General features: G+C 61.2%; 77 protein-coding genes and 1 pseudogene. 33 read left to right on the forward strand and 45 right to left on the reverse strand.

The window, feature by feature from the left end; translation table 11 throughout:
- Positions 1-385 precede the first annotated feature (385 nt).
- From C8264_RS02720 to C8264_RS02730, 3 genes are read left to right on the forward strand one after another with little or no spacing between them, the layout of a single operon-like run.
- On the forward strand, positions 386-1,798 hold the full coding sequence (locus C8264_RS02720; RefSeq protein ID WP_245892906.1) for a cytochrome ubiquinol oxidase subunit I: 1,413 nt from the start codon (positions 386-388) through the stop codon (positions 1,796-1,798).
- Positions 1,788-2,792, forward strand: coding sequence for a cytochrome d ubiquinol oxidase subunit II (gene cydB / locus C8264_RS02725; RefSeq protein WP_108459386.1), 1,005 nt, complete (start codon positions 1,788-1,790; stop codon positions 2,790-2,792). Before C8264_RS02720 ends, cydB begins: the two co-directional genes overlap by 11 nt.
- Positions 2,789-2,905 (forward strand): DUF2474 domain-containing protein, encoded by a 117-nt coding sequence (locus tag C8264_RS02730; RefSeq protein WP_108459387.1) that lies wholly within the window; start codon positions 2,789-2,791, stop codon positions 2,903-2,905. Before cydB ends, C8264_RS02730 begins: the two co-directional genes overlap by 4 nt.
- A 15-nt stretch (positions 2,906-2,920) precedes the next feature.
- Here C8264_RS02730 and C8264_RS02735 read toward each other — a convergent pair whose 3' ends face one another.
- Positions 2,921-4,366 (reverse strand): xylulokinase, encoded by a 1,446-nt coding sequence (locus C8264_RS02735; RefSeq protein ID WP_108459388.1) that lies wholly within the window; start codon positions 4,364-4,366, stop codon positions 2,921-2,923.
- A 115-nt stretch (positions 4,367-4,481) separates the two neighbouring features.
- On the opposite strand from C8264_RS02735, the gene C8264_RS02740 reads away from it, so the two are divergent.
- The 3 genes from C8264_RS02740 to C8264_RS02750 are packed head-to-tail and all read left to right on the forward strand — an operon-like array spanning position 4,482 to position 7,942.
- Positions 4,482-5,423, forward strand: a complete 942-nt coding sequence (locus tag C8264_RS02740; protein ID WP_205245598.1) for a substrate-binding domain-containing protein — start codon at positions 4,482-4,484, stop codon at positions 5,421-5,423.
- Positions 5,424-5,461: 38 nt separating this feature from the next.
- Positions 5,462-6,973 (forward strand): sugar ABC transporter ATP-binding protein, encoded by a 1,512-nt coding sequence (locus C8264_RS02745; RefSeq protein WP_108459389.1) that lies wholly within the window; start codon positions 5,462-5,464, stop codon positions 6,971-6,973.
- Positions 6,974-7,942 (forward strand): ABC transporter permease, encoded by a 969-nt coding sequence (locus C8264_RS02750; RefSeq protein ID WP_108459390.1) that lies wholly within the window; start codon positions 6,974-6,976, stop codon positions 7,940-7,942.
- Here the strand turns inward: C8264_RS02750 and C8264_RS02755 are convergent.
- Positions 7,934-8,620 carry a phosphoribosyltransferase gene (locus tag C8264_RS02755; protein WP_108459391.1) on the reverse strand — a complete coding sequence of 229 codons (687 nt, stop codon included), beginning with the start codon at positions 8,618-8,620 and terminating at the stop codon, positions 7,934-7,936. The genes C8264_RS02750 and C8264_RS02755 overlap by 9 nt on opposite strands.
- A gap of 76 nt (positions 8,621-8,696) precedes the next feature.
- On the opposite strand from C8264_RS02755, the gene C8264_RS02760 reads away from it, so the two are divergent.
- Positions 8,697-9,863 (forward strand): M20 aminoacylase family protein, encoded by a 1,167-nt coding sequence (locus tag C8264_RS02760; protein ID WP_108459392.1) that lies wholly within the window; start codon positions 8,697-8,699, stop codon positions 9,861-9,863.
- A gap of 35 nt (positions 9,864-9,898) precedes the next feature.
- On the opposite strand, the gene C8264_RS02765 is transcribed toward C8264_RS02760, so the two are convergent.
- From C8264_RS02765 to C8264_RS02795, 7 genes are all read right to left on the reverse strand, one after another.
- On the reverse strand, positions 9,899-10,795 hold the full coding sequence (locus C8264_RS02765; RefSeq protein WP_108459393.1) for a nucleoside hydrolase: 897 nt from the start codon (positions 10,793-10,795) through the stop codon (positions 9,899-9,901).
- A gap of 8 nt (positions 10,796-10,803) precedes the next feature.
- Positions 10,804-12,126 (reverse strand): amidohydrolase family protein, encoded by a 1,323-nt coding sequence (locus C8264_RS02770; protein ID WP_245892907.1) that lies wholly within the window; start codon positions 12,124-12,126, stop codon positions 10,804-10,806.
- Positions 12,123-13,193, reverse strand: coding sequence for an ABC transporter ATP-binding protein (locus tag C8264_RS02775; protein WP_108459395.1), 1,071 nt, complete (start codon positions 13,191-13,193; stop codon positions 12,123-12,125). The genes C8264_RS02770 and C8264_RS02775 overlap by 4 nt, the downstream gene beginning before the upstream one ends.
- Before the next feature lie 7 nt (positions 13,194-13,200).
- On the reverse strand, positions 13,201-13,989 hold the full coding sequence (locus C8264_RS02780) for an ABC transporter permease (protein WP_205245599.1): 789 nt from the start codon (positions 13,987-13,989) through the stop codon (positions 13,201-13,203).
- Positions 13,989-14,813 (reverse strand): ABC transporter permease, encoded by an 825-nt coding sequence (locus tag C8264_RS02785; protein WP_108459397.1) that lies wholly within the window; start codon positions 14,811-14,813, stop codon positions 13,989-13,991. Before C8264_RS02785 ends, C8264_RS02780 begins: the two co-directional genes overlap by 1 nt.
- A gap of 184 nt (positions 14,814-14,997) precedes the next feature.
- Positions 14,998-16,032 carry an ABC transporter substrate-binding protein gene (locus C8264_RS02790; RefSeq protein ID WP_108459398.1) on the reverse strand — a complete coding sequence of 345 codons (1,035 nt, stop codon included), beginning with the start codon at positions 16,030-16,032 and terminating at the stop codon, positions 14,998-15,000.
- 127 nt (positions 16,033-16,159) lie between these two features.
- On the reverse strand, positions 16,160-17,116 hold the full coding sequence (locus C8264_RS02795) for a nucleoside hydrolase (RefSeq protein WP_205245600.1): 957 nt from the start codon (positions 17,114-17,116) through the stop codon (positions 16,160-16,162).
- 141 nt (positions 17,117-17,257) lie between these two features.
- On the opposite strand from C8264_RS02795, the gene C8264_RS02800 reads away from it, so the two are divergent.
- The 7 genes from C8264_RS02800 (at position 17,258) to C8264_RS02830 (ending at position 24,878) form a co-directional block, all read left to right on the forward strand.
- Positions 17,258-19,126 carry an adenine deaminase gene (locus C8264_RS02800; protein WP_108459400.1) on the forward strand — a complete coding sequence of 623 codons (1,869 nt, stop codon included), beginning with the start codon at positions 17,258-17,260 and terminating at the stop codon, positions 19,124-19,126.
- 75 nt (positions 19,127-19,201) lie between these two features.
- Positions 19,202-20,215 (forward strand): glucose-6-phosphate dehydrogenase (coenzyme-F420), encoded by a 1,014-nt coding sequence (gene fgd, locus C8264_RS02805; RefSeq protein WP_108459401.1) that lies wholly within the window; start codon positions 19,202-19,204, stop codon positions 20,213-20,215.
- 10 nt (positions 20,216-20,225) lie between these two features.
- Positions 20,226-21,062, forward strand: coding sequence for a coenzyme F420-0:L-glutamate ligase (cofE, locus tag C8264_RS02810; protein ID WP_108459402.1), 837 nt, complete (start codon positions 20,226-20,228; stop codon positions 21,060-21,062).
- A gap of 3 nt (positions 21,063-21,065) precedes the next feature.
- Entirely contained in the window at positions 21,066-22,007 is a 942-nt protein-coding gene (locus tag C8264_RS02815) for a putative F420-0 ABC transporter substrate-binding protein (RefSeq protein ID WP_108459403.1), read from the forward strand.
- Positions 22,004-23,026: a putative F420-0 ABC transporter permease subunit gene (locus C8264_RS02820; RefSeq protein WP_108459404.1), complete on the forward strand. Its 1,023-nt coding sequence runs from the start codon at positions 22,004-22,006 to the stop codon at positions 23,024-23,026. The genes C8264_RS02815 and C8264_RS02820 overlap by 4 nt, the downstream gene beginning before the upstream one ends.
- A complete protein-coding gene (locus C8264_RS02825) occupies positions 23,023-23,814 on the forward strand; it encodes an ABC transporter ATP-binding protein (RefSeq protein WP_108459405.1) in 792 nt (263 codons plus the stop codon). The genes C8264_RS02820 and C8264_RS02825 overlap by 4 nt, the downstream gene beginning before the upstream one ends.
- A gap of 62 nt (positions 23,815-23,876) precedes the next feature.
- Complete coding sequence (locus C8264_RS02830; RefSeq protein ID WP_108459406.1) at positions 23,877-24,878, forward strand: TIGR03842 family LLM class F420-dependent oxidoreductase; 1,002 nt, start codon at positions 23,877-23,879, stop codon at positions 24,876-24,878.
- A 106-nt stretch (positions 24,879-24,984) separates the two neighbouring features.
- On the opposite strand, the gene C8264_RS02835 is transcribed toward C8264_RS02830, so the two are convergent.
- From C8264_RS02835 to C8264_RS02865, 7 genes are all read right to left on the reverse strand, one after another.
- Entirely contained in the window at positions 24,985-25,821 is an 837-nt protein-coding gene (locus C8264_RS02835; RefSeq protein WP_108459407.1) for an MBL fold metallo-hydrolase, read from the reverse strand.
- A 3-nt stretch (positions 25,822-25,824) separates the two neighbouring features.
- Positions 25,825-26,604 (reverse strand): TatD family hydrolase, encoded by a 780-nt coding sequence (locus C8264_RS02840; protein ID WP_108459408.1) that lies wholly within the window; start codon positions 26,602-26,604, stop codon positions 25,825-25,827.
- 1 nt (position 26,605) lies between these two features.
- Positions 26,606-28,156 (reverse strand): methionine--tRNA ligase, encoded by a 1,551-nt coding sequence (metG, locus tag C8264_RS02845; RefSeq protein ID WP_108459409.1) that lies wholly within the window; start codon positions 28,154-28,156, stop codon positions 26,606-26,608.
- Positions 28,153-29,181 carry an AAA family ATPase gene (locus C8264_RS02850; RefSeq protein WP_108459410.1) on the reverse strand — a complete coding sequence of 343 codons (1,029 nt, stop codon included), beginning with the start codon at positions 29,179-29,181 and terminating at the stop codon, positions 28,153-28,155. The genes metG and C8264_RS02850 overlap by 4 nt, the downstream gene beginning before the upstream one ends.
- Positions 29,178-29,861, reverse strand: a complete 684-nt coding sequence (gene tmk / locus C8264_RS02855) for a dTMP kinase (protein WP_245892908.1) — start codon at positions 29,859-29,861, stop codon at positions 29,178-29,180. Before tmk ends, C8264_RS02850 begins: the two co-directional genes overlap by 4 nt.
- A 112-nt stretch (positions 29,862-29,973) precedes the next feature.
- Positions 29,974-31,119 carry a D-alanyl-D-alanine carboxypeptidase family protein gene (locus C8264_RS02860; protein WP_108459412.1) on the reverse strand — a complete coding sequence of 382 codons (1,146 nt, stop codon included), beginning with the start codon at positions 31,117-31,119 and terminating at the stop codon, positions 29,974-29,976.
- A gap of 46 nt (positions 31,120-31,165) precedes the next feature.
- Positions 31,166-32,212 carry a septal ring lytic transglycosylase RlpA family protein gene (locus C8264_RS02865; RefSeq protein ID WP_108459413.1) on the reverse strand — a complete coding sequence of 349 codons (1,047 nt, stop codon included), beginning with the start codon at positions 32,210-32,212 and terminating at the stop codon, positions 31,166-31,168.
- A 243-nt stretch (positions 32,213-32,455) separates the two neighbouring features.
- Here C8264_RS02865 and metH point away from each other — a divergent pair, with 243 nt between their 5' ends.
- Both metH and C8264_RS02875 read left to right on the forward strand, forming a co-directional pair.
- Positions 32,456-36,220 carry a methionine synthase gene (gene metH, locus C8264_RS02870; RefSeq protein ID WP_425430656.1) on the forward strand — a complete coding sequence of 1,255 codons (3,765 nt, stop codon included), beginning with the start codon at positions 32,456-32,458 and terminating at the stop codon, positions 36,218-36,220.
- A 4-nt stretch (positions 36,221-36,224) separates the two neighbouring features.
- On the forward strand, positions 36,225-36,566 hold the full coding sequence (locus tag C8264_RS02875) for a hypothetical protein (protein ID WP_108459415.1): 342 nt from the start codon (positions 36,225-36,227) through the stop codon (positions 36,564-36,566).
- Position 36,567: 1 nt separating this feature from the next.
- Here the strand turns inward: C8264_RS02875 and C8264_RS02880 are convergent, their stop codons facing one another.
- The 3 genes from C8264_RS02880 to folD all read right to left on the reverse strand — a co-directional run bounded on the left by C8264_RS02880 (position 36,568) and on the right by folD (position 38,700).
- Entirely contained in the window at positions 36,568-37,185 is a 618-nt protein-coding gene (locus C8264_RS02880; protein ID WP_162783425.1) for a hypothetical protein, read from the reverse strand.
- A 61-nt stretch (positions 37,186-37,246) separates the two neighbouring features.
- Positions 37,247-37,801 carry a DUF1643 domain-containing protein gene (locus C8264_RS02885; RefSeq protein WP_108459417.1) on the reverse strand — a complete coding sequence of 185 codons (555 nt, stop codon included), beginning with the start codon at positions 37,799-37,801 and terminating at the stop codon, positions 37,247-37,249.
- Positions 37,798-38,700, reverse strand: coding sequence for a bifunctional methylenetetrahydrofolate dehydrogenase/methenyltetrahydrofolate cyclohydrolase FolD (gene folD, locus C8264_RS02890; RefSeq protein WP_108459418.1), 903 nt, complete (start codon positions 38,698-38,700; stop codon positions 37,798-37,800). Before folD ends, C8264_RS02885 begins: the two co-directional genes overlap by 4 nt.
- Before the next feature lie 521 nt (positions 38,701-39,221).
- On the opposite strand from folD, the gene C8264_RS02895 reads away from it, so the two are divergent.
- A complete protein-coding gene (locus C8264_RS02895) occupies positions 39,222-40,697 on the forward strand; it encodes an AMP nucleosidase (protein WP_108459419.1) in 1,476 nt (491 codons plus the stop codon).
- A 67-nt stretch (positions 40,698-40,764) separates the two neighbouring features.
- Here C8264_RS02895 and eno read toward each other — a convergent pair whose 3' ends face one another.
- The 5 genes from eno to tpiA form a co-directional block, all read right to left on the reverse strand.
- A complete protein-coding gene (eno, locus tag C8264_RS02900) occupies positions 40,765-42,042 on the reverse strand; it encodes a phosphopyruvate hydratase (protein ID WP_108459420.1) in 1,278 nt (425 codons plus the stop codon).
- Between the two features lie 137 nt (positions 42,043-42,179).
- Positions 42,180-42,356 (reverse strand): DUF4169 family protein, encoded by a 177-nt coding sequence (locus C8264_RS02905; RefSeq protein ID WP_108459421.1) that lies wholly within the window; start codon positions 42,354-42,356, stop codon positions 42,180-42,182.
- Between the two features lie 14 nt (positions 42,357-42,370).
- Positions 42,371-43,999 (reverse strand): CTP synthase, encoded by a 1,629-nt coding sequence (locus C8264_RS02910; protein ID WP_108459422.1) that lies wholly within the window; start codon positions 43,997-43,999, stop codon positions 42,371-42,373.
- Between the two features lie 110 nt (positions 44,000-44,109).
- Complete coding sequence (secG, locus tag C8264_RS02915; RefSeq protein ID WP_108459423.1) at positions 44,110-44,604, reverse strand: preprotein translocase subunit SecG; 495 nt, start codon at positions 44,602-44,604, stop codon at positions 44,110-44,112.
- Between the two features lie 110 nt (positions 44,605-44,714).
- A complete protein-coding gene (tpiA, locus tag C8264_RS02920; RefSeq protein ID WP_108459424.1) occupies positions 44,715-45,470 on the reverse strand; it encodes a triose-phosphate isomerase in 756 nt (251 codons plus the stop codon).
- A gap of 119 nt (positions 45,471-45,589) precedes the next feature.
- Between tpiA and C8264_RS02925 the strand changes: the two genes are divergently transcribed.
- The 8 genes from C8264_RS02925 to lexA all read left to right on the forward strand — a co-directional run bounded on the left by C8264_RS02925 (position 45,590) and on the right by lexA (position 54,071).
- Positions 45,590-47,461, forward strand: coding sequence for a peptidylprolyl isomerase (locus tag C8264_RS02925; RefSeq protein WP_108459425.1), 1,872 nt, complete (start codon positions 45,590-45,592; stop codon positions 47,459-47,461).
- 26 nt (positions 47,462-47,487) lie between these two features.
- Positions 47,488-48,993, forward strand: coding sequence for an anthranilate synthase component I (gene trpE, locus C8264_RS02930; RefSeq protein ID WP_108459426.1), 1,506 nt, complete (start codon positions 47,488-47,490; stop codon positions 48,991-48,993).
- A gap of 178 nt (positions 48,994-49,171) precedes the next feature.
- Complete coding sequence (locus C8264_RS02935) at positions 49,172-49,771, forward strand: anthranilate synthase component II (protein ID WP_108459427.1); 600 nt, start codon at positions 49,172-49,174, stop codon at positions 49,769-49,771.
- On the forward strand, positions 49,768-50,790 hold the full coding sequence (gene trpD, locus C8264_RS02940; protein ID WP_205245605.1) for an anthranilate phosphoribosyltransferase: 1,023 nt from the start codon (positions 49,768-49,770) through the stop codon (positions 50,788-50,790). The genes C8264_RS02935 and trpD overlap by 4 nt, the downstream gene beginning before the upstream one ends.
- Positions 50,787-51,587, forward strand: coding sequence for an indole-3-glycerol phosphate synthase TrpC (gene trpC / locus C8264_RS02945; RefSeq protein ID WP_108459429.1), 801 nt, complete (start codon positions 50,787-50,789; stop codon positions 51,585-51,587). Before trpD ends, trpC begins: the two co-directional genes overlap by 4 nt.
- Positions 51,587-52,054 carry a cyclic pyranopterin monophosphate synthase MoaC gene (moaC, locus tag C8264_RS02950; RefSeq protein WP_108459430.1) on the forward strand — a complete coding sequence of 156 codons (468 nt, stop codon included), beginning with the start codon at positions 51,587-51,589 and terminating at the stop codon, positions 52,052-52,054. The genes trpC and moaC overlap by 1 nt, the downstream gene beginning before the upstream one ends.
- Positions 52,051-53,253, forward strand: a complete 1,203-nt coding sequence (locus C8264_RS02955) for a molybdopterin molybdotransferase MoeA (RefSeq protein WP_108459431.1) — start codon at positions 52,051-52,053, stop codon at positions 53,251-53,253. The genes moaC and C8264_RS02955 overlap by 4 nt, the downstream gene beginning before the upstream one ends.
- 104 nt (positions 53,254-53,357) lie before the next feature.
- A complete protein-coding gene (gene lexA, locus C8264_RS02960) occupies positions 53,358-54,071 on the forward strand; it encodes a transcriptional repressor LexA (RefSeq protein WP_108459509.1) in 714 nt (237 codons plus the stop codon).
- Positions 54,072-54,337: 266 nt separating this feature from the next.
- Here the strand turns inward: lexA and C8264_RS02965 are convergent, their stop codons facing one another.
- The gene (locus C8264_RS02965; RefSeq protein ID WP_108459432.1) at positions 54,338-56,149 is read right to left on the reverse strand and encodes an IlvD/Edd family dehydratase; all 1,812 of its coding nucleotides are present in this window, start codon (positions 56,147-56,149) and stop codon (positions 54,338-54,340) included.
- Positions 56,150-56,343: 194 nt separating this feature from the next.
- On the opposite strand from C8264_RS02965, the gene C8264_RS02970 reads away from it, so the two are divergent.
- The 4 genes from C8264_RS02970 to C8264_RS02985 are packed head-to-tail and all read left to right on the forward strand — an operon-like array spanning position 56,344 to position 60,829.
- Entirely contained in the window at positions 56,344-57,363 is a 1,020-nt protein-coding gene (locus tag C8264_RS02970) for a 2-dehydro-3-deoxygalactonokinase (RefSeq protein WP_108459433.1), read from the forward strand.
- An 11-nt stretch (positions 57,364-57,374) separates the two neighbouring features.
- Positions 57,375-57,986, forward strand: a complete 612-nt coding sequence (locus tag C8264_RS02975; protein ID WP_108459434.1) for a 2-dehydro-3-deoxy-6-phosphogalactonate aldolase — start codon at positions 57,375-57,377, stop codon at positions 57,984-57,986.
- Positions 57,983-58,861 carry an SMP-30/gluconolactonase/LRE family protein gene (locus C8264_RS02980; protein WP_108459435.1) on the forward strand — a complete coding sequence of 293 codons (879 nt, stop codon included), beginning with the start codon at positions 57,983-57,985 and terminating at the stop codon, positions 58,859-58,861. The genes C8264_RS02975 and C8264_RS02980 overlap by 4 nt, the downstream gene beginning before the upstream one ends.
- Positions 58,862-58,870: 9 nt before the next feature.
- Positions 58,871-60,829, forward strand: a complete 1,959-nt coding sequence (locus C8264_RS02985) for a beta-galactosidase (RefSeq protein WP_108459436.1) — start codon at positions 58,871-58,873, stop codon at positions 60,827-60,829.
- Here C8264_RS02985 and C8264_RS02990 read toward each other — a convergent pair.
- A complete protein-coding gene (locus tag C8264_RS02990) occupies positions 60,798-62,774 on the reverse strand; it encodes a ComEC/Rec2 family competence protein (protein WP_108459437.1) in 1,977 nt (658 codons plus the stop codon). The genes C8264_RS02985 and C8264_RS02990 overlap by 32 nt on opposite strands.
- Positions 62,775-63,022: 248 nt before the next feature.
- On the opposite strand from C8264_RS02990, the gene gltX reads away from it, so the two are divergent.
- Together gltX and gltA are read left to right on the forward strand one after the other, a co-directional pair.
- Positions 63,023-64,441 carry a glutamate--tRNA ligase gene (gltX, locus tag C8264_RS02995; RefSeq protein WP_425430657.1) on the forward strand — a complete coding sequence of 473 codons (1,419 nt, stop codon included), beginning with the start codon at positions 63,023-63,025 and terminating at the stop codon, positions 64,439-64,441.
- A gap of 151 nt (positions 64,442-64,592) precedes the next feature.
- Complete coding sequence (gene gltA, locus C8264_RS03000; protein WP_108459439.1) at positions 64,593-65,882, forward strand: citrate synthase; 1,290 nt, start codon at positions 64,593-64,595, stop codon at positions 65,880-65,882.
- Here the strand turns inward: gltA and C8264_RS03005 are convergent.
- The 16 genes from C8264_RS03005 to tgt all read right to left on the reverse strand — a co-directional run bounded on the left by C8264_RS03005 (position 65,869) and on the right by tgt (position 85,879).
- Complete coding sequence (locus tag C8264_RS03005; protein ID WP_108459440.1) at positions 65,869-67,002, reverse strand: lipid-A-disaccharide synthase; 1,134 nt, start codon at positions 67,000-67,002, stop codon at positions 65,869-65,871. The two genes, gltA and C8264_RS03005, sit on opposite strands and share 14 nt — an antisense overlap.
- 51 nt (positions 67,003-67,053) lie before the next feature.
- Entirely contained in the window at positions 67,054-67,863 is an 810-nt protein-coding gene (gene lpxA / locus C8264_RS03010; RefSeq protein WP_108459441.1) for an acyl-ACP--UDP-N-acetylglucosamine O-acyltransferase, read from the reverse strand.
- Positions 67,860-68,336 carry a 3-hydroxyacyl-ACP dehydratase FabZ gene (gene fabZ, locus C8264_RS03015; protein ID WP_245892909.1) on the reverse strand — a complete coding sequence of 159 codons (477 nt, stop codon included), beginning with the start codon at positions 68,334-68,336 and terminating at the stop codon, positions 67,860-67,862. The genes lpxA and fabZ overlap by 4 nt, the downstream gene beginning before the upstream one ends.
- Positions 68,333-69,361 (reverse strand): UDP-3-O-(3-hydroxymyristoyl)glucosamine N-acyltransferase, encoded by a 1,029-nt coding sequence (lpxD, locus tag C8264_RS03020; protein ID WP_162783426.1) that lies wholly within the window; start codon positions 69,359-69,361, stop codon positions 68,333-68,335. Before lpxD ends, fabZ begins: the two co-directional genes overlap by 4 nt.
- Positions 69,362-69,433: 72 nt before the next feature.
- On the reverse strand, positions 69,434-71,557 hold the full coding sequence (gene bamA / locus C8264_RS03025; RefSeq protein WP_108459443.1) for an outer membrane protein assembly factor BamA: 2,124 nt from the start codon (positions 71,555-71,557) through the stop codon (positions 69,434-69,436).
- Positions 71,558-71,740: 183 nt separating this feature from the next.
- Complete coding sequence (gene rseP, locus C8264_RS03030) at positions 71,741-72,877, reverse strand: RIP metalloprotease RseP (RefSeq protein WP_108459444.1); 1,137 nt, start codon at positions 72,875-72,877, stop codon at positions 71,741-71,743.
- 33 nt (positions 72,878-72,910) lie between these two features.
- Positions 72,911-73,771, reverse strand: a complete 861-nt coding sequence (locus C8264_RS03035) for a phosphatidate cytidylyltransferase (RefSeq protein WP_108459445.1) — start codon at positions 73,769-73,771, stop codon at positions 72,911-72,913.
- On the reverse strand, positions 73,768-74,529 hold the full coding sequence (locus C8264_RS03040) for an undecaprenyl pyrophosphate synthase (RefSeq protein WP_108459446.1): 762 nt from the start codon (positions 74,527-74,529) through the stop codon (positions 73,768-73,770). The genes C8264_RS03035 and C8264_RS03040 overlap by 4 nt, the downstream gene beginning before the upstream one ends.
- Before the next feature lie 29 nt (positions 74,530-74,558).
- Positions 74,559-75,116, reverse strand: a complete 558-nt coding sequence (frr, locus tag C8264_RS03045) for a ribosome recycling factor (RefSeq protein WP_108459447.1) — start codon at positions 75,114-75,116, stop codon at positions 74,559-74,561.
- Positions 75,117-75,134: 18 nt separating this feature from the next.
- Complete coding sequence (pyrH, locus tag C8264_RS03050) at positions 75,135-75,854, reverse strand: UMP kinase (protein WP_108459448.1); 720 nt, start codon at positions 75,852-75,854, stop codon at positions 75,135-75,137.
- Between the two features lie 183 nt (positions 75,855-76,037).
- Positions 76,038-76,967 (reverse strand): translation elongation factor Ts, encoded by a 930-nt coding sequence (tsf, locus tag C8264_RS03055; RefSeq protein WP_108459449.1) that lies wholly within the window; start codon positions 76,965-76,967, stop codon positions 76,038-76,040.
- 63 nt (positions 76,968-77,030) lie between these two features.
- Entirely contained in the window at positions 77,031-77,810 is a 780-nt protein-coding gene (gene rpsB, locus C8264_RS03060) for a 30S ribosomal protein S2 (RefSeq protein ID WP_108459450.1), read from the reverse strand.
- A 190-nt stretch (positions 77,811-78,000) separates the two neighbouring features.
- Positions 78,001-81,456 (reverse strand): DNA polymerase III subunit alpha, encoded by a 3,456-nt coding sequence (gene dnaE / locus C8264_RS03065; protein ID WP_108459451.1) that lies wholly within the window; start codon positions 81,454-81,456, stop codon positions 78,001-78,003.
- An 859-nt stretch (positions 81,457-82,315) separates the two neighbouring features.
- Entirely contained in the window at positions 82,316-83,071 is a 756-nt protein-coding gene (map, locus tag C8264_RS03070) for a type I methionyl aminopeptidase (RefSeq protein ID WP_108459452.1), read from the reverse strand.
- A complete protein-coding gene (pgi, locus tag C8264_RS03075; protein WP_108459453.1) occupies positions 83,068-84,705 on the reverse strand; it encodes a glucose-6-phosphate isomerase in 1,638 nt (545 codons plus the stop codon). The genes map and pgi overlap by 4 nt, the downstream gene beginning before the upstream one ends.
- Positions 84,706-84,727: 22 nt before the next feature.
- Positions 84,728-85,879: a tRNA guanosine(34) transglycosylase Tgt gene (gene tgt / locus C8264_RS03080; protein ID WP_108459454.1), complete on the reverse strand. Its 1,152-nt coding sequence runs from the start codon at positions 85,877-85,879 to the stop codon at positions 84,728-84,730.
- A gap of 111 nt (positions 85,880-85,990) precedes the next feature.
- Here tgt and C8264_RS03085 point away from each other — a divergent pair, with 111 nt between their 5' ends.
- Positions 85,991-86,425 (forward strand): CBS domain-containing protein, encoded by a 435-nt coding sequence (locus C8264_RS03085; RefSeq protein WP_245892910.1) that lies wholly within the window; start codon positions 85,991-85,993, stop codon positions 86,423-86,425.
- Between the two features lie 133 nt (positions 86,426-86,558).
- Here the strand turns inward: C8264_RS03085 and C8264_RS03090 are convergent, their stop codons facing one another.
- Both C8264_RS03090 and queA read right to left on the reverse strand, forming a co-directional pair.
- The gene (locus C8264_RS03090) at positions 86,559-86,846 is read right to left on the reverse strand and encodes a GIY-YIG nuclease family protein (protein WP_108459455.1); all 288 of its coding nucleotides are present in this window, start codon (positions 86,844-86,846) and stop codon (positions 86,559-86,561) included.
- Positions 86,847-86,902: 56 nt separating this feature from the next.
- Entirely contained in the window at positions 86,903-87,973 is a 1,071-nt protein-coding gene (queA, locus tag C8264_RS03095; protein ID WP_108459456.1) for a tRNA preQ1(34) S-adenosylmethionine ribosyltransferase-isomerase QueA, read from the reverse strand.
- A 106-nt stretch (positions 87,974-88,079) separates the two neighbouring features.
- Between queA and uvsE the strand changes: the two genes are divergently transcribed.
- Positions 88,080-89,114 carry a UV DNA damage repair endonuclease UvsE gene (gene uvsE, locus C8264_RS03100; RefSeq protein ID WP_108459457.1) on the forward strand — a complete coding sequence of 345 codons (1,035 nt, stop codon included), beginning with the start codon at positions 88,080-88,082 and terminating at the stop codon, positions 89,112-89,114.
- A 311-nt stretch (positions 89,115-89,425) separates the two neighbouring features.
- On the opposite strand, the pseudogene C8264_RS22875 reads toward uvsE, so the two are convergent.
- Positions 89,426-89,524, reverse strand: a pseudogene (locus C8264_RS22875) (IS110 family transposase); the annotation flags it as partial.

Below are 89,524 nucleotides of genomic sequence, written 5' to 3' on the forward strand. Positions count from 1 at the left end.
GCGTGGAGGGCAAGCGATAGCAGTTCAACACGTTGAGCTTCATGTTCGCTCATCAGACCAATGCCATCCGTAAGCGCCATCCGTGGCTCGACGAAGGAGAGGAGGCGACATCCTTGCTATGTGACAGCACCACCTTCTGCGGGTATATCATTCATTCGCATAATATATATTATGGAACTCGAATGTTTACCAGCAGGACCAAACCCTTGATCGATGATGCTGATGCTATGATGACGAAACCGACCCCCTGATCCACATACTCGCCGTTCACTCTACCGTACCTCACTCATCCGCAGCCCGGTGAATGTGCCGCATTGAACCCTGCCTGGCCGTGCGATAATTTGCGTCAGGCTCACTTGCGCAGAGGCTCTCAATGACCTTCGGGATGACTGCTGAGATTCTGGCGCGTATCCAGTTTGCTTTTACGATCTCGTTCCACTTCATCTTCCCTGCGTTCTCCATCGGCACGGCGAGTTATCTGGCGGTGCTGAATGCGCTTTGGTTGTGGAAGCGCGATGTCGCCTATCTCAAGCTCTTCGAATACTGGAAGACCATTTTTGCCATTACCTTTGGCATGGGTGTCGTCTCCGGCATCGTCATGAGCTACCAGTTCGGCACCAACTGGTCGGTTTTTTCGGACCGGGCTGGTGCGGTGATCGGGCCGCTAATGGGCTATGAGGTGCTCACCGCGTTCTTTCTTGAGGCCGGGTTCCTGGGCATTGCGCTTTTCGGACGCAAGCGGGTCGGCGACGGGCTTCACATGTTCGCGGTGGCTGCCGTGGCTGTGGGTACGCTGATTTCGGCCACCTGGATCACCTCCGCCAATTCCTGGATGCACACGCCGGCCGGCTACGGGATTGATGCCAATGGAAATTTTTTCCCTGAGGACTGGTGGGCCATCATCTTCAATCCGTCGTTTCCGTATCGGATGACCCACACCATATTGGCAGCGTTTCTCACCACTGCCTTTGCGGTGGGCGCGGTCGGCGCCTGGCATCTCCTGCGTGACCGTAGCAACCGGCAGGCGCAGATCATGTTTTCGATGGCCATGTGGATGGCTGCAATCGTCACGCCGATGCAGATTCTCGTCGGCGACATGCATGGCATAAATACGCTGGAACACCAGCCCGCCAAGATCGCCGCCATGGAGGGCCACTACGAGACTCATACGGACGGCGCACCCCTGATCATCTTCGGTATTCCGGACGACGAGGCGGAGAAGACCCACTTCGCCATTGAGATACCCAAGCTGGGTTCGCTGATCCTCACTCACGAGCTTGATGGGACGGTCCGGGGCCTAAAGGAATGGGCGCGTGAGGATAGGCCTCCTGCCCTCATTCCGTTCTTCACGTTCCGCATTATGGTGGGGCTGGGCCTATTGATGTTCGCCACCGGATTGTGGTCGCTCTGGGCCCGCTGGAGGCGGAACCTGTTCACCAACACCTGGCTCCATCGAGCTGCGCTGGTAATGGGACCTTCGGGCTTTGTGGCGGTCCTGGCGGGTTGGTACACGACCGAAGTCGGGCGGCAACCCTATACCGTCTACGGATTGATGCGCACGGCGGACAGTCTTTCGCCGGTCGATGCGCCGGCAGTGGGAGCGTCACTCGTCGCCTTCATCATTGTCTACTTCCTGGTTTTCGGTGCCGGAGTGTTTTACCTCCTCCGCCTGATGCGCCGCGTGCCGGTGATGGAAGAGGATCACGAACTCGACAAGGGCCCGCATCGCGCCGCCGGCATCACGCCCGGCCCCGCGCAGGAAGAGCCAATCCGGGAGGGACACAGCAGTGGCAATTGACCTTCCAACCATCTGGGCCGCCATCATTGCCTTCGCCGTCCTCGCCTATGTGGTGCTGGATGGGTTCGATCTGGGCGTCGGCATTCTCTTCCCGTTCTTCCCGCAACGGCATGAGCGGGACCTGATGACCAACTCCATTGCGCCGGTATGGGACGGCAACGAAACCTGGCTGGTGCTGGGTGGCGGCGGACTTATGGCAGTGTTTCCAGTGGTTTATGCTACCGTCCTGCCAGCGCTCTACATGCCCATAATCGTCATGCTCCTGGCGCTGATCTTCCGCGGGGTGGCCTTCGAGTTCCGTTGGCGCACGCAGCGCGCCTCCCACTACTGGGACTATGGCTTCTGGATCGGCTCCACTCTTGCCGGCTTCATGCAGGGTATCGCCCTCGGCGCGCTTGTCGAAGGCATCGAAATTGCCGATCGGCAATATGTCGGTGGCTGGTGGGACTGGCTCTCTCCCTTCTCGATCCTGACCGGCGTGGCCGTCGTTATCGGCTACGCTCTGCTGGGCGCCTGCTGGCTCAACCTCAAGACATTGGGTGACATTCAGCAGCGGGCACGTCGGATTGCCATGATCACGGGCGTGTTGATGCTGGGCCTGATCGGGGCGGTTTCGCTCTGGAGTCCCTTTATCAACCAGGTCTATTTCGAGCGCTGGTTCAGCTGGCCCACGGCCTTCTTCTCCGCCTTCGTGCCGCTGCTCCTGGCGGTCTGCGCCGTTGCGCTCTGGCATGGCCTGACCACCGACAAGCACCTCCAGCCGTTCCTTGCAGCATTGGGACTGTTCGTCCTGAGCTTTGTGGGACTGGGCATCAGCTTTTATCCCTATATTGTGCCGGGCAGCCTCACCATCGAGGAAGCGGCGGCGCCGGATTCTTCGCTGATGTTCCTCCTGGTCGGCGCGGCGGTGATGATCCCGACCATCCTTGCCTATACCGCCTACGCCTATTGGGTTTTCCGGGGCAAGATGGATCCCGAGGAAGGCTACCATTGAAGCCGAAGCCCGCGCTTCAGCGTTGGCTTTGGTTCATCGCCCTGTGGGTCGGCGGCGTAGCTGCCGTCACCGCTTTGGGGCTGGTTATCCGGCTGTTCCTGGCGCCCTATTGAGTTTCTGCTGCGGACTTAGAACCCGGCGTTGAAGCGAAGCATGCTTCGGTAAAGCTCGAGATATTGGCCAAGCCGCTCGGCATGATATCCCGCTTTGCTGGGATTTGGCTCGAAGCTGCGGTCGAACTTCACCAGTTGCTGCACGCTGGCGGACAAGGACGAGCCGATATTTTGCGAACGGCCGGCCAGGATCGCCGCGCCTAGCGCCGCCGATTCCGGTGCCGCGCAACGGCGCAGCGTTTTGCCAAGAACATCGGCGCGGATCTGGCACCACAGATCCGATGCGGCGCCGCCTCCGCCGATATGGATGACCTCCGGATCGCACGCGGCGGAGACCTTGAGTGCGTCGAATGCCAGCCGCACCGAATAGGACACGCCTTCGAGAACGGCCAAGGCCATTTCTGGGGCACCAGCACTGGTATCGAGCCGGGCGAATACGCCGCGCGAGGCGCTGTCCCAGAATGGCGCCCGCTCACCCTGCAGGTGCGGCAGAAAGAATGGCACTGTACCCGTGGCCGCTGCGGCAAGCGCTGCGGTGTCGCCGGGCGATTTTCCGAGCACTCCGGCGAACCAGCTCAAGGACGCGCCGCCCGCTTGCGTAGGCGCAGCGTGCATCGAAATGCCTTCATATGGCGGGAAGACGATGACGCCGGGCGCCGGCACGATCGTGGACGAAACAATGCCGGCAACCTCGCTCGTGCCGCTGAGATACATGGCATCGCCATTTTCGACCACGCCAACGCCGAACATGCCGCTCCACGCGTCCATGGCGCCCACGATCACGGGCGTTCCGGCGCATGGAAGCCCTGACCGCACTCGCCCGGCGACTGCCGTGAAGCCGTCCAGCGGCGGCAGTCTTTGCGCCGCGCCCGGCACCAGGTCGAGCAATTCGGTGACATAACCATGGGCATTGACGAGGCCGACGGCCGCAACGGGATCGCTGAGCACCGCGCCGGTCAGCTGCAACACGCAATAATCCTTGGGCAGCAGCACATGGGCTGTCTGGCTGTAGAGTTCGGGATGAACACGCCGGACATGGGCCATGCGGGACAAGGCATGGCTGGCGTCGATCGGAATCGGCGCGCCGAACCAGGCGGTTTTCTGTTCGGCACTGGTCAGCGCTTCAAGCGCCGCCGCATCTGATGCAGACCGTCCGTCCTGCCAGGTGATTGCCGGAAGCAGCGGCTTGCCCGCCGCATCGACAAACACGTGCGTATTCACCTGGCTGCATATGCCGATGGCAGCAAGGCCCGACAGATCGTGCGCATCGGAAAAGCGCCTCAGCGCACCCAATACGCCATCCATCCAGTCCTGCGGGTTCTGCTCCGCATGGCCGGGCTTGGGCCGGCTGGTCGGGTGTGAATGGGAGAAGCTGTCCAGCCGTGCGCCATTCTCGTCGATCAGCACGGCCTTGGTCGCCGTGGTTCCCACATCGATGCCGATAAGGGTGATCTTTGCCACGCCCCTGCCCCCAAAATCTCTAGCCGATCCTCACCCTCTCCCATATGGTGCCGTGGGGAAAAAAGAAACTATTGGCAGGCTTTGCACCCGGCCTGTCGCGTGAGGGATGACTTACATGATGCAGCACAACCGGGCCCTGCGGGCCCTTCTTTCCGGCACCGCGCTTGTTGCCGCCAGCTTTACCGCGCAAGCTGCCTTGGCGCAGTCCAAGATTGCCGTGATCACGCCCTATCTCGCGCAGCCCGGCACGCAGTTCTATGTGGAAGCCTTCGAGGCCGCGGCGGAGGGCAAGGACTGGGAGGTGAATGTCATCGACACAGCCGGTGACGTTGCCGCCGTCATCAGCCGCATCGAAGACATGGTCATCCAGAACGTCGATGCGATTGTCCTCAATGTCGATCCGACCCAGGTGACCGCTGGCTTGCAGGTGGCGGCAGACGCAGGCATTCCAGTTGTCGGCATGGATGCCGGCAGCGATCCTCTGCTGGTCACCAACGTGACCTCGAATGGCTATGCCATGGCTGCGGAAACAGCGACCTATGTTGCCGACCGCATCGACGGCGAAGGTAATGTGGTGATGTTCTTGTTTGAGGCGTTTCCGCCCGTGCAAGTCCGCGGCGTGGTGGCTGAGGCCGTTTTCGGCAATTTCCCCGACATCAATATTCTCGACCGCGTGACGCCCGACGTATCGGACGGCGGTATCGCTGACTCGCGCGCCAAGATGGAAGCGATTCTTGCGGCCAATCCGGAGCCCGGCAGCATCAAGGCCGTTTGGGCTGCATGGGATCAGCCGGCACTCGGCGCACTGCAGGCCATCGAAGCCGCCGGTCGCGAGAGTGAAGGCATTGTCATCACCGGCATCGACGCCAACCCACAGGCCCGCGAAGCCATCGCTGCCGGCGGCAATTTCGAGGCTACAGTGGCGCAGGATTTCAAGGGCATCGGCACCACTGCCGCCGATGTTGTCACGCGCATCCTGGCCGGAGAAGAAATCAAGCAAGGCGTGGTCTATGTGCCCACCCAGCTGATCACCGCCGCCAACGCGGACGAGGAATAAATCTTTCGCCGGCGGGTTTGCCCGCCGGCAGGACTATCATGACCTTTCTTTCCCTTAAAAACGTGACCAAGGCCTATGGCAGCGTTCCTGCGCTCCGGGGCGTGGACCTTTCCGTCGCCGCTGGAGAGATCCACGCGCTCATGGGTGAGAATGGTGCGGGCAAATCCACCCTCATCAAGATACTGGCTGGTGTCGTTGCGCCAGATACGGCGGAAATCAGCACCGAAGGCAGGCGCGTCGAGATCGGCAGCCCGCGCCGGGCACACCGGTTGGGCTTCCGCTTCATCCATCAGGAATTCAATGTGGTTCCGGCGCTTTCCGTCGCCGAGAATATCTTCATGGGCCGCCGCTACCCTATGCGCGGCGGCATGTTTGTGGATTGGCGGAAGCTGAACGAAGCCGCTCGCGAAACCCTTGAAAAGCTCGGCATTTCCCACATCAACCCGGCCCAGGCTCTTGGCAGCCTGAGCTTGGGTGACCAGATGCTGGTGCGTATTTCGAGCGCCTTCATCGGCGAGGAAGGGGGCCCTGCCCGCCTCTATGTTCTCGATGAACCGACCGCAGCGCTTACCCGCTCGGAGTCCGAGCGCCTGTTCACCGTATTGCGGGAGCTTCGGGCCAACGGGGCTTCGGTGCTTTATGTGTCGCATCGGCTCGACGAGGTCATGGACATCTGTGACATGGCAACGGTGATGCGCGACGGCCGCAGCGTCGATACGGGCCGCATAGCTGATATCACCCACGACGATCTGGTGGCGCTGATGATCGGCCGCCGGGTGGAAGAAGCCTACCCACCGGCGCAGGCGGTTCCGCGCGATGAAACTGTTCTGTCCGCCAGGGACATTCCCATCCGGGATGGCCAGCCTATTTCCCTGGACGTGCACGCTGGTGAGGTGCTTGGGATCGCCGGCATTGCCAATGCCGGACAACGCAATCTCCTGCGTACGATCTTCGGTGATTTGCCGAGCGCCAAGCCGATGATGCTGGGCGGCAAGTCTTACCGCCCACGCAGTCCGGCGGACGCCTGGCGTGCCGGCATCGGCTACATCCCGCGCGAACGGCGCTCCGAGGGGCTCATCGTCTCGCGGCCGATTTTCGAGAACACCACCCTGCCCCATCTGGCGAGCCAAAGCCGCTGGAGAACCATGCTCCGGCCGCGCCGTGAGAAGCAATTGGCGGAAGCGCAAGGCAGACTGGTGCGGCTCAAGGCCTCAAGCGCCAATCAGCGCGTTCGCGAACTCAGCGGCGGCAATCAGCAAAAGGTGGTCTTTGCCAAGGCGCTCGCCGGCAAGCCGCGCCTCCTGCTGCTCGATGAGCCGACGCGCGGCGTCGATGTCGGCGCCAAGTTCGACATTTATTCGATCATCCGCGATATGACCGCCCAGGGCATGGCGGTGATCCTGGTCTCTTCCGATCTGCCCGAACTGCTCGGCATGGCTGACCGCATTGCGGTAATGCGCGATGGCGCCATCGCCGATATCGTTCCCGCCGCCGGTCTCACCGAAGATCGCCTTCTCAATCTAACTTATGGCCGCGTCGCGGGTAACTGAATGCTAACACTTCTGCGACGCTACGGCACCCTGATCGGCTTTGCTGCGATCCTGCTTTTCTTCTGGATCAGCCTGCCTGAAACCTTCATGACAGCCCGTAACTGGCTCAACATTTCCCAGCAGATGTCCATGCTGATCGTCGTCGCCGCCGGCATGACCATCGTCATGGTGATGGGCGATTTCGATTTGTCGGTGGGCTCGATGGCGAGCCTGGCGGGCATTGTGGCCGCCGTGCTGCTCACGCTGGATTACCCCATATGGGTGGCCATTTCGCTGGCTCTCCTGCTGGGGCTGGCTGGCGGCGCGATCAATGGTGCGCTGATCGCCTATGTGGGCATCCTGCCATTTGTGGCAACGCTCGCCACCCTCACCATGCTCTCGGGCGCAGCCTTCGTCGTCAGCGGCGGCAAGACGATTTCAGGCCGAGCCATTCCTGAAGAATTCGGCAATTTCGCGCGCGGCGGCATTCCGTTGGGCGAATGGGGCGGTGTCGCAGTGAGCCTGCCAAACCTGACCGTGGTGGCTCTCGTTGTGGTCGTGCTGGTTTGGGTGCTGTTGGAACAAACCACGTTCGGGCGGCGCCTCTACGCCATTGGCGGCAATATCGAGGCGGCGCACCTCAGCGGCGTTGCGGTGCGCAAGCTCAAGCTGATCGCCTTCGCGCTCACCGGCGGCACAGCCGCATTGGCCGGGATCATGTATGCCAGCCGCGTGGCATCCGCGAACCCTACGCAAGGCAGCGGGCTCATGCTGAACGCCATTGCGGCGGTGTTCCTGGGCTCGACACTCAGCGAACACGGCGAACCGCGCCTGCTCTATACAATCCTGGGCGTGCTGGTGCTCGGTGTGCTCGACAATGGCCTGACCCAGCTGAGCGTCGATAGCTATATCCGGCAGATCCTGGTCGGTGGCATCATCATTCTCGCCGTATCGACCAGTTCGCTGACCAAGGGCCTGCGCTCACGCTAGCGGGCGCCAGCCGCCCTCAGCCGTTCGTTCCAACATTGGCGATCGGATTGCCGCCACGATACGCTCCCGCCAAGGGGAAAGCGGCTCGTGCCAGCGTGTGCTTTGCAGCATTGCGGCGCCGATGACCACGGGCTCGACGCCGGCTTTGTCCAGCAGCCGCAGCACGGCAGCCAGCGACGAACCCGAGCTGATAACATCGTCGATCAAGGCGACACGCTTGCCTTCCAGCAGCGGCAGCATGCGGGGATCGATGAAGATCGATTTGGCGTGAGCCGGGCTGGTGATGGAACTCATGGGCTCGGACAGCTCGTCCTGATACCAGAATTTGCGCGAGGTTCCCAAGGCGACCATCCGGCCATGGCCGAGGCGCCGGGCGACATTGGCGGCCAGCGGCAGGCCCAGGGTCGGCACGCCGATCACCACGTCCGCTGCAAAGGGCAGAATCTCATGCGTCAGCGCCTCGGCTAGTGCGTCCTCCACGGCGAAGCTGGCCTGGTTGATGATCAACGACGCAACCGCTTTCGTGCCATCACCCGGCAGCACGCGAATCGGCAGAAGCAGTTGGCGCCCGTCACGAAATTGCGCGGGGTAGCTATCGGTGAACACTGTCTCGATGGACGTGCCAGATGTGCCGGCGGGCACGATTTCCTGCCAGAAATGGTGTGGTTGAAGGATCAAGAGGCAGAACTTTCGCTTGCTGCGCGGGGGCCATTGGCCGATGTTGGCGCCATTGTTTTCAAGAACTTGGCACGTGATGCAATCGCTCAGCAACGATCCTTTTGAACTCGATGCAATGATCGCGTTGCGCCGCGACCTGCACGCCCACCCGGAGCTTGGCTTTGAGGAAGTGCGCACCAGCGGGCTTGTTGCGCAATGGCTCAGCGAAGCAGGCATCGAAATTCATCGTGGGCTCGGCAAGACCGGCGTCGTCGGCACGCTGAGGGTCGGCGACGGAACGCGCTCCATTGGCCTGCGTGCCGACATGGATGCTCTGGCCATGCCGGAACTCGCGGAGCGACCGTACAAATCCCAGGCCTCCAACACCATGCATGCCTGCGGCCATGACGGTCATACGGTTATGCTCCTCGCGGCTGCGCGCCACCTGGCACGCACGCGCGATTTCTCGGGCACTGTGCACTTCATTTTTCAACCGGCCGAAGAAGGTCGAGGCGGTGCCAAAGCCATGGTGGATGATGGCTTGTTCACGCTGTTTCCGATGGATGCTGTCTATGGCCTGCACAACATGCCCGGGCTTGCGCCCGACGAGATGGCTGTCGTGGCCGGACCGCAGCTGGCTTCCTCCGATAGCTGGGAGGTGATCTTTCGTGGTGTCGGCACGCATGGCGCCAAGCCGCATCTGGGCCGCGATGCGGTCACTGCGGCCGGGCACTTTCTTGCGGCGATCCACACCATCGTGGCCCGGCGCGTCGATCCGCTGCAGCCAGCCGTCGTGAGCGCTTGTGCGCTGAGTGCGGGAGATTTCAACGCGCTGAACGTGATCCCGGATGAGGTGCGGATTGGGGGCACTGCTCGCGCCTATACGCCCGCTGTGCGGGATCAGTTGGAGGATGAGATCGGTGTGGTCGCGCGGGGCATAGCTGCAACGTTCGGAATCGAAGCCGACTATCGCTTCAAGCGGCGCATTCCGCCGGTGGTCAACGATGTCACCGCAACTCAGGCCGCGCTCTCTGCTGCCCAGGCGGTAACCGGCCGACCTGTCGTCGTTGACTTTCCACCATCAACGGCCGGCGATGATTTCGCGTTTTTTGGCGCTGAAGCTGCGGGCGCCTATGTGTGGCTGGGCAATGGCCCTGCCGTGGATGGCGCGCTGCATCACAACAGCCGCTACGACTTCAATGACGAGGCAATTATCACCGGCGCGCGCTTTTGGACGGCCCTGGTCGAGCAGGAACTGCGTTAGGAGGCAGGGAGGCCTCACTCCGTTGTGGGGAGGGATCAAGGGTGGGAGGTGGAGAGCCCCTGCCCCAGCAGATCAAGCGCGCCCGTAGCGTCGACGTCCATGAGAACCGAAACGGGAAATCCGCCCGCATTCGGAAGCACAGCCCCAGCATCTGCGCCGTGTGAAATATCAACGCTAAAGCTTTGTTTTGTCGTGTTAAAAAGCTCTGGCGCGACGGCATAGAGCATGACACATGGATCATGCAGCGGCCGGCTTTCCCGGCCATCCTTGAAATAGGCGGCGATCAGCTCGGCGGCCGCCGTTGCGGCAGTGGATTTCCCGTTCAGCGCAGCCAGATACTCCCTGTCTGCCCGCACCTTGCGGGTCACGTCGAGCGGCACGATGGTCACATCCAGTCCCGCCGCCAGCACCATGGCCGTAGCCTCCGGATCGCAGGCGAAATTGAATTCGGAGTGCGGCCCGGCATTGCCCTTGTCCCGCACAACGCCGCCCATCACGATCAGCCGCCCGATCCGCGCTGCGGCGTCGGCATGATCGCGCAGCATCAGGGCGATATTGGTCAGCGGCCCTAGTGCCAGGATATCGATGCTGCCCGCCGGAGCCTCGCGCAGCCGGTCGGCGATCCAGGACGGCGCAAAGCCGGGGAATGGCGGAGCCCCCTCCGGCAGCAGGACGCCGCCAAGCCCGTCATCTCCATGGATATCCGCTTCATCGATGCCCGGCCTTGCCAAGGGGGCGCCCGCGCCCGCTATCGCCGGAATGTCGCCGCGGTCCAGCAGGGCCAGCAGCCGCCCTGCATTGCGGGTGGTCACGTCGATGCCAAGGTTCCCGGCCACCGTCGTAAGCCCCAACACCTCGAACCGCCCGGACTGCAGCGCGAAGAGGACCGCCACAGCGTCGTCCAGCCCCGGATCGGTGTCGATGATGACCATTTGCCCGGTCACGCCGCACCGGCGTCGATCTGCCGGATTTCCGCCTTGAACTGATTGGCGATCTGGATGGCGTCCCGCAGCGCTTTGTCGGCGTCAAGGGTCTGCACCTGCCGGTCGCGCATCAGCCACTTGCCGGCGACCATGCTGTCGCGCACGTCACTGGGCATGCAGGCGAAAACCAGCATGGCATAGGGATCGTAGATGGGATGCAGGCGCGGCGCGCTCAGCGCGATCCGGATCACGTCCGCCTGCTTGCCCGGTTCGAGCGATCCGGTCTTGAGATTGAGGCTCAATACTCGTGCGCCTTCGATCGTGGCCATGCGCACCACATCCCGCGCGGACAAAGGCTGCCGGTTCCCCGCCAGCAATTTGGCGAACATCGACACGGGCGCGAATTGGCTGAAGAGGTCCACCGTATTGCCGCTCATGGCGCCATCGCTGCCGATGCCGACCGGCAGCCCGGCATTGCGCAGGCGCTCGACCGGCGCGATGCCCCTGCCCGCCTTGCCGTTGGAGCGCGGATTGGTGGCAACGCACACCTGATGCTCGGACATCATCGTGATGTCGGCATTATCCAGTTGCAGGCAATGGGCGCAGATCAGATTTGGCTTGAGCAGGCCCGCGTCACGCGTGACCGCCACGGTGGATTTGCCATGCGTGTCCCGGGCCCAATTCACTTCCAGCGTGCTTTCGGCCAGATGCATCTGCACCGGCACGCCGGGATGATCGTTCGACCATCGCGCCACGCGTTCCATGACCTGGAGGCCGGTCGAATAGGGTGCATGTGGCGCGATCGACGGCGTCACCAGCGGATGGTCTGCGAATTCGTCGACAAGTTCATCTACAAGATTAAAACCTTGATCGAAGTCCTTGTGATCCGGTGGGTTAAAGTCAGCCAGCGTCTGGCCGACGATTGCCCTCAACCCGGCCTGTGCCGCAACGCGCCCGACTTCGGCTTCGAAATAATACATGTCGGCGACGGTCGTCACGCCGCCCTGGATCATCTCCAGCGCCGACAGCGCCGAGCCGGCCCTGACCATTTCGGGCGAGACAAATTTGCGTTCAAGCGGCAGGATGTAGCGATAAAGCCGGTCGTCCACGTCTTCGGCGAGGCCACGGAAAACCGACATGCCCATGTGGCAGTGGGTGTTGACCATGCCCGGCATGACGATGTCGCCGCCGCAGTCGATGATCTCGGCACCGGCGATGGTTGGCGGAACGCCTGATCCAATCGCACGGATCGTCGTGCCCTCGATCTGCACCCACCCCGGATTGTGCTCCGTCATGGCGTCGTCGAGGGTGAGCACCCAGGCGTTGGTGAGAAGGATCACGCCTCTGCTTCCGGCGCCAGGATGGTGCATTGCTCGGGCACCGGAACAAGCTTGGCATTGGCGCCGATGTCCAGCGGCCGGGTCAGTGGCCCGTTAGCCAGCAGGAGCCCTGCCCCGGTCTCGCACTGATATTGGTACGCACGCCCCAGATAGGTGCGCAGGCCCAATGTCGCGGGAATGCCTTCGAGATTGACATTGTCTGTGACCGCCAGCCCGTCGGCACGACATGCCAGGATGAAACTGTCGGGAATGGCGCCGAAGTGCTCCAGACCCAGGGTCAGCTTTACTCCGCCGGCCATTTCCGCCGTCACCTTGGCGCCATCGCGGGCGACCACTTTCATGGGGATCAGGTTCTCGAACCCAACAAAGCGCGCCACGAACGCGTTGGCCGGCCGCTGGTAAAGCACCTCTGGTGTATCCAGCTGCATTATCCTGCCAGCATGCATAATGGCCACGCGGTCGGAAATGGAAAAGGCTTCTTCCTGATCGTGCGTCACGTAAACGGAGGTTGTGCCATTGGCGCGCTGCAACTGGCGGATTTCGACCCGCATGTCGACGCGTAGTTTGGCGTCGAGGTTTGAGAGAGGCTCATCGAACATCAACAGCGGCGGCTCGATCACGAGCGCCCGCGCAAGGGCGACACGTTGCTTCTGGCCGCCGGACAAAGCGCCCGGCAGCCGGTCGGCAAGGTGCGCAAGCCCCACACGCTCGAGCATTGCCCCTACCCGCTTGGCCTTGTCCTCGCCTGAAATGCCGCGCTGCTTGAGGCCGAACCCGACATTGTCGGCCACCGACAAATGCGGGAACAGCGCATAGTTCTGGAACACCAGGCCTATATTGCGCTGATGCGCTGGCAATCGGGTCAGGTCCTTGCCGCCAAGCTCGATCGTGCCGGAGGTCGGCTCAAGAAAGCCTGCCACGAGGCGGAGCGTCGTCGTCTTGCCGCAGCCGGAGGCGCCGAGCAGCGACACCAGTTCGCCCTCGGCAATGTCGAGCGACAGATCTTCGAGCACTTTGGTGGTGCCGTAATGCGCCGTGATGTTCTGGATCGAAAGGTTTTGGGTCACGGCTGGCTCACTTGGCAAGGAAGGTCAGACCCAGGGTGCGCTCGACCACCGCCATGACGGCAACGGTCAGCGCCATGAGCAGCACTGAAACCGAGGCGACGGTGGGGTCGAAGAACTGCTCCATATGGGCCAGAATTTGAATCGGGAGGGTGGAAATGCCCGGTCCGGTCATGAAGATCGAGATCGAAACGTCATTGATCGAGGTGATGAAACTCAGGATGAACGCCGCGATCACGCCCGAACGGACATTGGGCAGCAGGATGGTGAAAAACGTCTTGAGCGGTGGCGATCCGAGGCTGATCGCGGCTTCCTCGATGGAAAAGTCGAACGATGCCAGGGAGGCACTGATCACCCGCACCACATAGGGTAGCACCAGCAGGCTATGGCCGATCACCAGCGACAGGAAGATAGGCGCGGAGAACTGGGCGGCGACGTTCTTGAGGATGGAGAAGCCAAGCACCAGTTCGGGGACCAGAACGGGCAGGATGAACAGCGTGGAAAGCCACCCGGGCAGTTGGATGCGATAGCGATTGAGCGCATAGGCCGCCGGGATGCCAATCAGCAGGGCGATAAATGTCGATAGAAAAGCGATCTGCAGGCTGGTGATGATGGTGCGGCGGAAGGCCGAAATCTGGAAGATGTTCTCGAACCAGCGCAGGGATAATCCCTGTGGCGGAAAGGTAAGATAGGTCGTGTCGCTCAGCGCCGAGCCGATCACGATGACCAACGGCCCGACCAGGAAAAAGAATACCAGGACCGTGAAGGCGATCAGCGCGGGATGCAGTTTGTTGGTCATCAGACGGCCATTGGGTTGAGGCGGCGGGCAATGCGGGTCATCAACAGCACGACGGCTATGGTGATCACCACCATGATTGCCGCGATTGTCGATGCGCTGACCCAGTCAAAGGTCACCATGGCCTGCTGGTACATAAGCGTACCCATCACCATCTGCGCTTCACCGCCGAGTAGTTGCGGCGTGGCATAGGCCGTGAAGCTACCGGTGAAGACGAGAACGGCGCCGACGATCAAACCCGGCACTGCAAGGGGAAAAATCACTTGCATGAAAGTGGCAACGGGCCTGGCACCCAGCGAGGCCGATGCCTGGATGAGGTCGTCGGGGATAGATTCGAGCACGCCAGCCAGCGTCAGGATCATCAGCGGCACGAACAGATAGACCATGGCCACGATCACCGCCCCTTGCGTGTAGAGCATGGTGGCTGGCTCGCTGATCAGCCCAAGCGAAAGCAGCGTTGAATTGAGGATGCCGTTCTTGCCCAGAATGATGAGCCAGGCAAACGAGCGGACCACCACGCCCGTCAGCAGCGGAAATACCGCTGCGATGATCAGGATCGACTTGAGCCATCCTGGCGCGCGCGACACCACAAAGGCGGTGATGAAGCCGATGACGAGCGAGATGATCGTCGTGATCGCCGAGATCTGGATGGTGCGCCAAAGCACGGTGCGGCGGAAGCCGCTGCCGAAGAAACTGGTGTAGGTGGCAAATGGCCCAGCCGGCGTCATGAACGTCGTGGCGATGGTCGCCAGAACGGGCAAGACGAGGAAAATCACGACAAGCAATGTCGCGGGAGAGGCCAGAGTCCAGCCTGAAAAGCGTTTCATTTAGGTCTTGGCCTTCTTGGCAGCTTGCCGTCTTGCCCACCGCTTCATTCCCGCAAAAGCGGGAATCTGCGGTGGGATAGAGCAGCAACGGAGGTTCCCGGTTTCGCGAGAATGACTCCGTTATCGTCATAGTGTCCGGCAGTCACCGGTAAATTGAGCGCGGGCAGAAACCCGCGCCCGTCGATTACATGCCGAACAGTTCGTTCCAGCGCTCGATCCAACCCGGCTTGGCCGCGTTCATCTTGACGTAGTCGATCCGCTGCAGGCCGGCGATGGTGTCGGCGCCATAGGTCCAGAGTGCAGCCTGTTCCGGCTCCAGCTCGACGGCGGTGGCAACGGGAGCATCGACGCCCTGCTCTGCCAGTTCCTGCTGGATTTCCGGGGACAGGATGAAGTTGATGAACTCATGCGCGAGATCGACATTGGCAGCGCCGGTGGGAATGTTGACCGTGTTCAGCGTGGCGATGGCGCCCTCTTCAAGCTCGGCCCATTCTGCTGTCGGCATGGCGGACTGAATCTGCCCCAGGGTAAAGTCCTGGGCGATTGCGGCCTTGATCTCGCCGGTCGAGAACAGATTGATCATCTCGGAGCCGGTATTGTAGTTCTTGACCACGTTTGGCTTGAGTTCTTCGAGTGCTGCAAAAGCGGCGTCAGCGTTTTCGTACGCGTCCACGCCTGCGTGATCGCCAGCCTTGATGACGGTCATCGGGCCAGCTGTCGTGGTGATATTGGGCAGGGACAGCGATGCCGCCATGTCTTCGCGCCAGAGGTCGTCCCATGACGTGATAGGCGTTTCTACGCTGGCACTGTCATAAACGATGCCAACGCGGCCGATAGTGTAAGCCGGGCCATAGCCGCCCTGCGGGTCCTGGGCCAATTCATAGATGCCCGCCAGGTTGGGCAACTTTGCAGGATCGATTTTCTGGAACAGGCCGGCTTCGATACCGGTCTGGCTGAAGCTGTCGGACAGATAGATAACGTCCACGCCCTGGCCGTTGCGGACCTGCAGCTTGTTAAGGCGTTCGCCAGCGTTGCCGGTCTCGAAGATCAGCTCGCAGCCACACTGCTCGCGGAACGGGGTCAGGATGATGGCTTCCATCTTGTCGCCGTTGAATCCCCACCACGAGATCGTCAGCGTTTTGTCCTGCGCCATGGTGGGCGCGGCGGACAGCAGCGCAACAGCCGAAATCGCAAGCGCCGACAAAGTTTGCTTTGACATTTATTTGGCTTCCCTGTGCATCGGAGGCCGTCGCCTGGCCGATGCTGATTAGACAGCCTCCCTTGAGAGGAAGCCTATTTTTGCGCCGCGTCCGGCGCAAGCTCAAACTTTGAGCTTTGCCCCTGATTCAGTGGCCGGCTGGCACGTAGGCGATCGAGGCCTGGTACATCTCCACCAGCCGCTCCACCTTGGCCTCTTCGATAATCGTGATCATGGGTGTACCAAGGCGGCCGGAGGGGTCAACCACGGTCATGCCGCGGGTGATGCCGGGCGCGAGCGCCACGTCCATCGAAGCGCGCAAGGATTTGGTGACGATGCTCGGATCGATGACGACTGCTGCTGCAAGCGGATCGACGAAACGGAACACGTCGCCCCCGCCATAGCCCTCGTTTGTCCTGCGCGCATGATCGGCCAGCGCTTCAGAAAAGGCCTTCTCGGGCCCGGCCGGCAGGTCCTTGAACGCGGTATCAACTTCCGCGCCGCTCATGTTGTGGGTAACGCAGGGCTCCCACGGAACCACGACGATCTCGATATCAGCAGAGAACACGATCGAAGCCGCTTCGGGATCGGCATAGATGTTGAACTCGGCTGCCGGAGTGGTGTTGCCACGGCCGTAAACCGTTGCGCCCATAATGGTCAGCTGGCCAATGCCGTTGATGATGGATGGCTCAAGCCGAAGTGCCAGCGCCAGGTTCGTTAGAGGCCCGATCATCAGGAAATCGATCTTTTCGCCTCGGCCACCCGCCTCGCGGAAGGTCTGGCGCAGGAAACCGATGGCGTCCTCGCTGGCCGTAGCGGCATTATGGAGCGGGCGCGGCGCGCCACCCAGGCCATCTTCGCCATGGATATATTTCGCGTCGATGATCTTCTGCGTTAGCGGCCGGTCGGCCCCCATGTGCACGGGAACATCCGCACCGGCAACGGCAAGCGTCGAGAGGATGTTCCGTGTTGCGGCGTCGAGGCCCACATTGCCGAAGACGGTGGTGATCGCTTCCGGCGTGCGGCCATTGGCGATCAGCATCAGCAGGGCCTGGGCGTCGTCAACGCCGCCATCGGTATCCAGAATAAGACGGTTGTTCGCCAATGCCGCGACCTTTCTTTCTTGTTCGACCGCGTCGGTCGTGGAGTGATTTGAGCGGACCCTTAGCACAGTCTTTTGGCAAGCAGACATTGATTGAAGCGTCAGCCTGTGCAGATTGCCAGCCCAGCCTATCGGAGTGAATGAATGAACGCCTCCCTGCCTGCCGACCTGCTCATCAACGGCGCTGACGAGGTGCGCATCCGCCAGAACCTGGCATTGGTGGCGCTGGGCAAGCGCCCTGCGGATCGGGCTGTGCGCGTCGGCCGACTGCTCGATGTGCATGGCCGCAATTGGCATGACGACCAGGAAGTGGTGATGGCTGGCCGCCGTATCGCCTGGGTTGGGGCGGCAGGCGCTTACCGGGGCGAAGTCCGCGAACGGATTGATCGGCGCGAACTAAGCGCCGTGCCGGGTTTCGGGGAAGTGCACAAGCATATCGAATCGAGTCATCTCACGCCTGAATACGAGGCGGCGCTGGTGCTGCCGCACGGCAACACCTGGACCTGCGAAGCCAGCCACGAGTTTTCCAACGTCAATGGACCGAGGAACCTCGAGTTCTGGACCATGGCACGGCTCGCTGGCTCGCCGATGAAGATATTCCCCCTGCCCGGCTCGGCTGTTCCGCCCACTGCCTATGAGTGGGGCGGCGGCCATTTCGGCTACGATGAACAGCAGGAATTTCTTCGCCAGCAGTTGATGGTGGCTGGGCTCGATGAGGTGATGGATTGGCCCGCAGTGTGGAACCCGGAAAATCCATCCTACGAACGGCTCTGGGGCATGATTCGCGCGACCTTCGAGCAGCGCGGGGTGGTGGAAGGGCACGCGGCCGGCATGCGCGCCATTGACGATATCAACGCTTTCGCAGCCGCCGGAATGGCATCGGACCATGAGGCATGGACCGTGGCAGAAGTGCAGGACAAGCTGCGCCGGGGCTTGTTCATGGAAATCCGTCCGCACTCCCTGCCCGATATTATCAAGGGATTGCTGGAGGCCGGGCAGCAGGACTGGTCCCAGTTTGCCCTTTGCACCGATGACCGCTCCTGCTCCGACACGATGAAGCAGGGTGCGACGGACTACAATGTGCGGTTGGCGATCGAATCGGGTCTTGCGCCGGAGATTGCGATTCAACTGGTCACCATTAATCCTGCCCGTCACATGCGGCTAACCCCATGGGTGGGCTCGATCGCCCCCGGCCGCTTCGCCGATCTCGTATTGCTGGACAATGTGCAGACGCTGTCCATCGCCGAGGTCTGGGCCGATGGTGAACAGGTTTCGGAGGGAAAGCAGTTCATCAAGCCGGTTCCGAGCGTCGATTGGCCGGATTGGGCGACGCAGACCGTCAACATCGGCCGTGAACTCACTGCAGCGGATTTCGCGATTGTGGCAGAGCCCGGCCGGTCGACAATGCAAGCGGCTATTCTGCGCCCATTCCACTGGGCGGATGAGTTTATCACCATGGAACTGCCGGTGCGCGATGGACTGGTGCAGCGTGACCCGGAACGGAACGTCACCAAGTTTGCCATCGTCGACCGCTTCTCGGGCGAAGGCAAGACCTCGAAGATGTTCTGGCTGGGCACCGGGCCCAAAACGCCGGACGTGGCGCTCGCCTGTTCCATGGGTCACGACAAGCACAACATATGGGTGGTCGGCTCTTCCGATGCCGCCATGGCGATGGCGGTTAATGCGCTGAGGCAAACCCAGGGCGGCTGGGCGCTGGTCAGGGACAATGCGGTGGTTGCTACCGTCCGCTACGAAGTCGGTGGGTTGATGACCTGCCGCCCGCCGGAAGAGCTCGATGCGGAGATGCAGGAGCTATACCGCCACGGTGAGACTGTCGAATGGATGTTCGAACCCACCTTTTCGCCTCGTTGGTGGCCTGGCTTCCCCGAACGCCTCGCCTTTGCGACCCTCACCTGCGCCCCGTGGCGCTGGGTTCTGGTGGCCCCTTCCCCGCTTGCGCCGGAAGGGTTCGTGAACGTGGCAACGGGCCAAACGCACCCCATCGTCTGGTGAGGCCGAGCACTACGAATTCGATGGACAGATTTGACCATTTGGTCAAAACTACCAGCAGTCATCGGGGAGGATGAATTGCGCTTCGGATACAAGGCTTCAGCCGAACAGTTCGCGCCCAATACCTTGCTACGCTTTGGCATCGAAGCCGAGCAGGCGGGGTTCGACTCGGTATTCGTGAGTGACCATTTCCAGCCCTGGAAGCACACCGATGGCCATGCCCCGTTCGCGCCATCCTGGATGGCGGCGCTGCTGGCAAAAACCGAGCGCGTCGTCGTCGGCACGTCGGTGCTGACGCCGACATTTCGCCTCCACCCGTCCGTTGTTGCCCATGCTTTCGGCACATTGGGTTCTATGTTTCCGGGCCGCGTTATTCTCGGCGTCGGGACCGGGGAATCCCTCAATGAAGTGCCCTCCACCGGCTTGGTCTGGCCCGAGCTCAAGGAGCGCTCGGCCCGCCTACGCGAAGCCGTAACGCTGATCCGGCGCCTATGGAGCGAAGATCGCGTCACCTTCGAGGGTGAATACTACAAGACGCAGAACGCCACGATCTACGACCGCCCGGACGAAATGGTGCCGATCTACCTGGCCGCTGGCGGTCCACTCAACGCTAAATATGCAGGCCGTGCGGGCGACGGTTTCATCTGCACTTCCGGCAAGGGTGCCGAGCTTTACGTCGATCAGTTGCTGCCAAACGTCGCCGTCGGTCGCGCCGACTCCGATCGGGTCGACAGGCCATTCGAGCGCATGATCGAGGTCAAGGTGTCATTCGACACCGACTACGAACGGGCTTTGAACGACACCCGCGGCTGGGCCGCTTTGTCACTCACCGCCGAGGAAAAGCACTCGATCGAAGATCCCGAGGAGATGGAGCGGCTTGCCGCCCAATTGCCCATCGAGCGCATAGCCAAGCGCTGGATCGTTTCCAGCGATCCCGAGGAACACGTCGAGGCCATCAAGGCCTATATCGACTACGGGTTCGATCATCTGGTGTTCCATGCGCCGGGCGATGACCAAAGCCGCTTCGTGTCGCTTTATTCCCAGCATATCCTGCCGCGGCTGCGAGCGATCGCGGCCGAGCGTCAGGGCTAAAGAGGTTTTCATGGTCATACCGCGCTTTTCCGTTTGGGGCTTGGCCGGACTGCCGGAGATTGCGGCTGGAGATGACCTCGTCGCCTTGATCGCAGACGCAATTTCGAGCCAGTCCACCACCCGACCCGAGGATGCGCTTCAGGACGGCGACATCCTCGTCGTAACCAGCAAGATCATCTCCAAGGCTGAAGGCCGGCAAGTTCCCGTCGCGGATCGCGAGAAGGCCATTGCCGAGGACACAGTCCGCGTCGTTGCCGAGCGCGTTCATCCGGGCGGAGTGACACAGATCGTCGAAACCCGGCATGGGCTCATCATGGCCGCTGCCGGCATCGACACGTCCAACGTGCCCGATGGCGTGGCCTTGCGGCTGCCCGAAGATCCTGACGCTTCGGCACGATCACTCTGCGCCGGCCTACGGGAGCGTTTCGGCATCCGGCTAGGCATTGTCATAACCGATACCTTCGGCCGCCCCTGGCGGGTTGGCCAGACCGACGTCGCCATTGGCGCTGCCGGCCTGATCGTGACTGATGATATGCGCGGCGGCGTCGACGCCAACGGACGGCCCCTGCAGGTTACTATTACCGTGCTGGCCGATGAGCTTGCCGGTGCCGCTGACCTCGTCAAGGGCAAGGCCAGCAACATTCCGGTGGCGGTTGTTCGAGGTCTCGAACGTCTCGTGACCGATCTAGACGCAGCTGGCGCCCGCACGCTGGTGCGGTCGGTCGATGATGACATGTTCCGCTTTGGCTCAGCCGAAGCCTATCGGCTGGGCTACGACGCCGCCATTGCGGAACTGCGCAATGGTGGCCAGTCGGCGGCTCCCCGTCGCAAGCAACGGCAGGATTAAGCCATGCGCACCCTGCCCCAGCTGGCCGGCCTCACCCTCGCCGTACTCGCTAGCAATTGCGCCTACGCCCAGACGGCCTATCCGCTCCGTATCGAGAATTGCGGCTTCCCGTTGGAGATCGCTGCGCCCCCTCAGCGGGTCGTCACCATCAAGTCCACCGCAACCGAGATGCTGTTGGCCCTCGGCTTGGGCGACAGGATCGTCGGCGTCGGCTTCCAGGATGGGCCTGTTCCGCCGCAATGGGCGGTGGATGATCTGCCGGTTCTGTCCGAGAAGCTCCCTTCCCAGGAGGTCGTGCTCGAAGCGGAGCCTGACCTGATCTATGGCGGTTGGGAAAGCAATTTTGCTGCCGACGGTGCCGGTGAGCGCGCTACGCTGCAGGCGTTTGGCGTCGGCAGCTACGTTTCCCCGGCCGCTTGCCGCAGTGTCAAACCCGCCAAGCTCACCTTTGATGGGCTGTTCGAAGAAATCGACGAGATCGGTAAAATTCTCGATGCCGAGACTGCTGCCCAAGCTCTGATCGAGCAGCAGAAGGCCGAACTCGCCTCCGTTGCCGCAGACTCCCGCGGGCTTACTGCCGTCTGGTATTCCTCTGGCACGAAGACGCCCTATGTCGGCGCCGGCAACAATGCCCCCGCCATGATAATGGAGGCACTCGGCCTCGAAAACATCATGGCCGACCAGGACGAAGGTTGGATTTCCGCCAGCTGGGAAGCCGTCGTCGATGCCAATCCCGATGTCATCATCCTTGTCGACGCCGCCTGGAACTCTGCCGAACAGAAAAAACGCCTGCTGGCTGAGAACCCGATCACCAGCCAGCTCGATGCTGTGATGAACCAGCGCTATCTCGTGCTGCCCTTCCCAGCCTCCGAAGCCGGCGTGCGCAATGTTGGTGCCGTCGTCGACATGGCGGCGCAGTTGGCGGCACTCGATTTCACCCGATGACAGCAACGCAACGGCCGACGCTGCTGACGCTCGGCATCGGCCTTTGGGTGCTGCTTCTCGCCAGCGTTGTGCTGGCGGTGGCGTTTGGTCCGGCCGACATAGCCCCTACCGAGGTGTGGCAGACCATCGCTCATCATCTCGGCCTCGTCGCCGATACGCCGGTGTCCCGGCTGCGCGATGCGATAATCTGGGATTTGCGGGTGCCGCGTGTGCTCGTAGCCGCGGGCGTTGGTGCAGGCCTGGCACTTTGTGGCGCCGTGATGCAGGCTCTGACGCGTAACCCCTTGGCTGATCCATACCTGCTCGGTCTTTCGTCCGGAGCGTCGCTTGGAGCGGTGGTGTTCCTGCTCGCAGGAGCCGCATTGCTGATGCCGCTGGGAGCATTCATGGGCGCCGCTGCCGCCATGGCCTTTACCCTGCTGGTCACGCAAGTGCTCGGCGGCGCGACCCCTGCCCGCGCGATTCTGGCCGGTATCTCCGTGTCGGCGCTGGCGTCCGCCGCCACCTCGTTCCTGATCTTCTGGTCCGCGACGGGCGACTCCTACCGTGAAATCCTGAGCTGGCTGATGGGCTCGCTGAGCGGTGCTGTCTGGAGCGATGCAGTGACGGTTCTTGCGGCCACCATCTTCATCGGCTTGCCCGTGCTGCTTTCCGGCCGGGCGCTCGACGCCTTCGCCTTTGGTGACAACGCTGCGGCGAGCCTGGGCGTGGACGTTCCCCGTCTGCGCTGGCTCCTTCTGGGTGCCACGGCGCTCCTGACCGGGGTGCTGGTTTCCATCGGCGGCGCCATCGGCTTTGTCGGCCTGATCGTTCCCCATGTGGTGCGCCTCGCCACCGGCTCGCGCCACCGTGTGCTGCTGCCCGTATCGATGCTGCTCGGCGCCATCTTCATGATCTGGTCCGATACGGCCGCGCGAAGCCTCTTTGCACCGCGCGAACTGCCCGTCGGCATCATCACGGCACTGATCGGCGCGCCCATTTTTATCCTGGTGCTCGTTCGCTACAGGCGCATGACATGAGCGGGCTCGCCGTGTCCGAGGTAAGCGTCACCGCTGGCGGGAAAACGATCCTCGATGGCGTGAGCCTTTCCGCGCGGACCGGACAATTAACCGGACTTATCGGCCCGAACGGCGCAGGCAAATCCACGCTGATGCGCGCAACGCTTGGCCTGCAAACCCTCGCCCATGGCAGCATCCGGTTTGACGGCGCGGATCTGCCGGCGATGCCGCGGCGTGACCGGGCAAAGATCAGCGCCTTTGTCGAACAGTCGGGCACGACCGAGTCGCACCTCTCAGCTCAAGACGTGGTCATGCTCGGCCGAATTCCGTTCCAGTCTGTGTGGCAGGCCACGCCCTCCCGTGATGACGAGCACGCCGTTGCCGGGGCGCTCGAGGCAGTGAATATGACCGGCTTTGCCGACCGCCTCTACCAAACCCTTTCGGGTGGCGAGCAACAGCGCCTGCAGATCGCGCGAGCCCTGGCGCAGCAGCCGCGCCTTTTGGTCCTGGACGAGCCCACCAACCACCTCGACGTGCATGCCCAATTGACCGCCCTTGCTCTGTTGCAAAAACGCGCGCACGCCGGGGCTACGGTGCTTCTGGCCCTGCACGATCTCAATCTTGCCGCGGGTTTCTGCGACTCGCTGGTGGTTCTCCATGGTGGCAAGGTCTTGACCCAAGGTGTGCCCGAAGCGGTGCTCACACCGTGGATGCTTCGAGATGTCTACGGGGTCAACACCAGCGTGCTGCGCCACCCTATGACCGGTCGCCCGATACTGGCTTACAACGCGCCTTCTAATAGCGATTGACATTCGACCGGCGCCGACCCAAAAATTTGACCTAACGGTCAAAATTGACGGCGGAGGGCAATATGGAATTCGGCATCACCTTCAAGGGGTTCATCGAAGCGGAGCGAGCCCGCTATCTGGTACGAGCCGCTGAATACGCCGGGTTCAGCTACTGCTGGTTCTATGACTCCCACATTCTCTGGCGCGATTGCTATGCCGCTATTGCAATGTGCATGGAACATACGAATTCCATGCGCTTTGGGCCGCTGGTCACCAATCCAGACGTGCGCGACTGGTCGGTGGCCGCGTCCATTTTCGGCTCGTTGTCCAAGCAGAGTGGCGGGCGCTTCGATCTTGCGGTTGGCCGTGGCGACAGTTCCATGCGCGTCATGGGCAAGAAGCCGGCGACCCTTGCCCGCGTTGCGGACTTCATCGCCAAAACCAAGGCCATGGTGCGCGGCGAGGAAGTATCCTACGGCGAGATTCCTGCCCCGGTAAAATTTCCCTGGGCAGTAGGGCATGACATGCCAAGCTGGGTTGCGGCCTATGGTCCGCTGGCGCTCAAGACCGCTGGCGAGCATGCCGATGGCGTCGTGCTGCAACTGGCCGATCCCGGCCTTTGCAAGTGGTTTACCGACCAGTGCATCGACGCTGGCAAGGCGGCCGGACGCGACATGTCCAAGTTCCGCTCCATGGCCGCCGCCCCCGCTTATTTCGGTGACAAGGCCCGCGCTATTGAAGCCACCAAGTGGTTCCCTGCCATGGTCGGCAACCATGTGGCCGACATCGTCGAAAAATATGGTGCGGACAACGACCAGATTCCGAAAAGCCTCACCAGTTACATCGAAAAGCGCCGCGGCTATGACTATTCAAAGCACGGCCAGGCGGACAATCCGTTCCTTGATTTCATCACGCCCGACGTGGTCGAGAACTTCTGCGTGCTGGGCGAACCGGATGAGCACATCGCCAAAATCCACACCCTGGCGGATGCTGGCGTGACCCAATTCAACATCTATCTCGACAGCGGCGATGAAGAAGAGATCATCGCCGGCTACGGGCGCCACGTCATCCCGGCGTTTCGGTAAGCCTCGCGCGCTGCAGCGCCACAGAGGCCTCATGGTGAGCTTGTCGAACCACGAGGTCGCGCGCACCGCTCTTGCGACGGCGTCAGCCACACCCACTGGGCCAACGCTACTGGTTCAATATCTCGCCGGTAAGCACATCGATCCGCATGCCATCGAACGCCGGCGTCACATGCGCTGGCGTTTCCGCTTCAAGCTGCCGGTAATCCAGATCGATATGCAGATCACTGAGCACCACTTGCCTCGGCGTCATGCGCCCGATCCACTCCAAGCTCTCGGGCAGGCTCAGATGGCTCGGGTGCGGCGTGGGCCGGAGGGCATCGAGGATCCACATCCGGAGCCCGCTGATCGCGGGAAGTGACTCATCGGGGAAACCGGAGAGATCAACCGAATAGGCAAAATCGGCCACCCGGAACCCGAGCGAGGTAATGTTGCCGTGCTCCTGCTCGAAAGCCAGCACCTCGATGCTGCCACCCGGGCCATCCACCACCAGCCGGTCGCCAGCGGCGATTTCATGCGCGTTGAGAATGGGCGGATAATCGCTCCCCGGCGGCGTGGCGAAGCAATAGCCGAAGGCTTCCTTGAGCCGATCGCCAGTTTCAGGCGTGAAATAAACATCGACCCGCTTGCGATTGTGCAGCGCGAGCACGCGCAGATCATCAATGCCATGAATATGGTCGGCATGCGCGTGGGTATAGAGCACCGCATCCACACGATCGACCTGAGCATCCAGCAATTGCTCACGGATATCGGGGCCGGTATCGATCAGCACGCGTGTCGGTCCGGCGCCCTCTTCGCTCCAACCTTCGATCAACAGCGCGCAGCGCCGCCGCCGGTTGCGGGGTTCATTGGGGTCGCAGACGCCCCACACATTGCCGATCCGTGGCACCCCGCCCGACGATGCGCAGCCCAAAATGGTTGCAACAATCCGCTGGGCCGCCGGCATGGATCAGGCCAGTCCGGTTTTGGAGAAAAGCCGCGCGAAATTGGCCGTTGTCTCGGCGCCGAGTTGCTCGAGGCTGATCCCGCGCACCTCCGCCAGCTTCTCGGCTGTATGGCGAACGAAGCTTGGTTCGTTGGACGCGCCCCGGTGCGGAATGGGTGCCAGGTATGGGGCGTCGGTTTCCACAAGGTATCGGTCGGCGGGAACAAACGCCGCCACTTCGCGGATCTCTTCGGCGTTCTTGAAGGTGATGATACCGGAGAACGAGATGTAACCGCCCAATGCCAGCGCCCGGCGAGCCAGATCGAATCCAGCAGTGAAGCAGTGCAGGACGAATGGGAACCCGCCTATTGCGCTTTCCTCTTCCAGGATCGCGGCCATGTCGTCATCAGCCTTGCGGCTGTGGATAACCAGTGGAAGACCGGTGATACGTGCCGCTGCGATGTGGCGGCGAAGCCCGGTCGCCTGGGCCTCGCGCGGAGCATTGTCATAGAAGTAGTCAAGCCCAGCTTCACCAATCGCAACGCACCGCGGGTGGGCACTTAGCCGCACAAGTTCATCTACTGTGATATGCAGTTCTTCATGCGCGTTGTGGGGATGAGTGCCGACCGAGCACCAGACGTTCGGGAAACGTTCCGCCAGGTCCGTGTATGTGGAAAAGTTCTCCACCCTTGTGGAAATCGTCACCATCCCGGTGACGCCGGCAGCCTCGGCGCGAGCCAGCACGCCATTCAGGTCGGATGACAGCGCTTCGAAGTCGAGATGGCAATGGCTATCGATCAACATCTTATTCAGCCGGCTTTTCCAGGCGAGCGAAAACGCCCTGTGGAATCGGCAGTTCCGTGCCCGGCACCAACCGGTCGCGCACCAGCGCAAGCGGCAGGATGCGGTCTTCTTCGGGTACTGCCAACTGGTCGAGCAGCCGCGCTGCCGACGCCGGGACGAATGCCAACATCGGAATAGTCAGCCGCCGCACCGTGTCAGCGGTGCGATAAAGCACCGTCGCCATGCGCTCGGGATCGGTTTTCTTCAGGGCCCAAGGCTCCTGGGCGGCGAAATAGTTATTGGCCGAACTCAATGCAGCTACAATCGCGCCCGTAGCCTCATGCACCAATTGCTCGTCCATGGCCCGCTGCGCAGCCTGAATGGCTTCGCCGACCTCGCGCTCCAGCGCTTCGTCGGCGGGAGTAGCGTGGCCGAACTGGGGCACCTTGCCCTCGCAGTTCTTGTTGATCATGGACAACGAGCGCTGCGCCAGATTGCCCAGATTGTTAGCGAGGTCGGCATTGACGCGGTTGACCAGCTTTTCGTTGCTGTAGTCGCCATCGTTCCCGAACGAAACTTCGCGCAGGAAGAAATAGCGCACTGCATCTGCGCCGAAGGTTTCGACCAGATGAAACGGATCAATGACATTGCCGAGCGACTTGCTCATCTTCTGCCCGTCGACGGTCAGGAAGCCGTGCGCAAAGACACGATGCGGCACCGGCAGACCGGCGCTCATCAGGAACGCAGGCCAATAGACGGTATGAAAGCGGATGATGTCCTTGCCGATGACATGCAGAGACGCGGGCCAGAATTTCTTGAACAGCTCGCTATCCTCGTCGGGATAGCCCGCGCCGGTGATGTAGTTGGTCAGTGCGTCGACCCAGACATACATCACGTGCCCTGGCGCATCCGGAACGGGTATACCCCAGTCGAAGGTGGTGCGGGAGATCGACAGGTCCTGCAGGCCGCTTTTCACAAACGAAATGATCTCGTTGCGCCGTTCCTTGGGCGCGATGAAATCAGGGTTGGCCTCGTAGAGATCGAGCAGTTTTTGCTGATACGCCGACAGGCGGAAGAAATAGGTTGGCTCTTCCACCCATTCCACCTCGGCGCCCGAAGGCGCGAAGCGCTTGCCGTCCTTTTCGGTCAGCTCTGCCTCGTCGAAATAGGCTTCGTCGCGCACCGAATACCAGCCTTTGTAGGTGGACTGGAAAATGTCGCCATTCTGGCTCGCCGCCATCTTCTTCCAGATGGCTTGGGAGGATTCATGGTGGCGCGGCTCGGTGGTGCGGATGAAATCGTCGTTGGACAACTCCAGTGCTTCGGCGAGGCGCAGGAACTCGCCGGCATTCCGGTCTGCCAGATCGCGCACCGGAACGCCTTCCTTGGCGGCTGTCTGCACCATCTTGATGCCGTGCTCGTCCGTTCCCGTCAGGAAATAAACCTCGCGCCCCTCCAGCCGCTTGAAGCGGGCGATGGCGTCGGTCGCGATCATCTCATAGGCGTGCCCGATATGCGGCGCGCCGTTAGGATAGGAGATCGCAGTCGTGACGTAGAAGGGCTTGGCGGTCATAAGGTCTCGGTGGGCGATGGGACGAAAAGGGCAACGTGCTTCCTGATGGCGTCGAACACGGCAACAAGGGTCTGTTTCATATCCAGATTGATGTCGTCGGCGTCGGCAAAAAGGGCGTGAGCCTTGTCCCATAGCTCGTTTGCCGAGGCAAGCCGCATCCGGCTCCCACCCTCGATCGCTGCCATGCGCGCCTCATCGGCCATCCAGTCATCCAGCATCTCACGCGCGAACGATAGCTCGGTGCTTTGAGCGTTTGCGCCCAATGCATCTGCCAGCTTCAAGGCGACGCCGGATGGCTGCAATGCAGGATTGCTCAGCCACGCCTGCAGTGCACCGAGTGCAGAGTCGGCTTCGAGCGACAGGGTTTCAAACGCCCGCCGTGGCCTGCCGCCCGATAGCGCTACCGCACGGTCAAGCTCGGTTTGCCCAAGCGTCGGATCATGCTCGAGCAGCACGCCGCGCACATGATCAGCCACGATCGGCCGCAATGCCAGATTATGGCAGCGCGACTTGATGGTCGGCAGCAGGCGCCCGGGGCGATGGGAAATCAAGAGAAACGTCGTATCCGCCGGCGGCTCCTCCAGCGTCTTCAGCAGAGCATTGGCGGCTGATGGGTTGCAGTCATCGATGCTGTCGATCACCGCTATGCGGTGTCCGGCACGTCCTCGCGTGTGATGCAGGGAATCCCTGATGTCCCTTACGTCTTCGACCCGGATGACGGTGTAGTAGCCCTTGCCGTCCTTGGGCCTGCGGCGCAGCACAAACAGATTGGGGTGCGACAATGCGCTGACCTGCTCCGACACGCGGTGAGCGTCCTCGTCGCCAGTAGCCGTCAGGATGGCGGCGGCCAACTCGAACGCGAATGTCGCCTTGCCGATGCCCTGCGGCCCATGCAGCAATATGGCTCCAGGCAGTCGCCGTCCGGCGATCTGCGCGAGGATGGCTGCGCGCGGACTGTCGTGTCCTGACGCTCGCTGGCGGCGTTCGGGCGCCGGAACATCGGGGAGTGCTTCGGGATCGTTCACGCGGTTCGGCCACCAAGTTCAGGGAAGCGAGCGCTTACAATTGCCCAGATCGCCGCTTCCAGTTCGTCCTCGCCCTGATCGGCCGATATTACAACGCACCGGTCCGGGTTGGCTTCTGCGATTGCCAGGAACCCACCGCGCAATCGCTTGTGCCAGTCCAGTTCCTCCTTCTCGAACCGGTCGCCGGTTTCGGCCAGTCCCTCTTCCACTTCGCGCGCTGCTACCCGCTTGAAAGCCGCTTCCGGGTCCATGTCCAGGATGATGGTCAGGTCAGGATTGTGACCGTTGAGCGCCAGCGTTTCCAGCGCGCCGATCAGCTTTTCGTCGACCCCGCCGGTGAGGCCCTGATAGGCGCGGGTCGAATCGTGAAAGCGGTCGGACAGCACCCAATTGCCCTTGCGCAGATTGGGCGCGATGAGCTGGTTCACGTGATCGAGCCGTGCTGCTGCGAACAACACGGCCTCGCCCCCTGCCCCCCAGCTTTCCGAGCGCCCCTGCAGGATGAACGAGCGTACCGCCTCGGCCTTCGGTGTGCCGCCCGGTTCGCGGGTCCGCACGGCCCTGACATTGTGCCGTTCCAGATTGTTGAGCAGACGCTTGACCTGTGTCGACTTGCCGACGCCTTCGCCCCCTTCAAAGGTTATGAAGCGAGCTGGTATGGGCGCGGTCGTGTCGGGCATGGCAGACTTGTTCATCCGAATTCTGGTGCCAATCGGTTTCCAGGAGCCTTGCTACTATCGTCAACGATCCGCGTACACCCCTCCAGTGTGTCTGCTGGTGCCGCCGCGCTCGCTACAGCCAGCCCAAGGCAAGTTGCTTCAGCGCATCGGTCGCCTTGCGGACGATATCGCCCTCTTCCACCGTCTCGGCAGCATAAAGCGGCGCTGCCTGCACCAGTTGGTCATCGCAGAAGACCCGAAGTTCGGCAATTTGCTGGCCCTGCTGCACCGGCGGCATCAATGGCGCGGTATAGTTCACTTGCGCGCTGAGGCACTTGCGTGAACCGCGCGGCAGATAAAGCGCCACTTCACCCTCGCCAACCAGCCCCACACTACCCGATGTGCCGCCATAGACATTGGCGTAGGCGACAACCTTGCCCTCGGGATATGCGGATACGCGCTCAAAGGCACGTGCGCCCCAGGTAATCAGCTTGCGGCCTTCCTCGGTGCGCTGGGCCATCGAGGTCAGGCCATGCACCACGGCGACAAGCCGGCGTCCACCCTGCTCTGTGGAAATCACCGAGCCATAGCCGGCAGCTTCCGTGTGGCCGGTCTTGAGACCATCGACGCCGATGCCAAGCTCAACCAGCGAGTTCCGGTTGGGCTGCTTGATGCCATTCCACTCCATGTCCGGCTCGGAGAAGTAGTGGTAATATTGCGGGAAGGTGTCGATGAGATAGCGTGCCAGATCGGCAAGATCGCGTGCCGTGACGTACATGTCCGGATCGGGCAAGCCGGTGGGGTTGGTGAAATAAGAATCGGTCAGGCCGATATCGGAACCCAGTTCGTTCATCATCGCGGCGAACCCCGCCTCTGAACCGGCTATTCCCTCGGCCAGCACGATCGCCGCGTCATTGCCCGATTGGATGATGACGGAGCGAACCAGGTCTTCCACTTTTACCTTGGAGTTGAGTTCGGCAAACATCGTCGATCCGCCCGATGCCGCGCCACCCGTCCGCCAGGCGTGTTCGGAGACGAAGAATTCGTCCGTGAACTGCAGGCGACCATTCTCGATTTCGTTGAAAACCACGGCGACCGTCATGAGCTTGGCCATGCTGGCCGGCTCCATGGGCAGGTCTGCGTCCTTCTGGAAAATTACCGTGCCGGACTCCTGGTCCATGAGGACGGCGAATTTGGCCTTGGTCTCAAAACTGGCTTGTGCCAGTGCTGGAACGGACAAGCCCATGAAGGCGACGAAAACCAGCCAAATTCGAAACATGTCGGCATCCCTTTGCGCTGCCGGCAGCGGCTTCCGACAGACAAGTCTAATTATAGAGAACTAAGTCGTTCAGGCCAAGTTCCTGAGCCATTGCTGATACATCATCGCGTGACACGCCAGCCTTCAAATGTGTGAGAGTTAGCCGGGTCGCCGGCGCTCCGTTGGCCGTCACCTGCTCTTCTTCCACGGCTCCCAGGATGGCGAAATGCTTGGCCACTTCGATGGCATTGCCCTGGTCGCTGAACACGCCAATGCCCAACTTGACCGTCCGCGCATCCATGTCGACCGACTGCACCCAGGACGCCAGGTCCGTAGATTGCGTCGCCACCGCATTTGCTGCTGCATGGGCGCTGCCGATGGCGGCATCCTGCTCCTGGGGCGTTGTGTCGGCATAGGAGAACAGGCCGCCAAAGAAATTGCCGGCCATATCTGCCAGGCTGTTGGTGCCATCGGCATAGCGCGTGCCGCTCTGGACCGGCGGGCCGTTGTAGCTGGCAAGGAGCATGCGCGTGTCATCCCCCTGCAGCGGAGCCGGCCCGACATATTCGGCCTTGATCTGGGCATGGCCGTTATTCACATAGCCCAGCATCTCCGCTGCACGGTGCGATAGATCCATGATGCGGCCCGGCATATACGGGCCTCGATCATTGACCCGCACGATCACCGAGCGGCCGTTCTGCTGGTTGGTCACGCGAACATAAGAGGGAAGCGGCAGGGTTGGATGGGCGCCGGTGATGGCATTGGCCGAAAAGATTTCGCCGTTGGCGGTGCGCCGACCGTGAAAATCCGAACCATACCAGGAGGCTTCGCCGGTATCGACGTAACCTGGCTGATGCTGCGGCACATAGGTTTTGCCGCGGACGGTATAAGGCTTGCCGAGCTGGTGGCGCCCGCCACCCTTGGGCGGATTGGGATTGCTGGTGACGCGAGGTGATACTTTCACGCCGTATTCAGACGAGGTGAATGCACCCCGCTTGACCGTGGCGCCGAGGCCGCCCATGCCACAGGCAGCCAGAACGGGAGTCACAATGGCCGTGATGGCCAGGAAGCGAACGGCGTGGCGCCACGAGGGTGTCAAGGTAAGCAAACTCATACGCAAAACTAAATCCGCGGGCACAATGAAACACTTCGCCCGATTTTTCCCGCATGCTCGCTCATTCTGGTTTAGCTGGAGTTAAGGCCAACCAAACGTTAGCGGTTTCGGTCAAATTGTTGCGCTGCGTCAAAACTGTGCCATCTAGGTTTGGCAAGCTGCGCCTTGCTTATCTGTAGATATAAAGATATCTTTATGTGACTGGTTGAACCGCTAAGCAGCAATAAAACAGGCAGGATGCCGATGAGCCCCGAAAATCAGACTACCCCGTACATCCCGGATTGGAACGAGGTTCGTTCCGCACTTGCACAGGCCGCGCGCGAACGCATCCTGATCCTGGACGGTGCAATGGGCACGATGATTCAAAGGCTCAAGCTCGGCGAAGAGAATTTCCGCGGCGAACGCTTCAAGGATTGGAAGTTGCCGCTGCAGGGCAATAACGACCTGCTGGTGCTCACGGAACCACAGCGCATCGAAGACATCCACTTCGATTATTTCATGGCCGGCGCCGATATCGCCGAGACCAATACCTTCTCGGCCACGTCGGTCGCGCAAGCCGATTACGCTTGTGAGTCGGCGGTTTACGACATCAACTTTCAGGGCGTTCTGGTTGCTCGCCGTGCAGCCCAGCGCGCCGAGGCGGCAGACGGCCGCCGCCGTTTCGTAGCTGGCGCCCTGGGACCCACCAACAAGACTTCGTCCATGTCCACGGACGTCAACAGCCCCGGTCACCGCGCCATCACCTTTGACCAACTGGTCGTTGCCTACGGCGAGGCCATCCGCGGTCTGGTGGACGCCGGTGCCGACCTGTTGCTGTTCGAGACGATCACCGACACGCTCAACACCAAGGCCGGCATATTCGCCGCCCAGCGGCTGTTCGAGGAGCGCGGCATCGACGTGCCGATCATGATTTCGGGCACCATCACCGATCTCTCCGGCCGCACTCTGTCGGGCCAGACGCCGACGGCTTTCTGGTACTCGGTGCGTCATGCCAACCCGGTCACCATTGGATTGAATTGCGCATTGGGCGCCAATGCAATGCGGGCCCACCTGGGCGAACTGTCCGACGTAGCGGACACTTTCATCTGCGCCTATCCGAACGCCGGCCTGCCGAACGCATTCGGGCAGTATGACGAGACACCCGAATTCATGGCCGAGCAGATCGAAGGATTTGCCGCGGCCGGCTATGTAAACATTGTCGGCGGCTGCTGCGGGTCGACGCCCGAGCATATCCGGGCCATCGCGCAAGCCGTCAGCAAGCACCAGCCGCGCGCCGTACCAGAGACAGAGAAGCTGCTGCGTCTAGCCGGACTTGAGCCCTTCACGCTGACCAAGGATATTCCCTTCGTCAACGTCGGCGAGCGCACCAACGTCACCGGCTCCGCCCGCTTCCGCAAGCTGATCACAGCCGGCGACTACACTGCGGCGCTGGAAGTGGCGCGCGATCAGGTCGCCAATGGCGCCCAGATCATCGACATCAACATGGATGAAGGCCTGATCGACAGCGAACAGGTGATGATCGAGTACCTCAATCTGCTTGCGGCCGAGCCCGACGTGGCCAAGGTCCCGCTGATGATCGACTCCTCGAAATGGGAGGTCATTGAGGCGGGTCTGAAATGCGTGCAGGGCAAGGCACTGGTCAACTCGATTTCGATGAAGGAAGGCGAAGAGCAGTTCCTGAAATACGCCCGGCTGGTGCGTGCCTATGGTGCCGCGGTCGTGGTCATGGCCTTCGACGAGCAGGGTCAGGCCGATACGCTGGAGCGCAAGGTCGAGATCTGCAAGCGCGCCTATAAGCTCCTCACGGAAGACGTTGGCTTTCCACCGGAAGACATTGTTTTCGATCCCAATGTCTTTGCCATCGCTACCGGGATCGAGGAGCACAACGGTTATGGCGTTGCCTTCATCGAGGCGACCAAGATCATCACCGAGACCCTGCCCCATGTGCACATCTCGGGCGGCATCTCGAACCTCTCCTTCTCGTTCCGCGGCAACGAGCCGGTGCGCGAGGCCATGCACGCGGTGTTCCTGTACTATGCCATCCAGAACGGCATGGACATGGGCATCGTCAATGCCGGTCAGCTCGCCGTTTATGAATCGATCGAGCCGGAACTGCGCACCGCCTGCGAGGACGTGATCCTCAACCGCGATCCAGGCGCCACCGATCGCCTGCTGGCGCTTGCCGAGCGCTATCGCGGCACCGCCGGCAAGGAAGTTGCAGCCAAGGATCTGAGCTGGCGCGAGAAGTCCGTCGAAGAGCGGATCGCCCATGCGCTGGTCAACGGCATCACCGAATATATCGACGCAGACACCGAGGAAGCGCGGCTGAAGCTGCCGCGGCCGCTGCACGTCATCGAGGGTCCATTGATGTCCGGCATGGGCATCGTGGGGGACCTGTTCGGTTCGGGCAAGATGTTCCTGCCGCAGGTGGTCAAGTCCGCCCGCGTGATGAAGCAGGCCGTCGCCCTGCTGCTGCCCTATATGGAGGCCGAGAAGAACGCCGATGGCAATGCTACTGGCCGCCAGAGCGCGGGCAAGGTGCTGATGGCCACGGTGAAGGGCGACGTGCACGACATCGGCAAGAACATTGTCGGCGTGGTCCTGAGCTGCAACAATTACGAGATCATCGATCTGGGCGTGATGGTCCCTGCGGCCAAGATCCTGCAGACTGCCCGGGACGAAAACGTCGATATCATTGGCCTGTCCGGTCTCATTACGCCTTCGCTCGATGAAATGGCCCACGTCGCATCCGAGATGGAGCGGGAAGGCTTCGATATTCCGTTGCTCATCGGCGGCGCCACGACCAGCCGCGTGCACACGGCCGTCAAGATTCACCCGCGCTACAGCGCCGGTCAGGCCGTGCACGTCAACGATGCCAGCCGCGCCGTCGGCGTGGTGGGCAATCTGTTGAGCAAGGATACCAAGGTCAGCTTCATCGAAGATATTCGAGCGCAGTACGCCAAGGCGGCAGCCGCACACGAACGTGCCGAGAGCGAAAAGCAGCGCATCCCGCTCGCCAAGGCGCGCGCCAATGCTTTCAAGCCTGATTGGAGCGACTACACGCCGCCTGAACCGAGCTTCCTCGGCACCCGGACGTTCGACGGTTTCGATCTTGCCGAATTGGCTGAATACATCGACTGGACACCCTTCTTCCAGACCTGGGAGCTCAAGGGGCGTTATCCGGCCATTCTCGAGGACGAGCGCCAGGGCGAGGCAGCGCGGTCGCTGTTCGAAGATGCACAGAAAATGCTCAGCCAGATCATCGCCGAGAAATGGTTCAGACCGCGTGCCGTCATAGGCTTCTGGCCGGCCAATGCCGTGGGGGACGATATCCGGCTCTACAAGGACGGTGCACGCACCGAGGAACTGGCGACGCTCTTCACCCTGCGCCAGCAACTCACGAGGCGCGATGGCAAGCCAAACATGGCCTTGAGCGACTTCGTTGCCCCCGCCGGTATCGGCAAACCCGACTATATGGGCGGGTTTGTCGTTACGGCGGGCATCGAAGAGGTCGAGATCGCCGAGCGGTTCGAAAAGCGGAACGACGACTATTCGTCCATTCTGGTCAAGGCGCTTGCCGATCGCTTCGCCGAAGCCATGGCCGAGTATATGCACCTGCGTGTGCGCAAGGATTTTTGGGGCTACGCCGCCGACGAGAATTTGAGCAATGACGAGCTTCTGACGGAGATCTATCGCGGTATCCGCCCGGCTCCCGGCTATCCGGCCCAGCCCGACCATACCGAGAAGACGACGCTGTTCCGCCTGCTCGAAGCCGAAAAGAATGCCGGCGTGACGCTGACCGAGAGCTACGCGATGTGGCCGGGGTCATCGGTCTCGGGGATCTACTTCTCCCATCCGGACGCCTATTATTTCGGCGTGGCCAAAGTCGAGCGCGACCAGGTGCTGGATTATGCGCAGCGCAAGAACATGTCCGTGCAAGACGTGGAGCGGTGGCTGGGCCCGATCCTCAACTACATCCCCGGCCCGTCAATCGTCGCGGCGGAGTGAAGGCATGAAAGCTGAACCTATCCCCGTGAAGCTGGTGACGGAGGTCGGGCATCTGCTGACGCTCGACCCCGACACAGCCCTGCTGCGCTTGCCGGCAAATTCCGGCCACGGCCATCAGGATGGGGAGCAGTGCATCGCCTGCGCCGCCCGCACGGACGTGCGGGCATTGCTGTTCGACCTGTGGGAAGGCGCTCGGCAAGGGCTCAGGCCCGCGTTCAAAAGCGTGGTGGTAGACGCGACCGCTGTCGCGGACCAGGGCCGTGTGGTGGCAGCCCTCACCGGCAAATTGCCGGCCCAGGCGTTGCGGGATCATACGGTCGCGCGACTGTTCTACCTGGCGGGATAAACTAGAATTTCCAGCGGACGCCAAGCGTATTGGCGTTCGCCCCTTCGCCCATATGGCCAAGGGTGTTCCAGCCGCCGGAGCGATGCTGAACGCGCCAGAACGCTTCCATGTTCGGATTATCGGCCGCCGAGATGCTGATCTCAGGCGCCATGTAGAACAGGAACGTACTGTCGCCATCGCGGCTGATCTCGCGCGCGACTTCCACATCCAGCGGATCGGTGATGAGCGAGAGCCCACCGGTGATGCTGGCTGAAATCTTGACGTGATCGTTCTTGATGAAGCCATCGGAACGCAACACGACGCCGGCCCAGGCCTCACCCGAAACACCCGGCCCCTTGCGCAAGGCAGCGCCTGCCTCAAGACCCGCCTGGAAACCATTCTCCGCGCCCAGGAAAAAATGCTGGTAGCCGCCGCCCAGCATATAGGCGTCCTGATAATCCGTGCCGATGAAGTTGAACGTCTCGCCAACCGATTCGCTGGAGTAGACGCCGCCGAACACGAAGACATTGCTGTTGGTAGCCGCAGGAGGCGGAGTTTGTTCCTGCGCCAAGGCAGGCAAGGCAAGACCGCCGATTGCGATCGAAACGGGAAGGAAGGTTCTGGTCAGGCAAGCCAACAAGTCAAAATCTCGCTATTGTATTTGCCATCCCCCAACGGCAACGCAGTCCAAGGTCTTTGGTTCACATCCTCTCACCGAACTCCACCAGCGGCGTATCGAGCCGTAGATAGAGCGGGTGCTTGGGCGAACCGTCCGCATTTGTGCCAAAGCACCAGAGCGCGACACCATCGCCTTGCAATGCGGCAACAATATCGCGACCACTTTGTACCAGTGCTTTGTTTAATCTTCCGTGACAAAGCACGACGTTCGCGGCCCCAGCCGCCGCGCGACGGATCGCCGGCAGATTGGCCTCGGACACCGCGACCACTCCCGGCGCCAGGAGCATTTTCGGGTCTGTCGCACGATAGTCCCCCACATTGGCCTTCACCATCGCGGAAAAACCTTCGCGCCCCGCAAAGGTCCACTCGCGGGCACAGGTCGGATCGTTCACGGTCGCATCGGCGGTGCTGGGGTTCATGCCGATGAACATGATGTAGCGGTCGGGGAAACTGTCCCCGATCCAGCGCCGCATCAGCTGGCGATGCTCCCTGTCGCTGAAAACAGCATCACCCTTCACCCCGGGCATCAGCGGCAGGCGCACCCTGCCGCCCGGATCGTGGCCAGCCCCGTCGATCATGCAGTCAGGTCACTCGGCGGCACCAGCCCATTGATGAGCGACGCCGTGGTAATGGTATTGGCCAAGAGGCACGCAATGGTCATCGGGCCAACGCCGCCCGGCACCGGTGTGATGGCGCCCGCAACCTCCGCCGCTTCGGCATAGGCCACGTCGCCAAGCAGGCGCGTCTTGCCCTCGCCGCGCTCTGGCGCATCGATTCGGTTGATGCCGACATCGATCACCGTCGCGCCCGGCTTGATCCAATCACCACGGATCATCTCCGGCCGGCCAACGGCGGCGATCACGATATCCGCCTGGCGCACAATATCAGGCAGATCCTTGGTGCGTGAATGCGCCATGGTGACGGTGCAATTCTCCCGCAGCAGCAATTGGGCGATCGGCTTGCCCACGAGATTGGATCGCCCCACCACCACGGCATGCAACCCCGCCAGATCGCCCAGCGTGTCCCGCAGCAGCATCAGGCAGCCCAGCGGCGTGCATGAAACCGGCCCTGGCAGGCCGATCACCAGCTTGCCAACGCTGGCCGGTGTGAAGCAGTCCACGTCCTTGTCCGGCGAGATGGTCTCGATGATCTTCTTGGCGTCGATCTGGGGTGGCACGGGCAGTTGCACGAGGATGCCGTGGATAGCCGGATCGGCGTTGAGCTTTTCGACAAGCGCCAGCACTTCCGCTTCGCTTGCCGTCTCGGGCAGCTCATATTTTTCAGAGTGCATGCCCACTTCCACTGTCTGGCGCGCCTTTTGCGCGACATAGACCTGGCTGCCCGGATCGTGTCCGACGATGACCACGGCGAGACCCGGCGTGATGCCATGCTCGGTTTTCATCCGCTCGACATGACCCGCGATGCGGCCCCGTAGACCTTCAGCAAAGCTCTTGCCGTCGATGATCCTAGCGGTCATGGGAACCTCCATCTCTGATGATTTGCGTTGCCCGGCACGGGCACAGCGCAGCAATAGAAAATGCTGCTCGCCAGGTCCATGGGATTGGGCAAAAATAAAGGGCTGCAACAGCATCTCTGCCGTCGCAGCCCTGGGAACGTTGACCCGCCGCACTGTTGAGGGCTTGGGGGACAAGCGGCCGGCGCAACATTCCTCGTTCACCGGTTGCATGGGTCGCTTGCCGTGCCAGTGAACTGCACGAAACATGGTGTGCAAATGCGGCGATAAAAGAGTGCCTCACCGCGATGTGAAGCTTGGTTCGTGCCGCGAGGCTGACCTTATTTTACGACTTCATGGGGCTGGGTTTCGCCGCGTGTAGGTTTCTTGCTGAGAACAGCGAAACCCACCGGACGGCACACCCGCCCGTCCCGCAGTTGAAGCAGAGTTCGGAAACTGTCATTCAATAGGTCTAGAGCCTGTCGGAGATGTGGAAATCGCCTATGCGTTTCCCTGTCCGCTATGCGCAGCTATGAAAGAACAAGATGACGACGATCAGCCCGCCCCGCCTAGAGAAGCAGTCCTTCACCGATCCGGCAAAGGCGTGGGAGTATCTTGCAGAACTGTACCATCGCAACACGGGGTTCATTCGCGGTCACCTGGCGGCGCTGACAGAAGGCGTGGTGCCTGATGGGCGCGTGCGGGCCTGTTACCCGCAAATCGAGGTGCGTTCCACCAGCTACAGTCGCTCCGAAAGCACCCTGCCCTATGGTTTCCTGCACACACCCGGTCTCTATCGCACCACGGTGACGGCGCCCGACCTGTTCCGAACCTATTTCCAGGAGCAGTTCACCGTGATCCTGAAGAATCATGGCGGCACCATCGACATCACGGAGTCGGAAACGCCGATTCCCCTGCACTTCGCCGTTTCCGCCAATGAGCGTATCGACGGGGAAGCACTTAACGCGCTGCACATTCCTTTGCGCGATGTGTTCGACGCTCCGGATCTCGGCAATACCGATGACGAGATCGCCAACGGCACCTTCGTTCCGCCGCGCGGGGGCCCTTACCCTCTCGCGGCCTTTACCGCGCCGCGCGTCGATTACTCCCTGTTCCGGTTGAGCCACTACACCGGTACCGAGGCCCGGCACTTCCAGAACTTCGTCATTTTCACCAATTACGCGTTCTACATCGATGAGTTCTGCCGGGTCGCCAAGGAGTACATGCGCGAGGGCCACCCGCACTACGAAAGCTTCATCGAACCCGGCAACGTCATCACCGACAATGCGCTGAGAGGCGGCAATGTCGAGGGGACTGCACCTGTCCGCGCCCCGCAGATGCCGGCTTATCACCTTACCGCCGGGCGTGGTCGCGGCATCACGATGGTCAACATCGGAGTAGGACCATCGAACGCAAAGACGATCACCGACCATATTGCGGTCCTGCGCCCCCATGCCTGGATCATGCTCGGCCACTGCGCGGGCCTGCGCAACAGCCAGGAGCTTGGTGACTACGTTCTGGCCCACGCCTATGTGCGCGAGGATCACGTGCTGGATGCTGACCTACCGCTATCGGTGCCGATCCCTGCCCTCGCCGAGGTGCAGGTCGCTCTGGAGCAGGCGGTTCACGAGATCACCGAAACTGAAGGCATCGAAACCAAGAAGATCATGCGCACCGGAACGGTCGCGACCTTCGATAACCGCAATTGGGAACTCCGCGATCAGGCAGAAATCACCCAGCGGCTGAGCCAGTCTCGCGCTGTCGCCCTGGACATGGAATCGGCCACCATCGCCGCCAACGGTTTCCGCTTCCGCGTTCCCTATGGCACCTTGCTATGCGTCTCCGACAAGCCATTGCACGGAGAACTGAAGCTCCCCGGCATGGCTTCGGACTTTTACCGCACCCAGGTCAATCGGCATTTGCAGATCGGCCTGCGCGCCATGGAAATCCTGCGCGACGAGCCCGCCGAGCGGCTACACTCGCGCAAGCTGCGCAGCTTCGCGGAGACGGCGTTTCAGTAGGCTCTCAGCCCACCGCGGAAATAAAAAGCCCGGCATTGCTGCCGGGCTTTTTCGTTCAGATTGGGTCTCACCGGCCCTTTACGACCGAGTAGCCGGCATACTTGGCCGAAGTGCCGAGCTGTTCCTCGATACGGATCAGCTGATTGTACTTGGCCAAACGATCCGAACGCGACAACGAGCCGGTTTTGATCTGGCCGCAGTTCAGGGCCACGGCGAGGTCTGCGATGGTCGAATCTTCGGTCTCGCCCGAGCGGTGCGACATGACCGACGTGTAGCCGGCGCGGTGTGCCGTATCGACGGCGTTCAGCGTTTCCGAGAGCGAACCGATCTGGTTGACCTTGACCAGGATGGAGTTGGCAACGCCCATCTTGATACCCGAGACAAGGCGCTGGGTGTTGGTCACGAACAGGTCGTCACCCACAAGCTGCACCTTCTTGCCGATGGCGTCGGTCAGGGCTTTCCAGCCGTCCCAGTCGTCCTCGCCCATGCCATCTTCGATGGTGATGATCGGGTAGCGATTGGCGAGGTCCTCGAGGAAGCGAACGTTCTCTTCCGAGGAGAGCGACTTGCCCTCGCCTTCCATCTCGTACTTGCCGCCCTTGTAGTACTCGGTGGCAGCGCAATCGAGACCGAGGAAGATATCTTCGCCGGGACGGTAGCCGGCCTTTTCGATGGACCGCATGATGAAGCCGAGCGCATCGTCGGCCGAGCCCAGATTTGGGGCAAAGCCGCCTTCGTCACCCACATTGGTGTTGTGGCCTTCTGCCGAAAGACCCTTTTTCAGCGTGTGGAAGATTTCCGAACCGATGCGCACGGCATCAGCGAGGTTTTCGGCACCCGCAGGCAGGATCATGAATTCCTGCATGTCAATTGGGTTATCGGCATGCTGGCCGCCATTGATGATGTTCATCATCGGCACGGGCAGCACACGGGCGTTCGGTCCGCCGATATAGCGATAGAACGGCAGCTCGCTCGATTCTGCTGCCGCCTTCGCCACGGCAAGCGAAACACCCAGAATGGCATTGGCGCCAAGGCGCGACTTGTTGGGCGTTCCGTCCAACTCGATCAGGGCCTGATCCACTGCCAATTGATCCAGCGCGTCCATGCCCTGGATTTCGTCGGAAATGACGCTGTTGACGTTCTCGACAGCCTGCAGCACGCCTTTGCCGTTGTACTTCTTGCCGCCATCACGCAGCTCGACCGCTTCATGGGCGCCCGTCGAAGCGCCCGAAGGCACGGCGGCGCGGCCGAAGCTGCCATCGTCCAGCACGACGTCGACCTCTACGGTCGGATTGCCGCGGCTGTCATAAATCTGGCGGCCCTGGACGTGGATGATTGAAGACATCGGATTAAGCCCTTCCCAATTGGGGTTCTGTCGTTTGCTGCGCCTGTCCTAGACGTGACCTGTGACAAGGAAAAGAGGGGAAGACAAAAAAATGCCGGCACAAGGGAAAACACTCGTCCCCAGCAGCCAAACAGAGCCTATTCCTCGCGCTTGTGCCCGTCGATGAGCCGCTCGGCCAAGGTCTTCTCTGCCGACTGTTTGAGCTTTTCCGCCTTGGTTCTGCCGAACAAGATTCGGTTCTGCTCGGCCTGGGCTGTTTTCTCAGCCCGGGCCTTCTGTTTGCGTGCTTGGCGTAGATTGACGATGTCTGCCATGGCGGACCTGCTCGTCAGACCAGCCGGCTCTGCTCGATCGCAGCGGAGATAAAGCTGGCGAACAGCGGATGGGGCTCGAACGGCTTGCTCTTGAGTTCGGGGTGGAACTGCACGCCGATGAACCACGGGTGATCCGTGCGTTCGACGATCTCGGGCAGCTTTCCATCGGGAGAGACACCGGAGAACAGCAGCCCGTTCTTCTCGAGCAGCTTCCGGTAGTCCATGTTCACCTCGTAACGGTGACGATGGCGCTCGGAAATGCGGGTGGTGCCATAGATGTCCGCCACGCGGCTGCCACGCGTCAACTGCGCCGGATAGGCGCCGAGCCGCATCGTGCCGCCGAGATCACCTTCCGCGCCGCGCTTCTCGGTGCTGTTGTCCTTCACCCACTCGGTCATCATGCCCACGATCGGCTCCTTGGTCGGGCCGAACTCGGTGGACGATGCGTTGCGGATGCCGGCGGTGTTCCTTGCAGCTTCCACGCAGGCCATCTGCATGCCGAAGCAGATACCGAAATACGGAACATCCTTCACGCGTGCAAAGCGCGCCGCTTCGATCTTGCCCTGTGCCCCGCGCTCGCCGAAGCCGCCAGGCACCAGGATGCCGTGGACATGTTCCAGATACGGCGCCGGATCGTCGCGCTCAAAGACCTCGCTATCGATCCACTGCAGGTTGACCTTCACCTTGTTGGCAATGCCGCCATGGGCAAGCGCTTCGGACAGCGATTTATAGGCGTCCTTGAGGCCGGTATATTTGCCCACGATGGCGATATTGACCTCGCCTTCGGGATTGTGGAGGCGTCCGGAAACTTCCTGCCAGGCGGAAAGGTCCGGCTCAGGCGCATCGGTAATGCCGAACGCAGCGAGAATTTCGCGGTCCAGCCCTTCGCGATGATAAGCCAGCGGCACGTCGTAGATCGACGAAACATCCAGGCCCTGGATAACGGCGCTTTCCCGCACATTGCAGAACAGCGACAGCTTCTTCTTTTCGCCGTCCGGGATCGGGCGGTCGCAGCGGACCAACAGCACATCCGGCGCGATACCGATCGAGCGCAATTCCCTCACCGAATGCTGCGTAGGCTTGGTCTTGAGCTCGCCGGCTGACGGGATGTAGGGCATCAGCGTCAGGTGCAGATAGCATGCCTGCCCGCGCGGCAGGTCGTTGCCAAGCTGGCGGATGGCCTCGAAGAACGGCAGGCCTTCGATATCGCCAACAGTGCCGCCGACTTCCACCAGCACAAAGTCGAACTCTTCATTCCCCTCTACCACGAAATTCTTGATGGCATCCGTCACATGCGGGATGACCTGCACGGTGGCGCCCAGATATTCGCCCCGGCGCTCCTTGGCGAGGATGTCGGAGTAAATGCGACCCGTCGTGATGTTGTCGCGCTTGTTGGCGGCGCGCCCGGTGAAGCGCTCGTAGTGCCCCAGGTCGAGGTCCGTCTCGGCGCCATCATCGGTGACGAACACCTCACCGTGCTGGGTCGGCGACATGGTGCCCGGATCGATGTTGAGATAGGGGTCGAGCTTCCTCAGGCGGACCTTGTAGCCGCGCGCTTGCAGGACCGCGCCAAGCGCTGCCGATGCAAGACCTTTACCCAATGAGGAGACCACGCCTCCGGTGATGAAAACGTACCGAGCCATGGGCGTTCACCTTAATCACATCAGAATCGATTCGTAGAGCCCGCAAGCGGCTCTACACAAAAAGAAAGAAGGGGATGTTTCCATCCCCCTCTTGTTTCGCCTGTCGGCGGTTAGTTCGTTGCCGGGGCCGCCGGCGTTTCCGCTGGTGCCTCGGGGACCGGCAGATCACTTGCGGTCTCGGGTGCAACTGGCGCAGCATCGGTCGCCGGAGCAATGTCCTGCGTCACGGGATCGGCACCCGCGGGCGCAGCCGGATCGCTGGCCGGTACGGGAAGATCGGTCGTGGTGCCGCCCTGCAGCGAATTCAGCGCATCGAGAACGGTGGTCGGCGCGGCCTCGCTGCCGGTCGCAGTTGCGCGCTCGAGAATCCCCGAGGTGCCCCGATCGAGTTCGGAAAGAATGGTCAGGCCGATGGCTGTGGCAAAAAACAGGGTCGCCAGGATCGCCGTCGTCCGGGTGAGGAGGTTTGCAGAGCCGCGGGCTGTCATGAAGCCGCCGCCACCGCCGCCGATGCCCAGTGCGCCGCCCTCGGAGCGCTGGAGCAGGATCACTGCAATCAGCGCAAGGACGATCAGCAGATAGGCCACAATCAGGACGTTCGCCATCGTGTCTCAGTCTATAGGTCTATACAAAAGTTGGCGCGTCATACACGCCCAGCGCCGCAAAGGCCAGAGGCCGGACCGAGAATCCGATCAGCCTCCGGCGCAGGGCCGCGCTATACGGCGGAGATAATGGTGTAGAAGTCGTTTGCCAAGAGGCTGGCGCCACCAACGAGCCCGCCATTGACGTTCTCGACAGATAATATCTCGCGGGCATTCTGCGGCTTGAGCGACCCGCCATAGAGAATGCGGATATCCATGCCCCTTTCGCCGAAACGCTCAACGAGGCTGTTCCGGATGGCCGCGTGCATGGCGGCAATCTCTTCACTGGTCGGCGTACGCCCGGTACCGATCGCCCAGATCGGCTCATAGGCGATGTTGACCTCGTGGTTTTCAGCGGCGTCAGGCACCGATCCGGCCAATTGCTCCTTAACGACGGCCTCCGCCTCGCCGGCATCGCGCTGACCCTCTGTTTCCCCCACGCAGATGATCGGTTTCAGGCCGGCGCCAATAGCTGCCATGGCCTTGCGGCGAACCTGGTCGTCGGTTTCTCCGTGATCGGCCCGGCGTTCGGAATGGCCGACAATGACATATTGCGCGCCCGCGTCTGCCAGCATGCCGGCCGCGATGTCGCCGGTGTGAGCGCCCGACCCTTCGGTATGACAGTCCTGGCCGCCGACCAGTATGCCTGATGTTGCGCCCTGCCTTGCGGCTGCAGCGACCATGGTGGCAGGCGGGCATATAACGACAATCGCGCGCGGCGCTGCCCCGGTGGTAAGCATGGTCGCCAGGGAGGACAATTCGTCCAGGGACGCCCGGGTCCCGTTCATTTTCCAGTTGCCCGCGATCAGTGGTGAGATTGTCGTCGTCACTCTTTGCTCCTGCTACCTCTTGCACCGGGACTGGGTTTGCCCTAACCCCGGCTGTCAAAGTGGATTACTAGTGCGGTCCCGCTGCTGCGGTAAAGCCTTGGTTGAACGGAACGTCTGAAATGCTCGATAGTTTGCGCGGTTTCGCAAAATCCTGGCCCGGCAAGATCATGGGCGGTTTCTTGCTCGTGGGCATCGCAGGCTTCGGCATCAACAATGTTATCACAGACCTGGGCACCAACACGGTTGCACGTGTTGGTGACAAGGAGATCAACTCGCGGGAATTCCTGCGGGCCTATCAAAGCCAGTTGAACCAGGTCGCCCAGCAAATCGGTTCCGTTCCCACCGCCGAGCAGGCAATGAGCTTCGGTATTCCCTCCACGGTCTTGCAGAGCCTGGCGCAGGATGCGGCGCTCGATCAGATGGCCGACCGTTTCGGACTGGGTGTTTCCGAACAGAAGCTCAGCGAAATGCTGCGCGAGGACCCCAACTTCCAGGGTACACTGGGCACGTTCGATGCCAGTTCGTTCAGCCAGGTGCTGCAGATGAGCGGGCTGACGGAAGCCGAGTACTTCGCCGATCAGTCGGATGCCGCCAAGCGCCAGCAGTTGGTATTGAGTCTGTTCGGCGACACCGAACTGCCCGCCACCGCTTCGAGCCTGGTCAATCGCTACGCTGCGGACCAGCGGACCATCGACTATTTTGTCCTGACGGAAAACAACATCGAGGCCCCGGCCCCGCCAACGGAGGCGGAGCTGGCGGCGTATCTTGAGGAACATCAGGCTGAGTTCCGGACCGTTGAAACGCGCACGGTACAAATGCTCCGCCTGTCCCCAGCGGAACTGGCAGCAGGCAAGACGATTCCCGAGGAAGCCATTGCCGCCGAGTATGAGCGCACCAAGGCGAGCCTCACCAAGCCGGAACGCCGGACCATCCAGCAGGTGGTTTTGAATGCCGATCAGGTCGCCGCTTTCGAGGCTGGTCTTGCGGCTGGCACCCCGTTTGAGACGCTGGTTGCCGATGCCGGGCTTACGCCGACTGAACTCGGAACTCTGGCGCAGGCCGACGTAACCGACGCCAGCCTTGCCACTGCCGCCTTCGGCCTGCCCGAGGGTGGGTTTGCGCTGATCGACGGTGTGGCCGGCAAGCGGGCCATTCACGTCACCGCCATCGAGGCTGGTGGTGCTCCGACCCTCGATGAAGCACGCGAACAGGTCACCCAGAGCTTGGCGCGCGCCGAGGCTCGCAAAGAAATGGCCGATGTTCAGGATCAGGTCGAGGAGTTGCGCGCAGCCTTCCGTCCATTGAGCGAGATTGCCGAGCGTTTCGGGCTGCCGCTGTACGAAGCCGACGTAACTGCATCCGGCAATGAACTGAACGCAATCCCGGACCTTGATGCGGCGGATGTGCCACGCGTCTCGCAGGCGATTTTCGGGGCAACGGAAGGGCAACTCACCCCGTCCCTGCAGCTGGCAGGCAATGGCAATTTTTACTTCGACCTCACCAAGGTTGAACCGGCACGCGACCAGACGCTCGACGAGGTGCGCGACGCCGTTGCCGAGGCACTTGCAACCGAACGCACGAACAATGCGATCCAGGCTGCCGCCAATGAAGCCGTGGCTCGCCTCGACAGGGGCGAGCAGCTGGCGGACATTGCTGCGTCCTATTCCGTTTTTCCGCAGCTGAGCCAGCCCTTCAACCGTTTTGGCAGCGAAGCCGGCGGCATTGATGGTTCTGTCGCCTCGGCGGCATTTGCCGGAGATGCCGATCATCACGGACAGGCCGTCAGCGAGACGGGCGAGTTCGTAGTGTTCCAGGTAGTCGATGTCGTTCCCGCAGAAGGCGCTTTGGAACAGCAGGCTAATGCGAACCTCGAGAATGAAGTTCGCGTCGGGCTCTACAGCCAGTTTGTTTCAGCGGTGCGGGATGAGGCGGGCCTGCGCATCAACCAGCAAGCGCTGGAGCAGGCATTGGCGCTCAACTCGCCGCAATAACCCCACTCTTACCGCCGGATATCACCATGGACGACGACTTTCAGCGCTTTGCCGAGCAATATGAAGCTGGAAAGTCGCAGATCGTCTGGCGTCGCGTCGTTGCCGACCTTGAAACGCCGATCGGCACCTATCTCAAGCTCGCGCAGGGTCGGAAGAACACATATCTGCTGGAATCCGTGCAGGACGGAACCACCCGTGGCCGGTATTCGATCATCGGCAGCCAGCCCGACGTGATCCTCAAGGTCGAAGGCGGAACGGCATCGATCAACCGTCAGGTGCAGGCCGACGAATTTGCGTTCGAGGTGCTTACCGAGCTTCCATTGGACGCGCTGCGTAACCTGGTGGCCGACAGCAAGATCGAGGTGCCTCCGGGCCTGCCCCCGCAGTCTGCCGGCATCTATGGCTATCTGGGCTACGAAATGGTCCGGTACATGGAAGTGCTGCCAGACAGCAATCCAGACGATTTGCGCACGCCCGAAGCCATCCTGATGCGTCCCTCGCTTCTGGCGATCTTCGACACGCTCAAGGACGAGCTCTATCTGACGGCTCCGGTTTATGTTCGGACAGGCGTAACGGCCCTGCAGGCCTATGAGGCCGCCAACTCCCGCATCGATGATGCGATCTCAAGGCTAAGCCGGGCTACGCCTGCGGCCCCTGCCCTGGTGGATCTCGAAAAGATCGAAGTCTCCAGCAATACCAGCCGCGACGAGTACTTTGCCATGGTCGCCAGCGCCAAGGAGTACATCACCGCGGGAGACATCTTCCAGGTGGTGCTGAGCCAGCGCTTTTCAGCCGATTTCAAGCTGCCGCCCACGGCACTCTACCGTGCCCTTCGCCGCACCAATCCAAGCCCCTACATGTACTTCCTCGACTTCGGCGACTTCGCCGTTGCGGGTTCCAGTCCTGAAATCCTGGTGCGGGTGCAGGATGGCGAGGTAACGATCCGCCCCATCGCGGGAACACGCAAACGTGGCGCGACACCAACGCGGGATCAGGAACTTGCGGCAGAGTTGCTTGCCGATCCAAAGGAACTGGCCGAGCACCTGATGTTGCTGGATCTGGGCCGCAACGATGTGGGCCGGGTTGCCAAGACGGGTACGGTCAAGGTCACCGACAAGTTCTTCCTCGAATATTATTCGCATGTCATGCACATCGTTTCCAACGTCGTTGGAGTGCTCGATCCCCGTTACGACTTCGTTGATGCGCTCTCCGCAGGTTTCCCGGCAGGAACCGTTTCCGGCGCCCCCAAGGTGCGCGCCATGGAGATCATCGAAGAGCTGGAGAAATCCAAACGCGGCATCTATGGCGGTTGCGTCGGCTATTTCGGTGCCGATGGCACAATGGACACCTGCATCGTATTGCGCACCGCCATCCTGAAGGACGGCCAGCTCCATGTGCAATCCGGCGCAGGGATCGTCGCGGACAGCAAGGCAGAGCTTGAGCAGCTCGAATGCGAAAACAAGGCTCGGGCCCTTTTCAGTGCCGCCGAGGAAGCGCTACGCTATGCCGGCGAAGCGAGGATCGGGCAGTGAAGAAGTTGAAGACCCCAGTAGACCTCACGGTGAACCTGTCGAACCACAAGGTCGTGGCAGGATCGGCGTACCCACCCTCATGGTTCGACAGTCCTACTATGAGGGCTTCGCAACATCGATGGCGGAACAGGTTCTGATCCCTGAACCCGTTTCCCATAGCCGCGCTGGAGCCAGATAAATGACCCGCACGCTTGTCATCGATAACTACGATAGCTTCACCTACAATCTCGTCCATTTCCTGGGAGAACTCGGCGCCGATACCACCGTCGTGCGCAACGACAAGATCACGCTCGATGAGATCGCAGCCATGGCGCCCGAGGCGATCGTGCTGTCCCCCGGCCCCTGCACACCCAATGAGGCCGGCATCTGCCTCGCGCTGATCGACCGCTTCAAGGCCGATATGCCCATCCTTGGCGTCTGCCTTGGGCATCAGGCCATCGGACAGGCAATGGGCGGGGACGTGGTCCGCGCTCCACATCTGGTGCATGGCAAGACATCGAAGATCAATCACACCGGCAAAGGCCTGTTCCGCGGCCTCAATGCCGGCTTCGAAGCGACCCGTTACCACTCACTCGTGGTTCGGCAGGAAACATTGCCCGATTTGCTGGAGATTACGGCCACAACGGACGACGGGTTGATCATGGGGCTGCAGCACAGGACTCTTCCCGTTCATGGGGTGCAGTTTCACCCCGAGAGCATTGCATCGGAGAATGGACACGCCTTGCTGCAGAACTTCCTGAACATGGCTCGTGACTTCAACCAGAAGCGAGCTGCCTGATGGACATCAAGACCGCACTGCACAAGATTGCCGATCGACGCGACCTGACGGGCGAAGAGATGCGCAGGGTGATGCGCATCATCATGGCTGGAGAAGCCACTCCCAGCCAGATTGGCGCGTTCCTGATGGGCATGCGCATCAAGGGCGAAACCGTGGGCGAAATCGCGGCAGCGGTTTCGATTCTGCGCGAACAGATGGTGCCGGTGGAGGCACCCGAGCATGCCATTGATATCGTGGGCACCGGCGGTGACGGCGGCGGCACGCTGAATATATCCACCGCAAGCGCAATCGTGGTTGCCGCTGCGGGCGTTCCTGTCGCCAAGCACGGCAACCGCGCTCTCTCCTCCAAATCCGGCGCTTCGCAAGCCCTGGAGGCCCTGGGCGTAAAGCTCGATCTTACCCCGGCCGAAATCTCCCGCACCATAAACGAGGTGGGCATCGGCTTCATGTTCGCGCCCAGCCACCACCCGGCCATGCGCCATGTCGGTCCGACCCGGGCTGAAATGGGCGTTCGCACCATGTTCAATCTGCTCGGGCCACAATCTAATCCGGCCGGCGTCAGGCGCTACATGTTGGGCGTGTATGGGCAGGAGTGGGTGGAACCCGTCGCCGCGGCGTTGCTGGCCAACAGGGCTATCAAGGCCTGGGTCGTTCATGGCTGCGACGGGCTTGATGAACTAACTGTCACTGGCCCCAGCTTCGTTGCCCAGATCGCCAATGGCGATTTGCGCAGCTTCGAGGTTAGCCCGGAGCAGGCCGGCCTGCGGCGTCATGACGGCAAGGATCTGCTCGGGGCCGATCCCGAATACAACGCGCAGGCGATCCACGCTCTACTCGATGGCGCCCCCGGTGCCTACCGGGATATCGTGTTGCTCAATTCGGCTGCATCCTTCATCGTGGCCGACAAGGCGTCGGATCTGCGCGAAGGAGCCGAACTGGCGGCGGCAATGATCGACACTGGCAAGGCCAGGGAAACACTCGCCCGCCTGGTGGCGGTATCAAACGGACGAGACCGATGAGCGATATCCTCAAGCAGATTGAATCCTACAAGCGCGAGGAAATCGCTGCGGCCAAGGCGATGCGGCCATGGGCCGAAATCGTCGCGCAGGCCCATGATCAACCCGAGCCAAGGGGGTTCATAAACGCGGCAAAAGCGAAGCGTGCTCGCGGCAAATACGCGCTGATCGCGGAGGTAAAGAAAGCAAGCCCCTCCAAGGGCCTGATCCGCCCGGACTTCAATCCGGCAGAAATCGCCCGCGCTTATGAAGCAGCGGGGGCAGCTTGTCTTTCGGTGCTCACCGACCGGCCAAGTTTCCAGGGATCGCCCAGCTATCTCATCGAAGCAAGGGCCGCCACGAAGCTGCCGGTTCTACGCAAGGACTTCTTGTTCGAAACTTACCAGGTTGCCGAAGCGCGAGCCTGGGGTGCCGATTGTATTCTGATCATCCTGGCAGCTGTTGGTGACGACCTAGCGCGTTACTTACTCGATGCTGCCGAAGAATGGAAGATGGACGCCCTGGTAGAAGTGCACGACCAGCTGGAACTCGACCGCGCCCTCGCACTAGACGCCAAGTTTATCGGCATAAATAACCGCAATCTCCGCACGTTCGAAACATCTCTCGACACCTCCATCAATCTAGCCGGGGGCGTTCCCAAAGGAACACTTCTCGTTAGCGAAAGCGGCATCGTCGACCACGAACATATACGCCTACTGGATGAAAAAGCCGGAATCGGTACTTTCCTCGTCGGCGAAAGTCTAATGCGTCAACAAGACGTAATCGCCGCCACCCGCACCCTCCTGACAGGCACCCCCTAATGCTCACCCACCTCAACACCAAGGGCGAAGCACACATCGTCGACATTGGTGACAAGGCGGTTACCAGACGCCGCGCGGTTGCGCAGGCGCGCATCATTGCCAAAGCGGAGACGGTGGCAGCGATCATAGGTGGATCCCTCAAGAAAGGCGATGCGCTGGCCGTTGCCAGAATTGCTGGCATCATGGCGGCCAAGAAAACGTCTGACCTGATCCCGCTTTGCCACACGATAGCACTGAGCAAGGTAAGCGTTGATATCGAGCAAGAAGGTGTTACTGCGCTCGTAATTCGAGCCGCAGCAGAGACTATCGGCCAGACAGGCGTTGAAATGGAGGCGCTGGTTGCTGCCTCCACTGCTGCCCTGACGCTCTATGACATGGCCAAGGCTCTGGATCGTGAAATGGTGGTGACGGACATACGCCTTGTTCAAAAATCAGGCGGTAAGTCGGGGGACTTTGTGCGCGCATGAGCCTTCTCCCGGTTGAAGAGGCCATGGCGGCGATTCTACGACGAGTCCCTGCCCCTACGTCGGAAAGCGTGCCTCTGCATCTGGCTGCGGGTCGAGTATTGCTTGAGCCATTAGTCGCCCAACACAACCAGCCCCCATTCGATGCAAGCGCCATGGACGGCTATGCTGTTCGCGCCGATGACATCGTAGCTGGCCATAACCTGCCTGTTGTTGGCACATCCCAAGCAGGCTCCCGGTTTGTGGGTCACCTGGAACCCGGTCAGGCTGTGCGCATCTTTACTGGCGCGCCGGTCCCCGAGGGCGCGGACACGGTCGCAATGCAGGAAGACGCTGTCCTGAACGGCGGCACCGTATCCTTCAGAACCGCGCCCCGGAAGGGTCACAGCGTTCGCCCAATGGGCAACGATTTCGCCGCAGGACAGCAGTTGATCGCATCTGGCGAGATCCTTTCGCCGATGCGAATTGCCGTTGCGGCCGCAGCCAATGCACCTCAGGTGACGGTCTCCAGACGTCCCCGCATTGCACTGCTCGCAACTGGTGACGAACTGGTCCTGCCTGGCTCCCCGCTCGGCCCCGACCAGATCGTTGCTTCAAATAGCTTCGGATTAGCGCCGCTTTTGGCGCAATATGCGGATGCCATCAACGACTTTGGCATCGTGGGCGACGATCAGGAGACACTCGGGCGCAGGTTGAAGGAGATCTTTGCCGACGAACCGGATGTCCTGATCACCACGGGCGGCGCGAGCGTCGGTGATCATGATATCGTCCAGGACATGCTTGTCGAGCATGGTGTAAGCTTGGATTTCTGGCGCATCAATATGCGACCGGGCAAGCCGTTGATGTTTGGAATGCGCGGCAAGACGCTGATCTTTGGTCTCCCGGGCAATCCAGTCTCAGCCATGGTGACCGCCATCGCCTTTGTGAAGCCAGCCCTGCGGCAGTGGCTGGGATATGACGGCTTCAAACCGTGGCGCTTGCCGCTTGCTGCGGCCACGCCGCCCAACACGGCCCGCAGGCATTTTATGCGAGCGCAGCTTGTACAGTCGCCTGATGGGCTTCAGGCGCTGCCGATTTCACAAACCGATAGCGGCCATACCTCTTCGTTGTCGCTGGCGGATTTGTTGATCGTGCAGCCTGAGTTTGACGTGGGGCAACCTACCGGTTCGGCAGTCGAGGTCATTCCAATCAACGCATTCTGAAGTGCAGGCAGCGCTGATCTCGCCATCCGGGACGTGTATTGCAGAACATAAATGGAACATATATGCTCGTTCTGCCTATGTTCCGATTCTCTTCCGAGGGGCCCATGCTCACGCGCAAACAACACGAGCTGCTGATGTTCATCCATGAGAGGATGAAGGAAAGTGGCATCCCGCCATCGTTCGATGAGATGAAGGATGCGCTTGATCTGGCGTCCAAGTCGGGCATTCACCGGCTGATCACGGCTCTGGAGGAGCGTGGCTTTATTCGCCGCTTGCCGAACCGGGCCCGGGCGCTTGAAGTTGTGAAACTGCCGGATTCGATGAATCCTGCCTTGGGCGGGCGCAAAGCCAAGTTCGAGCCGTCGGTGATCGAGGGCAATTTGGGGAAGGTAGCTTCGCCGCCGGCGCGCATGTCAGCAGTCGAGGAATACGCTCGGCCAATTTCCATCCCGGTCATGGGACGTATTGCGGCCGGTACTCCAATCGAGGCCATTCAGACCCATTCCCACACTATTCTGGTTCCTCCCGAAATGCTGGGCGCGGGTGAGCATTATGCGCTCGAGGTGCGGGGCGATTCCATGATCGAGGCCGGTATCTTCGACAAGGATACGGTGCTCATCAAAAAGCAGGATCAGGCCAGCAGCGGCGACATCATTGTTGCGCTTGTGGACGACGAAGAAGCGACGCTGAAGCGGCTCCGTCGGAAGGGGAACACCATCGCGCTGGAAGCTGCTAATCCGGCCTATGAGACCCGCATTTTCCCACCGGAGCGAGTGAAGGTTCAGGGACGTTTGGTGGGCCTGCTGCGCAGGTACTAAGGCTCGTCGCGCAGGATAGGTTTTACTCAGTAGACCTCATCCTGAGCTTGTCGAAGGACGAGGTCGTGACACTCAGGTCTGCACTCGCTCGACCTCGTGTTTCGACAAGCTCACCATGAGGTCTCTTGACCCCCTTCGCAAGGTCCACCAAACGCGACGCACTCTATGGGTAGGCAGTTGGGCTGGGCGCTGGGCACTTGTGTTCGGTCGAGGAACCGAGCAATCTGACTTGATAAAGGCCCGCCAGTTTGGCGGGCCTTTGGTTTTTAGTGATTATCGCGGGGAACGCCGTTTGTCTGGGCAATGCGCTGGTACTTTTCGGCGGGCTTGAGGATTGCGCCCTCGCCCAACTGTCCGATAATACCGCGCTGGATTTCCTGCCAAGGCGTCTGGTGCTTGGGATACTTGTAGCCTCCCGTCGTCTCCAGATCCTGGCGGCGCTTGGCGATCTCCTCGTCCGAGATCAGGATGTTCGCCTGACCTTTATTGAGGTCGATCCGTACGCGGTCTCCTGTGCGCAGGATGGCCAGGTTACCGCCAGCTGCCGCTTCAGGCGAAGCGTTGAGGATGGACGGAGAGCCAGAAGTGCCGGACTGGCGACCGTCGCCGATGCACGCCAGAGCGTGAATACCCTTCTTGATGAGGTAATCAGGCGGTCGCATGTTGACGACTTCGGCGGCTCCGGGGTAGCCGATTGGACCCGCGCCACGCATGAACAGCAATGTGTTTTCGTCGATCTCGAGCGAGGGGTCGTCGATGCGGTGGTGGTAGTCTTCGGGACCGTCGAATACCACGGCTTTGCCCTCGAACATCCCAGGGTGTTCTGGGTTATCGAGGTACCGGTCGCGGAACTCCGTCGAAATCACGCTGGTCTTCATGATGGCGTTATCGAAAAGGTTGCCACGCAGCACCAGGAAGCCCGCATCGCTCTTGAGCGGGTTGTTGAAGTGCCGGATGACCTTCTCATCCTGGATCGGCGTATTACGGCAGTTTTCGCCGATGGTCTTGCCGTTGACCGTGGGAGCGTTCTCACGGATGAGCCCTTGCCCCATCAGTTCGTTGACAACAGCAGGAACGCCACCAGCATGGTAGTAATCTTCGCCCAGATACTCGCCCGCTGGTTGCAGGTTCACCAGCAGTGGGACCTTGTGACCATAGGTCTGGAAATCCTGCAGCTCCAGTTCTACACCGATATGCTTGGCAATCGCCTGTATGTGGATCGGCGCATTGGTGGAGCCACCGATCGCTGAGTTCACCACGATGGTGTTGATGAAGTTGTCTTTGGTCAGGATGTCGGAGGGCTTGAGATCCTCGTGCACCATGTCCACGATTCGCTTACCCGTCCGATATGCCATTTCCTGGCGGTCGCGATACGGCGCAGGGATTGCTGCAGAACCAGGCAACTGCATGCCCAGGGACTCGGCAAGCGAGTTCATGGTTGTTGCCGTGCCCATGGTGTTGCAGTAGCCCGTGGATGGCGCTGAGGAAGCCACGAGTTCGATGAATTGTGGGTAATCGATCTCGCCGGCCGCCATCATCTGGCGTGCCTTCCACACGATCGTGCCGGAACCAGTCCGCTCACCCTTGTGCCAGCCGTTCAACATCGGGCCGACCGATAGCGCGATTGCCGGGATGTTGACCGTTGCGGCCCCCATCAGCATTGCGGGCGTCGTCTTGTCACAACCAATCGTCAGAACAACGCCGTCGAGCGGATAGCCGTAGAGCACCTCGACGAGGCCGAGATAGGCCAGATTGCGGTCAAGGCCAGCGGTCGGCCGCTTGCCGGTTTCCTGAATCGGGTGCACCGGAAATTCGATGGCAATGCCACCCGCTTCGCGAATGCCTTCCTTGACGCGCTCGGCCAAGACGATGTGGTGCCTATTGCAGGGCGACAGGTCGGAACCGGTCTGGGCGATGCCGATGATCGGTTTGTCGGATTGCAACTCTTCGCGCGACACGCCGAAGTTCATGTAGCGCTCAAGATAAAGCGCGGTCATATCCGGATTGTCTGGATTGTCGAACCAGGCCCGCGAACGCAACTTCTTGGGGGCCGAGCCCTCTCCACTACCTGCAGTCATGCTGTTTTCCTCGTTACCCGCGGCGCAAGGTAGAGCCACGTTTGGGCTCGTTCTAACATGGCTGATGCCGGAGTGAATGGGGGTTGGCGAAAAAATCATACAAATGAGATTGGGCTGGCCGATCTGCCTAGTCATCTTGCGGAACGATCTAGGCGCCTTACCAGACGACGAGACACTCGGCGCCGCTTAGGAGTGTGCTGCCCGCTACTGAAAACAAAGAATCATGCTGGCTGAAGCGCGGAGCAATCATTAGGGTCGCGGCCGATGTGAGGACAGGTCGGCAAGGAGAGTTCGTGGACAACGCAGTCGATTGGGTGGCCGTGGATTGGGGCACCTCGAACCTTCGCGCCTGGGGAATCGGTGCCGACGGTTCGGTTGTTTTTGAAAAGTCGTCGCCAAAAGGCATGGGTAAGCTCGCACGCGATGAGTTTGCGCCCGCTCTGGTTGAGGTTCTCGACCACCTCACTCCCGAAACGGGCACGAGGCTGGATGTTCTGATCTGCGGGATGGCCGGCGCCAAGCAGGGATGGCTCGAAGCGCCCTATGTTGAGGCGCCTACTGATCTGCGGGGCTTGTTTTCCGGCGCTGTACGCCCTGTCGTGGATGACGGCCGGTTTGCGCCAGCGATTCTACCGGGTGTTTGTCAAAAAGCGGGCGATGACAATGTCATGCGCGGCGAAGAAACCCAGTTGCTGGGACTGGCTGCCCTTAACCCGGACTTTAGTGGCCTAGTTTGCATGCCCGGAACCCACTCGAAGTGGGCGCAATTGTCGGGAACGCGTATCGAACATTTTTCTACGGCAATGACTGGCGAAATGTTTGAAGTGCTTCGTACAAATTCCGTGCTGCGGCACTCGCTCACAGGGGATCTGGACGGACCGGCGCGCGCTGAAGGCTTCGCTGCCGGAGCCGCTGATGGCCTGGAACATCCCGAACGTTTGCTTGGCATGCTCTTCAGGGTGCGGGCTGGCTCCCTGCTTTCGGGGCGGCAACCAGACTGGTGTGCCGGATATCTCTCCGGATTGTTGATCGGAACGGAAGTCGCCAGCAACCGTCATCTTATCGGCGATGCGCCTGTGCCGCTTGTCGGCTCGCCTGCCCTGTGCAGGCTTTATCAGGATGTGCTCGGCATGATTGGTGCCGATGGCGCGCCGCAAGACGCTACAGAAATCGTGCTGGCGGGCCTGAAGGCCGCGCGCAGCTTTGCCGCTTAGGAGCGCTCATTATGGAACACCGTCACCTTATCGCCATCCTGCGTGGCATAACACCTGACGAAACGGTGCCTGTCTGCGAAGCGCTCGTCGCGGCCGGCATCACGATGATCGAGGTGCCGCTGAATTCACCGGATGCTTTCACCAGCATAGAGGCGGCGGCAAACGCCCTTGGCGATCGTGCGGCCATAGGCGCTGGCACGGTGCTGACCAAGAAGCAGGTCTGGTCCGTGGCCGATGCTGGGGGCACCTTCATCGTTTCGCCCGACACGAACCGGTCCGTTATCGAAGAGACCGTCCGCATACAGCTCCTGTCTTACCCAGGCATTTTCACACCTACAGACGCTTTCCGCGCCATCAGGTCTGGCGCAACGGGGCTCAAATTCTTTCCCGCCGAAGTGCTTGGCCCCAAGGGCATAAAAGCCATGAAAGCCGTGCTGCCGCCCGAAATTCCGGTATACGCCGTGGGCGGCGCCAACCCGGACAATTTTGGGGAGTATTTCGCAGCGGGGTGCACGGGGTTTGGCCTGGGCACATATATCTACAAGCCCGGCATGACTGCGGATCAGGTTTCTGAACGCGCCCTGGCGGCAGTGGCTGCATATGATGCGGGGAAGTCCGCATGAGCCAGACCGCAGAACTGATCCTGGACAGCAAGTGCCAACTGGGTGAGGGACCTATCTGGCACCCTGGTCGGCAACAGCTGTTCTTCTTTGACATCAATGAGCAGACGCTCTTCGCTATCCACGCCAACGGGGAAATAGCGGATCAGTGGCTATTCAACGAAACAGTCGCCGCAGCCGCAATCGCTGACGACGAGACGCTTGTGCTGTTCAGCGAATTTGGGCTGAAAGGCTTCCAGATCGCTACCGGCGGTCTGGCGCCGCTTACCTCGATTGAGGCTGACAACCCGCGTACGCGCAGCAATGACAGCCGGCTGCATCCATCCGGGGCCTTCTGGCTGGGAACGATGGACAACACCGAAGCGGAAGAGGCTATCGGCGCGCTCTATCACTACCGCAAGGGGGTTGTGACCCAGCTCAAGTCGGGGGTGCGTGTACCGAATGCCACGTGCTTCTCACCCGATGGCCGCACCGCGTACTGGACGGACACGCCGACCAAGCAAATCCTGAAGGTAGAGACCGATCCGCAGACTGGCATGCCTGTCGGCGAGTGGTCAGTGTTCGCCGACGTGTCGGACGGGCGAGGCTTCCCCGATGGTGCTGTCGTGGATAGCGAAGGCTTTCTTTGGAGCGCCAAGTGGGGCGGCGGCTGTGTTGTTCGCCATGCACCGGATGGCTCCATCGACCGTGTGATCGAAGTTCCGGTGAGCCAGGTCACTTGCCCTGCCTTCGGCGGCCCAGAGCTGAAGACGCTGTTTATCACCACGGCTGCCAAGAACTTGAGCGCGGAACAACTTGCGGCCGAAAAGGTCGCGGGCGGTCTGTTCGCCATAGACGTTGAAGTGGCTGGCCAGGCCGAACCGATTATTGCCCTCTGAGATCGTATCATGACCACCCCTGCCCTTGGCGTCTGCTACTACCCCGAACATTGGCCTGAGGAGTGGTGGGAGCGCGACGCGGCGCGAATGGCTGAGGTGGGAATCAAGTTCGTTCGGATAGGCGAGTTTGCCTGGAGCAAACTCGAGCCCAGTCCGGGCAATCTGCAGTTCGATTGGATGATCCGGGCCATGGACGTGCTCGATCGTCACGAACTGAAGGTGATTGTTGGCACGCCGACCGCTACGCCGCCGCGCTGGATGATAGACAAGCGTCCGGACATGCTGCCGGTTGGCCAAGATGGTCGCCAAAAGGGCTTCGGTTCTCGTCGCCACTATGACTTCTCCCATATGGGTTATCGACAGGAGTCGGCGCGCATTACGCAATTGCTCGTTGAGGCCGTTGGCGGTCATCCGGCGCTGGGCGGTTGGCAGACGGACAACGAATATGGCTGCCATGGCACGACCTACTCCTATTCACCGGCGGCCAAGCAGGGCTTCCAGAACTGGCTGGAAGACAAATACAGCACCGTCGATGCCCTCAACCAGGCTTGGGGCAACGTCTTCTGGTCGATGGAGTACAACAGGTTCGATCAGATCGAGCTTCCTAATCTGCTGGTTTGTGAAGCGGCTCCCGCCCACGATCTCGATTTTCGGCGCTATACTTCGGACCAGGTCGCCGCATTCAACAAGGTCCAGTACGATATTCTGAAGGCCAGGCGGCCAGATCTTCCGGTCATCCACAACTTCATGGGCCGCTACACCGAGTTCGATCACTACGATGTGGCTGGGACCCTCGACGTAGCGAGTTGGGACGCTTATCCGCTCGGACACCTTGCGGTCAGCGACGAGCCTGACGAGGTCAAGACGACGTATATGCGGCAGGGGGAGCCTGACTATCAGGCCTTCCATCATGACCTTTATCGTGCGGTGGGCCATGGCCGCATGTGGATCATGGAGCAACAGCCGGGGCCGGTGAACTGGGCAAGTTTCAACCCCGATCCGCTACCTGGAATGCCGCGGCTGTGGGCCTGGGAAGCCTTCGCTCACGGCGCAGAAGTGGTGTCGTATTTTCGCTGGCGGCAGGCACCGTTTGCGCAGGAGCAAATGCATGCGGGGCTCCTGCGGCCGGATAGCGAGCCAGCGCCGGCCTACCATGACGCGATGCAGGTCGCGCAGGAGCTCAAGTCCGTCGGCATTGCCGGAAATGCCGCCAGGGGCCGGGTCGCGATTGTCTTCGATTACCAAAGCGAGTGGGCTTGGGATATCCAGCCGCAGGCGGCGGGCTTCAGCCATGGTGGGCATGTCAGGGCGCTCTATGCTGCGTTCCGCAAGCACGGCATAGATATTGATATTGTCTCGCCCAAGACATCGAGCTTTGCAGGTTACGACATTGTGGCGGTCCCGGCGCTGTTTGCGTGGAACGAAGCGCTTCGGGAGGCCATCGCGGACTATGATGGATATCTGTTGATCGGTCCGCGGTCCGGCTCCAAGACGGAGAACTTTGCGATACCAGAGCGCCTTGCGCCTGACCTCCCTAGCAATCTGCTCGATGCCAAAGTTATCCGGATAGACAGTATTGATCCAAGTATCGAGGTGGAGGTCAAAGGAACCGGTGCTGTCCGGCTCTGGCGCGAGCGGATCGAAACCAATGCGAACGTCGTCATTGAAGACGTCGAGGGCTGGCCGGTGTTGATGTCTCAGGGAAAACTGCACTATCTGGGCGCTAGTGGCACAAAAGCGCTCGTTCAGCGCGTGGTAGACTATTTGATCGCAGAAGCTGATCTGCCGACGATTGAGTTGCCGCCGGGTGTTCGTTGTCGGGTTCGCGGCGGCTACCGCGTCTATGTGAACTACAGCACGAGCCCGGCGTCGCTGAATTTGGCCGAAGACGAGGCGGAATACGTGCTCGGATCGGCGGAAATCCTGCCGGCCGGCGTCAGCGTGGCGCGACTCGCCAAGGTCGGGTGACATTTGGAATGGCGGTGCGGATGTCGAACCGTGCCGCCGCTTCGTTCCAGACCAGCCAGTGAACGCCGCCTTCGCGGAGATCGTCGGCGTCGATGATCTGCTTGTTGTGGCAGGTTTGGGGGACGCGGATGCGGGCGATGAGGAGATCGTGCCGCCCACAATCTTCGGCTAGAGCCGAAGCATTCTTTATTATTGACACCGAAAAGCGGTCCGTTTGCACGATGCATGCCAGGCTATCGCACCGACTTTGCTTCGTGTTTGCTTCGATCTCGCTTTGATAATGCTCGCTCCAAACATCGACGGCAAAGCTGCCGGTCCTTCCGGTGACCAGTCCCATGCTGTCGCCCGAGCGGATTGCGACCGCCTGGGTGGAATCTGCGACCAGCAGATCCGGCCGTTGATCCATGCCGAAGAGCATGATCAGCAAGACCGCGGCCGCAGGTCCGAGCAGGCGCCACCAATTGTTCAGAAATGCGAACCAGCCTAACCCCGCGAGGCCCAGCACCAAAGCCACACTGGTGAGCAACGGGTTACCAGTCAGCCCTTCGCTCCAACCGGCGACAAGCTCAGCGGCGTCCACCATGCGATCTATGCCCCACCCCATGATGGCAACAAACGGCGCTTCAAGGCTGAACGGCATGGCCAACACGGACAGCAACGCAAATGGCATGATGACCAGGCTGACCACCGGAAGCACCAGCACGTTGCCGACGACGCCCAGTGGCGCTGTTTGTTGGAAGTGGTAAGCGGAAAACAGCAATGTCGCCGTGCCGGCTATGAAGCTGGTCATGGCTGCGGTCCAGACGGTTATCGCCAATTGAAACGGCCAGCCGCGATCCTTGTCCGGTGCCTTGCGCTGCATTTCATAGGTGCCGATCAGAGCGACCACCGCGGCAAACGATAGCTGGAAGCTGGGGCGGAACACGCTGGAGGGATCGATGACGATTATGATGAGTGCCGCGATCGCCACGTTGCGCATGGTCAGCGCCCGGCGACCCACTAGGACAGCTCCGAAGATCAGCGCCAGCATGATCGCCGAGCGCAAGGCCGGAACGTTCGCCAAACCTCCCGCGAGCAGCATGTAGCCGGCCGCTGCCGCAAGCCCAAAAACCGCCGCGATTTTTTTGACGGACAGGAATTTGTCGACGCCTGGCAGCGTCGCGAACAGCAGCCGAACGAGCCAGAACATGCCGCCGGCAACGATCGAAAGATGCAGACCCGATATCGAGTAGATATGGGCCAAGCCCGAGGCGGCCATGACCTCCCGCGTTTCATCGGTGATCGCACTTTGGTCCCCCATGACCATGGCTCGTCCTATGGCTGCGGACGAGCCTTCCAGTACGGCGTCGATCCGCCTGCCGATGCTGCTGCGCGTGCCCTCGACGAATCGCGTCAAGTCGAAGTGAGTGGCCCGAGACACCAGAGCGAATTCGCTGGTTATGGTCCCGTAGGCACCGATGCCGGAGAAGTAGGAATGAAACTGACCGTCGTGAGAACCGGGAAGGATAGGTCCGGGTACTGGAATCAGTCGCATCTTGCCGGACAGAACGTCCCCGGGCTCAAGTGGAGGATCAGCCGGGATGACGATACGGGCCTTGTTTATGGAAACCGGTCGATCGTCGGCCGTGGGCGTTACGTGAGAGATGACGACGCGTTGCCTGTCCGGCGTTGCAGAAATGACCTCGTCAACTGTGGCTTGGAATGATCCGTAGGCAGGACGCGCAAGCATGTTTGTGCCGAATGCGGCGCCGTGCAGCGGCAGCAGGCACAGGCCAGCCCAGAATGCCATTATGAGGCTGGCGAGCGGCAGGCGCGGAGTATGCCAGAGGGCCAGAGTGAGAAACGGAAGAGCGACGGCCACTGCTGCGAGGGCCATTCCGTGTGGTTCGAAAGGCAGTTGCGCATAGATGATCATGCCCAGGATCATCGCGAACGGCAGAAGCACGAAGATGCGCCGGCCGAGGACGGCAGACCTTATTGTTGCGGCGAGGTGGTCTCGGGGCCGCCAGCGCGAGGCCGTTGGCCGCCACCGCTGAACGGGCACCGGCGACGCGCGCGACGGGCGAGCCAACAGCCCACCTTCTACATCACGCTCGCGCGTTTGTGTCCCTTGCACCCGACCTGCCCCCGCCCTTGCGCTCGGGCCCTTCTATGCTACACACGGCTTCCAAACTATCCAAGCATTCCGGTCTCATGTCCCAAGTTGTCACCCGCTTCGCCCCCTCGCCTACCGGCTATTTGCACATCGGTGGCGCCCGCACTGCGCTTTTCAGCTGGGCCTATGCTCAGAACAAGGGCGGCAAGATGCTGTTGCGCATCGAGGACACCGACCGGGAGCGTTCCACGGAAGCCGCAGTCGTAGCGCTGATCGATGGCTTGAAGTGGCTGGGGCTGCAGTGGGACGGTGAGCCGATCAGCCAGTTCAGCCGCGCCGCACGGCACGCCGAAGTCGCCCATGAACTGGTGAAGATGGGCCACGCCTATTACTGCTATTGCTCGCCCGCCGAGCTTGACCAGATGCGCGAGGAAGCACGCGCCGCTGGCAAGCCGCCACGCTACAATGGGTACTGGCGCGACCGTGACCCCAGCGAGGCGCCCGCAGGAGTGTCCCCCGTCATTCGCATCAAGTCACCGCTGAGCGGCGATATCGTGGTCGATGACCATGTGCAGGGCAAGGTCGTGTTCAAGACCGAGAATCTGGACGATTTCATCATCCTGCGGTCCGACGGCACGCCGACCTATATGCACGCCGTCGTCGTGGATGACCACGACATGGGCGTCACCCACATCATTCGCGGCGACGACCACCTGACCAATGCCGCACGGCAGATCGTCATCTATAATGCCATGGGCTGGACGGTGCCGGAGATGGCGCATATTCCGCTGATCCATGGACCGGATGGCGCCAAGCTCAGCAAGCGGCACGGTGCGCTCGGCGTCGAAGCCTACCGGCAGCTCGGCTACCTGCCGGAAGCCGTCCGGAACTATCTGGCGCGGCTCGGCTGGAGCCACGGCGATGACGAAATTTTTTCAACCGAGCAGATGGTTGAGTGGTTCAGCCTGGAAGGGCTCAACAAGGGCGCGGCCCGCTTTGATTTCGTCAAGCTCGAGAACATCAACGGCCACTACATCCGCGAGGCCAAGCCGGAATATCTTTACGGTGTGATGTTGGCGACTGCCGCCGAAGTTGGCCGCCAGCCGGATGTGGACGGGCTTAGCGCCAACGAGGCAACAGTGCTGGCCGCCCTGCCCGAGTTGCAGCCGCGGGCCAAGACCGTGCTTGAATTGATCGATCTGGCACAGTTCATCTACGCCAGCCGTCCGCTCACCATCGACGCGGCAGCCACGGCCCTGCTCACCAATGACGCAAGGCTGGTGTTGCGCGACATGGCCGAGCTCCTGCGGGGTCTCAATGAATGGTCCGTGCCAGCGATCGATGCGGCCATGCGTTCACTCGCGGAGGCCAAGGGCCTGAAGCTTGGAAAGCTGGCGCAACCGCTGCGGGCGGCGCTTACGGGGCGCACGGTGTCACCGGGTATTTTCGAAGTGATGGTGCTGATCGGGCGTGAGGAAAGCATGGCTCGCCTAGAAGATCAGATCACCTCTGTCTAGTGCTATCAGGAGGGCAAGCCTTGCCTTCCCGTTGATTGCCTCAACCGGGCAAAAGCGTTACCTGTCCTTGGCAGTCTCCACTGCCAATTATCTGGCTTCAACCCTTACGAACTCCTTCCGTTTGGGTTTCGGGGCCTTCGAGGAGAGCTAAATGACCGATAAAGTCGCCAAACTCGTCATCGGGGATCAGACTCATGAATTCCCGGTGCTGTCCGGGACAGTGGGGCCGGACGTGATCGACATTCGATCCCTCTACGCCAAGACAGGCATGTTCACTTACGATCCTGGCTTTACCTCGACCGCGGCCTGCGACAGCGCGATCACCTATATCGACGGCGACAAGGGCGAATTGCTTTATCGCGGCTACCCTATCGACCAGTTGTCCGAGAAAAGCAGCTACATCGAAGTTTGCTACCTGCTGCTCTATGGCGAACTGCCCAACAAGCAGCAGCTTGCCGAGTTCGACGAGTTGGTGACGCGCCACACCATGGTGCACGAGCAGATGCACTATTTCTATCGCGGTTTCCGCCGCGACGCGCATCCGATGGCCGTCATGACTGGCGTCGTTGGCGCAATGGCGGCGTTCTACCACGACTCGACCGACATCAACGATCCGCAGCAGCGCGAGATCGCTTCGATCCGCATGATCGCCAAGATGCCGACTATCGCGGCCATGGCTTATAAGTATTCCGTTGGTCAGCCGTTCGTATACCCGCGTAACGACCTCGATTACGCCTCGAACTTCCTTCACATGTGCTTCTCGGTGCCGGCAGAGGAATACAAGGTCGACCCCACCATCGCCAAGGCGATGGACCTGATCTTTACCCTGCATGCCGACCACGAGCAGAACGCGTCGACCTCGACCGTGCGGCTTGCCGGCTCGTCCGACGCAAACCCGTTTGCCTGTATCGCCGCTGGTGTGGCTTGCCTCTGGGGCCCGGCCCATGGTGGTGCCAACGAGGCTGCGCTGAATATGCTCAAGGAGATCGGCACGGTCGATCGTATCCCCGAGTTCATCGCCCGCGCGAAGGACAAGAGCGACAGCTTCAAGCTCATGGGCTTCGGCCACCGCGTCTACAAGAATTTCGACCCGCGCGCGACCGTGATGCAGAAGACTGCAAAGGAAGTGCTGGACCTGCTCGGCGTGCACAACAATCCCACGCTGCAGGTCGCCCAGGAACTCGAGAAGATCGCGCTTGAGGACCCATACTTCATCGAGCGCAAGCTGTACCCCAACGTCGATTTCTATTCGGGCATTATCCTCGAAGCGATTGGCTTCCCCACATCGATGTTTACCGTGCTCTTCTCGGTGGCGCGTACCGTTGGCTGGATCAGCCAGTGGAAGGAAATGATCGGCGATTCGCAGAAGAAGATCGGCCGGCCGCGCCAGCTTTATGATGGATCGCCAGCACGCGACTACATCGAGGTCAGCTCGCGCTAGTCCAACGGCTCAGTATCCGGTCCGCCGGGTCCTGACGCGGAAACTCGGGTTCGCCGGTTTTCATCAATGCCACAAGCTCGCCAAAGGCCGTGATCTGGTCCTGGCGGGCTTTTTTGTTGTCGAGCAGATGGCGCACGGCGGCTTCCAGCGCATGGGCATCCGCGGGTGACTGGATCAACTCAGGCACGGCGTCACGGGCAAGCACAATATTGGGCAGCGAAACGCGCGGCCGGCCGATACGCTCGAACTCGCGGGCCTGATGTCTTTCCATGACGTAATTGACCACCATCGGCACTTTGCCGAGTGCCAGTTCGAGCGTTGCGGTGCCGGACACGGCGAAGGCCAGAACTGCTTGATCGTAAAGCTCCGCGCGGGCTGCACGATCATCGATGATGCTCACCAGAAACGGCCAATCGGCAACTTCGCGGCGTAGACGCTCGGCCAGCCTTGGCAAGGTGGGGATGACTACACTGCTGACCGCGGGATGGCCGGACAGCCGCTCCACGACCGAGCGAAAGACCGGCAGATGCCGACGCAATTCCCCGTCACGGCTGCCTGGCAGCAGGATTAGTGGTCCTACCTCATTGGCCGTAGTTCTCTCCCGTGCTTCGCCGATGGCAGGATGACCAACATAGCTGGTCGGCGGGCCGCCCAGACGCTCCATCACCGCTGGCTCAAAGGGCAATACCGCGAGCACTTCCTCGAAAAGTGGCGTGAGCTTGGCAGCGCGGTGCGGTGCGCGAGCCCATACGGTGGGCGACACGTAAAGCACCAGCTTGCCAGCAAAGCCCTTCTTCTTGAGGCGTTTGGCAAGAAGCTTGGAGAAGTCTTGTGCGTCCACGAGGACAACGATGTCCGGATTGTCCTTCAGAATGGCCTGCGCGGTCTGACGAATGCGCCACAAAAGCAGGGGCAGTCGCATCAGCACGTCGGTGATACCCATGACTGCCAGATCGCTCATGGGAAAGAGGGATTTGAGGCCTTGCGCCTGTAGCTCATCGCCCCCTACCCCGGCGAACAGCAGCGGCACGCGCTGCTTCAGCCTCGCAATCAGGTCGGCGGCGATCCGGTCACCGGAGGGTTCGCCAGCAAGGATGAAAAGCTTCAGCGTGTCGGTCATTCAGGTCTCCGAGCCGGCCCCGCTTAACTGGACGCTCGGAGCCAAAGACTATCAGTCGGTCGCGTTACCGTTGCGGGGCAAAAGAATGGGACGGTCAGACGCAGCGGTGATGAAAGCCACCACGTCCTGAACCAGAGGATCGTCCTTGAAGAGGCCGGCGGCATCTTCCACGCGCTCGCGCAACGTTCCTTCGCTGGAGAAGATCATGCGATAGGCTGCGCGAAGGCGATGAATGGCTTCGCGTTCGAATTTGTGGCGCTTCAGACCGACCAGGTTGAGGCCGGTAAGCGACGCGCGGTTCCCCACTGCCATGCCGTAGGGGATGATGTCGCCATCGACCATGGAATGCGCGCCGATAAAGGCGTGCGGACCGACCCGGGTGAACTGGTGGACAACAGAGCTACCGCCAAAGATGACATTGTCGCCGATATGGCAGTGGCCGGCGATGCCAACGTAATTCGCCATGATGACATTGTTGCCGATGATCGCGTCATGCGCGACATGCGCGCTCGCCATGATCAGGCAGTCATTGCCGATCTGGGTCAGCATGCCGCCTGCTTCGGTTCCCGGATTGATGGTGGCGGCTTCCCGAATGATGCAGCGTTCGCCAATCACCAGGCGCGAGGCTTCGCCGTGATATTTGCGGTCCTGGGGCCGGTGGCCGACCGAGGCGAACGGGTAGACCTGCGAGCCGGCGCCGATTTCGGTGTGCCCTTCGAGCGCGACGTGCGACACCAACTCGACGTTGTCGTGCAGCACGACGTCGTCGCCGACAATGCAGAACGGGCCAATCTTGACGCCATTGCCCAGGCGAGCTTTGGGAGAAACGATCGCGCTGGAATGGACGGTTGCCTGGCTCACGAATTGGCCTCGATGATCATTGCGGCGATCTCGGCTTCGGCAATCACGACGCCGTTCACGATAGCCTCGGCCTTGTAGCGGCCGACATTGCGGCGGCGCTGTATCTTGGCGATGTGGAACTCGATGGTGTCGCCAGGGCCGGCAGGCTTGCGGAACTTGGCCTTGTCTATGCCCAGCATCAAGACGACGTTCTTTTTACCGACACCTGAATCGTGTTTGATGACGATGGCACCGGCTGTCTGCGCCATGCCTTCGATGATGAGCACGCCGGGGAATATCGGGTTCTCTGGGAAATGCCCCTGGAACATGGGCTCATTGTACGTGACGTTCTTGACGCCGACAGCACTTTCATCGCCGTTGATCCTGATGATCTTGTCGATCATCAGGAACGGGTAGCGATGCGGCAGCGACTTGAGAATCTCGGCAAGACTCATCGCCGTGAGTTCGCCGTTCTCGATCATGCTGTCGTTCATACCCGCTTGTCTCCCTTGGCCAGTTTTCGCGTAATGGCGATTTCTCGCCAAAAGTCTCTTATATCCTGCGCCGGCGCCCCAGCAAGCTTGGAGCCGGCGGGCCAGTCCTTGGTGACGGCGGCGCGGCCGTGAACCACGGAACCTGCGCCAACCGTCAAATGGCCGGACGTCCCTGCCCCGCCGCCCAATAGAACGCCGTCTTCGAGCACTGTCGTGCCGGACAGGCCTGACATGGCAGCGATCAGGCAATTGCGGCCGATGCGGCAGTTATGGCCAATTTGCACCAGATTATCGATCTTGGTGCCCTGGCCGATCATGGTGTCGCCCAGAGCGCCGCGGTCGATCGTCGAGTTGGCGCCGATCTCGACCCAATCCTGGATGAGCACCCGGCCGAGCTGCGGCACCTTGCGATTGGTGCGTCCGAAATCCAGCCAGCCAAAGCCTTCGGTGCCGATGCGGACGCCTGAGTGGATAACCACTTCATTTCCGATGTGGCTGCAGTCGATCGTGCAATTGGCGGCAATCGCGCAGTTTCGGCCGATCGTCACGCCGGGTCCGATGACCGTGTTGGCGCCGATTACTGTGCCGCGTCCGATCTCGACACCGGCACCGATGACCACGTTCGAGCCAATGGTGACGTCCCGCTCAAAGACCGGCGCGCCAAGATCTTCCCGCACCGACATTATGATCGAGCGGGTGCTGTTCGGGTAGAGCAGGTCCAGGATGTCGGCGAAGAGATGATGTGGTTTGTCGGTGACGATGGCGGCGCTGTCAGGCGGCACATGCTCGGCCAGCGCAGGCAACACTACGACGACACCTGCCGATGTAGCCTTCAGCTGTTCGATGTAGTCGGTGTGTGCGGCCAGAGCCAGATCGGACGGGCTCGCCAGATCGAGATCAGCGGCGCCGTCGATAGGGTGATTTGCCGAAATGCCGGGGGTCAGAAGGTCGCTGCGGCCCAGGGTGTCGAGGATGGCACCGATGGTGAAAGGGCCGGCAAAGCGGTGAAAGCGGGTATCAACCATGATGTCACTTAAAAGCATTGAGCCGCGGCGCTACCGCCCCGCGGCTCAATCTACTGTTTCATGCCGTAGCGGCTAGAGCAAGGTCTGCAGCGACAGCTGGAAGACCTGCGTGCGGTCAGCCGTGGACTTGTTCAGCACGTGGGCGAAGTCGCCACGGAGCGGGCCGAACGGCGAGTCCCAGATGATCGAAGCGCCGATGGAAGTGCGCAGTGGCTCATCCTGGCTTTCCGGATCAATCGTACCCGAACCGATGTTCGGCAACTCATCGACCCAACCCGCATCTGCCCAGAGCGCGCCGCTCAGGCCGTAGTTCTCGGGAAGCACCGGGATTGGGAACAGGAGTTCCGCAGACACGCCAGCATACATGGTCGCACCAACGAACTCGCCAGTCGTCAGACGCGGACCATAACCACGGCCCTCGAAACCACGAACCAGCTGCGAGCCGGGCGAGAATGCTTCGATCGGATGCACGCCGTCGCCGCTGAGATCATTGATGATACCAGCCTGGCCGCGGATGCTGCCGACGATGCCGCTATCTTCCAGCAGAGGCACGAAGTAACGCGCACGAGCCTCAGACTTGATCAGGCTGTGATCCCAGCCGATGTATTGCTGCGTGAAGGTAGCATAGAGGCCTTCGGTCGGCTTCTTGGTATCATCCAGGCCATTCCAGGTCAGGGTGTAACCAGCGAAGGCCTTGTAGAACTCATCGCCATCTTCGACGAATGAGGACTTGTGGTCCGGATTGCCCTCTTCGTCCGTGACGACCTTCTGTTCGGCTCCGGCAAACACCGTTGCCGATAGATCAGAGGTGATCGGGACGCCGAAGCGCAGCTGACCGCCAGTCGCCTGGGTGCCATAGAAGCTACGATCCGTCTCGTTGTTGATGCGGTGATAGGCATCTACGCCTGCCGACACCTTGAGGCCCATGAAGCGAGGCTCGGTGAACGAGAAGTCGAAGGTACGACCATTCTCGGAAGCACCGATGGCAGCGCGGAGGAACTGGCCACGGCCGAGGAAGTTGCGCTCGGTCAGCGAGACTTCACCCAGGATACCATCCGAAGTCGAGTAACCGGCGCTGGCGCCATACTCACCCGTGGAGGTTTCCGTCACGGCGATGTTGATCACGACCTTATCAGCGGACGAACCAGGTGCCGTGGTGATGTTGACCGCGGAGAAGAAGCCCAGATCGTTGATCTCGCCACGACCACGCACGATCAGCGAACGGTTGAAGGGGTCGCCTTCAGCGAACTCCAATTCACGACGGATCACGAAGTCACGAGTCTTGGTGTTACCGGTGATGTTGATCCGCTCGACATAAACACGCGGGCCTTCATCGACCAGGTAGGTCACGTTGAAGCGGCCGTTGGTTACGTCACGATCAAGACGAGCGCGCACGTCAGCGAAGGAGTAACCCTGCGTCGTGGCCTCGTATGCCATATCTTCAATGGTACCCTGAAGATCGGAGATCGAGTAGTTGCGCCCCTCCGCAGTCTGAACGGTGCCCGTGAGAGCATCGGTGTTCAGGCCAGGAATGCTGGTTTCGATACCTACACCGCCGAACTCATACTTCTGACCTTCATTGACGGTGAAGTTGATGAAGTAGGCGTTGCGAGCCGGGTCATACTGACCGACCGAGGTAATCTGCGCATCGGGGTAACCACGATTTGCATAGTACAGGCGGACACGTTCGCGATCGACGGCAAGCTTCTGCTCGTCGTAGCTGTCGTCCTTAAAGAGCCAGCTCAGAATGCCGGTTTCCTTGGTGAGCAGCGTGCCCTTGAGGTTTCCGGTGCTGATCGAGTTGTTGCCAGTGAAGTTGATGGCAGCGATGCCGGCGCGATCACCTTCGTTGACAACGAAAGTAACGCGGACACGGCCATCGGTCGTGGCTTCGGTACGGGAAGTGACGGAGACGCCAAGGAAGCCGTCCCGGTCATAGGCCTGACGGATGCTTTCGATGTCGGCTGCCAAGCGCTGCTGGGTGAACACACCCGAGGCGGACACATCGACCATGGCAAGGAGCTGACTATCGGAGAAGCGGCGGTTGCCCTCAAAAAGGACGGAGCCAATAAGTTGCTCCTGTGCCTGAGCGGTCGCAACGCCAAGAAGCGGAATGCCGGAGCCTGCGAGCGGTGCTGCACCGATAACGGCCAAGGCCAGGATCGCGCCGCGCGTCTGCTTATTGGGATGGATCATATTATTGTTGCCTCTGCGACCATGCCAAAGGATTCGCCATGCACAGCGCTCCCCCAGCCTAACTCCACTGCACCGTTTTACCGCCTTTTTAACCAACCACAAGGCGTAAGCCCAGACGCGGTTAGCAAATGCTTGGTGCTCTTGTATTCCTGCAACACCTTGCAAACCAAGGTTAACTGAACGTTAACTCAGGGTTCGCAGGTAGGCGAACAGGGTATCGTTGAAAAGCGTGAACACCATGAGTGCCAGGACAAGGGCGAAGCCAAAGCGGAACCCAGTCTCCTGAACCTTCATGCTGAGCGGACGACCTCTCACTGCCTCAACCAGATAGTACATGAGGTGGCCGCCGTCGAGCATAGGTACAGGCAAAAGATTGAAAATTCCGATATTTAAGGAGAGCAACGCTGTCAGATTTATGAGTGCGATGATTCCCAGGGTCGCCACTTCGCCCGAAACCTTGGCAACTTTGACCGGTCCACCGAGTTGCTCGATGTCGCCGCGTCCGACGAAAAAGTCGCCCAGGAAGGCCGCCGTGCGCTGAATGATGAAGCGGATTTCCTCAAAGGTCATCCCTACCGCTTCCACCGGTCCGGGCCGATAGAGGGTTACATCGGTTTCCGCCACGTCCCGGCTAACGCCAATGCGGCCAATCCTCTGGTTATTGCCGAAGCGGTCTTGAACTTCCGTTGCCTCTGGCGTCAGGACGATCGTTTCGGTGCCGCCATCGCGTTCCAGCAATACGCTGACGGGACGCTCAGGGCTGGTGGCCACCAGACGCTGGAAATCTTCGAAGCCACGAACGGCATAGCCATCCACCGACACAATGACGTCGCCTGCCTCAATTCCCGCGGCTTCCGCCACGGAACCGGCCACAACCGCGCCGACCACTGGGGGAATCGTGTACCGGCCATAGCCCAGCAGCAAAGCGTACAGGATGAGGAAAGTCAGGATGACGTTGGCGATGGGACCCGCAGCAACGACTGCGATGCGCTGCCAGACATTCTTGTTGGCAAACAATCTCGGCGCCAGTTCAGGACTGGCATTGGCGATGGCTTCGTCATCGGGCGTGCTGGCCGCGTTCATGTCACCCACGAAACGGACGTAACCGCCGAGCGGCACAGCGGAAATTCGCCACCGCGTACCGTGCTTATCATTCCAGCCAAACAATTCGCGGCCGAATCCGACGGAAAATGTCTGGATGGCCACGCCATTCCAGCGGGCCACCAGATAGTGCCCCATCTCGTGGACAAAAACGATGACGGTCAGTACCGCCAGAAACGGAATGACGTAGGACAGCAGCCAGTAGATGAAGTCGAACATGGTCTTCCTTATGCGCGGCCTAGACGCGCCAAGCTACCAGTAAAGCAGGCCCTCGGCGACAGCGCCGAAGCCCATGTGCAAAGCGCCAATCAGCAGCACCAATAAAACGCCGAATGTGAGGCTGTCCATGCGGTCCATAAGGCCGCCATGACCGGGAATGATGTCGCCGCTGTCCTTGATGCGGAAGTGACGTTTGATGGCACTTTCAGCAAGGTCCCCGGCCTGGCCCAGAACGCTGATCGACGCGGCGATGAGCAAGCCGATCCACCAGGGCGAATCCGTCACGACAAGCCAGACTATCAACCCTGCCCCCGTGCCCAGGGCCAGTCCGCCCAGAGCGCCGGACCACGTCTTGGACGGCGAAATTTCCGGAGCGAGTTTTTCGCCGCCGATTTGCCGGCCAGCGAAGAATGCGGCGGAATCAGTCATCCAGACGACGGTGCCGAGGTAAATACTGGCCAGGATTCCGGCCTCGGAATTGCCACGCAGGATCAGGGCCGAGACAATGATCACGCCATAGATGCAGAGCCCGAGAACGCGCCACCACATCCCTTCCCCACGGATCACGAGCGCGATCACGCAAGCGAGGGCAATTGCGCCCAGCGTGCCGGCAGCTCCCAACAAGGGAAATGCCACTCCCGACACTGCAACGAGCGCAATGAGCACCATGCCTGCCGGCGTGAGGGGCGCACGCGATACCATGGTTTCCCACTCACGATAGGCGAGTGCAAAGACGATGCTGACCGCAGCCGCAAACACGTAGCCGCCGAGGTAGAGCGCTCCGACAGTAACTGCGATCAGGACAGCAGCAGAGCCCAACCGGGGACCGAGATCGGACCAGCGGCGGCGGCGCGTTTGAGAAAGCTCAGGGGGCTGGCCGCCAGGGTCAGTCAAGGTTTAGCCGCTCCAATGCCACCGAACCGCCGATCCCTGAGCGAGAAAATCTCGAGCACCTTCAAAAAGCTCTGTTCATCGAAATCAGGCCAGTATTCGTCCACGAATACGAACTCCGAGTAGGCAGCCTGCCAGAGCAGGAAATTGGAGATGCGCTGCTCGCCGCTGGTTCGGATGATGAGGTCCGGGTCCGGCATGCCCGCTGTGTAAAGCGCGGCCTCTATGCTCTGTTCGGTGATCTGTTCCGGCGACAGGCGACCTGCTGCCACTTCGCGCGCCAGGCGGCGGGTTGCCTCGGCGATTTCGGCCTTGCCGCCGTAATTGAAGGCAACGACCAGCACCAGGCCGGTGTTTTCCGCCGTCTTCGCCTCGACATCATCGATCAACCGTATCAGGGAGGGTTCAAGCCCTTCCCGGCTGCCAATGATACGAACCTGCACATTATTGCGGATCAGCCGCTGCAAATCCGATGCAACAAAGCGGCGTAGAAGATTGAAAATGAAGGCGACTTCTTCGCGCGGACGCGTCCAGTTCTCGGACGAGAAGCTGAAAACCGTGCAGTGGCCAACACCGTAATTGATGCAGAGTTCGACCAGGCGCCGCAACGCCTTCACACCTTCGACGTGCCCTTCGGTACGGCCCTTTCCGCGAGCTTTCGCCCAGCGGCCATTGCCGTCCATGATCACGCCAAGATGCACAGGAATACGCAGCCTGGACGGCTGCGCGAGATTTGCTGAGATGGCGGAATCCATAGACATCTACGCCCTCCAGGCGCAGTTCGAGCAGGTTAGACCTGCATGATTTCGGCTTCTTTGGCCGCCACGATCTGATCGATTTCAGCCACGGCCGCATCGGTCGCCTTCTGCACGAGGTCAGCCTGAGCGCGGGACTCGTCTTCGCTCATGCCGTCCTTTTCCGCCTTCTTGAGGGCGTCCATGCCATCGCGACGGATATGACGGACGGCGACGCGCGCAGCCTCGGCGTAGTTGTATGCGACCTTGGAAAGTTCCTTGCGGCGCTGTTCGTTGAGTTCCGGAAGCGGCACGCGAATTATCTGGCCCTCGCCCATCGGGTTCAGACCGAGGCCGCTGTCGCGGATGGCCTTTTCAACTGCATTGGCCATCTGCCGGTCCCAGACCTGCACGCTAAGCATGCGGGGTTCCGGCACGGTTACCGTCGCAACCTGGTTCAGCGGCATGCGCGAGCCATAGGCTTCGACAGTCACAGGCTCCAAAAGACTGGCGCTGGCACGGCCGGTGCGCAAACCCTGCAGTTCGTCCTTCAATGACGATATGGATTTCTGCATACGCGTTTTGAGATCAGCGAGATCGTAGCCACTGGCCATCGAGCAATTCCTTCCAGTCTAGTTCGACTTGCCGACGCGGGTAGAACGGGATGTGCCGGAGAGTACTCCGGCAAGTCCTGCCTCGTCGTTAAGCGCATATACGATAATGGGCATGTTATTGTCACGGGCAAGGGCGAACGCCGCGGTATCCATCACGCGCAGATTTTTTCCGATGACTTCGTCATAGCTGACGGTATCGTAGCGCGTGGCATGGGGGTTCTGCATCGGGTCTTCGGAATAGACGCCATCGACCTTGGTGCCCTTGAGCACGACGTCGCATTCGAGTTCGATCGCCCGCAATGTGGAGGCTGTGTCCGTGGTGAAGAACGGATTGCCGGTGCCGCCACCGAGCACGACCACGTAGCCCTCCTCCAGCGAAGCCTTGGCCTCACGGGCTGTAAAAGTATCCGCAACCGAGGGCATGGACGCCGCGCTGTAGGGCTTGGACTTGACGCCCTGGCGTGAGATGGCACTGCTGAGGGCCAGGGCATTGATCATGGTTCCCAGCATGCCCATCAGATCGGCAGTGACGCGGTCGGTTCCGTCAGCGGCGCCGGCCATGCCGCGGAAGATATTGCCGCCGCCCACGACGATCGCAATCTGGACACCAGATTTGGCCGCATCAGCGATCTGCCTGGCAATTTCCTGCAGAAATTGGGGTTCGATGCCGAAGGAATTGTCGCCAGCCAGAGCCTCCCCCGATACCTTGAGGAGAATGCGTTTGTAGGCAGGCGCCATTTGGCGATCCCCTCTATCTGAGATTTGCAGTGGGGCACCGAATCCGGCGGCACCCGGGCGACCCTAAAGCAATAGCGCATCCAAGGGGAAGCGCCTTGCCAGCCGATTGACACGGCATCGCGGGTTTTCGCGCCCGATTGGAGTGCGGCGAACGGACGACTGCCCGTTCGCCAGCGCGTTGGTTTACTGCTTGACGCCAGCAGTGGCAGCGACTTCTGCCGCGAAGTCAGTCTCGACCTTTTCAACGCCTTCGCCGAGAGCGAAACGGATGAATTTGGTCAGCTTGATCGGTGCGCCGACGTCCTTCTCGGCATTCTTGATCGCATCGCGGACCTTGGTCTCGCCGTCGATCACGAAGGTCTGCGCCAGCAGCGTGACTTCCTCGAAGTACTTGCGCATACGGCCATCGACCATCTTCTCGGCGATCTCGGCGGACTTGCCGGATTCCTTGACCTGCTCGAGGATGATTGCGCGTTCGCGAGCAACCACGTCCTGATCAAGGTCTTCGGGATCAATCGACAGCGGGTTGGTGGCTGCAATGTGCATTGCAAGCTGCTTGCCGAGAGCCGAAAGGGCGGCCTTGTCGCCGGTGGACTCGAGAGCCACCAGGATGCCCATCTTGCCGAGGCCTGGCTTGACGGCGTTGTGCACGTAGCTTTCCACCACGCCGTCAGAGACCGAAACGGTCTCGGTGCGGCGGAGATTCATGTTCTCGCCGATCTTGGAAATGGCTTCGGTCAGTTCGGCAGAAACCGAGTGGCCCGAGCCAGGGAACGGCATTTCGCCGAGCTTGGCGACGTCGCCTTCGGCGTCGAGGGCAAGCTTGGCAACATTGCCGACGATGCCCTGGAACTGCTCGTTGCGGGCAACGAAGTCGGTTTCAGAGTTCACTTCGACAACAGCGGCCTTGGTGCCGGCCGTAGCCACGCCAACCAGACCTTCGGCGGCAACGCGGTCAGCCTTCTTGGCGGCCTTTGCAAGGCCACGGGTGCGCAGCCAATCGATCGCTGCTTCCATGTCGCCATTGGTTTCGGCCAGGGCCTTCTTGCAGTCCATCATCCCGACGCCAGTCAGGTCGCGGAGCTGCTTGACCATTCCTGCAGTGATTTCCATAGGTTCACCTCTTGGCGACCCCATTGCAGGGGTCGCATTGGTTCAGATCAAAACGAAGTCAGCTCAAGCGGCTGGAGTAGCGGCCGCGTCGTCTGCCGGCAGCTCTTCAGCCGGAGCGCGTTCGGAAGCACCCAGGTCAGCGCCGAGAGCCGAGGACGAACGGCCGATACCGTCGATAGCAGCCTTGGACACCAGCGAGACGTAGAGTTCCAGGGCACGCGACGCGTCGTCGTTGCCGGGGATGGCATAGTCGACAGTGTCGGGATCGCTGTTGGTATCGACGATAGCGATGACCGGGATACCCAGGCGGCGGGCTTCCTTGATCGCGTTGGCTTCCTTGTTGGTGTCGATCACGAACAGGAGCGAAGGAACATTGCCCATGTCCTTGATGCCGCCCAGGTCGCGCTCAAGGCGTTCCTGCTCGCGGGACATCATCAGGCGCTCCTTCTTGGTGCGCAGGGCGAGATCGTCTTCGCTCATCGATTCGAGTTCGCGCAGGCGCGAGATCGAGTTCGAGATCGTCTGCCAGTTGGTCAGCGTGCCGCCGAGCCAGCGGGAGTTCACGTAGTACTGGGCGGACTGCTTGGCAGCATCGGCGACCAGCGGGGCGGCCTGGCGCTTGGTGCCGACGAACAGCACGCGGCCGCCATCAGCAACGGTGTCCGAAATCAGCTGCAGGGCGCGGCTGAGGGCCGGAACGGTCTGGCTCAGGTCGAGAATGTGGATGTCGTTGCGAACGCCGAAGATGTAGCGTTCCATCTTGGGGTTCCAGCGATGCTTCTGGTGACCGAAGTGAACGCCTGCTTCAAGCAGTTGACGCATAGAAAAATCGGGCAGTGCCATGATGGCTGCTCCTTGTTTACCGGTTGATGCCGCCACGAGACCTTGCGACGGTTACCCGCCACCGGATGGATTTCCGATTGCTCGAAAAGCCTGCCTCGTGTGTGAAATCGCGCTGACGCGCAGTCAAACGCATGGGCGATATAGGGGAAGGACACCCAATTGGCAAGTGTCCGGTGTTATGCCGCCTCCACTAGTGGAAGCGCACGTCGGTTACGCCCTCCAAGGCCTTGATCCCGCCGGCGACCTCAGCTGTGAGCCGATAAGTGCCGGGCAATTCGATCTCGTACTCCTTGGCGCCACCATCGCGGATGACGACGAAGTTGACGCTTCCCTCCCCGCCCCGCTTGAGCTGGGCGCCTATGGAGCCAAGCGCCCTGGCGTCGGCGGCGAAGATGGTGAGGCGGCGGTCGATCTTGTCGGCGATGCCGTCAATCGGTTCGGCCGAGAGCAGGCGCAAGCTGACGCCTTCCGCCCGCTCATCGGCGCCAACCTGCACGATCACCGACTTGCCCGGCTGCAAAATGGCGCCGAACTGATTGATCTGTTCGGAAAAGGCGATGATCTCGAAGCTGCCGCTCTGATCGGACAGCGTCAGGATCATCATCGGCGTGCCCTTTTTGGTGCGCCGGTCCTGCCGGCCGCTGATCGTGCCGGCGAGACGTCCAGCGGACGCGCCATCCTTGACCGCGCGCTCGAAATCGTTCCAGCGCTGTACGCGCAGCTTCTCGAACATGTCGGAATAGGCATCGAGCGGATGGGCTGAGAGATGAAAGCCGAAGGCCGAAAGTTCGCGGTCAGCGCGCTCGGTGGTGCTCCATGCCGGCACGCCAGCCGGAATGCGAACCGGCTCAGGCTCGCCCGCGTCGAACATGTTCCATTGGCCTTCGTTGCGTTCGGCCGTGATCGACTGGGCCATGCCCAGAATTGCCTCGATGGCCGCAAAAGCCTGTTCGCGGCGCGGCACGATTTCGTCGAACGCACCGGCATTGGCCAGCGTCTCGAGAGTGCGCTTGCTCAAGATGCGTGGATCGACGCGGCGGGCGAAGTCACCGAGATCCTTGAACGGGGTGGAACCGCGCACTTCGACGATGTGCTCGGCAACCTGCCGGCCGACGCCCTTGACGGCGCTGAGGCCGTAGTAAATCCGCTTCTCCTTGACCGAGAACACGACCTCGGAGCGATTGATGCAGGGGGGAACCAGCTCGATCTTGTGACGCTTGGCCTCGCTCCGAAATTCGGCGAGCTTGTCGGTGTTCCCCATATCGAGGGTCATCGACGCAGCAAGAAACTCGTGCGGATGGTGGGCCTTGAGATAGGCAGTCTGGTAACTGACCAGCGCGTAGGTCGCGGCGTGGCTCTTGTTGAAGCCGTAATTGGCGAACTTTGCCAGCAGGTCGAAAATGGTATCGGCGAGGCTTTTCTTGAGGCCGTACTTGATCGCACCTTCGCGGAAACGCTCACGCTGAGCGTCCATCTCGGCCTTGATCTTCTTGCCCATGGCGCGGCGCAGCATATCGGCTTCGCCGAGCGAATAGCCCGACAGGAGCTGGGCGATCTGCATCACCTGTTCCTGGTAGACGATGATGCCATAGGTCTCGTCGAGCACCCTGGACAGGTCCGGGTGCGGGTATTCGACCTCTTCGCGGCCGTGCTTACGGTCGTTGAAGAGGGGAATGTTGTCCATCGGGCCGGGACGGTAGAGCGCGACGAGCGCGATGATGTCCTCGAAGCGGTCGGGCTTCATATCGACAAGGGCGCGGCGCATGCCGGCGCCTTCCACCTGGAACACGCCGAAGGTGTCGCCGCGGGCGTAAAGCTCGTAGGTGGGTTTGTCATCAATGGGAATGTCCTCGATGCGCAGATTGCCGCCGTCGAGGTTCACCATGTTGACCGCGTATTGCACCGTGGTCAGGGTCTTGAGGCCGAGGAAGTCGAACTTGACGAGGCCAGCGGCCTCGCTCCACTTCATGTTGTATTGGCAGACCGGCATTTCCGAGCGCGGATCGCGATAGAGCGGTGCCAGATCCTGCAGGGGCCGGTCGCCGATGATGATGCCGGCGGCGTGGGTCGAGGCGTGGCGGAACAGGCCTTCGAGATTACGCGCAATGGCAATCAGGTCGGCGACGGTTTCATCTTCGTCGGCCATGGCCTTGAAGGCGGGCACTTCATTGAGCGTGCGCTCGATCGACCAGGGATCGGCCGGATTGGCGGGCACGAGCTTGCAGATGCGGTCCACCTGCCCATAGGGCATCTGGAGCACGCGGCCGACGTCGCGCAGCACGGCGCGGGCCTGCAGCGTTCCGAAGGTGATGATCTGGGAAACCTGCTCGAAGCCGTACTTCTTCTGGACGTAGCGAATGACCTCTTCGCGCCGGTCCTGGCAGAAGTCGATGTCGAAGTCGGGCATCGACACGCGTTCGGGATTGAGGAAGCGCTCGAACAGCAGATTGTAGGCGAGCGGATCGAGGTCCGTAATCGTGGTAGCATAGGCGACCAGCGAGCCGGCGCCGGAGCCACGGCCCGGACCGACCGGAATGCCCTGCGACTTCGACCAGCGGATGAAATCGGCCACGATCAGGAAGTAGCCGGGAAATTTCATCGACTGGATGATGCCGAGCTCGAATTCGAGCCGCTGCCAGTATTCCTCGACCGTCTTGCCCGGAGCAGGGCCGGGGTTCGCCAGCCGGTTACGGAGGCCCTCCTCCGCCATGGCACGCAGCGCCGCGGCTTCGGCGGCAACTGCATCCTCTTCGCTCAGGTCCGGCGCCGCCGCGAACTTGGGCAGAATGGGCTTGCGCGTGCGGGGGCGATAGGAAATGCGCTGCGCGATCTCGACGGTCGAATCGAGTGCCTCGGGGAGGTCCGAGAACAACTCGGTCATCTCGGCGCGCGTCTTGAAATAATACTGGTCGTTGAGCTTGCGCCGCTCGGTCTGCGCCAGGACGGTGCCGCCGGCAATGGCCAGCAGCGCGTCATGGGCTTCGAACTCCTTTGCGGACTTGAAGAAGGGCTCGTTGGTGGCAACCAGCGGAATGCCCTTGCTGTAGGCGTAGTCGATCAGGCGCGGCTCGACACTGGCTTCCTGCGGGCGGCCGTGGCGCTGGATTTCCATATAGAGGCGATTGCCGAACAGATCGGCCAGGCGATCGAGCCGGCGGATCGCATTGGCGTCATGGCCCTGTGCAAAGGCCATGTCGATGGCGCCTTCGGGACCGCCAGTGAGGCAGATCAGGCCTTCGAGCCCTTCCCGGCTGAGCCAGTCCAGCTTGGCGCGGGCAACGCCGTCCTCGCTTTGGAGGTAGGCCTTGGAGACAAGCCGCGACAGGTTTTCGAAGCCGCTTTCCGTCTGCGCCAACAGCACGACGCTGGATTTGCCGGTCCAGGCAAGTTGGCCACGCTCGCTGATTCTTTCCTCGGCGGCGGCGAAATCGATCGCCAGTTCCACCCCGGCAAGCGGCTGGATGCCCTTCTTGCTGGCCTTTTCGGAAAACTCCAGGGCGCCGAACAGATTGCCCGTGTCGGCAATGCCGAGAGCGGGCTGATTGTCCGCCGCGGCAAGCTTCAGAATGGTTTCCAGCTGCAGCGCCCCTTCGAGGAGCGAATAGGCTGAATGGACGTGGAGATGAATAAAACCGGGACCGCTCATGCGCCAACCTTTAGCACCGGCAGCCCGCGATCCCCACCGCGCGCTGCCGCAATCCACAGGAGGCTCACACGAGTCGGGTGAGCAAATCCATCCAGGTGAGCGAACCAATGGTGAAAGCGCCCAAGGTCACGAACGCGGCGAAATCCTTCAAGAACGTCAGCATGTCTGTCTCCCGTGTTGCTATAATGTTCTTATACGTTCCTCGTTTGTTCTTGTCGAGTGTGTGAAATGGGATCAGCGGGGATTGGCGTGTATTGGTTAGCAAAGTGTTAGGAACTTGCCCGGGCGGTGCGTGGACGTGCGGAAGCGCCGCCCCTTGTGCGGTGATATCAGCGAGCAAATGGCGAGGCGCTGCCTCGGAGTAGTTTTGTGTAGTGAGACAGAGCCTCGCCACTCGCGATGGGATTTTTGGTTTATCCCGGCGAGACTCTGGACGAGGAGCGTCAATAGCTCCCACGACACTTCCGCCGTCCTACGAGGATCGCGACATCCCCGCCCCATCTGCCCCTTCACAAGCCGGTTCGCGCGACCCGCTGGTTGGTGAAGGCAGTGGGGGGAGGATAGCGCGGGTGGAAGGCGGGGGGAGAAGGGGGAGAGATTTTGGTTCTTGCTCCCACAAACATCGTGCTTCCCTCGGGCTTGAGCCGAGAGGCTCTCGTTGCTTGTGCCGTGGGGAGAGTGGCCCTCGGGTCGAGTCCGAGGGAAACCCGGTGGGTGGGGGCGAGGTGGTGCCCCACACGCTGGATCGTCGTCCTCGGGCTTGGCCCGAGGGGACTGCACTTGCGGTGGGTTGGTGACGTACAGAACCCTCGGGTCGAGCCCGAGGGTGACGATTTGTGACAATCGGCCGCTAACCAATCTATGCGGCCAATGTCACCACGACGGCACCGCGGGGCGTTGCCACTACCGTGTGCTCGTATTGCACACATGGTGCGGAGGGGCGGCTGATCAGGGTCCATTCGTCGTCGGCGGATTTCTGGTCGGCCATTTTGCCGCCGAGGGACAGGAAGGGCTCGATGGTGAAGACCAGGCCGTCGGTCATGCGGCGGCGTTCGGATTTGTCGGGCCAGGTGGCGATCTCGCCGGGCTCGTCGTGGAGGCTATCGCCGACGCCGTGGCTGGCGAGGTTGCGGATCAGGGTATAGCCGCCCTTTTTGGCGAACTTGCCGATGGCGTTGCCGACATCGGCCAAAGGAGCGCCGGCTTTCACCGCGCCGATGCCGGCCCACATGGCCTTCTTGCCGTCACGGCAGAGGGCGACGAGGCGTTTGTCGCCCTGCCCCAGCACGAAGGACGAGCCGCAATCGGCGAAGACGCCGTCTTTTTCGGCCGAGACGTCGATGTTGACGAGGTCGCCTTCATGCAGCACGCGGTCGCCCGGAATGCCGTGGGCAATTTCTTCGTTGACGGAGATACAGGTGGCGCCGGGGAAATCGTAGGTGAGGATCGGCGCGGACTGAGCGCCATGCTCGGCGAGCAGTTTGGCGCCGATTTCGTCAAGCTCGAGCGTGGTCATGCCGGGACGCATGGCCGAGGCCATGGCGTCGCGGGTGATGGCGCAGATGCGGCCGATCGCCTTGAGCTTTTCGAGTTGCTCTTCGGTCGTGATGGTCATTTGTTGGCCAGGTAATAGGCGAGCAAGCCTTGGGTGGAGCTGTCGTGCCCTTCCCCGCTTTGCTTGCCTTCGACTTTGGGCAGCAGCGCCTTGGCCAATTGCTTGCCGAGCTCGACGCCCCACTGGTCGTAGGAGTTGACGTTCCAGATCACGCCCTGGGTGAACACCTTGTGCTCATAAAGGGCCACGAGGGAGCCGAGGGTTTCGGGGGTAAGCTGCTGGTAAAACAGCGTGTTGGACGGGCGATTGCCTGGGAACACCTTGTGTGGGGTGAGTTCGGCGATCTGCTGCTTGTCGAGGCCCTGTGCCTTGAGTTCGCCGACCACTTCTTCTTCGGTCTTGCCCAGCATCAGCGCTTCGGACTGGGCCAGGACGTTGGCCACGAGCTTGTCGTGGTGCGGCGGCAGCGATTCATGGGGCTTGGCTGCGATCAGGAAATCACAGGGGATGACGTCGGTGCCCTGGTGGATCAGCTGGTAGAAAGCGTGCTGGCCATTGGTGCCGGGTTCGCCCCAGACGATGGGACCGGTGGACCATTTCACCGGCTTGCCGGCGAGGGTGACGGACTTGCCGTTGGATTCCATGTCCTGCTGCTGCAGGTATGCGGGGAAGCGGGAGAGACGCTGGTCGTAGGGCAGCACGGCATGGGTGGAGAAGCCCCAGACGTTGCGGTACCAGACACCAAGGAGCGCCATGATGACGGGCAGATTGCTTTCGAGCGGCGCCGAGAGGAAGTGCCGGTCCATGGCGTCGGCGCCCTGGAGGAACTTGGCGAAATTGTCGTAGCCGACGGCAAGGGCGATGGGCAGGCCGATGGCGGACCAAACGGAATAACGGCCGCCGACCCAGTCCCAGAAGCCGAAAATGCGGTCTTCGCGGATGCCGAACTTGGCGCAGGCGGGAATGTTGGTGGAGACGGCGGCGAAGTGGTTTGGCACCGCTTCTTCGCCCAGCGTATCGGCAACCCAATCGCGCGCCGTATTGGCGTTGGTCATCGTCTCGTCGGTGGTGAAAGTCTTGGAGGCGACGATGAAGAGGGTCTTCTTGGGGTCGAGGCGCTTGAGGATATCGTGGATGTGGGCGCCGTCCACGTTGGAGACGTAGTGGGCGCGCAAATCGGCGCGGGTATAGGGCTCGAGGGCCAGCGTGACCATGGCCGGGCCGAGGTCGGAGCCGCCGATGCCGATATTGACGACGTCGGTGAACTGCTCGCCGCCGTGGCCGCGGATCTGGCCGGAGCGGATGGCGTCGGAGTAGTTGGCGATCGCGGAGAGGACCGCCAGGACGTCGGGCATGACGTCCTTGCCGTCGACAGGAACCGGCTTATCGCCCTGATAGCGCAGGGCCATGTGCATGACGGCGCGGTCTTCGGTGATGTTGATGTGCTCGCCTTCGCACATCTGGTCGCGGCGTTCCTCGACGCCGGCCGCGCGGGCAAGATCGAACAGCGCGGCCATGGCGTCTTCGTCGATGCGGTTTTTGGAATAGTCCAGCAGGATGCCGGCGCCGGTAGCGGAATAGCGTTTGAACCGATTGGGATCGACGGCGAACTGCACGCGCATCGGCTGGCTTTCGAGCCGTTTGCGATGCTTGTCCAGGTTGGTGAAGCTGGCCTTGCGCCCTGATTTCGCCATGTAGATGAGCCCTTCCTGAACGTCAGATAGTTGGCAGATCGCCAGCGGCCCAGCCGCTACGCGTTTCTGCTGCAAAGTCGGTGAAGCGACCGCCCTCGATCGCGCCGCGGCAGCCCTGCACCAGCTCTTGATAATAGGCCAGGTTGATCTGGGAAAGGATCATCGCGCCCAAAATCTCTTCTGTCTTAACAAGGTGATGCAGATAGGCGCGGCTCCAGCGGCGGCAATTGGGATTGGGCGACGCCTCGTCGATCGGACGATGGTCATCCCTATGCCGGGCGTTCTTCAGATTGATGACGCCGAAGCGGGTATAGACGTGTCCGTGGCGGCCGGCACGGGTGGGATGGACGCAATCGAACATGTCGATGCCGCGGCCGATGGCACCCAGGATATCATCGGGCTTGCCGACGCCCATGAGGTAGCGCGGGCGGTCGGTGGGCAATTCGGGCGTGATGTTCTCGATGACGCGGAACATGACGTCCTGCGGTTCGCCCACGGCGAGGCCGCCGACGGCGTAGCCGTCGAAGCCAATGGATTTGAGGCCTTGGGCAGAGCGGGTGCGCAGTTCGGCGTTATCGCCGCCCTGGACAATGCCGAACAGGGCGCGGTTGAGCTGGTTGTTGAAGGCGGTCTTGGAGCGGTCAGCCCAGCGGAGCGAAAGCTCCATGGCGCGCTCCATTTCCTTGTAGTCGGCGGGGAGCTTCAGGCACTCGTCGAGCTGCATGATGATATCGCTATCGAGCAGCGTCTGGATCTCGATGGAGCGCTCGGGGGTGAGCTCGTGGCTGGAGCCATCGATATGTGAGCGGAAGGTTACGCCTTTTTCGGTCAGCTTGCGCAATTGGGCCAGCGACATGACCTGGAAGCCGCCGGAATCCGTCAAGATCGGGCGCTGCCAATCCATGAAGTCATGGAGGCCACCCTGGGAGGCCACGCGCTCGGCGCCGGGACGCAGCATCAAATGGTAGGTGTTGCCCAGGAGGATATCGGCGCCGGTTTCGCGCACCTGCTCGGGGTACATCGCCTTGACCGTGCCGGCCGTGCCCACGGGCATGAAGGCGGGCGTCTGAATGTCGCCGCGTGGCGTGTCGATGCGGCCGCGCCGCGCCATGCCGTCGGTGGCAGACAGGGTGAAGGTGACGAGTTTGGTTGGGGCGTTGGTCTGGGCGTTCATGGCGCGGGTTCTAGCGGGTTGCGGGAGGGTAGACAACTCTGCTGCGGTGGTGCGGTGGATGACACTTGCGCCTGCACCGAACCGGGAGCAGATTGGTTACGCGAGGAGGATATGACCATGCATGTCGAAACCATCCTGCAGGCCAAGGGAAGTCTGGTTTACACCCTGCCCGAGACGGCTAGCCTAGCTGACGCCGTGAGCCTGCTCAACACGCACAACATTGGTGCGCTTGTCGTTACCAGTGCAGGCGATGAAGTTGCCGGGATATTGTCGGAGCGCGATATCGTTCGCCAACTCGGCAAGGAGGCGGCGATCTCAATGGTGCAACCGGTCAGCGCGATCATGACGCGATCGGCCGTGACTTGCCGGCGCGATACGGAAATTGCGGAGATCATGGATCTGATGACGGAACATCGGGTGCGCCATATTCCGGTGATGGACGGGCGTCAGCTGGTCGGGATTATCTCGATCGGGGATGTGGTGAAGGCGAAGATCGAAGAGATCGAGCAGGATGCCGAGGCGCTGCGGGAGTATATTGCGAGCTGAGTTTGGCGGCTTCATGCAGAGTGACTGGAAGTGTAGTGCCCTCGGCTCAAGGCCGAGGGTGACGATCATAATTTGATCGCCCCATGGTGCCCCATCCACCAGGCGTCACCCTCGGGCTTGACCCGAGGGCGCTTCACTTGACGATCTCGTCCCAGAGATCGCGCCAGTCGGGGTTGTGTTCCTCGATCAGAGCTACCTTCCACTGGCGGTACCAGCGTTTGAGCGTCTTTTCGCGCTGAATGGCAAGTGGAACAGTCTCGTGGACTTCGAAGTGCACGAGACGCTTGATGTTGTTTTTCTCGGTGTAGCCGTCAGCCAGACCTTCGCGGTGTTCGTAGATGCGCCGGACCAAGTCGTTGGTCACACCGATGTAAGTTCGGCCGCGTCTGAAGTCTGCGAGGATGTAGGTGTATCCGGCCATTTCTGGAGAGTGGAAGTGCAGTGCCCTCGGGTCAAGCCCGAGGGTGACGATCGGGGTTATTCGGAGGTCTGGGCCCGCAGCAGCAATGACGAGTCGCCGTACGAATAGAACCGGTAACCTTCCTGTATCGCGTGGGCGTAGGCGTTCTTCATGACGTCGAGGCCAGCGAAGGCGCTGACCAGCATGAAGAGGGTGGATTTGGGGAGGTGGAAGTTGGTCATCAGGGCGTCGACGGTGGCGAAGCGGAAGCCGGGGGTGATGAAGATGTCGGTGTCGCCGATGAAGGGCTGAAGGGTGCCGGTGGCGCGGGAGGCGGTTTCGAGGAGGCGCAGGCTGGTGGTGCCGACGGCGATGACGCGCCCGCCCGCTGCGCGCTTGGCATTGATGCGCTCGACGGTGGCCTGGGTGAGTTCACCCCACTCGGCGTGCATGACGTGGTCTTCGGTGTCGTCCACCTTCATGGGCAGGAAGGTCCCTGCCCCTACATGCAGCGTCACGCGTTCGACGGTGACGCCCTTGTCGGAGAGTTGCTGGAGCAGGCTCTCGGTGAAATGGAGACCCGCTGTTGGAGCGGCAACGGCGCCGTCATTGGCGGCATAGACCGTCTGGTAATCGACGAGATCGCGCTCTTCGACGTCGCGCTTGGCGCCGATATAGGGCGGCAGCGGCATGGCGCCGTGGGCCTTGATGGCTTCGTCGAGCTGGGCGCCGCCCAGTTCGAATTCGAGGGTGACTTCGCCCGTGTCGCCCTTGCCTGACACGTGGGCCTTGAGCGCATCTGAGCCGCCATTGCCGAGCTCGAGCGTATCGAGCAGCGCCAGCTTCTTGGCCGGGCGGGCGAAAGCGCGCCAGGTGTGGGCGTCGACGCGCTTGTGGAGGTTGAATGAGACGCCGGCCCGGTTTTCGCCGCGAATGCGGGTGCCGCGCAATTCGGCGGGCAGCACGCGGGTGTCGTTGACAACCAGCACGTCGCCATCCCTGAGCAGCCAGAGCAGGTCGGGGATGTGAAGGTCTTTCAGCCCCGCTTTGGGATCGACCAGCAGCAGGCGGGCGCTGTCGCGCGGCTCGGCCGGGTGCAGGGCGATGAGGTTCTCGGGCAGGTCGAAATCGAATTCTGATACGCGCATGGGGCGTGGTTAGCATGGCTGCCGGCGCGGTGGAATGGCTTGGCAGCAACAGGGTCATGCGGGAACGGCAGGTCGTCGCGGCGCATTGCGCTAGCCGGAGGTCAGCATGAATTCATTGCCAATGCGGCTCGGCGTGCCCGTCAAGATCATGGGAAACAGCGAGCTCAAGAGCCACGACGCGCGGCGTTCGACAAGCCAGCCGCACCTGAAAGTGTCGCTGGGCTATCTCGATGCGATCTTCGACTATTTGGCCAGGCACAAGATTTCCATGTACCGCATGTCCTCGGATTTGGCGCCCTACGCGACCCATCCGGACATGCCGCAATTCCATGACATGGTGCGCGATAGTGCGGCGGATCTGGCGGCGATTGGCGTCAAGGCCAAGGCACAGGGATTGCGGCTGTCGTTTCATCCCAGCCAGTTTATCGTGTTGAACAGTCCCGATCCTGAATTGGTTCGCAAGAGCAAATGGGATCTGCTTTCCCAAGCCGAGATGCTGGACCTGATGGGGCTGGGACCGGAGGCGGTTCTGGTGGTGCATGTCGGTGGGGTTTATGAGGACAAGGACGCGGCGCGAGCTCGGTGGGTCGAGACATGGCCTACCCTGCCTGAGCCTGTGCGGCGGCGGCTGGTGTTGGAGCATGACGATCTCAGGTTCTCGGCGGCCGATGTGTTGTGGATCCACGAGCATACTGGCGTGCGGCTGATTTTTGACCATCAGCATTTTTGGTGCCTCAACCCGGAAGGCGCCGATATGCGGCAGACGGTGGAGGCAATTCTGCGGACATGGCCGGATGATGTGCGGCCCAAGGTGCATTTTTCATCGCCTCGCACCGAGTTGCGGCAACTGGTGCGGAGGGATCGTAAGACGGGCAAGGCGGTGACGGTGAACGCTGCGCCGGTTTGGACGGGGCACGCGGATTTCGTCAATCCGTTCGAGTTCATCACCTTCATGCGGGTGGCGGAGGGACTGGAATTCGACGTGATGCTGGAGGCCAAGGTGAAGGATCTGGCGCTGATTAAGCTCAGGCCCGATCTGGTGCGGTATGCGCCGGAAGTGGCGGTACGGTTTGGGCTGGGGGCGGATGCGCAGGTGGAGCTGGAGGCTGAGGAGGCTGGGGTGTTGGCGGTGGAGGGGTAGGCTTTGATTGCGGGCGGTCTTGCCCCTTCCCTTTGAGTTGGGGCTTTGGACTGCTTGTGTAGATGTAAGAAACACAAATTCATTCCCGCGAAAAACCACAACGTCATTCCCGCGAAAGCGGGAACCTCTGTTTTTCTTGCAACCATCGCCAACGGAGGTTCCCGCTTTCGCGGGAATGACGCAGTGGAAAAAGCGCAGCGGTCTGGTGTTGGGCGGTGAAGGGGGACGCTCCCACATCTATGGTGCTGCAACATCGCACCCCTCACCCGGCGCTGCGCGCCGACCTCTCCCCTGAGCAACCGTGTTTGGTGTCAATCCATGTTGGTTTTCCATAGGGTATTGCTGGCGAGCACGGCGTTGGCGGTTATGATGAGCTTTCGCATGGCGGCAACGATGGCCAGCTTGGCTGG

Source organism: Devosia naphthalenivorans (assembly GCF_003056355.1).
Classification (GTDB): domain Bacteria; phylum Pseudomonadota; class Alphaproteobacteria; order Rhizobiales; family Devosiaceae; genus Devosia; species Devosia naphthalenivorans.

Coding starts and splice junctions, on each gene's coding strand:
- C8264_RS02720 (WP_245892906.1), top strand. CDS start 386: ATGACTGCTGAGATTCTGGCGCGTATCCAGTTTGCTTTTACGATCTCG.
- C8264_RS02740 (WP_205245598.1), top strand. CDS start 4,482: ATGATGCAGCACAACCGGGCCCTGCGGGCCCTTCTTTCCGGCACCGCG.
- C8264_RS02745 (WP_108459389.1), top strand. CDS start 5,462: ATGACCTTTCTTTCCCTTAAAAACGTGACCAAGGCCTATGGCAGCGTT.
- C8264_RS02750 (WP_108459390.1), top strand. CDS start 6,974: ATGCTAACACTTCTGCGACGCTACGGCACCCTGATCGGCTTTGCTGCG.
- C8264_RS02760 (WP_108459392.1), top strand. CDS start 8,697: ATGCAATCGCTCAGCAACGATCCTTTTGAACTCGATGCAATGATCGCG.
- C8264_RS02765 (WP_108459393.1), bottom strand. CDS start 10,795: ATGGTCATCATCGACACCGATCCGGGGCTGGACGACGCTGTGGCGGTC.
- C8264_RS02780 (WP_205245599.1), bottom strand. CDS start 13,989: ATGACCAACAAACTGCATCCCGCGCTGATCGCCTTCACGGTCCTGGTA.
- C8264_RS02785 (WP_108459397.1), bottom strand. CDS start 14,813: ATGAAACGCTTTTCAGGCTGGACTCTGGCCTCTCCCGCGACATTGCTT.
- C8264_RS02790 (WP_108459398.1), bottom strand. CDS start 16,032: ATGTCAAAGCAAACTTTGTCGGCGCTTGCGATTTCGGCTGTTGCGCTG.
- C8264_RS02800 (WP_108459400.1), top strand. CDS start 17,258: ATGAACGCCTCCCTGCCTGCCGACCTGCTCATCAACGGCGCTGACGAG.
- cofE (WP_108459402.1), top strand. CDS start 20,226: ATGGTCATACCGCGCTTTTCCGTTTGGGGCTTGGCCGGACTGCCGGAG.
- C8264_RS02815 (WP_108459403.1), top strand. CDS start 21,066: ATGCGCACCCTGCCCCAGCTGGCCGGCCTCACCCTCGCCGTACTCGCT.
- C8264_RS02820 (WP_108459404.1), top strand. CDS start 22,004: ATGACAGCAACGCAACGGCCGACGCTGCTGACGCTCGGCATCGGCCTT.
- C8264_RS02825 (WP_108459405.1), top strand. CDS start 23,023: ATGAGCGGGCTCGCCGTGTCCGAGGTAAGCGTCACCGCTGGCGGGAAA.
- C8264_RS02830 (WP_108459406.1), top strand. CDS start 23,877: ATGGAATTCGGCATCACCTTCAAGGGGTTCATCGAAGCGGAGCGAGCC.
- C8264_RS02835 (WP_108459407.1), bottom strand. CDS start 25,821: ATGCCGGCGGCCCAGCGGATTGTTGCAACCATTTTGGGCTGCGCATCG.
- C8264_RS02840 (WP_108459408.1), bottom strand. CDS start 26,604: ATGTTGATCGATAGCCATTGCCATCTCGACTTCGAAGCGCTGTCATCC.
- metG (WP_108459409.1), bottom strand. CDS start 28,156: ATGACCGCCAAGCCCTTCTACGTCACGACTGCGATCTCCTATCCTAAC.
- tmk (WP_245892908.1), bottom strand. CDS start 29,861: ATGCCCGACACGACCGCGCCCATACCAGCTCGCTTCATAACCTTTGAA.
- C8264_RS02860 (WP_108459412.1), bottom strand. CDS start 31,119: ATGTTTCGAATTTGGCTGGTTTTCGTCGCCTTCATGGGCTTGTCCGTT.
- C8264_RS02865 (WP_108459413.1), bottom strand. CDS start 32,212: ATGAGTTTGCTTACCTTGACACCCTCGTGGCGCCACGCCGTTCGCTTC.
- metH (WP_425430656.1), top strand. CDS start 32,456: ATGAGCCCCGAAAATCAGACTACCCCGTACATCCCGGATTGGAACGAG.
- C8264_RS02875 (WP_108459415.1), top strand. CDS start 36,225: ATGAAAGCTGAACCTATCCCCGTGAAGCTGGTGACGGAGGTCGGGCAT.
- C8264_RS02885 (WP_108459417.1), bottom strand. CDS start 37,801: ATGATCGACGGGGCTGGCCACGATCCGGGCGGCAGGGTGCGCCTGCCG.
- folD (WP_108459418.1), bottom strand. CDS start 38,700: ATGACCGCTAGGATCATCGACGGCAAGAGCTTTGCTGAAGGTCTACGG.
- C8264_RS02895 (WP_108459419.1), top strand. CDS start 39,222: ATGACGACGATCAGCCCGCCCCGCCTAGAGAAGCAGTCCTTCACCGAT.
- eno (WP_108459420.1), bottom strand. CDS start 42,042: ATGTCTTCAATCATCCACGTCCAGGGCCGCCAGATTTATGACAGCCGC.
- C8264_RS02905 (WP_108459421.1), bottom strand. CDS start 42,356: ATGGCAGACATCGTCAATCTACGCCAAGCACGCAAACAGAAGGCCCGG.
- C8264_RS02910 (WP_108459422.1), bottom strand. CDS start 43,999: ATGGCTCGGTACGTTTTCATCACCGGAGGCGTGGTCTCCTCATTGGGT.
- secG (WP_108459423.1), bottom strand. CDS start 44,604: ATGGCGAACGTCCTGATTGTGGCCTATCTGCTGATCGTCCTTGCGCTG.
- C8264_RS02925 (WP_108459425.1), top strand. CDS start 45,590: ATGCTCGATAGTTTGCGCGGTTTCGCAAAATCCTGGCCCGGCAAGATC.
- trpE (WP_108459426.1), top strand. CDS start 47,488: ATGGACGACGACTTTCAGCGCTTTGCCGAGCAATATGAAGCTGGAAAG.
- C8264_RS02935 (WP_108459427.1), top strand. CDS start 49,172: ATGACCCGCACGCTTGTCATCGATAACTACGATAGCTTCACCTACAAT.
- trpC (WP_108459429.1), top strand. CDS start 50,787: ATGAGCGATATCCTCAAGCAGATTGAATCCTACAAGCGCGAGGAAATC.
- moaC (WP_108459430.1), top strand. CDS start 51,587: ATGCTCACCCACCTCAACACCAAGGGCGAAGCACACATCGTCGACATT.
- C8264_RS02955 (WP_108459431.1), top strand. CDS start 52,051: ATGAGCCTTCTCCCGGTTGAAGAGGCCATGGCGGCGATTCTACGACGA.
- lexA (WP_108459509.1), top strand. CDS start 53,358: ATGCTCACGCGCAAACAACACGAGCTGCTGATGTTCATCCATGAGAGG.
- C8264_RS02965 (WP_108459432.1), bottom strand. CDS start 56,149: ATGACTGCAGGTAGTGGAGAGGGCTCGGCCCCCAAGAAGTTGCGTTCG.
- C8264_RS02975 (WP_108459434.1), top strand. CDS start 57,375: ATGGAACACCGTCACCTTATCGCCATCCTGCGTGGCATAACACCTGAC.
- C8264_RS02980 (WP_108459435.1), top strand. CDS start 57,983: ATGAGCCAGACCGCAGAACTGATCCTGGACAGCAAGTGCCAACTGGGT.
- C8264_RS02985 (WP_108459436.1), top strand. CDS start 58,871: ATGACCACCCCTGCCCTTGGCGTCTGCTACTACCCCGAACATTGGCCT.
- gltX (WP_425430657.1), top strand. CDS start 63,023: ATGTCCCAAGTTGTCACCCGCTTCGCCCCCTCGCCTACCGGCTATTTG.
- gltA (WP_108459439.1), top strand. CDS start 64,593: ATGACCGATAAAGTCGCCAAACTCGTCATCGGGGATCAGACTCATGAA.
- C8264_RS03005 (WP_108459440.1), bottom strand. CDS start 67,002: ATGACCGACACGCTGAAGCTTTTCATCCTTGCTGGCGAACCCTCCGGT.
- fabZ (WP_245892909.1), bottom strand. CDS start 68,336: ATGAACGACAGCATGATCGAGAACGGCGAACTCACGGCGATGAGTCTT.
- lpxD (WP_162783426.1), bottom strand. CDS start 69,361: ATGGTTGATACCCGCTTTCACCGCTTTGCCGGCCCTTTCACCATCGGT.
- bamA (WP_108459443.1), bottom strand. CDS start 71,557: ATGATCCATCCCAATAAGCAGACGCGCGGCGCGATCCTGGCCTTGGCC.
- rseP (WP_108459444.1), bottom strand. CDS start 72,877: ATGTTCGACTTCATCTACTGGCTGCTGTCCTACGTCATTCCGTTTCTG.
- C8264_RS03040 (WP_108459446.1), bottom strand. CDS start 74,529: ATGTCTATGGATTCCGCCATCTCAGCAAATCTCGCGCAGCCGTCCAGG.
- frr (WP_108459447.1), bottom strand. CDS start 75,116: ATGGCCAGTGGCTACGATCTCGCTGATCTCAAAACGCGTATGCAGAAA.
- pyrH (WP_108459448.1), bottom strand. CDS start 75,854: ATGGCGCCTGCCTACAAACGCATTCTCCTCAAGGTATCGGGGGAGGCT.
- tsf (WP_108459449.1), bottom strand. CDS start 76,967: ATGGAAATCACTGCAGGAATGGTCAAGCAGCTCCGCGACCTGACTGGC.
- rpsB (WP_108459450.1), bottom strand. CDS start 77,810: ATGGCACTGCCCGATTTTTCTATGCGTCAACTGCTTGAAGCAGGCGTT.
- dnaE (WP_108459451.1), bottom strand. CDS start 81,456: ATGAGCGGTCCCGGTTTTATTCATCTCCACGTCCATTCAGCCTATTCG.
- map (WP_108459452.1), bottom strand. CDS start 83,071: ATGACCATCACGACCGAAGAGCAACTCGAAAAGCTCAAGGCGATCGGC.
- pgi (WP_108459453.1), bottom strand. CDS start 84,705: ATGGCGAAATCAGGGCGCAAGGCCAGCTTCACCAACCTGGACAAGCAT.
- tgt (WP_108459454.1), bottom strand. CDS start 85,879: ATGAACGCCCAGACCAACGCCCCAACCAAACTCGTCACCTTCACCCTG.
- C8264_RS03085 (WP_245892910.1), top strand. CDS start 85,991: ATGACCATGCATGTCGAAACCATCCTGCAGGCCAAGGGAAGTCTGGTT.
- C8264_RS03090 (WP_108459455.1), bottom strand. CDS start 86,846: ATGGCCGGATACACCTACATCCTCGCAGACTTCAGACGCGGCCGAACT.
- queA (WP_108459456.1), bottom strand. CDS start 87,973: ATGCGCGTATCAGAATTCGATTTCGACCTGCCCGAGAACCTCATCGCC.
- uvsE (WP_108459457.1), top strand. CDS start 88,080: ATGAATTCATTGCCAATGCGGCTCGGCGTGCCCGTCAAGATCATGGGA.